Raw genomic sequence first — 95,376 nt, 5'->3', positions numbered from 1 at the left:
GCCCAGGATCTGTCACCATTCTCAGTTGTTTAAAATCAAGGATATGTTTTGTGTAGATTTGTCTAAAAAATAGGTACTACACAAATTCAAAATGTCCTTGACAAGGGGTACAGTTTAAAAACCCCGGCCCTTCCAGTGAGTCTGTCTTGCCCTATAAGAGATTACCTGCTATTCCCTTCCAATATCTTAGAATTATAGGCATTTCTGGAGATTCTGACCAGATTCTCTTCCTGTTTTACCTACTATTCATTTCTATCATTTTAGAATTATAGGTATTTCTTAAGTTTCTGTCCAACTTTTCTTCCTGCTTTACCTGCTATTCATATCTAACATCTTAAAATTATAGGTATTTCTTAAGTTTCTGTCCAACTTTTCTTCCTGCTTTACCTACTATTCATCTCTATCATCTTAAAATTATAGGTATTTCTTAAGTTTCTGACCAATTTTTCTTCCTGCTTTACATATATTTCAATCCAACATCTTAAAATTATAGGTATCCCTTAAGTTTCTGGCCAGATTTTCTTCTTACTTTACCTACTATTTCAATTCAACATCTTAAAATTATAGGCATTCCTTAATATTCCACCTTTTTCTTTAACCTACCATACATTAACATCATCATTATTTCATTTCACAAAGCCTCCCCACACACATCTCAAATTCCCGCCATCCTCTCCCGCATCCGCTCTCCTGTGCCGTCCGCCATTTCCACTATTCCACCCTAATTCCCAGTTCCACCACCTTCTTCTTCCCAGCCAATATCCTCCGAAGCGTCCCATTCTCCTCTTCCCATTTCTGCCCGTCCACATGACAATTACAAGGTTCCAGTCCCACAACATAATCCCCTGATGCCATGGACTTCCACTGGGTAAAATTCGGCAGCTCCTCTCCTGAAAACTCCACACATATCCCCATTCCAAGCACAGGATTTTTCACCCGCACACGCGCCTTGCCGTCCTCATCAAAACGAATCTTATGATAAAACACTTCCTCCGGCAGCAGATCCACCGCTTCCCCCACAAGGTTCCACGGACGCTCTGTCTCCTTATCCTCCCCCTTCAGCACCGTTTCCACAGCCGGCACCTCGATCACACTCCCCGCATCCAGCAGCGGATATCCCACATTACAATGATACAACAGCATGAAAGGCTCATCCCCATACCCTTCATTCACATACTCATCATGGATCTTCACCTCACTGCTCCCAAGTTCGGCAGAAATCGTCCGCCTCAGCACGATATTCTCCCCGAACAGCGCAGCCTGCCGCATCTCCCCCGAGATCACGATCCGATACACATCCCCGTCCCAAAAAGCATCCGCACACACATGCTCCGCCGGGGTAGAACGCAGATACCCATGCATGGGAAGCGGTGCGTCCGGGTTCAGATCCGGTCTTCCCACATTACTGGTACCACAGGTAAAAAACATGCCCCCCATGATACTTTTCTGCGCCTCAAATCCATTACTGTCAAACCTCTGCCCGTTCATAAGACCCGGCTTGCTGAGGAAATTAAGATTCACCCCTTTATAGGACATCTCCACAATATCCAGGCACTTATCCGCAGCCACGGTAAAAGCCAGTTCCCCTGCCTTCACCTCATAAGCACGAAGGCCTGCTGCTGCACCCTCCTCAAAAGTCACCTTTCTCACATATGCCATCTGCTGCATACTTCCCATTTTTTTCATCAGATTTCTGTTCATATTCCGCTCCCTTTCCTTTACAGCAAAAATCCCCGTCATCCGGGGACTTCTGCCTTATCCTGTTACGTTACTGTTCACTACGTGTCCAGCAACACGCTTCGCGATGCACAGATATGGAGCATTCCGCTCCATATGGCGCTGGCTGCCTCGGGATTTTGCTTCGCATCGTGCAGCATCCCCTTGGGGAAAACACCTCCCGGGACATTGGCTGTGAATAGTACCTCTGTTACTCCTCTTTTGCCCATCCGTAAGAACATTTCACGGCCCTTTCCCAGCCCTTCATCTTCTTATTCCGCTCTTCCATGGAGATGACCGGCTCAAAAGTCCTCTCAATCTCCCAGTTCTTTACAATCTCATTCTTGTCTTTCCAATATCCCACAGCCAGTCCGGCCAGATACGCCGCGCCCATGGCTGTAGTCTCCACACACTGGGGCCTCTTTACCGGAACCTGTACCATATCTGCCTGTGTCTGCATAAGGAAATTGTTGGCGCTGGCACCGCCGTCCACCTTCAGGGAGGCCAGAGGAATGCCGGAATCCGCCTCCATTGCCCGCACCACATCATGTACCTGATAAGCCAGGGATTCCAGCGTGGCACGGATAATATGATATTTGTTCACTCCTCTTGTAAGACCCACAATGATTCCTCTTGCATACTGATCCCAGTAAGGCGCTCCCAGCCCTGTAAACGCAGGAACCACATAACAGCCGTGGGTATCCTTCACCTTCCTTGCCATGTACTCAGAGTCCTCTGCGCTGTCAATGATACGCAGCTCGTCGCGAAGCCACTGGATCGCCGCGCCTGCCACGAAGACAGAGCCCTCCAGGGCATAATTCACCTTTCCGTCCAATCCCCAGGCAATGGTGGTCACAAGCCCGTTTTTGGAAAATACAGGCTTCTCCCCTGTATTCATCAGCAGAAAACAACCTGTTCCATACGTATTCTTTGCCTCTCCTTCCAAAAAACAGGTCTGTCCAAACAGCGCGGACTGCTGGTCTCCCGCCGCTCCGGCTATGGGAATCTCCCCGCCGAAAAAGCTTGCATCCGCCATACCGTAGACACAACTGGAAGGCTTCACCTCAGGCAGCATGCACCTGGGAATATCCAGCTCCTTTAAAATCTCCTCATCCCACTCCAGTTTGTTGATATTATACAGAAGGGTTCTGGACGCATTGGAATAATCCGTCACATGGACCGCACCCTTTGTCATCTTCCAAATCAGCCAGGTCTCCACTGTTCCAAAGAGCAGCTCGCCTCTCTCGGCCCGCTCTCTGGCGCCATCCACATGGTCCAGAATCCATTTAACCTTGGTACCTGAAAAATAGGCGTCAATGATCAGGCCTGTCTTCTCCCTGAAAACCTCTGTAAGCCCCTTATCCTTCAGGGAATCACAGTATTCCGAGGTCCTTCTGCACTGCCACACAATGGCATGGTATACCGGCTCGCCTGTATTTTTATCCCAGACGATCGCTGTCTCCCTCTGGTTTGTGATGCCGATACCTGCAATATCCTTTGCCTCCACGCCCACCTTCTGCATGGCTTCCACAGCCACGCCGAGCTGCGTGGACCAGATCTCATTTGCATCGTGCTCCACCCAGCCGGGCTTTGGAAAATACTGTGTGAACTCTTTCTGGGCCACACTGATCATCTCACCCTTTTCGTTGAAAAGAATACACCGGTTGCTTGTCGTTCCTGCGTCCAGGGCCATCATGTACTTTGCCATATGTAAAAATCCTCCATGTTTTCTCTTGCCGGTACTTCCCCAAGAGCGTATCTGAACCTTGTACACTCCAGCACCGGCAGGTGGTATATTTGGGGTTTCACGAACAAAAGCTGTCCAGCCAGAAAGAATTTTTCTCTCTGGCCTGACAGCTCTTTGTCTCAATTCTCCTCGAGCATTTATTTTGCCTTGGGATATTCTGTACAGAGCAGACGATACGGTGCCTCGTCCTCCTCTATCTCAGGAAATCTGCCGATAGGCTCATAAAAACGGTTGTCATTTTCATCGTCATTGCACATGGAAACTTCGCCTAACAGCACCGGTCCTGTGCCCGGCTCCAGCTCAAAATCATGATACATATACGGATAAACGGTGATGCTCTCACCCGGCTGCAGCTTCACCTGGGTACCTGCCGGCACGGTAAACTCCCTGCCGTCACAGTTGACTGTCACATCCGTGTCAGCGAACCGGCCGTCCTCTGTGGAGTTGTATACACGGATCAGAACGTTGCCGCCCCCTCTGTTGATAATATCCTCCATCTTGTTCCAGTGGAAATGCATGGGAGCCATCTGTCCCTCTTTTATGTACAGCAGTTTCTCCGCATAGGTCTTTGTATACTTATCCATTTTCAGGTTGCCGTTTCTTAAGGTAATGAGGGAGAATCCCACCTCATCAAACCTGCCCAGGCCGTAATCGGTAATGTCCCAGCCCAGCATATTATCACGAATCTCGTCGTACTCGCTGCCTTTTTCCTTCCAGTCTTCCGGTGTAAAATGGCAGAATGGCGGAAGTTTGAAACAGCACTTGTTGACCATCTCCTCCATCTCTTTCAGCGCTGCATTGATTTCTGAACGTTTCATAAATTCTTTATCCTTTCTGTCTCTTATCTGATTCCTATTTTAGCGCTTCCAATGGTATTTTTCAACAACAAAAAAGGATTTTTGCCTTCCCTTTATAATATATTTATCTCACTGCGGAAAGCAAACAGTTTCCAGGTCTTGATCTCCAGCGCGTCAGCCACTTTCAGCAGGGTTTCCACGGAAATCTGTGTGGGCATTTTCGGCGCCTCAATATTGCTGATATGTGTTCTGCTTATGCCCACCATCTGGGCAAGCTGTGCCTGCGTGATTCCTTTCAGTTTTCTGTAATAGGCTATATTGAGCCCCAGTTCCATTAATTGTGCATTAATATCTTCACTCATATCATTCACTCCTTTTCTACTATTTTGTAGAAAAGTGCAGTGCCTATCCATACCTTATTTATGACTATTTTCAGCATTTCAGCACAATTTGACAGTTTGCACACATTTGGCGGTGTTTTGCAGGTCAGACACGCCTTAAAGGACGCAGATTTTTCATCTTGATAAACAGCGGAACATATTCCAGGATCAGGGCAGAATTTTCCAGACCGTACCATCTGGCGGAGGAGCCGGCCACACGGCGGATGGCATATTTCAGCGAGACAGCCGCCCGCCCTGCCGGTGTAATATCGCTCTCCGGTATGAGTAGTTTCCGGATCAGGCAGAACTGGAAGCACCCCACTTCCCCGGACCCGTAGATGGAGTATTTCGGCTCCTGGGAGGGAAGTTCATTGCTGTCAATCAGCTCCTCCACGATCTGCCGCAGATACACATTCACCCTCTGGTCCACCTTGAACCCCAGGCGGAGCTGAATCTTGAAAATATAATCCGTTCCGAAATTCTCCACCGTATACTCCCTGGTATACGGCTGGTCCGTGACCTGGATGTTGATAAACCAGTAGGCCCTGGCACGCTTCGGACGGTCCAGAACAGAATACAGAATATCCCGGTCCAGTTCCTCCACCTGTGTCTCCTTGGTAATATAGACAAGGTTATCCGTCTGGATGGGTATGCCGGTATCCGCCCTTAATCTGCCCAGCTGTCCCACAAAGTCACGGACTTTCAGATAGACTGCCTGGGAATTTTCTATGGCAGTCCCCCTGTACCACACCACCATAATCCCAAAAAGGACCGCAGCGATAAACAGCGCCACATAGCCGCCCCTTTTAAACTTGCTCAGACTGGAAAGGAAAAATGTCCCCTCCAGTCCTCCGAAAAATAGCAGAAACAGCCGGGAACTCCTGTATTTTTTCCTGATCCTGTTCAGGTAAACAAACAAAAGCAGGGTCGTCATCAGCATAGTGAGCGTAATGGCCAGACCGTATGCCGCCTCCATATGGGCACTGGTCCTGAAATAAAGCACCAGCACAGAACAGGAGATCCACAGCACCAGATTGACCAGTGGGATAAAGATCTGCCCCTTGATCATGGATGGGTACACGATCTGCATATGAGGCATCAAATCCAGTCTGCTGGCCTCTGAAACCAGCGTAAAAGACCCTGTCACCAGCGCCTGTGACGCAATGACCGCGGCCATGGTTCCCAGTACAACACCCAGGGGCCGTATCTCCTCAGGCAGCATCTCAAAAAACGGGTTCATATCCGGAATGGCTCCCAGACTCCCGCTGCTTCTGTTTTTCAGCAGCCAGGCCCCCTGTCCCAGATAATTTAAGATCAGGCACATCTTAACAAAAGGCCAGCTTGCATATATATTCTGCCGCCCCACATGCCCCATATCCGAGTAAAGCGCTTCCGCCCCTGTAGTAGCCAGAAATACGCTTCCGAGAATCATAAGTCCCATCCGGTTATCCGGGCTTACCAGTATTTTCACAGCCCACAGAGGATTCAATGCCCGGAGGATTCCCGGGTCCCCCATAATATGAAAGCATCCGGCTGCTGCCAGAAAGAGAAACCACAGGGTCATAACCGGACCGAAGGCCCTTCCGATGGAGCTGGTACCTGCCTTCTGCACCAGAAAAAGGGCAGCGATGATCACAAGGGTTATGACCACGATTTTGTCCTGATCATTTCCCAGCACTTTGTAAACCCACGGAATGCTTCTGAGACCTTCAATGGCTGTGGTGACCGTCACCGCGGGAGTCAGGATTCCGTCCGCCAGAAGCGCAGCCCCTCCTATCATGGCGGGAAATACAAGCCATTTCCCGCATTTTTTCACCAGGCTGTACAGGGCAAAGATACCGCCCTCATTGTGATTGTCCGCCTGCATGGCTATCAGCACGTATTTGACGGTGGTAAGCAGGATAATGGTCCATATGACCAGGGAAAGCGCTCCGTATATGACGTCCTCCCCTGTCCCGGTGATCCCGCCGTTTCCCTCCAGGATGGATTTCATCACATACATGGGGGAAGTCCCGATATCCCCGTAGACCACTCCCACAGAAATTAAAACCGCACCTGCACTGAAGGGTATCCCTGTCTCTCTCTGTGCATCCTTCATCTCAAACACCCTTTCCCTTTATTTCTTCTTTTTCTGCTTATGCTCTTCCCAGCACACCCAAAGAGGGCCTGCAATGCATACGGAAGAGTAACATCCGCTGATCATCCCCGCCAGAAGCGGCAGAGAAAATACCTGGATGGATTCAATGTGGTAAAAAGCAGAAAACAGATAGATGATAAACACGCAGGCCACAACGGTAAAGGCTGTATTGACAGACCGCCCCAGCGTCTCCGTGATGCTTCTGTCCACCAGCTTTGCCAGCGTTTCCCCTTTTCCCCTGTCCTTTTGGTTCTCCCGGATCCTGTCATAGAGAACAATGGTGTCATTGATAGAATACCCGATAATGGTCAAGGTCACGGCCACAAAGGCATCATTCACCGGAATCCTGCACACGCCGAACACAAACACCACGATGAGGATATCGTGCAGAAGTGCCGTCACAGCCGAGATCCCCGCCGCAAGCCCGGACATGGAAGAAAACCGTATCCTTATATATATGACGATAAACAGAGCGGAAAGTACAATGGCAATGACGGAATTTTTAAGCGCCTTTGCCCCGATATAAGGCTCCACCGCATACGTTTCAGAGAGCTTATACTCCTGTCCTCCCTCCGCGTTCAGTGTCTTTGTCACCTCCTGCTGTTCCTTAGGTGAAAGCCCCTTATTTCCGGCCAGCGTCACTGCCAGTTTCTGCTGCCCGCTTGCCGGGTCCTGGGTGATCTGCATGTTGGCAGGCCGTTCCAGCACGGTTTCCACCTTCTCCTTCAGCTTTTCCGTATCCGCATCTCCTGTAAAGGTGTATTTCAGGATAACGCCTCCGGTGAACTGTGTATCCAGCTTCATGCCGTTCGCCGCGCTCAGTATCGTCCCCGCAAGGAGTACACAGGCGGTAAAAAAGAAGATCCCTCTGCGTTTTCCCGAAAAGTCCAGAATCTTTCTCTCCCTTTTTTTGCGGAACATGGACGGGCGTTTGAAAAATTCATACTGTACCACAGAGGTGAGCATGGTTCTGGACATCCACACTCCCGCAAACAGGTTGATCACAACACCGGTAAACAGGGTATATCCAAAGCTCAGCATAGTTCCCGAGCCGAACATCATGAGGATGACAGCCACAGCCGCTGTGGTGATATTTCCGTCCAGCACAGAGGAAAATGCTCTCTGGTATCCCTTTCTGACTGCCGCCTTTACCGATGCCCCGTGCATCAGCTCCTCACTGATCCGCTCACTTATGATAATATTGGCATCCACTGCCATGCCTGCCGAGAGGATCAGCCCCGCAATTCCGGGAAGTGTGATGGTATACTGGGGAACGGAAATAGCCAGCACCTGCAGTGCCATCTGAAACAGCAGCGTGACACAGCTCAGCACGCCGGGCAGCCTGTAGTAAAAGCTCATGAACAGGCATACCAGAACCATGGCCGCTGCCGCCGCTGTCACCATGGATGTTAATGCCCGGTTTCCCAGTGTGGGGCTGATGGTATTGTAATTACTGGTCTTCATGGAAAACGGAAGCGCGCCGGCATTGATCTTGTCGGAGAGCGCCTGGGCCTCTTCCCTGGAACCCATGCCATTAATGACAGCCTCTCCTCCTTCAATCTTCTGCTGCACCACCGGATTGGAAATCCGCGTATCATCCATATAGATACCGATATTCCTGCCCAGATTGTCCTCTGTGGCCTTTGCAAACTTCTCCGTGCCGCGCTTGTCAAAGTGAAGCTCCACCTCATACTCCCTGGTATCCTGGCTCTGCACCACAGAGCTGCCGGCAACATCCCGGCCTTCCACCAGCACTTTGTGGTCTTCATCCTGAAAGGTCAGCTTTGCTGTCTCTCCCAGCTCTGCAATGGCCTCCTCGGGATTAAAGTCCTTTTCATCGGATTTCCACGGAAACCTGACAAGGATTCTGCCCTCCTTTTTTTCCACGGTCACTTCCCGGTCCAGTATGTTTTTTGCATCCAGACGTCCCTCCATGATGTTTCTGGCAGATTCCAGTTCGTCTGCCGTAGGCTTTTTCGTGATACCCACCGGCTCAAACACAGCCTCCACGCCGCCCCGGATGTCAATGCCGAACCGCATATTCCGGATGCCTTTGATGTCATCTCCACAGCCGAAAAAGGCAATGAAAAAAAAGACAGCAATGATTCCCAGTGCTATCCATATATGTGTTTTTTTATTTTTCATGTTTTCCCTGCTTTCTGTTCTAATTTTACGCGATCAGATAAAAGGGAAACTTCTCTTCTTTCCGTCCTTATACTGGACAATAAAAATCCGTTCCATGGGGGATTGGTTCAGCAGAAAGCTGCGCCTGAAAAAGGCATAGACAGAAGCCTTTGTCTCTCCGGAAAACAGAAAAACAAGGGCACAGGAAAGTAAAAGGGCAGACAGAGGAAGGAGCCTGAGAAAAAGATCCTCCTCTCCCTTATTTTTTCCGAAACAGAGACGTGAAAATGTCTCTTCTTTTTGAAGACCGGCGGACTGCTCTGTATGGACAGTCCGGGTAATGGCAGTCTGGCCGGATACGTCTGTCGATCCTGTTCCTGCATCCCTGTTCTCCTGCCTCTGGGAAAAAATAAAAAAGAAGCACAGTACACAAAGAAAAAATGCAATACCATAACAAACACGCTGCATCTTTTTCATGATCTGCTGTCCTCCAGTCCGTAAAGCCTCATATGTTATGAGGAATCTTAGCACAAAGTATGGTTTCTGTCAATCATTCCGTCACATTTTTTCGCTGCCTGCATATCCTAAACCAACGAACTGCCATGAGGTTTTACCTATGAACTATTTTCCCATAAAAGCCATGCAGACAGACCACCCGGATGAAGGCCGTCTGAGGATTTCCGTGCTCTCCGCGATCAGGAATACCCCCATTGAAAACGCCACAATAGATATTCTCTACACGGGAGAACCATCCTCTGTTATTGATGAGCTGAAAACGGATGCCAACGGACTGACACCGGAGATCACGCTTCCTGCTCCGCCCCTGGAATACAGTATGGAACCTTCTGAGTACCAGCCCTACGCAGAATACACCTTCCACATTGAAGCCGAGGATTTCGAGCCGCTGGACATTTCCGGCGCGGAGATCCTGCCTGAGGTCACTGCCCTGCAGACCGCAAGGCTCCAGGCCCAGACGCCGGAGAACACCTTTCAGAATATTGTCATTCCGGCCCACACCCTGTTCGGCACATACCCGGAAAAAATACCCGAAGACGAGATCAAACCCATGGACGAATCCGGGGAGATTGTTCTGAGCCGGGTGGTCGTGCCGGAATTTGTGGTGGTACATGACGGCGCCCCCACAGACCCCACTGCCCAGAACTTCTATGTGCGCTACCGGGATTACATTAAAAATGTGGCATCCAGTGAGATCTACGCCACATGGCCCACAGAGACGATCCGCGCCAATGTGCTGGCTATTATGTCCTTTACCCTGAACCGGGTCTACACGGAGTGGTACCGGAACAAAGGCTATGACTTTACCATCACCTCCTCCACTGCCTTTGACCACAAGTGGATGAACGGAAGGAATATCTTTGACAGCATCTCCCGGGTGGTGGATGAGCTGTTCGCTGATTATCTCTCCAGGCCGGGCGTCAGACAGCCCATCCTCACACAATACTGCGACGGACAGCGGGTGTCATGCCCGAACTGGATGACACAGTGGGGGTCCAAGTATCTGGGCGACCAGGGCTACACCGCCATTGAGATCCTCCGGAATTTCTACGGTGACAACATGTACATCAATACGGCTGAGGAGATTGCCGGCATCCCCATCTCATGGCCGGGAAGCAATCTGGATATCGGCAGCTCCGGCGACAAGGTAGAGCAGCTCCAGGAACAGCTAAATGCCATCCGCCAGGGCTATCCCGCACTGCCGGCCGTAACCGTGGACGGCATCTACGGGGAGGGCACACAGCGGGCTGTACGGGATTTTCAGCGAATCTTCAGCCTGCCTGTCACGGGCATTGTGGATTATCCCACCTGGTACAAAATACAGGAGATCTACGTGGGCGTCACAAGAATCGCGGAACTTGTATAACCATCACCAAAAAATCCGGAAAGGCCGGGTACAGATTCTTTGTACCCAACCCTCCCGGATTTTCTTTTACAGCCTCTTGATATCATTAAACAGGACAAACACCATGAGCAGCATCAAAAGAACAAACCCTGCAAAGTGTATCATACCCTCCACATTCCGGTTCACCTCTTTGCCGCGTATGGCCTCTATGATGAGGAATACCAGACGACCTCCGTCCAGTGCCGGAATGGGCAGCAGGTTCATAACGCCCAGGTTGGCTGACAGAAGGATCACCCAGTAGAGCATCTGCATGCTCAATATCACGCTGCCCTCGGATTTTGCCTCCTGTACAGAATCTCCGATGGCGTCCACAATCCCCACCGGTCCGGACAGGTCATTTACGGAAAATGTACCCTTGATGAGAAGTCCCAGGCTCTGAACCGTACTGGTGATCCAGTAGCGGACCTCCACGGCGCTGTATTTGAGCACGCCTAAAAATCCGGTCTTCTCTCTGTACAGGTTATAGTCAAACCCGCTGCTGACCACAGTCCGCATCTGAGGTTTTGCCGTAACATCCCGCTCCTTGCCGTTACGCTCCACAGTCAGAGTGATCTCATCCCCTGTGAGCGGATGCGCCTCCATATAATCCTGAAGCTCTTTTCCGTCTGTGATCTTCGTGCCCGCAATGCCTGTGATCACATCCCCGGCCTGCAGACCGGCTTTCATCATGGGACTGTCAATATAGATTTCCATGATCTGCGCAGGGCCTTCACTGCTGTAGGTAAATCCCAGCATCTTCTTCTCTATGCTGTCAGCAGTAAAGGAAATGTCCTCTGTCTTCCCGTCCCGCTTCACTTTCATATCAATGGTTTTATCCTGATACCCGTGCAGTGTCTGGTAAAGACTCAAATCCCTGCCTATGGAAATATGCTTTCCGTTGAATTCCGTGATCAGGTCGCCTTCCTTAAGTCCCGCCGCCTCCGCCGCGGACCCTTCCTGCACAACAGTCACTCTGGCCGGGTCATAACCCACCACGCTGGTGATGATCATGGCGCAGACAAAGGCCATGATAAAGTTAAACACAGGACCTGCCGCCACCACGGAGATTCTGGCCCACACAGAGGCGTTGTTGAAGGAACCTGCGCTGTCGTCATCGTCATCCTCTCCTACCATCAGGCAGGAACCGCCGATGGGAAACAGCTTCAGGGAATACCTGGTGCCGCCCTTCTCTGTGGAAATCAGCCTCGGCCCCATACCCAGTGAAAATTCCGTCACTGCAATGCCGTTCCTCTTTGCCAGCAGAAAATGTCCCAGCTCATGAAAAATAACGATCAGGGAAAAGATAATAACTGCAATCAAAATATTTATAATACCGGAAAAACTCAATCTACCACCTGCCTTCAATCCATCTGTAAGTCTCCTGTTCGATGCCTGTAATTTCATCTACGTCCGGATTCTCAATCACTTTATGTCTTTCCATAGCTTCTTCAATTATTGAATAAATATCCAGGAAACCGATTTTTCTGTTCAAAAACATACCTACTGCCTTTTCATTTGCAGCGTTGAATACCGTGGGCATGGAACCACCCTTTTTGGATGCCTCCATAGCCAGCGGCAGCCCTTTAAAGGTGTCCATATCCGGCTCCTCAAAAGTGATAGATCCAAGTGCCGCAAAATCCAGACGCTCTCCGGGAAGAAAACGTCTCTCGCCCCCATACAGGGCATACTGAATGGGAAGCCGCATATCCGGAGTTCCAAGCTGGGCAATGATGCCCCCGTCCACAAACTCCACCATGGAGTGAATGACACTCTGAGGCTGCACCACAACCTGTATCCGGTCCAGATCCATATGGAACAGCCACTTTGCCTCCATAACCTCCAGTCCCTTGTTCACCAGGGTAGCGGAGTCAATGGTAATCTTCTGCCCCATAGCCCAGTTGGGATGCTTCAGAGCGTCCTCCACACGGATATTCGTAAGCTCCTCCCGCTTCTTTCCCCGGAAAGGCCCGCCGGAAGCTGTGATCAGCAGCTTGTGTATCCTGGAAGGGTCCTCCCCGTTCAGAGCCTGGAAGATGGCACTGTGTTCACTGTCCACAGGCAGGATACGCACGCCGTACTCTTTGGCAAGGGGCATGATAATATGCCCGGCTGTCACCAGTGTCTCCTTATTGGCAAGGGCAATATCCTTACCGGCCCGGATACCCTCCACAGTAGGGCGGATGCCGATCATGCCCACAATGGCTGTGACCAGTATATCCGACTCCGGCATGGCAGCCAGGGCGAGAAGCCCTTCCATGCCTCCTGTCACCGTACAATCCGTATCTGCGACCCTTTTTCTTAGCTCAGCCGCCTTTTTTTCATCCCCCACAGCCGCCAGCTTCGGATGAAAGCGCCGAATCTGTTCTTCCAGCATCCGGATATTGCTGCCTGCGGCAATTCCCACCACCTGCAGGTCATCATTTCTCTCCACCACATCCAAAGTCTGTGTGCCGATGGAACCTGTGGAACCTAATATCGCAATTTTCTTCATATCATCACAACCTCATTTACAGCAGTACATTTGCCAGGAAATAGATGAACGGTGCCGTAAATATGACACTGTCAAAACGGTCCAGAATACCGCCGTGGCCCGGGATCAGTCTGCCGTAATCCTTTATCTCTTTGTTTCTCTTGATCGCGGATGCCGCCAGATCTCCAACCATGGAGATCAATGCACCCACCGCGCAGATCAGGGCATACATAAGGGCCGTATGGCCGGAAGCAGGGTTCCATTTTGCAATCACCACTGCATACAGGGCGCCCAGAAGCGCGGCCCCCACAACGCCGCCCACACCGCCTTCCACGGATTTTTTCGGGCTTAACACAGGCGCCATTTTGTGCTTGCCGATGAGCATTCCCACACAGTAGGCACAGGTATCGCTACCCCAGGAACTTATAAAGATAAGGCCCACAAGCCATGCGCCGCCTTCCAGATTCCTGGTTTTATAGATATAAGAAAGCATGACAGCCACGTAAATGACACCGAACATGGCAGCCATGATCTGGTCTGCATGGTATTTTGGGTATGTAAACACATACACGGACATAATGAGGACCAATGCAAATAAAATGGCAATAAGGGAAAATTCTTCCCTGTCCAGCAGAAGGGTCAGGTAGTAAACCATGGCCCCCGCATACCCCATGATCTCCAGGCTGCCGGCCTGATTTTCATGTACTCTCATGGCTTTGTACAGTTCCTGCATACCGATGAGGGAGATGGCGGCCAGCGTGGCAAAGAGCACGATTCCTCCCGGAATAATGGTGGCAAGGGCAATGATGACCAGCACAATTCCGCTTAACAGCCTTGTCTTGAACATGTTACTCCTCCTTCACGCCGCCGTATCTGCGGTCTCTCTGATTAAATTTCCAAATGGCCTTTTCAAACTCAGCCTTGTTAAAATCCGGCCATGCCACATCGGTAAAATAAAACTCCGTGTAGGCAAGCTGCCACATGAGAAAGTTGGAAAGGCGCTCCTCCCCGCTGGTACGGATCAACAGGTCAGGGTCCGGAAGTCCCTTGGTATCCAGATATCCGGATATGGTATCCTCTGTGATCTGCGCAGGGTCCAGCATACCCTTTTTCACATCCCCGGCAAGATCCTGCACCGCTCTTTTGATCTCATCCCTGCTGCCGTAATTCAGCGCGATCTGGAAATGCAGCTCATCAAACTGGCTGGAATACTCCTCCAGTTCTCTGATCCTTGCCTGCAGGTCCTCGTCAAAGACAGAGGGCTCCCCGATCACGCGGACGCGCATCTTATTGTCCCTTGCGATTTTCAGGCATTTTTTCATATAATTGCGGAACAGCTTCATCAGGCCGTCCACTTCATCTTTGGAACGTTTCCAGTTTTCAGTGGAAAAGGCATAGACCGTGAGATATTTTACCCCCAGCTCCTTGGCTATGGAACATATTTTTTCCAGGTTTTCGCAGCCTTTCACATGCCCGTATGTCCTCGGCATTCCTTTGGCTTTGGCCCAGCGGCCGTTTCCGTCCAGAATGATTGCCACATGATTTGGAATCACCATGTTTTTCTCCTCCTACGCGTAAAAGAGGCACAATACCTTTTTCTTGTATGTGCCCCTCTTGATTATAAATTATACGGTTAAGATTTCTTTGGATTTCTCTTCCACTGTCTTATCAATGTTCTTGCCGAACTTATCTGTCAGTTTCTGGATCACATCTTCCAGCTCCTTGATCTCATCCTCAGATACATCCTGTTTTGCCAGTTTTTTGAATGCCTCATTGGCATCGCGGCGGATATTACGGATAGCTACCTTAGCAGCCTCCCCTTTCTTCTTCACGTCTTTCACCAGCTCTTTTCTGCGCTCCTCAGTGAGCTCAGGCAGCACCAGACGAATCGATTTGCCGTCATTATTGGGGTTGATCCCCAAGTCAGATGTCAGGATCGCTTTCTGGATGTCTTTGATCAGAGAAGCCTCCCATGGCTGGATCTGAATCATTCTGGGTTCCGGAACGGTTACATTTGCCACCTGCTGCAGAGGTGTAGGTGCTCCATAATAGTCTACGGTGATTTTATCCAGAATATGCGGATTTGCACGTCCGGCACGGATGGTTCCCAGTTCTTTTACCAGGGCATCCATGGTCTTGTTCATCTTGTCTTCATATTTTGCGATTCTCTCATCAGTTGCCATACTCGTTTTCCTCCCAGATTATACTAATACTTTTGTTCCCGTGAATTTACCGTGCGCGGTATTCACAATACTGTCTTTCTCATTCAGCCCGAACACCAGCATGGGCATCTTATTTTCCATACAGAGGATGGAGGCGGTCATATCCACAACAGCCAGCTTTTTGTCAATGACTTCCTGGATGCTCACCTCATCATACTTCTTGGCATCCGGATTGCTCTTGGGATCACTGTCATACACGCCGTCCACTGCTTTTGCCAGGAAAATCATATCCGCTTCAATCTCCACTGCGCGCAGTACCGTTGCCGTATCCGTTGAGAAATAAGGATGGCCGGTGCCGCCTGCCATAAAGACTACCATGCCGCGGTCGAAATATTTATTGACACGGTCCTTGGAAAATAATTTTGTAAAGGAGCCGCATTCAAACGGGGTCAGGACGCTGGTTCTCATGCCTGCTGTGCGGAAGATCTCAGATACATAGATACAGTTCATGACTGTGGCAAGCATTCCGATCTGGTCAGCTTTGGTCCTGTCAATATTCTCACTGGTACGGCCTCTCCAGAAATTGCCGCCGCCGATGACAATACCCACCTGGATTCCCTCATCCACCAGAACTTTTACCTGGCGGGCAACCTCCATGACTGTCGCCTCATCAAAACCTGTCTTCTTTGGACCTGCCAGTGCTTCTCCGCTCAGTTTCAGTAAAATTCTCTTCATCTGTTATTCCTCTTCATTATTCATTTTCTGTAATGATCTTTATTATCTGGTCATACTGCTTTTTGATTTCATCCATATCCTCCCGGGAGGGAAGTTCACCTCTTCTGCCCTTCTCCACCGCAGGCTGCATCTCATCATAAAGGCAGCTAAGCCCCAAATTGCCGGATACTCCCTTCATGGTATGGGCAGCTTTAAAAAACTCTTCCGCATCTCCCTGCGCAAAGGCCTTCTGCATCTCCCCAAAAGTGGTATCCTCCGGAAATTTTCTTAAAAACTTCATGCACAGCATTTCATTGTTCATAAAACGCTCCAGTGTGCCGTCCATGTCACACCCCGCTTCACGCAGTTTTGTCAGCATTACATGTTCCATATACATTCTCCTTATACCGGAAAATATGCTTCGCCGGCACAGCATCCGCTGCTTCGGCAGTTACCTGTCAGACACGCTTCGCCATAAACGGTAACTTAGATTTTCATTCTATCCCTAGTATACCTGTAAAATTTACTGATTTCAAGGGAATTTTCTATAAACTCTGAAACAGACTCCAATATCCCTGCACGAAAATATAAAGGACAATGACAGGCAGGATAAATGTGAGATAAACCTTTATTTTTCTGGGGAAAGAGATGCCTTCCCCCGTGTTGGCTTCCTTCAGGAAATTTTCCCATCCCCAGCCGTATCTTGTCACACAGAACAAAAGATACACAAGGGAACCCAGAGGAAGCAGGTTGTTGCTCACCAGGAAATCCTCAAATCCCATGATATCCTTGCCCAGAATGGTAAAGTCACTTAATATGGTCATACCGAAAATACAGGGCAGGGACAGCAGAAATATGGCAATACCGTTTATGAGCGCTGCCTTTTTCACGCTCCAGTTCCACAGATCCTGCGCAAAGGATATGATATTCTGGAACACGGCGATAATGGTAGAAAGCGCGGCAAAGGACATGAACAGGAAGAACAGCGCTCCCCAAAACCTTCCGCCCTTCATGGCATTAAACACATTGGGCAGGGTCACGAACACAAGACCCGGGCCCTCTCCCGGATTGACGTTGAAAGCGGAGCATGCCGGGAAAATGATAAGCCCTGCAATGAGCGCCACCATGGTATCCAGGATCGTAATGCTGACAGCCTCCCCGGTGAGCTTATGTTCCTTGCCTATATAGCTTCCGAAAATAGCCAGGGCGCCGATTCCAAGGCTCAGGGTAAAGAACGCCTGTCCCATGGCCGCAAAGATAACCTCCTGGATCTTATACTCGGAAAGCTTGCCGAAATCCGGCAGCAGATAGAATTTCAGTCCCTCAGATGCACCCTCCAGCGTACAGGAGCGCACAGCCAGAAGCACCATCAGCGCCAGCAGCACCACCATCATGATCTTGGTGATCTTTTCCACACCCTTCTGCAGACCCATGGAGCACACCGCGAAACCGATGACTACGATCAGGACCATCCAGAAGATCATCTGGGTCATGTCCGTGGAAAGGCTTCCGAATGCCGCACTGACTCCTTCCGTGTCAAGGCCTGTAAAGTCGCCTTTCACCATTTTAACAAAATAAGCCAGCATCCAGCCGCCGATGGTGGTGTAGAACATCATCAGCAGATAATTGCCTGCCATACCGAAATATCGGTAGATATGCCATTTACTGCCCTTCTTCTCCAGTACATTGAAGGAGGTGGCAATACTCTTCTGGCTGGCTCTGCCAACTGCAAATTCCATGACCATGATCGGCAGCCCCAGAACGATCAGAAAGAACAGATAGATCAGAACGAACGCCGCACCGCCGTACTTTCCCGTTATGTAGGGAAAACGCCATACATTTCCAAGACCGATGGCACAACCTGCAGATATCAGGATAAAGCCCAGTCTGGAAGAAAATTTTTCTCTTTCCATTTCCTCAACCTCATTATTTTTTTATCCCGGATTTTTTCTCCTCCGGCTGAAATATTGTATCACAATGTCTGATAAAACGCCACAATTTTATTAACGACTCTCAATGCTCCCGATGTTTTTTATGAGAACGGATATGGTTCCGTCCGGATTGGTGATAAATTCCACTTTATCCTTATTATTGTACTCCTCCATGGGGATTTTAAGCTCAATTCCCGTGTCGGTGAGCAGGTGTTGTTTTGTGAACTTTTTGGTGGTGGTGGGATTCTGTGGTTCCACCCGGGTCTCGGCCAGATTGTATTTCTCCAGCTTCTCCTGCACCTCCTCCTTCATCTGGGGATGCTCCTTAAAGATCTTCTCTATAACCACAGGCACATCCAGTGCCCCTTCACTTGAGAGCTCCTGATTGATGATGCTCTTGGTCTCCATCTGCACCTCAAACTGCTCGGACTCATTGTAATACTTTTTCTGTACATCCGTCACCGCTTTATTCACAATGGAAAGCCGCGTCTTGGCAGACAGGGAGCCCTGACATTTTAAAAACAGTTTTGAGAAATAATTGGTCTTTACGCCGTTCACATCATACTTTTTCTCCACCAGGCGCACATACTTAGGTGCTCCCAGGTCAAGCAGGGCCGCCTCAGAAAGCTTCTGTGTCTCTCCCGGCAGGATGGCCTTCTGCATGATAATGTCATTGTTGTTGCCCCAGGGGTCCGCACTTGTCATATGGGTGTAGGATGTGCGGTAATTCATTTTTAAAAGCGCCAGATATTTATGACGGTCCACCTGATATTCCGCCACCAGAAGGTCCGCGGGCGGAATCTCAATATTCTGGTTCATGATGGTGAAAAGCTCCTGGGCTGTTTTCTTGGAAATCTCAACAAAATTCTCAGAGTCATATTCTTCCATGTACTTGTAAATAGTGGACTCCTCCTCGGAAAAGCTGCAGCTTCGTATCTCGTCACTTGTGTCGATCCTGAATATATGGGCTTTCAGAAAATCCGCAAAATCAGAACCGTAATCAAGTACCTTGTCGGACAGTACCGGCATGCCCACTGTGGAATCCAGAATATGTACTATGACCTGTCCGATATGGATTTCTTCCTTATCTGCTATCATGTGTGTTTCACTCCTGTTCTTCTGTTCTTTGCCTGCCTTTGGGCGATAGGATTCCCCTTCCTTATGCAGGTTACCTGAAGAGTATACCGCAAACCGCAAATTTTATCTACTTTTTTCGACCTATTTACTCTTGCGGCAAAATATATGACTATGCTATAATTGTCCCTGACCGAAGGCGTGATATACAGGCCTTCTATTATCATGTTTCTATAGCATAAAGAAAAAATGGAGGATAGCTATGCCAAAGAGAAATGACATTCACAAAATTCTGATTATCGGTTCCGGACCTATCATCATCGGACAGGCATGCGAATTTGACTACTCCGGAACACAGGCATGTAAAGCATTGAAAAGCCTGGGTTACGAGATCGTACTGGTCAATTCCAACCCGGCAACCATTATGACAGACCCGGCAACAGCTGACGTCACTTACATTGAACCGCTGAACGTAGACCGGCTCACAGAGATCATAGAAAAAGAAAGACCGGACGCCCTGCTCCCAAACCTGGGCGGACAGTCAGGACTGAACCTCTGCGAAGAGCTGTACAACGCAGGTGTTTTAGAAAAATATAAGGTAGAAGTCATCGGCGTTCAGGTTGACGCCATCAACCGCGGCGAAGACCGTATCGCTTTCAAACAGGCCATGAATGAACTGGGCATTGAGATGGCTAAGAGCGCACCGGCTTACACCGTTGAGGAGGCAGTGAAGATTGCATCCGAGCTTGGATATCCCTGTGTCATCCGTCCTGCCTACACTATGGGCGGTACCGGCGGCGGTATTGTATATAATGAGGAAGAGCTCAGAAAAGTGGCAGCCCGCGGTATTGCGGCATCCATGGTGAACCAGATTCTCATTGAAGAGTCTGTTATCGGATGGGAAGAGCTGGAAGTGGAAGTTGTCCGCGATGCAACAGGCAAAAAAATCTCCATTTGTTTCATAGAAAATATTGATCCCATGGGTGTACATACAGGTGATTCCTTCTGTTCCGCTCCTATGCTGACGATTTCCCAGGAGGTACAGGACCGTCTGGAAAAACAGGCACACGCCATTGTGGAATCCATCGGTGTCATCGGCGGAACCAACGTACAGTTTGCCCATGATCCCAAGACAGACCGTATCATCATCATTGAGATCAATCCGAGAACCTCCCGCTCCTCAGCGCTGGCCTCCAAGGCGACCGGATTCCCCATTGCCTATGTGTCCGCACTGCTGGCTGCAGGACTCACACTGGCAGAGATTCCTTATTATAAGGGAGGCTCCCTGGCAGACTACAAGCCCTCCGGCGATTATGTGGTTGTGAAATTCGCGCGCTGGGCCTTTGAGAAATTCAAAAAAGCAGAGGACAAGCTGGGCACACAGATGAAAGCTGTGGGTGAGGTTATGTCCATCGGCAAGAACTATAAGGAAGCCCTCCAGAAAGCGATCCGTTCCCTGGAAAAAGGCCGCTACGGTCTGGGATTCGCCAAGGATTTTCATGAGCTTACTCTGGATGAGCTGTATGTGAAACTGGCAGAGCCTACCAGCGAGAGACAGTTTATCATCTACGAAGCTATCCGCAAGGGCGCTCCGCTTGCCAAACTTCATGAGATGACACGCATCAAAATGTGGTTCCTGGAACAGATGAAAGAGCTGGTTGACCTGGAAGAAAAGATTCTGGCCTGCCGCGGCAGCAGCCTGCCCGACGAACTGCTGATTCAGGCTAAAAAGGACGGCTTCTCAGACAAATATCTGGCAGAGCTTCTGGACGTGGATGAATGGGAACTGTTCAGGAAAAGAGAAGCGCTGGGCATGAATGAGCGCTGGGATGCAGTTCCGGTAAGCGGTGTGGAAGAACCTGCTGCCTACTATTACTCCACCTACAACGGGGAGGACAAAGCACCCGTATCAGACGGACGAAAAGTCATGGTACTGGGCGGCGGTCCAAACAGGATCGGACAGGGTATTGAATTTGACTACTGCTGTGTACACGCTGCCTTTACCCTGAGAGACTTAGGCTTTGAGACCATCATGGTCAACTGCAACCCTGAGACCGTATCCACAGACTACGACACTTCCGACAAGCTGTACTTTGAGCCTCTGACCGTAGAAGATGTCATGTCTATCTATAATAAGGAAAAACCGCTGGGTGTCATTGTACAGTTCGGCGGCCAGACACCGCTCAACATCGCGGCGGAACTGGAGAGACGCGGCGCCCACATCCTGGGTACTTCCCCGGCTGTCATTGATATGGCTGAGGACCGTGACCTGTTCAATGCCATGATGAAGAAGCTGAATATCCCCATGCCGGAATCAGGAATGGCTGTCAATGTGGATGAGGCACTGGAAATCGCACACCGCATCGGCTATCCTATGATGGTTCGTCCTTCCTATGTACTGGGCGGCCGCGGAATGGAAGTGGTATATGATGACAATATGCTCCGTGATTACATGGCAGCAGCCATTGATGTGACACCGGAACGTCCTATCCTCATGGACAAATTCCTGCAGAACGCGCTGGAATGTGAGACAGATGCCATCTCTGACGGCTCCCACGCTTTTGTTCCTACCGTTATGCAGCACATTGAACAGGCCGGTGTCCACTCCGGAGACTCTGCCTGTGTGATTCCGTCTGTGGAAATCTCCGAGGAGAACAAAAAGCTCATCCGTGAGTACACCACAGCCATCGCCTGTGAAATGGGCGTTGTAGGTCTTATGAACATGCAGTATGCCATCTGCGAGGGAAAAGTTTACGTTTTGGAAGCCAACCCCCGTGCATCCCGTACTGTGCCTCTTGTTTCCAAGGTCTGCAACATCAACATGGCCAATATTGCCACAAAGCTCATGACATACGAACTGACAGGGGAACGCCCGGACGTGACATCCTTCTCCGAAAAGGCACATCCGTACTACGGTGTCAAGGAAGCTGTATTCCCGTTCAACATGTTCCCGGAAGTTGACCCTCTTCTGGGACCGGAAATGCGTTCCACAGGCGAGGTTCTGGGCCTGAGTGAGTCCTTCGGCCTGGCATATTACAAAGCCCAGGAGGCAGCAGGCGCCAAGCTTCCGCTGTCCGGCAACGCACTGGTAAGTGTCAACAAGGGAGACCGGGTTCAGGCTCTGGAGGTTGCAAAACAGCTTCACGAGCTGGGCTTCACCATTGTATCCACAGAGGGCTGCGGACAGTATTTTACAGAAAACGGAGTTCCCTGCAAGATTCTCAAGAAGCTGCAGGAAGGCCGTCCCAACATCTACGATGCCATGGTAAACGGGGAAGTGGATCTGATCGTAAACTCTCCGGCCGGAAAACAGAGCAAATACGATGACTCCTACCTGAGAAAAACAGCGATCAATAAAAAAATACCTTACCTGACCACCATGTCTGCTGCCCTGGCAAGTGCCAAAGGCATCGCAGCAGTGATCCGTAAGGAACACGGCTCTTTGAAATCCCTGCAGGAGTACCATAAGAGCCTGGAACAGTAAGAAGGAGCTTTCTACATGACAGCAAAACAATCCAAGAATTTTCTGCTGCTGTTCACCGCCGCAGTTATCTGGGGAGTGGCTTTTGTGGCACAGAGCGTAGGCATGGACTATGTGGGTCCTTATACCTTTAATATGGTAAGGACCCTGCTGGGCGGCCTAGTCCTCATCCCCTGCATCTTCCTTCTGGGCAGAAAAAATGTCCGGAAGGACCATGACGGCAGCCAGTCCTCACAGACCTTTGACCGCCCCCGTGATCTATTCATAGGCGGCGGTCTCTGCGGCCTGATGCTTTTTATTTCCACCTCTCTTCAGCAGGTGGGCATTCAGTACACCACGGTGGGCAAGGCAGGATTTATCACAGCTTTGTATATCATCCTTGTGCCCATACTGGGAATCTTTCTGAAAAGGAAGCCCGGGCTGCGCATCTGGATCAGCGTGGTGATCGCGCTGGTGGGTCTGTATCTTCTGTGTATGACAGGAAGCTTTTCCCTGAGCAAAGGAGACTTTCTTATCTTGATCTGCTCCTTCTGTTTTTCCATCCACATTATGATCGTGGATCACTTTTCTGTGAAGGTCAGCGGAACCAAGCTGTCCTGCATCCAGTTTTTTATATCTGCCGCTCTGTCGGCAATTCCTATGTTTCTGCTGGAAACACCGCGCATGAGCAATATCCTGCAGGCATGGCTGCCCATTCTCTATGCGGGAATCCTCTCCTGCGGAGTGGCTTATACCTTCCAGATCATCGGGCAGAAGGGCTGTGATCCCACCATCGCTTCCCTGATCCTGAGCCTGGAATCTGTGGTATCGGTTCTGGCGGGATGGATGATTCTCCACCAGAGTCTCTCTGCCAAGGAGATCACCGGCTGTGTACTTATGTTTGCTGCCATCATCCTTGCCCAGGTCAACCCGAAAAAGCAGGGCGCAGGGGCAGAATCCCTTAACGGGGAAACCGTATCCTGAATATTTTAAAAGGTGCCGGCAATTGCCGACACCTTTTTTATATCTCGATCAGAACCGGACGCACCGGTGAGCCATCCAGATCCGCCATTTTCATTGGCTGGGCTGCCAGGAAATATTCCCCCTGCGGTACCTCCTTAAGCACAAGTCCCTCCACGATTACGATCTCTGCTCCCAAAAGTATTCTGTGTATCTCCTTCTGGGTCTCCGAATCTCCCACGGTCTGGTCCTCCACGCCGATCAGATCCAGCTCTGCCCGGGCGCACACAGCGGCAGCTTCCGGCGTCAGCAGAATATCCCCCTTCACCAGCAGCTTTTTTGTGCCGTCCGCCAGCATCCGTTCCATATCCTCCGCCTGTACTGTGCCTGCAGATTCCGCGACTCTGCACACTCCCATGCATTTTTCCAGTGGGATTTTGTCCACTCCGTGCTTTCCTGCACAGAAGTGCTTCGGCGCATCTAAGTGGGTGCCGTTATGGCTTCCCATGGTGAGCACGGTCAGATTACAGTCATCTCCCTTTTCTATCTCATAATAGGGTGTCTTTCCCGGCACCGGGTCCCCGGGATAAGCCGGGGTGGAGAACAATTCTTTTCCTATATCGTACATTTTCTTTCCATTCATATCTGATTCCTCTTTTCTCTTGACCATTCAGCCATTCAGCAGGTACTCCTCCAGTTCCTTTACACTCCGGACGATCTTGTCTGCTCCCGCCTGTGAAAGTTCCTCATAGCTGCCGTATCCGTATGTGACTCCTATGCAGGCAACTTCAGCCTTAGCCGCGCCGTTTACATCCTGGTCCCTGTCCCCGATCATGACCGCTTCCCCTCTTCTGTCCCGGTATCCCAGTCTCTCAAGGATAATTTCGATCACATCCGCCTTGGACATTTTCATCTTCTCCGGGTCGCTTCCCACGATTTCATGGAAATACTCTGAAAGCTCAAAGTGTTCCAGGATGCGTTTTACCATGCCGTCCGGCTTAGAGGATGCCACGCCCAGTATAAAGCCTCTGGCTCTCAGCGTCTCAAGCATCTCCCTGACGCCGTCATAAGGACTGTTTTCAAACAGGCCGGTCACATTGTACCGTTCCCGGTAGAAACGGACAGCCTGCACCGCCTCCTCCTCTGACATGCCGCAGTATCGCATAAACTGCTCCAGAAGCGGAGGGCCCACAAACACCTCCAGCGCCTTCAAATCCTCCGCCTCTCTCCCCATCTTATGCAGGGCGTACTGAACGGACTTGGTTATCCCTTCCCCGGATGCGGTCAGTGTGCCGTCCAGGTCAAATAGCAATACTCGATACATGGCTTCTCTCTCCCTTATATAAATTCACATTATTTTTTCCATTATAGACAAAAACCCTCTTAAAAACAAGAACAAGTCAAAATATTATAGATTTTTCACCAATTATTGTATGACATTTCCGGGAAAATCTATTATACTAGAGGATAGACTGCAAAAATACTATTTGGATCAGGAGAGGTTCTACATAATGGAAATCGCTGCAACAAGACAATCCACCTTTTACAAAGATATGTTCCGGCTGGCACTGCCCATTGTCATCCAGAATCTGATCACCACCGCGGTAAGCTCCGCTGATGTGATCATGCTGGGCTGGGTCAGCCAGACCGCCCTGTCTGCCGGTTCCCTGGCAAGCCAGATCATGTTCATCCTGAATCTGGTCTACTCCGGCATAGCATCCGGTGTCATCATGCTGGCTGCACAGTACTGGGGCAAACAGGATACTGAGACCATTGAGCGGATCATGGGAATCGGCATGCGCCTGTCGATCCTCATATCCTCCCTGTTCTTTGTACTGGCCTGTTTCTTCCCCAGACTGCTCATGGTGATCTTCACCTCTGACCAGGAGCTGATCACCGCAGGTATCCCCTATCTCAGGATCGTGGGTATCTCTTATCTGTTCATGAGCATCTCACAGGTCTATCTGTGCACCATGCGCTCCATAGAGCGGGTGATCTTCGCCACAGCCACCAATGCATCTGCGCTGGGGCTGAATATTGTTCTGAATGCTGTTTTTATTTTCGGACTGTTCGGGCTTCCCAAAATGGGCATTGTGGGAGTCGCTATGGCAACCACCATTGCAAGGGGCGTGGAGCTTGCCATCTGTCTGCTGGATGCCTGCCGTTTTAAGACCATACGGTTCCGGCCAAAAACCATTATTGAGCGCCACAAGCTGCTGTTTCAGGATTTTATACGCTACTCCCTGCCGGCCTTCGGAAATGAGGTCTCCTGGGGTGTGGCCTTCTCCATGTACTCTGTGATCATGGGACACCTGGGAAGTGACATGGTGGCCGCCAACGCCGTGGTGATCGTAGCCAGGAATCTGGGCACAGTGGTATGCTTCGGCCTTGCCAACGCAGGCGCCATCCTTCTGGGCAAATCCATTGGCGCCGGGTTTATGGACACGGTGAAGGAGGATTCCACACGGTTCTGCAAGATCACATTTTTAAGCGGAATCGCGGGGGGAATCATTATTTTCCTTCTGCGCCCCCTGTTTATGAACATGGCTGACCTGACCCCAACGGCGCAGGGATATCTGAGCACCATGCTCTATATCAATATGTACTATGTACTGGGACAGGCCATGAATACCACCGTGATCTGCGGTATCTTCCGCTCCGGCGGGGATTCCAGGTGGGGATTCCTCTGTGACTTTATTGATATGTGGCTGTTCGCTGTTCCCCTGGGCTTTATCAGCGCCTTCCTGCTGAAGCTTCCCCCTATGTGGGTCTATTTCCTCATCTGCCTGGATGAATTTGTGAAAATGCCCTTTATTTACCGGCATTACAAGAGCTACAAATGGCTGCAGAATATTACCAGGGATTTCTGACACGCAGTAACCCCCTTATCCCTTTGCCGGGATTCGGGGGCTTTCTTTTATCACATTATTTTAAAAAGACCAGCTCATTCTCTGTGGAACGGCCCTCGTCGTATCCATAAGACAGACCGGCAAACGCTTTGATTTTCTCCGGCTCCGTGATATTCTTTTCCGAGAGCCAGCGCACCATCTCTCCCCTGGCCATCTTCGCCATGGTTCCCTTTACCTTCACCTTTCCGTCCTGAAGCTCTCCGAAGATACAGGTGACAAAGCGCATTTCTCTGCCGGCGTATTTCTCTGCTGCCCTGCTGTACTCTTTTGAGGCCAGGTTCAGAATAAAATCCTCTCCTTGGGACAGCTCCCTGTAAATCTTATCACCCCAGAAGGCATACAGGTCTTTTGCATCCCCTGTCCTTAATTTTGCCTGCATTTCCAGGCGGTATGGGATCACGCCATCCATGGGCTTCAGCACACCGTAAAGTCCTGACAGGATCCTCAGGTGCTCTTTTACATATGCCCACTGTCTCTCTGAAAACACCTGAGGTGCCATATACTGATACTGGATGCCCTCATAAGACAGCACAGCCGGTGTCAAATGCGTATCCAGATCCAGCTCCTTTAACCTCATAAAATTTTCTTCTGCAATTTTGTCATTGCACTGCCACAGCTTTTTCAGTTCCCCATACTCCATTTCCCGCAGTCTTCCTCTCAGGACCCGGGCATCCTTTAAAAAGACAGGCGTGGTGGTCTCAAAGGGTTCATCTGTATTTATATTCATTTTCTTAGCCGGTGAAATTATGATCTTCATATGTAATCGAATCTCCTCTCCCGAAAAGTTTAGCATATTCCCGGATTCTATGCTATAATGGATTTGCTTTTTTGTCTGAGAAAATTTTACAGGAGATATGGGAAATGAAAATAAACGCAGTGATTTTTGATATGGACGGTCTGATGTTCGACACAGAGCGCCTGATGAAAGCAGGCTGGGAGAAAGCCAGCCGGGAAATGGGCTTTACCCTGACAGAATACCATCTGAGCCAGATGCGGGGAGGCACAAGGGAACGAAGCCGCAAACTTTTTGAAAAGTGGTTTGACGGAGCTGTGGACTATGACCGGGGCCGTGCCATCCGGACACAGTATCAAAGGGAATATATAGAAAAGCATGGGGTTCCCCTCAAGAAAGGACTGATGGAGCTTCTTACATACCTGAAGGATCACAGGATCCCGGCTGCAGTTGCCACCTCCACTGCCAGAAGTGAGGCTTCCCGTTACTGGGACATGGCAGGTGTCACTCCTTATATCACCGCCTCGGTCTGCGGAGATGAGGTGACAAAAGGAAAACCGGACCCGGAGATCTTTCTGACTGCCGCAGAAAAACTACAGACACCGCCCAAGCAGTGCCTGATTCTGGAGGACAGTCTAAACGGCATCCGTGCCGCCAAAGCCGCAGGTGCCTGGTCCTGTATGGTACCGGACCTGACACCTGCTGTGGATGAGATCCGTCCCTTTTGTGATCTCATATGTGAAGATTTGTCACGGGTCATTCCTTATCTGGATTCCTGCGGTTCTTCTTTGCAATCTCCATGATCTCATTGTATTTGCCCGTGATGTACCCAAAATTGTCCCGCTTGTGGGGAAGGCCGCATTTGCTGCAGTCTTTTATGCCCTCTTTTGTATAACGGAAATTTCCGCCGCACTGGTCGCCCAGGGCATACAGAGGACAGTAGCAGAACAGGCAGTTGAAATTTTCCGGGTCATTTGTCTTATGGCAGGGGAAGTATTCGCAGTCCTTATGGCTGAAAAATGCGTACTGCTTTCCCTCCCAGTATTTTTCTTCGCTCATCATTCTTACCCTTTCTATAAATTTAACAGAAAAGGAGCGGGACAGCCTGAAGCCTCCCGCCCCCTATGTTTTTTACAGCCTCTCCGGATTGGAGCGCATAAATTTGTATTCAGCCACGGAGCGGTCAAATCCCTTGATATGGTCATATAACCAGTCCACAACATTTTTTTCCACCTGTTTTACAAAGTTCTCTGTGGGACCTTCCTCTTCCTCCAGCATCTCCTGGAGCTCTTTCACTGCCTGGCGGAATTCGTTATGTTTTTCCCTGTGCTTTTCCAGTCCCGGATATTCAATCTCCTCCTGGAGCTTTTCCTCTGCACTGAAATGAAATTCTGTGTAGTCAAGCAGGTAATCCAGCATCTTAACTGCCTTTACCTTCCCCTGTCCATCCTCACAGCTCTCCAGAAGCTGGTTGATCTTGCCGATCAGCTCCTTGTGCTGGGAATCGATCATGTCATTGCCGGTTACCAGTGTCTCATCAAATTCTGCTCTCATAAATCAATACCTCCTGTACAATTATATTAACCATTATCTGCCCGGCAGATAAGAGTTACCAAAATAAAAGGGTCAATTCCTGCTGCCTATGACTCTCAGCAGCGTCTGCATCAGTTCCTTAAAGTCAATGGGCTTTGCCAGATGGCCGTTCATACCGCTCTCAATGGACTTTTTCATATCCTCATCAAACGCATTGGCCGTCATGGCAATGATCGGGATGGTCCTGGCATCTTCTCTGGGCAGCTTCCGTATCTCCTTAGTGGCCTCCAAACCGTCCATGACCGGCATGCGGATATCCATGAGAATCGCGTCGTAATATCCCGGCTCCTTCTCAGAAAATGCCTTCACGCCCAAAAGCCCGTTGACCGCCCGCTCTGCCTCAATGCCGTGAAGGTTCAGAATAGAACCGGCGATCTCCGCGTTCAGTTCATTGTCCTCCACCACCAGGATCCGTCTGCCCTGCAGGGCATCCAGCTCTCCGGGAACCGCCTCTTCCTCCGCCTGCTTTGTGCCGTCCTTCAGGACAATGGCAAAAGAGAATCTGCTGCCCTTGTCAGGCTCACTTTCCAGGCTGATCTCCCCATCCATCATCTGCACAAGCTGGCTGCTGATGGCAAGCCCCAGGCCGGTTCCGCCAAACTTGCGGGCCGTGCTCTCGCCTGCCTGTTCAAAGGAATGGAAAATGCGTTTCTGGTCCTCCGCTTCGATTCCGATTCCGGTATCTTCCACAGAGAAGGAAATCTCTGTCCTGTCCGGTGCCGTCCGGCGCTGGCTTACAGCAAAGAGGATATGTCCGTCTTTTCCTGTAAACTTCAGGGCATTTCCCAGAAGATTGATCAGCACCTGTTTCAGATGCATGGCATCTCCCATCACCCACTTCTGTATCAAATGGGTCTTCGTTGTATAGAAGATTCCCTTCTGCGCAGCCTGCGGCCCGATCAGATCATCTATGTTCCTCACCCACTGCTCCAGGTCAAAATCCAGCATCTCCAGCTTCATCTTGCCGCTCTCAATCTTGGACATATCCAGTATATCATTAATCAGCGAAAGAAGATAGTCTGAAGAGCTGCTGATTTTTTCCAGATAGGTCTGTACCTTTGGCGGCACCTCCTTATCCTGCATGGCGATTTCCGTCATACCTATGATCGCGTTCATAGGGGTCCGGATCTCATGGGACATTCTGGATAGGAATTCGCTCTTGGCCCTGCTCGCCTGGTCGTAACGTACTTTGTTCAGATTGTTCTCAATGATCTTGGCAGCCTCCTGGATATTGCTCTGCTCTTTTTTATCCCACAGAACCGCGTCTGCCTCTGCTGTCAGCGTGATGGAACCTATATATTTTCCTCCGTCTGTCATGGGAACACTGAATCCCCGTTTCGTCTTTGGCATCATAAGGAATTTCCGCTGGCGCTCCGTCATTTTTCTTCCGTCCAGCAGGAAAGGTTCAGAGCCATACTGCTCCGTCAGCGCTTTAAACTCCTCTGCCGTAAAACGCTTCATGTCCTTTTCCTGATGATCCGACGGGTCTCTGTGCCACTGGTGGGAAATATACGCGGTATGGAAATCCCGGTCCACGGAAGTCATGAGAATATCCGTTGCCCCGTAATAGCGGCCCATCTTCACAAAAAGCACAGCCAGAATGGATGCCATGTCTCCCCCCTTATCAAAGAAATTCAGGGTAAGAGAAACCATATTGAGCTGAGGTCCGCTGGTGATGCTGGCTATATCGTTGATCTCCGTCAGGATATTCTCTTTGGTCTGGCTTGGAATCTCCCGGTAGAAATACACCTTTCCGTCTTTTTTCTGCTTGGCAAAGGTCAGCGCACAGCGCACCCTGCGAAGAAGCTGGACATATCCCAGATTGGAGTTATTCCTCATACAGGCACCGATTGATACATGGACGCGGAATTCCGCTCCCTGGTAAAGCTGTGAGATTTCTTCCCTCACTTCCTCCATAAACTGCACGGTCTGTTCCCCGGTAAAATTCGGAAGCCAGATAAGGATCTCATCCCCGCCCTGGCGCACCAGCAGGATTTCCTGCTCCCGGGTCTGCATGAACCGCTCCTTTTTAGCAAGCAGCAGCGTGCCGATTTCCTCCAGGATCACATCCCCGAAGATAAGGCCGTAGGTCTCATTGAGAATGCGGAATCCATCCAGATCCAGAAGCACCATGCAGCCGCTGTCGCCCCGTGTGAGTACCTCCGTCAGATACCGGCGTCCCTCTCTCTGGGTATGCAGCTTTGTTATGGGGTCACGCTTCGCAGACTCAATCTCCCTGAGTTCCTGTATCTTCTGTTCGTGGATATCACGGATACTGCCGATGATCTTAGTCTTCCTGCCATTTTCGTCCTTGATCACCTCACCCTTTAACAGCCTCCAGCGGTAATCCTCCGTGCTGTCGCGTTTTCCCCGGAACTCCACATAGATCACATCCTCATCTCCCGAGAATGCCTGTTCCAGCTTCCTGCTGTCCTCCGGATATGTACGGGTTTCCAGCCGATCCATTTCTTCTGTTATTCTGTATCTGACTGCCTGCCCGTCCCGTTCGGGGTAGTTGAACAGCTCAATCTCCCCTCCGCTCAGATCATAAGTAAAGAAAATATCATCACTGCTCTGCAGGGCGATCCGGTAGCGCTCCTTCTCCTCTGTAAGCCCCCTCTCAGCCTGCTCCTGCCGGCTGGTCAGGTTTTTCACCACATCGTAAAGCTCATCCACCTCGGATACTCCGGAGGTCTTAAACTGCTCCAGGTTCTTACCGGCACTGCTGCGTATACATTCTGCCAGGCGCCGGATGGGGTCTGTCACGTGGCTTGCCACCAGATATGTACAGATTATGCCGAATACCAGGGCCACCAGAATAGCTGCCAGCACCTTCCACAGAATCTGCCGTCCGATCCCGAATATGGCATCATCCTTCTGCACGCCTACCAGAAACCATTCCTCATCCTCAAAGGGGGTGTTTGTGTTATAGAGATGCAGCTTTTTGGCTGACGCGTAGAGTTCCCCGTCGGCCTTATCCTCATTGAGGACATAGACTTGATCAAACTTACTCTCCTCCACACGCAGGACCGTTCCCGCTGCTTTGAGCCGTTCCCCCAGAATACCGGAAGCCACAAGGGGCGCCCACCGGTCCTTCTCGGTGCTCTTTACCAGCATATAGCCGCTCTGTTCATTTTTATTCAGTTCACTGGACGGCAGCATATCCTGAATATGGCTGGCGGATATCTCCACTCCCATAACCCCGTACACCACACCGTCACTGATCAGGGGCACGGAATACGTGACAGCCGGGTATTCTCCGCCGCTCTTTCCCTCATTTAAGGAAAAAGGGTCGCTCCAGTATCCAAGATTAGCATAGCTGGCATCCGGATTTTTCTCTGCCGCTTCAAAGGGCTTATAAAAAAAATCATCCCTGGAGTTCTGCCCTGAGGGTCCAAATGTAAAATCTGTAGTCCAGTAGCTGTCCAGGGCAACCCCGGTCTGATGGACAATATCCCTGCCTCCCCGCTCAATGAGCACATCAGAGTAATCCAGAGAATTTGCAGATGGGTCAGCATCCCTGAAATAATAGCCCTTACAGGTCATGCTGCCCTCCTCATTTATCCCGTCCTTATTTGCCAGGATCATAAAACTGCCTGTCACCTCATTTTTCCTGAGCTGGTACAGGCTGGACATGGCTGTATTCTGCAGAAGCTTTTTCTGGAGGACACTGTCCCCCAGAAAGTCTTCCACGGAAGTCCTGTTGGATGAGAGCAGACTGTTAAGCTCTCTGGTGATCTTCTCTTCAAATTCACTGACTTCCATCCAGTGCTGGACCATATTGTTTTCCAAGGTGATCTTCCTGTTCTCCACTGTCTGCTCCATCATTCCCACAGCATAGGAGTCCAGCAGCCGCATGGTACCGCCGATCAGGACTGTTCCATATGAAAGAAGGCTTTGTATCACAAGTACCGCAATCAGAGGGATACAAAACAGAGCCAATATCGTCCACTTTCTTTTCCTCATTATCTATTCCGCCTCATTCTGCTTTATTCATGGTATTCTGCAAAGCTGCCACAAAGTCGTTATACCAGTTCTGGAAGGATTCCTCCGATATATATGAGGCACAGGCTTCCTCAAGCGTCTGCCCCTGGGCGATCAGCTCCTGTACAGCTGCTCTGTCCTCTGCCGCCTTGTCAGCCAGATTGTATTCCAGAACTTTCCTGGCCTCGGTTCCGTGCTCAAACGCCTTGGTGGTATAAGGCACTGCTGTCTCAAGCGTGCCGAACAGGCTGTCCAGGACATCATAGGTCTTATCCGGGATTTCCAGTCCCTGTTCTTTCACTACCTTGTCAACCGCCCCCAGACTGTTTGCCTCTTTCTTCACCGGAAGATAGCCGGAAGCGCAGCTGAAACGGATGTTGTTCTCTGACTCTGTGAACCATTTTAAAAACAATACGGAGGCGTATTCCTCTTCCTTTGTGGTCTCTGTGACCACCATTCCGGCTCCCTGCTGCACAATATAATTCTCTCCCTCTGCAAAGGAGGGCGCAGGCAGGACCACATAATCTATAGGGTAGGCACTGTCTTCCTGCTCCACCTCGTCTGGAAAATACATGGACGCCGTGGAGGAGCCTGTAAATGCCAGGATCTCGCCGATCTTCACATCGTCTGAACGGAATTTTCCGTACGCCGTAAAATATCCCTTCACAAAGGGCACATAGAAGTTATCCCAGATTCTTTTCATGGTTTCCCGGTCCGCCGAAACGGAAGCTTTGCCGCCCTCCACCCGGAAGATATCCTGGCCGAACTGCTTGGAACCGATGACAAAGAGGTTGGCAACCGAATCCCTTCCATAGAAAGCCTTGCCGTCCTCCGGCACGTCCGGGGTCAGGGAATCTGTCCACTCGTAATATTTCTGCGCCGTCTCCGTCACCCCTTCCAGGGTGGAGAGGTCATCCAGGGAGGCGCCGGATGCCTCCGCAAATTTGTCCCAGTCTGTCTTATTCATCATAAAGATCTCACTGGATTTCGCTGTGGGGAAAATGCGGAGCGTATTGCCTTTCCCGATTCTTCCCTCCTCTATATAAGAATCCACATAGGAATCCAGTTCCTCCTCTGACATGTAGGCTGAGATATCCGCAAGCTTTCCCCTTTTGTCCACCGTATAGGCGGCATCCGCATAGGCTGAGAAAATATTTGGCATTTCCTCAGACCCCACCTCCTCGTTCATGGAGGCCATCACTGCGTCTTCCAGTTCATTCACATTTCCCTGGCTGTAGCCTTTCACAAAAATACCCTTTTCTTTTCCAACCGTCTCGTTGAATTCATTGACAAGCTCGTCAAACGCCACCTGCTGGGCACCGTTATAATAATGCCAGATCGTGATGGAGAGCGGTTTGTCGGGATTCAACTTCACTGCATCCTCTTGCTCCCCTTCTCCGGTTTTCTCCTGGCTGTCCTGTTCCTTTTCTTTTGTCTGCGCTTTATCCTCTGTTGTGCTTTTATCCTTCGTACCGGCCGTATCATTTCCGCATCCTGCCAGAAGTCCGGCAGTCAGGGAAGCTGCCAGCATCAGGCAGCAGATATATCTCATTCTCTTTTTCATATGTATTTCCCCCCTGTGTTATCTGCAATTTTATTCCTTTTTATCATATCATTCGCACCCGAGAATGTAAATCTTTTTCCTGCTTTCTTGCGTCTTTCCAAACTTTCGTATAAAATAAACAGAGAATTTCACAAAACCAATATTTGGAGGGAGCTATATGATTCAGTTATTATCACGTCTGTTTATCAAGGATTATAAAAACACTGCCATGCCCCGGGTGCGCCAGGCATATGGTATTTTAAGTGGTGCGGTGGGGATTTTTCTCAACCTTGTACTGTTTGCCGGAAAATTTGCGGCCGGTATGCTCAGCGGTTCCATTGCCATCACGGCCGATGCCTTCAACAACCTCTCGGACGCCGGTTCCTCTGTCATCACCCTGATCGGTTTTAAGATGTCAGGCCAGAAGCCGGACCCGGAACACCCCTTCGGACACGGCAGGATTGAGTATATATCCGGCCTTTTTGTGTCAATCGCTGTACTGATCATGGCCTTTGAGCTGGTGAAGTCATCCTTTGAGAAACTCAGAAACCCCGCCCCGGTGGACAGCAGTCCTCTGGTCCTTGCCATCCTCTGCGCCTCTATCCTGGTAAAAATGTACATGGCATACTATAATAAGGCCCTGAGCAGAAAACTGGACAGCGCGGCCATGTCCGCCACGGCTGCGGATTCCCTCAGTGATACCGTATCCACGGCCGTTGTCCTGGCAGCCACACTGGTGGGGCGGTATACGGGTATCCTCATTGACGGATGGTGCGGTATTCTGGTTGGACTCTTTATCTTCTACACCGGCATCCAGGCTCTGAGAGAGACCATGAACCCGCTTCTGGGACAACCGCCCAAGGAAGACTTTGTAAAAAGCATAGAATCTCTTGTCACAGCCCATCCCACAGTCCAGGGCATCCATGACCTGATCGTCCACGACTACGGACCGGGCAGACTGATGATATCTCTGCACGCGGAGGTGCCCGCAAGCGGTGACATTTTACAGATTCACGACGAGATAGACAACATTGAGAAGGAGCTTCAAGAAAAGCTGCACTGTTCCGCCACCATACATATGGACCCGGTAGTCACAGACAATGTCCATATCAATCAACTGAAGGCGGAGGTGAACCGCATCCTCGCCGAAATCTCACCCCGGCTGAATATGCATGATTTTCGTGTGGTGGAAGGCCCCACCCATTCCAATCTGATCTTCGACCTGGTCATTCCCCATGACTTCTCCATGACTGAAGTGGACGTGGTAAACAAGGTCAAAGACCAGATCCGCGGGCTCCGGGGCTGCTACTACGCAGTGATCCAGGTGGACCACAGTTACAGCTGAAAAAAGGAGGAAAGCTGCACACAGCCTTCCTCCTTTTTTCATCCCGGTAAATATCTGCACACAGCCAGCAGGTAAACCGCGCTGTAATACAAAACCAGAAGTATTTTATCTAATTTTCTGCTGTTCTTCTCCCCTATGAGATTCACAGCCAGTATGGTATCCGATGCGACAAACGCGGCCCCGCCAAGAGCCGCAGCCCCGCCGGACAGCCCCGGATTTTCAAAAAACACAGTCCCCGCCATGGAAAACATGGCACAGAGAAACGCCACATACAGCGCCCCCAAAACCGCCAGCTTCCCAAGTTTTCTGATATACGGCCTGAGTATGGCAAAGAGTACTGCGTACACACAGGCAAACAATACCAGCGTAAACAGGCCCGGTGATACCAGGCACAGCATCCCCGCGATAAAGAACAGATGAGCCGCAGCAAACACGGCGGCACCTGTCACAAACTGTACCTCCAAAAGCGCATCGGCAGCCATGCAGCAGAGCGTTCCCGCTGCTATGAGCAGGGATACTCGGTTCTGCTCCCGAATTGCCAGGTAAAGCGCCGGAAGCACAGCCATCAGTGTGGCAGAGACTTTGTATCCAATCTCCTTTCTGCCTGTTTCATGTTTTTTTCTCACATATGTGGTTCCCAAAAAAACCATCAGCACTGCCGCTGCCGGCAGAAGAAGCATTTCCCATCCCTTCAAGCACGCACCGCCTTCCCCGGTCTCTTCACGGACTCCGGAATTTTCGTATCTTCATTATACTATATTCGCGTATCCGCGTCCATCATTCCCGCTCAGGGAATGTAGTGATATACGGATCTTTTTTTAACGGTATAGAACACAGCCAGGGCAAATGCCATAAGCTCTGCCGCCACGGACGCACTCCAGACTCCGCTCACACCGAACAGTACGGAAAATCCGATCAAAAAGATGACAAGAAACACCAGCGTCCGCATAAAAGACAGGACTGCCGAAACCTTCCCATCCCCAAAGGCGGTAAACATAGCTGAGCTGAAGATATTAAATCCCTTGAACAGATACCCAAACGCATAAACCAAAAGTCCCGCAGTGGCAAGTTCATAGACCTGACTGCCGCGACGGGCAAAAACAGCGGCCAGATTTCCGGAAAACAGCAGGGTTCCCACTGTCATCACCGCACCCACACCCATACAGAATCCGATGCTGATCTTATATAATTTTCGAAGCTTCGCCACATTTCCCCCGCCGTAATTATAACTGAACAGCGGTGCCACTCCCATGGAATACCCAAGGCTTATGGCAATCAGCACAAAGTCCAGATACAGCAGAATGGATATTGCTGCGACACCTTCATTTCCCACAAGACGCATCATGATTATGTTGAACAGGAAGGTTGTGATACTTCCTGACAGATTGCTCACCATCTCTGAGGAGCCGTTTGTCATGGATGTAAGCAGTACCCTCCAGTCTGCCTTTGGCTTTACAAAATGAAGCTGCGCCTTCCGGTTAAATGTAAAGTAAAAAACACTGAAAAATGCAGGAATGCAGTAGCCGATTCCCGTAGCCACCGCTGCACCGGCAATACCCATGTGGAACACACCGATGAAGACATAATCCAGTATCACATTGGCCAGTCCGCCCGCCACTGTGACGGTAAGGCCGATATGTGGTTTTCCGTTTGCCACAAAGAGGCTCTGGAACTCCAGCTGCAGTATATTGGCCGGCTGAAAGAAAAGCAGGGGAAAGGCATAGGCATAGCAGTATGCGTAGATATCCTCATCCGCACCCAGCATGTAAATGAGCCTTTCCAGGAAGATAAAGGAGAGAACCGTGATCACAATGCCCAGCCCCACGGCAAACAGAGTGATAAACGTTACGTTTTCATTGGCCTCCCGCTGCTTTCCCTCTCCCAGCTTTCTTGACACAATGGCAGTGATGCCGGTGCCGAACATGGTCCCCAGAGCGATCACAAAGCTGAGCAGAGGATATACGATATTCACGGCAGAGAAAGCGTCCGTGCCCACAAGCCTTGACACAAACATACCGTCCACCACGGTATACAGGGACATGACGACCATCATGACCATGGAGGGAAGAGCGAATTTCAGGATAGAGGGAACCGTTATTTTTCTTTCCAGTCCCTGATCAATCATCCTGCATATCCCTCCACTGGTATCCGCTGATGGTCTTCAGCACATCCCCGAACATCTCTAACTGCTCCTGCGGATATTTCTCTTTTAATTCCCTCTCTATTTTATAAAATACCTGGTCATATACTCCCACGATCTGCTCCATATGGGGGCTTAACTCCAGAAAATAGACCCGCTTGTCTTTTTCGCTCTGTTTTTTTACCACCACGCCCTGTTTTACCAGTTCATTGATCTTCAGGGTCACGGCGGATTTTGTGATCTTCAGCACATCGGCCATCCTGCTGACTGTGCACTCCTCCATCTGTTCCATCACATTGATGTACAAAAGGCTGTTGTAGGAAAGCCCGTTATAATAATCATTTCCATTCATCACCTGCAGCTCGTACAGAGCCATGTGATAGTAGAAATCATTGATTTCTTTTACAAGATCCATATGCATCCTCCCGCTTATTAGTTTTGCTAATTTAATTAAATCCACTTAACTATATTAACAGGAGCAATTGGCTTTGTCAACCGAAACAACAAATGTTTGGATTTCCGTGTAAATAATCAACCTTAAATGAATCGAAAAGAACATATTTTTGATTTGTGAAAAACTGTGTCCCGCCATATTTTACCATTTACAGGGACAGACCGCTTTTAATTTTACTTTTTTAAAAAATAACTCTGGATTTTTTTGTCACTTTGTGAGAAAATGAATTGGAATAGGACGTTAAATTTCTAACGCACTTGAAGTAAATATATTCTTGAAAGGAGTTTTAAAATGATTTATTCACACGAAGTAGAAACAATGTGTCAGGTACATCAGGGTGTTAACCACGGCGCAGCTCCAATCCCGGAAGAAGCAAAATGGGTACAGGCAAAAGAAATTAAGGACATCTCCGGTTTAACACACGGTATTGGCTGGTGTGCACCGCAGCAGGGTACCTGTAAATTAACATTGAATGTAAAGGATGGTGTAATCCAGGAGGCACTGGTTGAGACGATCGGATGTTCCGGAATGACTCACTCTGCAGCTATGGCATCTGAGATTTTACCAGGAAGAACCATTTTGGAAGCTCTGAATACTGACCTTGTATGTGATGCTATCAATACTGCTATGAGAGAATTATTCTTACAGATTGTATACGGAAGAACCCAGAGTGCATTCTCTGAAGACGGACTTCCTATCGGTGCAGGTCTGGAGGATTTAGGAAAAGGTCTTCGTTCTCAGATCGGTACTATGTACGGTACCCTGAAAAAAGGACCTCGTTATCTGGAAATGACAGACGGTTACGTTACTGGTATCGCTTTAAATGAAGAGGATGAGATCATCGGCTACAAATTCATCAGCTTCGGAAAAATGATGGACTTCATCAAAGCAGGCGATGATGTAAACACAGCATATGAAAAAGCTCAGGGACAGTACGGCCGCGTTGACGATGCAGTGAAGATCATTGACCCGAGAAAAGAATAATTATACATACACTGCAACATCTGTCATAGAAAGAATAGGAGGATAAATTAATGGCTTTATTTGAATCATATGAAAGAAGAGAAAAACAAGTTCTTGCTGCTCTGAATAAATACGGCATTAACACCATCGAAGAAGCTGCAGAAGTAACAAAAGCTGCAGGTCTCGATGTTTACAAAATGGTAGAAGGCATCCAGCCGATCTGCTTTGAGAATGCAAAATGGGCATACACCGTAGGTGCTGCCATTGCGATCAAAAAAGGCTGCAAAAAAGCTTCTGACGCTGCTGCTGCTATCGGTGAAGGACTTCAGGCTTTCTGTATCCCGGGTTCTGTTGCTGACCAGCGTAAAGTAGGTCTCGGACACGGAAACTTAGGAAAAATGCTTCTGGAAGAGGATACTCAGTGCTTCGCATTCCTGGCCGGCCACGAATCCTTTGCTGCTGCTGAGGGTGCTATCGGTATCGCTGAGAAAGCAAACAAAGTCCGCAAAGAGCCTCTGCGCGTTATCTTAAACGGTCTTGGAAAAGACGCTGCACAGATCATCGCACGTATCAACGGATTTACATATGTAGAGACAGAATACGACTATGCTACAGGCGAATTAAAAGAAGTATTCAGAAAATCTTACTCTGAGGGACTTCGTGCAAAAGTTAACTGCTACGGCGCTAACGATGTACGTGAAGGTGTTGCTATCATGTGGAAGGAAGACGTTGACGTTTCCATCACAGGTAACTCCACCAACCCGACCAGATTCCAGCACCCGGTTGCAGGTACCTACAAAAAAGAGCGTATCGAAGCCGGCAAAAAATACTTCTCCGTTGCTTCCGGCGGCGGTACAGGACGTACCCTGCATCCGGACAACATGGCAGCAGGTCCTGCTTCCTACGGTATGACTGATACATTAGGACGTATGCACTCTGACGCACAGTTCGCCGGTTCTTCTTCTGTTCCGGCTCACGTTGAGATGATGGGCCTGATCGGCGCAGGCAACAACCCGATGGTTGGTATGACTGTGGCTGTGGCTGTGGCTGTTGAAGAAGCGGCTAAAGAAGGTAAATTCTAAGAAAACCTTTATAAGCAAGATTTTGCGAAGTCAAACCCCATTTTATGGTTTTGCCAAAAAACATTATATGTATTTCTTGACATTTAAGTTATTCTAGTTTAATATAAAAATAACAGAAAATGAATCTATGTGTGTTATGTCACAAAAGCGAAACCCCAGGAAGCGCTCTCTTCCTGGGGTTTCTTTTTCCTTTATAGGGTAGGATAACCCAGGCTAGCTGTTGTTATTTTTTTCTGTCTAACCATTTACTAATATAGTAACAAACTATACCCGCCATGACAGAAATAAAAAATGAATCTATGTAGTGCATTATGCCACCTCCTTCCTGCTGGAAAGAGTCAACAGCAATCTAATTATATCTTCTTAACAACTTGCTGTCCACCGTTTCTCACCCCATTCCTGAAAATTCAGCAATATTACATATGGCAAAATCATATTTATTGTATATTTCCATTAAAAAAGGCCCCCGGCTGCCAGCCGGGGGTCTACAGTATGAAAGGCCTGCATATGCAAGCCTTTTCTCCTTTACAATCCCAATTTGCTCATAATATCCATAGCCTTACCGTCAATTACAAGATCGGCTGCCGTATCCGCATAGTGATCCTGGTCGTTGATGAGGATTACCTTATCCCCCTCAAAATATTTTACATATGTCTTTGCAAGCTGCGAATGCATGCTGCATCCCAGAAGCAGCAGGGTATCTGCCATTCCCACCTCGTCAACCGCACGGGTCAGAAGTGCGTTGTTCACCATTTCTCCCCGCAGGCATACCTCCGGGCGGATGGTTGTGCCGCATTTGGTACATTTGGGAGTTCCTGCACACTCTGCCACTGCTTTCATGGGATATTTTGTTCTGCATTTCGGGCATACATTCCGGTAAATGCTTCCGTGGATCTCCAGGACCTTTTTGCATCCTGCCCTTTTCGGCAGGGAGTAGATATCACGGGTAATGACAGCCTGCAGGATTCCCCTGTCCTCCAAACGCTTCAGAGTCTTCATACCTTCATTGATTCTTCCTCTTTTGCTGAGGATTTCCCGTTTGTAAAAGTCATAAAACTGCGTCACTCTCGTATTATAAAACTCAGCACTGAACATTTCCTCAGGGGAACATCCGTATCTGGTTTCAATATCATACGCATCCTGGTCTGATCTCCAGTTTGTGCATCCGCACTGGCTGCTCACCCGCATTCCCAGCAGACATACCAGATACCTGCTGTTTTCAATCACTTTTTTTGCCCGCAGCAGCTTTTCTTCCTGTGACATTTTCCCACTCCTCCGTACTTTTACTTATCCAGTTTTTTACACTAAGAATAATGTATCACTGTATAATTTTAAAGTCAAGAAAACAATTATCACGTCTGTATGACAATGCAGGGCAAACCCGTTTCTTTTCTGAATCAGAATTCCTTATTGCTGTATATCCTGATCGAAATCATGTAAGATACTGCTAAAACCAGAATACTTACTGCTAAAAGTATACCTGCGATTATTACTTGTCCGTTAGGATTCTGCTGAAGGTTAACCAGAAGTTTTTCCACAGCTGTCCCTCGTATCAAATCCTTTAAAAGCGTCAGCACTAAAAACGGGATCAGAAAAAGCATCATAAAAATTACTCTTCCCTTCTCAACTCCAAGTTTGTATATCACTGGAATAATTATGCCGGAAAAAATAGGGATGATCATACACATGGAAACCGAGGAAATTACCTGCTCTGACACAGACATTCCCAGAAGTGCCGCTGTTGCTCCGGTCATGATTGCTGTAAATACAGCAAGACCGAGAGTCATAACAATAATCAGCATGTATCTTGCCCGTACAATTATCCTTTTTCCCAGCGGGAGTGCGGCTGCATATGTGTCCCAGTGATAGTACTGGTCCGCGTTGAACAAACTGAGCACCACTGTGGCAAATACCACAATACACATGGTTCCCACATATCCCGGACTCTTCATCAAGTAGCCAAACACACATAGGAATAAAAATAATAGTACATATGTTTTCTGTGTAATCCTGATACTGTATATATCTTTTAGTATAAGCCCTTTCATGATACCACCTCACCTTTCTCCAGCAGCAGAAGAACATCCTCAATATCCGGAGCATCCACTACCATATCCGGATATCTGCGCATAAACGCCTGTCTGTCCTGCACCAAAAATTCGTAGCCTAAAACGCCTCTTTTCAACCGCAGGATTCCTTCTTTATCCAGTGTGCTGTAATCCTCTTTGGAACATTTTCCCACACCGTAGCGGTAAAGGATCTCGTCTTTATTCTCCACAAAAAGCAGCCTGCCGTTCTGGATAAATGCTATATAGTCGGATACCTTCTCCAAATCACTGATAATATGCGAGGACAGGAGCACTGTATGTGCCTCATCCTGAATGTATTCCAGCAGGATATCCAGCAGATCATCGCGAACCAGAGGATCAAGGCCGCTGGTTGCCTCGTCAAATATAAGGATCTTGGCTCTGTGAGAGAGCGCTACTGCGATCTGCAGCTTCATTTTCATTCCTCTGGAGTAATCTTTGATCAGCTTTTTATGTTCCAGCTTAAAGTCATTCAGATATGTTTCGTACAGTCCTGCATCCCACTGGCTGAAAATGTTCTCCATGATCCTGCCAATCTGTACAGCGTTCATGGTCTCATGGAAGTTTGCTTCTGCCAGAACCATACCCACCTGGTTTTTCCAGTTGTCATTCTTTTCTTCCAGTTTCTCGCCGTCCACATAGATTTCACCGGCATCTCTTTTTATGATTCCGAGAATACACTTGATCAGGGTGGTCTTACCGGCTCCGTTTGCTCCAACCAGTCCTACAATACTGCCTTTTGGAATTTCTAAATTAATGTGGTCCAGTGAGAATTTTTCATAGTTTTTCACCAGACCTTCAATTCTGATCGCTGCTTCCATTTTTATTCCTCCTCATAGAGCATTCTAAGCATCTCTGTCAATTCTTCCAGTTCTACTCCATTGATCTTGCTTTTTTCTACAGCTTTTTCCAATAAACCTTCTATTTCCTTTAACTGCTCCTCTCTCACAAGCTCATGGTTTGTATCCGCTACGAAACTGCCTTTGCCGACCTGAGAACAAATAAATCCATCCCTCTCTAATTCCTCATATGCTCTCTTCGTGGTGATCACACTGATGCGGAGTTCTTTTGCCAGAAGGCGCATGGATGGAAGTGACTCCCCCGGCTTTAGCTGGCCTCTCATGATTGCCTGCTTTATCTGCTCCGTGATCTGTTCGTATATGGGCTTCCCGCTTGTATTGCTGATTATAATATTCATCCTTACTTCTCAACTTTCTGTGCGCGCGTGTATATATATCATTTATTGTATATACTCATTATATACATTAGATACACACCTGTCAACACCTATCCTAAAAAAAATTTCCGCACGCAAAAACAGCATCGGCCCAGGAATTGATATGCCGATGCTGTTTTTTCTTAAATATTCTTTTTTCTGCTCCTCCGGCTAATGATCATGACTGCCGCAGAGAGTCCTGCCAGCAGAATCATTGCTTCCACTGGGGAGGAATCTCCTGTTTTAGCTGTTTTGGCTGCTGTCTTTGCTGCCGGTTTCGCAGGTGTCTTTTTCGTGTTATCCGTTTTATCCACAATCACTGCAGGGAACTGCTCACTTTTGCGGATCTGCTTTGTGGTGAGAACATAGGTGGAGCAATGTTTTATCTGCACTGTCACATATCCGTTCACAACCTTAATATTCTTCTGTACCGGTTCCATTGCATTCTTCTCGGTATTGTAATAATACAGGTAAAGATTCTGTCCATCTTTAAAACTACTGCCTACATAAATTTCAATTTCAGCCAGTCCCGGAAGCTCTCCTTCATGGGCAAATTCCAGATATAAATTCTCTGATCCCTTGGCCATAAGGCTGCCGGCCTTTTTATTTTCTTTCTCTTGGGCAATGGTAAAATCCATGGCAATATCCGGATCTGCAATTCCCGTTCCGGTAAATTTCCAGGAATACAAAAGCCTGTTGTCTTCTTCTGCCATAACGGTGAGGGTTCTTTCTGTCCCTTCCAGGCTTTTGAACACGGTCTTCTGCTGTTCCCCGGTTAAACCGTTTCCGTCTTTGCTCTTGTAGATCAGGCTTGTAACACTGGTATCCGCCAGACCTTTTTCCAGTTCCTCGTATGTGAAAGCTGTGCATATTCCATCTGGATAATCTGGGTTATTCGGGTTGTCTGGATTGTCCGGGTTATTCGGGTTGTCTGGGTTATCTGGATTGTCCGGGTTGTCCGGATCTGGATTGTCTGGGTTATCCGGATTGTCCGGGTTGTCTGGGTTATCCGGGTTGTCTGGATTGTCCGGGTTATTCGGGTTGTCTGGGTTATCTGGATTGTCCGGGTTGTCCGGATCTGGATTGTCTGGGTTATCCGGATTGTCCGGGTTGTCTGGGTTATCCGGGTTGTCTGGATTGTCCGGGTTATTCGGGTTGTCTGGGTTATCTGGATTGTCCGGGTTGTCCGGATCTGGATTGTCTGGGTTATCCGGATTGTCCGGGTTGTCTGGGTTATCCGGGTTGTCTGGATTGTCCGGGTTATCTGGATTATCCGGGTTGTCCGGGTCTGGATTGTCTGGGTAATCCGGGTTGTCCGGTACTTTTTCCCCTACTGCCCATTCATAAGATATCCCCTGCAGCACTCCCTCATCCACATATCTCATCTGATGGCTCTGGTCCACAAACGTTATGCTCTCAGGCATTACAAAAGCCCGGAACATTTCATTGCTGGGAGTCCCTGAAATTGTACCGATTGTCACATCCCGGGCCTGTTCAAACAAGGCGCCTGATGATGACAGATAAATGTCCAGAATACCGTTTTCATAAATAGCCTCCCGGATTCTGCAATCATTCTGTAAATCCTCTGAGAAAGCAAACCGGACATCACGGATACTCCCGCTTTCCGTCTCCTTTATCTGCATCTGAATCCTGAGTGTTGTTGCATGGTTTTTTATCATATCTGCATTGGGGTACAGAGCCAGTTCTACCTGGCTCGTATCCTTCTGCTGCATTTTGATCATTGTATCATCCTGCTCTGCGGCGCGCACGGGTATATAAGTCACGAACAGGGCCAAAATCAGGACCATACATAAGCTCTTCATTCTTTTCATCCGTTCCCCTCCTCATGGTTGTCCTTCAAATGAATGGGCGGCAGCGGGTCAGGCACTTCCATAGGCAGTGTATCACTCACAAGACGCTCCCCTTCATTTGTATGCGCATCGTCCACTCTGTATAATTCCGCTCTGACGCTTGTCACACCGGATGGAATCTGATCCGGTTCCATATAGTAGATCCAGGTACCGGAGGAGACCTCACCTAATTCCCCTTCTGCCGGAACCTCTGCAAAGATCAACTGGGAACCATCCAGGATATTTCCATTCTGATCATACAGTTTTACCACATTATAGGAAGGATTTCCTTTATATTCCCCTGTAAAGATCAGGGAACCTGCAGGTATTCTGCCGCCCTCAGCATCATAGCTGTAATCTTCATCCAGGATGCCGATTCCCTTATCCAGCAGCTCTACATTGTCTCCCGTAGGTCCTAAAATATCTATCTCTGACAGGGAGACCGCACTCTGGCCCTTGATTTTCAGCTTCAGATAAGCCGCGTCGTAGGTATACAGCCAGGAATCCCCCTCTTTGTTAAAATAGGAAACAGCCGTATCCCCTGAATAGGACAGTGTTCCTGTTTTTACAGGGGTCCACTGGTTTCCGTCCTGGCTTACATAGGCTTCAAATTTCCTGACTGCTGTTTTATCGTCAGCGGCTGTTACCTTAAAGGCAGCGGCCTGAAGGGTTCTGCCGAAGCTGATGACGATCTCCGGGTTTTTTGCCTCTCCGGTATATACATCTGCATAGTCATTGTTGCAAATACTGCTGATTCCGGAAATGGTGATTCCTTCCGGATCTTCCTCATTTCCTTCCTCCTGACGGTCGCTTGATGAGGTCATGTTTGTAGTTATCTTCCATCCATCCTTCGCCACACTTCCGTCATTGGAAATCTTCACAGAGTCTATGGCAGCCCTCTCTGTCTGCTGCAGCAGCTTGTCATATCCCACTGCCTCATAAGTAAACACTCTGTTGTTCATGGACGCAATGGTATCCGTAAATGTCACGGTACCGTCTTTCGCCTCCACAAACCCGATGACCCGGCCGTTTCTGTATATTTCATATCCCAGCATGGAGTTCTGGTCAGCCGCATTATTGGAAAGCGTGATCGTAACCTGGTTGGAGTTCGGAACATATGAAAGATCCGCACTTACTGCAGTCTGTGCTGCCGTGCTTTCTCCGCCCTCAATACGGTATGCTCTTGCTTCATCTGAAATATAGCTGATCCTTCTTGTCTCCTCCTCAAACTGTGATGCGTACGCCATAGTATCTGAATCCGGCGTCATACCCCACTGCTCAAAGAATGCAAGCAGGTTCTTTTCCGCTGCCGCACAGGAAAGACGCATCAGAGTGTTGTCCACATCTTTTGGAATTGTGAGAGCGATACCTCCGGGCGCCGGCGCAATGGCCGTATTTCTGGCGTATGCATCCACTCTTGCAAAGAACAGATTATTAAACTGCTCCTCATAGTTATCATAAGTCCTGAAATTATATCCCTCATCATAGGCCAGATGGAGCTGCCAATACATGGCAAGGCTTGTAAATACGCTCTCTGCGCGGCCCTTTGTCCCTGAAGTGACCTTTTTATATACATCTGCATATTGATAACGGACAGAATCATTCGTCTCCTTGGCCTGTGCCAGAATGGAGTAATAGTTGTTGGTTATTTCCGCAATGGCATAGGATGGCTGATTGATGATATGGCCAATCTCATGGGCGATTCCCCAGCCAAATAGCTGTCCGCTCACATATCTGCCGTTGTCACTCTGTACCGGTACACTGTTTGCCAGTCCTGCTGCGCTGCCCCACTCGATACCGATATGGAGCCCGCCGGCATACATAAATGCCCCTGAAAACATTCTCATGTAACGGATATTCAGACGGCTGGATGGCAGATTGTTCTTGCCGCCGTACCGGGCTGCCAGTGTCTTGTCACCATTATAATCGCCAAGTCCTTTGTGCTGGTAAAACAGTGTCACCATCTGTTCCATGGCCTGACAGGATTCGTATAATACTTCTGTCTGGTTGTCCAGGCTGTTTTCTTTTCCCTGGTTTTTCAGCTTGTTGTTGATACCGTTTAAGATCTGTTCCGCGGATACGGAATACATCATCTGATGCAGTACAATGTCCGTTGCTCCCAAAATGCAGTTCTTTTTGTCATAGCTGTAGTCACAGCCGCTTTCCTTATTCCCCTCATGAAACTTTTTGTGAAGATCCGAAATTTCCGGAACATATGTATTTAATTTCTCCACATACGCCCTGACCGCTTCTTTTGCTTCCGCCTCATCTGCCGCATTTGAAATGTCAAGCTTTGGTATCTCCTGTCCTCCGCTCACACGCACGCTCATATTGAGAGCGTCATTATTTCCCGTAAATTCCACATACAGGCTACCGCCGTGTTCTGCACTCAGGCTTCCGATCTGGGGAATGGTAACTTCATTTTTTCCGTTTTTCAGATTCTGGACCACAACCTTGCTCCAGTTTCCTGATTCCGCGTGATACTGTGTGGCGATGAGATTCAGGTTCGTGTTGGCCCCCAGTTCTGCGTCATCTCTGCCCACATACACAACCAGTTCTTCTCCGGCATGAGCACTGATGCCGAGAGGCTGCCATGCGTTCAGACCGCCGGAAAAGCCCAGGGCACCGTCCTTTTTCTTTGTCACGGCTGTGTCCACTTTCATAACTCTGCCGGCATTTTTATCATTTAGAAGTTCTTTCGCGTAGGACAGATCTGAAAGGAGCAGCTCCCGCTTCGGATGGTAATCACCTGTCGCCTCATCCGGAGTATCTGCCCTTTTCTCCAGCTCTTCGATGGTCTTTAAGGTCACATCCTCCCGCAGCTCCAAATGCATGGTATCCGCAAACAGTCCGTCGACCTCTTTTTCCAGACTGTCATAATAATAAAACTTCATCTCTGCTATGGAGATTCTTCCGTCTGCAGGTGCCCAAGCCATGGCAAAGTTTATCTGTATCCGATTTGTCTTAAATGGCTGGGAATACTGAAATTCATAATATACTTTGCCGTTCACACTCTTCTTCTGTGTAAAATGGCCGTCTATCATTTTCTCATTGCCGTCTTCATCCCAATATTTTGTCTTGGCATATCCATATGTATACTGCTGCTTCTCATCCGGTACTACCACCAGCCTGTCCATCTCATAGCTCTGATCAAAGGTAATGACAGGAGAAGGCTTTCCGGCATTGTATCCGCCTGCATCCCAGGATGCCAGACTCCAGGAGGTGGTATAATCATTGTCTGCCACTGCTGCATCTGTCTCCGGTTTTGAGGAAGGATATTCAATAGATTTAATATGCGCGGTCAGTCCTCCGCCCTCCTTTGGCGTATTGATCAGCCTGTAATTGGAAGTGACTGCAGGATTGATATCCGTTGTCTCTCCTGCGTATATTTTTGACTTGCCGCCGGTTCCCATTTCATTTGTTCCCGTAAGGTATATCTCATAGGTTGTGCCGTCTTTTAAGTCTGTAAGCTGATATTTGTTCTGTTTGATATTCTCTTTCTTTTCAAATTCTTCTGTGCCCTGTTCCCTGTAGTAGAGGGTGTAGAAATCTGTGTCCTCCATCATCTTCCAGGCGATGTCCAGTTTTCTGTATCCTCCGGAAATGTTCACATTCTCCGGAGCGTCAGGCGCCTTTGAGGGCTTGGGTACCACGGTCACCGGCTCTGAATAGGCACTGCTCCAGTCGCCGTTCACTGAACGTACCAGAACTGTGTACTCCTCATTGTTTTTCATCTTCTCTGTGCCAAAGCTTGTGATAAGGATACTGTTCTCAGCGGTTGGATATACTTTGCTCTTCCCGTCCTTTTTCACCATAACTTCATAGCCGGCTACATTTGTCTGCGCGTTCCAGGTCACTGTGAATTTCTTATCGCCCGGCTCTGTACTTACATTGTCGGGAATATTCATCACGGGGGCAGGAATCCTGTCCTCCATTCCGTTTAAAAATTCCACCCTGGAGATATCTGCCAGACTGCTTCCTCCGGCATCTGTCACCTTGATGACTACCTTCTTGATCGCAACCTGTTTTCCCAGATTGATGATTATGGTACCGTCCGGTTCCATGACCGCCTGTGCCGCTGTGAGGGCAAACATGGACACTCCGCTTATGGGAACCTCCATGGTCTGCCGCTGCCCGTTTTCATCATCGTATTCAACGGTCACGGACCCTGCCCGGATGATATTGGCGGAATCTCTCGGCGGTGTCAGAACCAGCGCGCCCGCTGTTATATCGGAACGTTTTTCCAGATCAAGCTGCAGTTCCACCGGATTTTCCTCTGATATCTCCCCGCCGTCTGCAGGCTCCAGGGAAACGCTTCCACCGTCGTCCAAAATACTCTCAATACTGCCATCCGACACCCGGGTGGACGCTCCCACATCTGCTGTGATTTCATCCATCAGATAACTTCTTGACACATAAGCTTCCGTTTTCTCAAATCCGTAGCTGTATGAAAGCCACTGCAGATCCACAAGGTCAACACTCTGATCCTGATTCAGATCATAGATACTGTCCGTACTTTCCTGATGAACTGCCAAGACCAATCCCGATTTGTCCTGCTCATCAATCACACCGTCCCTGTTCACGTCACCGTATCCCATAACACCGGGATGTTTTTCCATATCAGAAAAATCCATTCCTGTATAGACATCCAGAAACTGCATCTTCTGCTCCATGGCCTGTATCTCCATATCCTGGTCATACGAGGCAAAGCTGTCTCCGCTTATACTGAGATGGTACTGCCCGGGCTCCAAATCTGTAAAAGATGCCTCCGCCTTTTTAGAAACGCCCTCACCCTCCTGCATGGAAAAGGATGCTGTAAGCTGCCGGCCGCCACCTGTTAAAACTGCCTGCAGTCCTCTGTTCAGCGCTTCCGGGTCACTGTATGGAAGTGTGTAAAGCAGGCTTAGATGCAGCCGGCCTTTCTGTACCACCGCTCCGGTCTCAGAGAGCAGTGCTCCTTCCCCTTTCTGCACATCCGGATTACCTGCCATCTGTTCCCCTGCAGCCCCTTCTTTTCCGGACGCTTCCGTCTGTTCCTCTGCGGTCCCTGCTTTTCCGGTCTCTCCCGTCTGTTCCTCTGCGGTCCCTGCTTTTCCGGTCTCTCCCGTCTGTTCCCCTGTGGTCTCTTTTTTCCCGGATTCTCCTGCCAGTATCCCTGCAGTATCCTCTTTCCCGGATTCTCCCGACAGTATTCCTGTAGTACCTTCTTTTCCGGATTCTCCCGTCTGTTCCTCTGCAGCCTCTGCGTTCTTTGGCGCTCCCGCCTGTTCACCCTGCATTTTCATCTGGCCCTCAGGCACTTCTGCAGGTTGCTGCAGGCTCCTGTTCCTCAGCGTTTCCGCCTGCCATCCGGGCGTCTCGCTCTGCTTCCCGGCATCCATCTTCTGGCTGCTGTCCACATCCATGGATGCTGCCTGCGCACCGGATTTAAAAGACTCCACATCCTGCCCCTGAACAGCGGCAGATGCAGTAGTCCCCGGTGTCTGCAGGAGCATACCGGATACAAGAAGCCAGGCGCATAACTTTTTCATTTTCAATTTTTATTCTCCTTCCCCTTTCAGGGCCAAAAAAAACGATACCCAGGGATATCGTTTTTCTTAAAGACAACAGACGGACAGAATATTCCTGTCCATCACTGTCTGCAGCCCGGCTGTCCCTCCCTTGGGACCCGTGGCTTTGCGTCACTGCCTTACGACAGTTTTGCCCCTTTATTTTTTTTATATTTCCGTTTTCTGACTCTGTTCATGTATTAAACAGGATCACTATATTAAGAATATCAATTTTGACAATTTTAGTCAAGTCTTTTCATTCCATATTTTTGATTTTTTTACAGATTTCTTCCAGAAGACCGTCTCTGTTCTTTTCCGTAACTTCAATCACTTCCACGTCGGGGCGTTCTGCCACTGCCTGTGTAAACGCACCTGTATTCTTCTGCAGGACACCGATGACAAGACTCTGGGTATCCAGACAGGAGAACAATGCTTCCTGAAAGGCGGGGGCATCTGCCTCAGCCTTTCCGAGTTCATCTATCACGGCTGTTTTTTCAGGCATTTCCTTCACCTTTTTCATCACGGCTGCGCCCAGTGTCTCAAAGGTTTCCGGTATGGATATCTTCTTTCCCTTACCGGCCCGTATTAGGATCGGACTGTCATTTTCGTATTCTCCCACAGGTACCAGGCTGTGCAGGTAAAATCCCTTCTGGACACCGCCGATCTCATAGGGCAGTGTTCTGTAACCCACCGGCTCTGTTCCCAGTTCTTCCACAATACGGTTTAAAAGTGTGCTCTTGCCAGCCCCTTTTTCCCCTGTCAGGAAGATATGTTTTCTATGTGCTTCTGAGGGATGGGCCGTGAGTTTTTTCTTTCCGGCCAGCTTTTTCTCTGCCTTATGGCAGCCACACTGGCAAAAAGCCGCTGCCTTTTGGAGCATGGGACGCTTTTTTAAAGGAAATTCCGCATCCGGAAGTGTTTCCAGCAGATCTGCCAGAGCGGATATCTCTTCCACAGAGTGATAGACTCTGAACTCCCCATAGGTTTTTTTATCCCCGGCAAGTCTCCCTGCTATGGCAATCGTCTCCTCTGTCAAACGTTCCGAAACCTCCGCATCCTTATGTGCACAGATGATTCTGGGCACACAAAGTTCATACTCTCCTTCCAGTATGAGGTAATCCACAGGCAGTTTCTCATAGAAATCCCCGCTTACGTCCGCCGGAAGTAAAATATCGGTCTCTTTTTTCCCTTTTACACAGACAAGATCAGCGCCCGCCTCCCTGTGTCTCCACGTATTACTGTCAGAAGTGTCCAGGGTAAATTCGGGACAGAACACACTCTTTACGGTTCCTACCCGGTATCCCCGTTTTTTCAGTTCTTTGATGAGTCCGGTAACCGTTGTGGTCTTGCCGGACTTTCTCACACCTACGATCGTACAGATTTTCAACTGTCACCCTCCCTGCTCACTCTCTATTTCTGTTATATGTTTACACCAGCGCCTTCGGTGTGTATCCTTTGGAATCACGAGACGGTATGTCTCTCCATCCTGCGCAAGGTATACATCCCCCGCGAGGATTTCTTCACCGGAAACAAGCGTATCCCTGCCGTCCCCGCTCACAAACTCCACGAGGCTGTCCGCAGTCACACTGCCCAGTACCTCACTCACCGAAAAAGCCTGATAGGAATATTCAGCTCCGTCAGCACACTTCCCCTTGAGTTTCACAGGGGTCATGCCTTCAAACAAACCATCTTCTATCTTCATATATGCTCACCCCAGACTGCCAGCATATCCTCTATGTTATAGGAGTACACGCCATTGGAACACGGATTCTCCCCATGGGTCCCTCCGTCACCGGCCTCATGCACGCCATGATCGCTGATCAACAGGATCTCTCCCTTAAAAATCCCGGAGAGCGCTTCTATATATCCGTCTGTCTCTTTTAATTTTTCCATACACGCAGAGCTAAAGGGGCCGTCTGCATGGGCCGCATCATCAATCTCATGAAAATGGGCAAAAATAAATTCTTTTTCCTCCGAAGCCGCTTTGCACGCATCCCGGTAAATCCAATAATCGCAGCCTTTTCCCTTTGCCGCAGCATGAAGCCTGGGCAGAAGTTCTGTCTTCAAAATCCTGGTATCCCCCTCTAAAAATGCTGTATTTTCCCCACTCCTGCCGGCAAACAGGGTGGGGACCAGAACTTCCCTGTCCTTTCTGGAGTGTATCCCGTGCACATCCGGCAGTTCCCCTGTTATCATGGTAGCCATAGCCGGATTCGTCACCGGCGGCTCCACAGTCCTCACAGGGAGCACGGAAAAATTACGGCTGATAAAAGGCACACTGCCATTGTCCGCCGCATTTTTGTACATACGGTAACCCAATCCGTCCAGGTAACAGACCATTACCTTTCCGTGTGTCAGTTTTTCCCTGACACGGGGCGCAAATTCCTGCAGCTTTCTGCCGTAATGAAAACAGAGCTGTTCATATTCTTCAGACGTATTTACATTTGCAATGACCGCCTCTCCGAATCCCAGCTCCTCCAAATCCAGATACCGTGTATTGACCCGCTGAAACAAAAGTCCGGGCTTGTGCTCCCGGTTTCTGCGCATATGCTCCACAACAGGCAGAATCCTTTTTGCATACACACTGCACAGCGGCTGAGGCCTGCCCTCTCTTCTGAGCACCAGGCAGTCCTCCTCACCGGTAATGTTTGACACCAGAGCCTTTAAAAATTCCCGGCTTATCATGGGCATGTCTGTGGCAAGCATCACCGCATACGGTGCATCCATCTGCTTTAATACCTGATAAATGCCCTCCAGCGGTCCGTATTCTTTTTCCTCATCCTCCACCAGTGTACAGGACAGATCCCGGTATTTTTCCCTATCATCCACTGAGACATAGATTTCAGGGAAATCCCGGCAGGCATCTATAAGCGTATGCAGAAAGGTGTCACCGTTCCATGTAAGGGAAGCCTTGTTTTTTCCCATTCTGCTGCTCTTTCCTCCTGCCAGAATCCCTGCTGCTGTCTTCACCATATCCTAATCCTCCCCCAGATAAAGGGCATCAATGGTGCTGCCCGGCAAAAGTGCGTCCGAGCCTTTTGGAATCATGCCGATGAGATTACAGCCGCCCCAGGGGCTGACCATACCGTTTGCCTGATTCTTCCTGGTGTTTAAGCACACTCTTCCCTGATGGAATTCCAGAATACCGGGGATGATCCTTCCTCCCGGGCTTTTCTTTGGAAATCCCTCCGGCAGACATACCGGAATACTGGGCACTTTGTATTCTTTTTTACCGCACATTTTACGGAATGCGGGAAGCCCCAGCAAAAATAAAGCTGCCGCCGCTGCAGAAGGATTGCCGGAAAGGCCCAATAAAAGCCTGCCGTCCTTTACCGCTGCCAGAGTTGCCATTCCCGGCTTCATTCTCACCTGCCAGAAGAGCACCTCTGCTCCGATTCCCTCCATAGAAGAAAGGGCCAGGTCATAATCCCCCACAGATGCGCCTCCGGTTGTTATGACACAGTCCGCATCGGCCAGACACGCGGTGAGCGCATCCTTGATGGCGTCCTCGTCATCTCTGACAATTCCGTAGATATCTGCTGTGATTCCCCACTGCCGCAGAAACCCCTGCAGCATGTAGGCACTGCTGTTTCTTATTTTACCGGGTTTCAGCTCCTCCGATACGGGCAGAAGCTCATCCCCTGTGCTGATGATCCTGACTCTGGGCTTTTTGAAGACTTCCACCTCTCCATACCCGAGACCTGCAAGCAGTCCCACGGACGCAGGGCTTAAATGCCCGCCCTCCTCCATGACGACCTCACCTGTCTTTACATCTTCCCCTGCTTTTACGATGTTGCTCCCCGAAGCAATGGGTGAAAAGAAACACACTTCCTTATCAGTAAAGGAAGTGTCTTCATATTTCACCACAGCATCGGCCCCCTGAGGGATAGGCGCTCCGGTCAGTATTTTTACTGCCTCCATAGGCCCTACCGCTTTTTCGGGCGCATGTCCCGCCGGTACCTCCTCAATAATTTTTAAAGTCACCGGCTTATCATGTCCCGCATCTGCAACATCCGCAGAGCGGATGGCATAACCGTCATAGGGGGAGCGGTCAAAGGGCGGAATATTTTCTTTGGCCAGTATCCGGCAGGCCAAAATCCTGCCGTAAGCCTGATCGATCTCCACCTTTTCCTTCCCCATTCTCTCTGTATGGGAGAGAAGCAGGTCTATGCCTTCCTGTATTTCAATTCTCTTTGGATAGTTTTGTGCCATATCTGTTGTCTCCGTTATACTTGTTACGATTCAGCCAGCTAAATCGTTACAGGTATTCGCCCATTAAAAATCGCTTTGCGATGGGGCGAATACCTGCTGTCACGTTACTATTCACAGCCCTGCAAAAGCGCAGTTCTGTGAACAGTAACACGCTTCGCGATGCACACAAAATGCAATAAATTGCATTTTGGCGCTGGCTAACTCGGGATTTTGCTTCGCAAAACACCTCCCGGGACATTGGCCGTGAATAGTAACGCTGTCAATACTCTTATACACGGTCAGCGCGGTAAATGCGCAGACCTGGCTGAACAGTTACAAAATCATTACTTATGCTTTTTCAATTTTTATCGCACATACCTTATATTCCGGTATTCTTGCGTATTTGTCCAGTGCTGCATTGGTCAGCCAGTTTGCATTTCCATCCGGGAAGTGGAACGGCATCCAGGATTCGCCCTGGGAAACCTTGCGTCCTACTCTTGCGGTGGATTCAATCTGACCACGTCTGGAGGATACTTTTACCTTGTCACCGTTTTTGATACCCAGTGCCTCGGCATCCTTGTAGTTCATCTCTATATAAGAGGTACCCTGGATTTCCATAAGTCCCGGTGTTCTTCCGGTCATGGCCCTTGTTGTATAGTGATACAGCATACGGCCGGTCATCATGATGATCGGATATTCCTCATCCGGAAGCTCTGCGGACGGAACGTACTCTGCAGGATAGAACATGGCAAGTCCTCTTGAGAATTTGCCCACATGCAGAATCGGAGTTCCCGGGTGGTCCTTGGTCGGGCACGGCCACTGCAGCGTTTCACCTGCGTCAAGCCTTGCATGGCTGATGCCGCCGTAGCTTGGTGTTACGGACGCGATCTCATCCATGATCTCAGCGGAGGTCAAATGCGGCTGCGGATAGCCCATACGGTTCATCAGGTCAATGATGATATCTGTATCCAGTCTCATATCCCCGTCCAGCTTCACAGCAGGGCGTACTCTCTGCACACGGCGTTCCGTGTTGGTAAAGGTACCCTCTTTTTCCGCGTAGCTGACACCCGGAAGGATAACATCCGCATACTGTGCGGTCTCTGTCATGAACAGCTCCTGGATCACAAAGAAGTCCAGATTTTCCAGTGCTTTGATAATGTGATGGGTATCCGGGTCTGTGACAATGGGGTCTTCACCGTAAATATACAGGCCTTTTACCTTGCCTTCGATAGCTGCCGGGAATACTTCTGTGGAGTGCAGACCATTGTTGGGATTCAGCTTCACGCCCCAGGCTTTCTCGAATTTCTCACGTACTTCCGGATTCTCCACTTTCTGGTATCCCGGGTAATCCTTCGGGCCGGCACCCATATCACAGGCACCCTGTACGTTGTTCTGTCCGCGGATCGGGTTAACGCCGCAGCCCTCGCGTCCCAGCTTGCCTACCAGCAGAGCCATATTGGACATGGACATAACGCCCTCTGTACCGGTGGAATGCTCGGTAACGCCCAGACAGTAGATGATCGGCGCTTTGTCTGCTTTTGCATACATGATGGCAGCTTTTCTCAAATCATCCGGGTCAATGTGGCAGATCTCCGCAACTTTTTCCGGTGTGTAATCTTTTACGATCTCTTTGATCTTCTCATAGCCTTCGGTTCTCTCTTCGATGAACTTCATATCCTGAAGTCCTTCTTCAATGATCACATGCATAATGCCGTTGGCAAACGCAACGTTGGTACCCGGTCTTAATTTCAGATGAATGTCTGCTTTCTTGGACAGATCTATATCACGTGGGTCAACCACGATCAGTTTGCAGCCTCTCTGTACCGCCTGGCGGATCTGCATGCCAATAACAGGATGCGCTTCCTCCGGGTTGGAGCCTACCATCATGATCAGGTCCGGTTTCTGGGTGATATCTGCAATGGGGTTGGTCATAGCGCCTGAACCAAGGGTCATGGCAAGACCTGCAACGGATGCGGAATGGCATACACGTGCACAGTTATCTGTATTATTGGTTCCAAAGCAGGTTCTCACCATCTTCTGAACCATGTAAATGTCCTCATTCGGGGAACGGGAACATGCAAAACCTGCCAGGGATTCAGAACCATACTGTTTCTTGATCTCCATAAATTTGGAAGCCACCAGATCCAGTGCCTCGTCCCAGCTTGCGCGCTCAAATTCACCGGTCTCTTTGTTCTTGATGAGCGGATATTTCACCCTGTCTGCAGAGTGTACAAAATCAAAGGAACCGCTGCGTCCTTTTACACAGAGCAGATTTTTGTTGGCCGGACCGTTGGCCGGCTCCACATCCACGATCTTATTGTCTTTGACTACCAGATAGAACTGGCATCCGGTACCGCAGTGCGGACAGGTAGTCAGGACTTTCTTGTCGATCTGCCACGGACGGAAGGATTTTCTTCTCTTGGAGGAAAGTGCTCCGGTAGGACATGCCTCCACACAGTTTCCGCAGGACTCACAGGTACTCTTTCTGATAGGCACGCCGAAAGGTGTTCCGACGGAGGACTCAAATCCTCTCTCCATGGTGTCAATGGCACCGCGGCCTACCACCTTATTACAAGTATTCACGCATCTGTGGCAGAGAATACACAGGTTCGGATCATAGGTAAAGAACGGGTTGGAGTCATCCACCGGGAACTCGGTCATCTCGCCCTCGTATGTGGTTCTCTCCACGCCGTATTCCACGCAGTAGTCCTGCAGCTTACATCTGCCGTTCTGTGCACAGGAGAAGCAGTCTGTCTTGTGATTGGACAAAAGCAGGTTCAGGATGGTCTTTCTGGCATCCACTACCTTCTCGCTCATGGTCTCGATCACATCGCCCTCGCTTACATGGCAGGAACATGCGGTATCCATTTTCTTTCTTCCCCTGTTTTCGATCTCCACCATACACATACGGCAGGAGCCATCCGGAAGCAGGTCTTTGATATAACATAATGTAGGGATTTTCACACCGGCTTTCTCTGCAGCCTGTAAGATGGTAGTCCCCTTCTCAACTTCTACAGGAATTCCGTCTATCGTAACATGAATCATTCTCTCTCCTCCTATCTTACCTCGATTGCATCGAAACTGCAGTTTTCTATACATGCGCCGCATTTGATACATTTTGCGGTATCGATGGTATGCGGTTCTTTCTTCTCACCGGTGATAGCACCAACCGGACAATTTCTTGCACACTTGGTACATCCCTTACATTTTTCCGGATTGATATAATAGTTCCGAAGCGCTGTACAGGTATGGGAAGCACATTTCTTATCCACGATATGCTCCATATATTCATCACGGAACATACGGATGGTGCTCAGTACAGGAAGCGGTGCACTCTTTCCGAGGCCGCACAGAGACAGATCTTTTACACTCTTTGCGATCTCCTCCAATTTGTCAAGGTCTTCCACTTCCCCTTTGCCCGCTACGATCTTCTCAAGGATTTCCAGCATTCTCTTGGTACCGATACGGCAGGGAACACATTTTCCGCAGGATTCTCTCTGGGTAAAGCTCATGAAAAATCTTGCCACTTCCACCATACAGGTGTCCGTATTCATAACAACAAGTCCGCCGGAGCCTACAATGGCACCGAACTTCTTAACAGAATCAAAATCAAGAGGCTCATCCAGATGCTGGGTAGTCAGACATCCGCCGGACGGTCCGCCGATCTGTACAGCCTTGAATTCAGAACCTTCCTGAAGACCGCCGCCGATCTCATAGATGATCTCACGCAGGGTAGTTCCCATGGGAACTTCGATCAGGCCTGTATTTTCAATGGAGCCTGTCAGGGAGAAGGTCTTGGTACCCGGGCTTCCCTCTGTTCCGATGGTGCGGAACCACTCATGGCCTTTCAGGATGATCTTCGGAACATTGGCATATGTCTCCACATTGTTCAGAACCGTGGGTTTTGCCCACAGACCATGGTCAACGGTTCTCGGCGGTTTGGTACGCGGGAATCCTCTGTTGCCCTCAATGGAGGCTGTCAGAGCGGAACCCTCGCCGCAGACAAAGGCACCGGCGCCTCTGTTAATATGCATATGGAACGCAAATCCTGTTCCCAGAATGTCATCTCCCAGAAGATTTCTCTCCTCCATAACTGCAATGGCGTGTTTCAGCCTTGCCACAGAGTTGGGGTACTCGGCACGCACATAGATATATCCCTCAGAGGAACCTACCGCGTATCCGGCAATCATCATACCCTCAATGAGCTTGAAGGGGTCACCTTCCATAACGGATCCGTCCATGAATGCTCCCGGATCACCCTCGTCACCGTTGCAGACTACATAGCGCTCTTTTTCTTCCTGAGCAGCAACCTGTTTCCATTTCCTTCCGGTGGGGAATCCGCCGCCGCCTCTGCCGCGCAGGCCGGACTGGTCCACTTCCTCCACAACATCCTCGGGCTTCATGTCAAACAGCACTTTTTCCAGGGCTTTGAATCCGCCCGCTGCAATATATTCATCAATGGATTCCGCGTCAAATCTGCCGCAGTTTTCCAGAACCACACGTGTCTGTTTTGCAATGAACGGAATCTCATCCGGCTGTACATAGGTGTTCTCCGCTTTCTTGTAGAGCAGTCTGTCCACAAGGCCGTCACCCATAACCGTATTGTCAAAGATTTCCTGACAGTCATCCGGCTGGACCTTTATGTACTGCACCACTTTGTCACCCTTCTGGATACGCACCAGAGGACCGAATTCACAGAATCCCTGGCAGCCTGTCCTTTTGACACCCACGTGTTCTTTCTCGTCATGGGGAGCAAATTCAATGGTGACATTGGGGGTGTTCCCCACGATTTCCATCATCTTCTGATAGATCTTCTCGGAACCTGTGGCAATACATCCTGTACCGGAACAGACAAGGATCCTGCATCCGTAAGACTGCAGCTCCTCTACCGCCGCTTCCCTGCACTTGTCGAGTTCTGCTTTGTTTGAAATCATCATGCGCCTTCACCTCTCAATTCCTGCACTAACGCAACTACTTTTTCCGGTGACATCTTGGGATGCACTTCCTCATTGACCATCAGCGTGGGAGCCAGGCCGCATGCACCCAGACAGGATACGGTTTCCACAGTAAAGATCATATCATCGGTGGTGTGTTTCTTCTTGCTCAGTCCCAGCTCTTTGTAGAGTGCCTCCAGGATCGGCATGGATTTCCTCACATGACATGCCGTACCGTCACAGACTTTAATGACATATTTTCCCTTTGGCTCAAAAGAGAAATTCTCATAAAAAGTTGCAACACTGTAAGCTTTTGCCTCTGTCACCCCGATCTGCTGTGCAGTGTAAGTGAGCAGTTCCCCCGGCAGATAGCGGTATTCACCCTGAATGTCCTGCATGATCGGAATCAGGGATGACGGTTTCTTTCCGTACCGCCCAATGATTTCATCTGCCTTTTCGTAGTAAGATTGGTCTAACATATATTACCCTCCTATATATAATATATTACCTCTGATGCCTTGAAAGGCGGCCTGCACATTTTGTTCAGATGCAGAACCTTCCTTATCCGGTTCAACCTGGCAAGGTATCAAATGACTACCATATTTTCATCTTCACTTTTTTCCCCGCCTTCTCCAGACAATCTTTTAAATGGTAGGTAAGACGCAGTTTTTCTCCTGCATCTATGTGAAGTTCTGTGTTCGCCGGGTTTCTGGCATTTCCGAAAAAAATGCGGATGTCTGTGGAGTTTTCAAAGAGCTCCTCCAGAAGCCTTGCGGCTGCATCCTTTTTCCTGCCGAAACCAAGCACTGCCAGTCCGTCTTTTAAATAGCGATTGGCATATATATTCAAACGCCGGATGGTCAGAAGGCCCTCCGTGACCAGATCCACACCCTTCAGGGCAGACATGGCCGGCACCTCATCGCATCTGGTGTCATCAAGCGAAACTAATTCCTCACCCAGATGGTCTGCCACGAACTTAGCTGTGGTTCCGCCGCACACAATGTGCTTTCCGGGTGATGCAAAAAACAGTTTTAAAAATGCCTCATCTTTTTCCATCTGGCTGGGCGGCCCGATCATGAGATTCGTAACTGCCCTCTCACATAATTTAATCACCAGAACCGTGATATCATCATCTGTCTCATCTAAATTCAGGTCTACACAGGCGCTGGCGATATGGGCTGCCAGCTGCTGGGCTGACATCTCTTTTTTGTATTTTTGTTCGCAGAAGCGGACTACATCCTCCCGCCCCCATCCTCCGTTGGTAGTCTTTCCCATACCGGCATTGGTAACGCCGTCTGACATGAGGATGAGCACGTCGTCTTTTTGCAGGGTAAGCTCTGCCTCCCGGATTTCCTTCTCCTTGATGCTGTGTGAGGTCTCCGGATATTCCACAGACCTTCCATCCCTCAGAAGAATGGCACCCGGATTATCATACTGGGCCAGATAGGCCTGTCTGCCGCTTATCTTCAGGGCAGTAAAGGTGGAGTAGGCCATGTTCCGCACGCGGCACACGGGAAGTGTCTTGGCAATGGCCTCCACGGCATCGTCCAGCGGAAGCTTTTTTATCATCATGGTACAGAGCATTTTTGCTGTGAGCGTTGCCAGAATGTTGGCTTTTACCCCGCTGCCGAGGCCGTCCGAGAGAACCAGTACCGTGTCGGAACCCCGTTCCTCTGTAATGTAAAAGTCTCCGCAGAGGGATTCTTTCTTTTTATTCAGACTGACATGTCCGAAATCCGCAAAGAGGTTGTCAAAATGTATCTTCATAGCCATCCCTCCGGATTGTCAGTCCCGGACTTTTCCTGTTCTGTGAGGATGGTCTCCTTCAGCTTCTCCACAGCCACCTTTGTGTCGGCTGCCGTCTCACCTAAAAGCTCTGCGATCTGATGAACGATGCGAAGCTGTTCGTCCGCCAGCTTATCCGCCATCTGTGCCGCCATGATCCTGGTACGGCGCACCTCCTGCTGCTGTGCCACCTCTTTTGTGACATTTTTCATAATGCAGATGATCAGTCCGTTACTCTTATCATACGTGAGAACACGCTCCAGATAGACCTTGTATTCCTCCACAAAAATCTTGTCCTGGGTAAATCCCTTACCGAATGCCAGCATATTTACAAAGGCGTAATCATCCATAAGCTTTGACACCGGCTGGCCGATAATGGCCTTTTTCCTTCGGATATCGAATAAATCCATGGCTGCCCTGTTGAGCTGCACCACTTCCAGATCTGTATTCACTGTCACCAGCATACCCGGCATGGAATTGATGATCTTGTTGGCATAGCTGGCCTCACGCTCCCGCATATAGGGAATACACATGGAAATCTCCGCCTTGTTCTGGAAAATAGCGATGGCCTTCTCCCTGCAGGTGTTATATCCGCAGGCACCGCAGTTTAATTCCTTCTGGTGGGTGGCCTTTCCCATCTTTTTCAGGATTTCCTGAAGCTCAGCCTCTGTGGGCTTTGGATGGCTGACCTCTTTTTCAATAAATTCCCGCTCCAGGTTCATACCTGCAGGGAGATTGAAATCTGCTTCATCATCGGGACAAAACGGGTCTTTCATGGAAGCTTTCATCACATCCATGGAACCTTTCAATCTGCGTATCTTATCCTTCTGGAAAGAGGGGCCTCCGATACAGCCGCCCTCGCAGATATTCAGCTCCAGAAAGCATTTATGTATCTTTCCCTCCCGCAGTTCCTCCAGAATCTGCATACAGTTTTCCACACCATCAATGCTCAGATAGGTATAATCTTCATTTTTTCTGATAATCCGTGTGATGCCGCCGCTCATGGCACGCATTCTGGAGAGCATAGGCTCCGGTTCCTCCTGATCTGCGTCAACCGTGATACTGTTTTCCTCCATCCAGGCATCCAGTTCCTCGAAGGTTATGACATAGGCGGAATAATTGTTTTTCTCGGAGATTTCCGCAACGGGCGAGATGCACGGGCTTATATATACCGGAATGCAGTCCCTGTTTTTCTCTTTCAGATATTTGGCATGGGTCTGCATGGGGGATAACACCGGAAGCAGGTATTTTGCCAGCTCCGGATATTTGCTGCGCACAAGACGCACAACTGCGGGGCATACAGAGGTGATCATCACATCCATCTGCCCTTCCTGCAGAATCCGTTCATATTCTCTTCGCACCAGATACGTGCCTTCCGCAGCTTCTCTGGCATCCGTAAATCCCAGTTTCCGCAGTGACTCCCTGAGCACCGGGAAACTGCCCGGCCCGTATTTTGCAGTATAGGCTGGATTCACACTTGCCACAAGCTGATATCCCTCCGCGATCATCCGCTTCAAACTGGGCACATCGTTCTTCTCCGCTTTTGCGTGCTGGGGACAGATGATCGTGCACTTCTCACAGAGAATACAGTCATCCTGCATGATCTGCGCCTGATGGTCCCTGATCCGGATGGCCTTCACCGGACAATGGCGGACACATTTATAACAATTTTTACAGTCTACCGGTTTAAATTTGAGAATCCACATAGTTTCCTTTTCCGTCATTCCGCACTGTATTGTGCAGATTCGTCAATATTGCTTAGAATTACCTATTTCATTATACATGAATCATCGGATTTATACAATATTCATTCCACAATTTTTCTTTTTATTTGTAATTTTCCTACAATAAATGCTGTTCTATCCTGCACACTGTATATTTGTAGCTGCTCTGACTCTACATAATATACATAGAAAAACGCCCTCTCTGCAGCCGCTTGGGGCTTCACGAAGAGGACGCTGTACGCATCAGAACATCATTTTCAGTACTTCCATAATACCGGTCAGTCCAAGGCTGTATAAAAGGATGGAACCCGGTTTTCCCAAAAGGATGATGGCTGTGAATTTCTTCAGAGTCATTTTTGTTAAGCCCGCAATGTAGCACAGCAGGTCATCCGGTGCCACAGGGAGAAAGATCGCCACTGCAAATGCCTTGTCAAATCCGTTTCCCTTGCTCAGCCATCCGATGTATTTGTCGTAATTCTTCTCCCCAATGATATTCCGCACAAAAGGTCTGCCGTACTGTTTGGAGAGAAGAAATGCCAGTATGGAACCAATGCTGATTCCAATGTAATTATATACAAATCCCCACACAGGGCCGAAGATCAGCACCCCGCCCAGGCACCCTATGGCACCCGGAAGAATGGGAATCACTACCTGTACGATCTGAATCAGAACAAACAGGGCAGGAGCCCACACACCGCAGTTGTGAAGGAAAAGTTCCAGAGCATCCCTGGATACAAAGATCCGATTCTGCACTCCATAGAAAATGAAAAATCCCATTCCGATCAGTCCCGCGATGGTGCACAGGTTCATGAGAACTGCTGTTCTTTTTGTCTCCATACGTTTCCTCCTCTCCGGCGGACAGGGACGGTACGTTTTCCCTCTGCCGCTGTCTTCTCATAAAACTCTTTCCACATCTGCCCCACATGCTCCCTGCTGTAAAATTCATGTCCCGCAAAAGAGGCGTGGGCACTTCTCTGGTAAAAATCAGGATCTTCCCTGAGCTGTTTTAAGGTACTTACAAATGCATCCATACCGTCTCCCCTGAGCGCGTAATCAAAAAGGATCGGGTCATATATAGGCAGGTTCCGTACCAGGACCGGTACTGCGCAGTTCATGGATTCCAATATGGTCATGGGGAACAGTTCCTCATAGGAGGGAAGGAACATCACATCAGCCATGTTGTAGATCTCATTCATTTTCTCCCTATCCACGATTCCCAAAAACCGTACGTTCGGGGGAAGGTGCTTCATCATTTTCCTGATCTCCTCGTAGCCGTCGGATATCCTTCCAAAGGAGAATCCGCCTGCCCAGACAAACATGCAGTCCGGCATTCTTTTCGCTGCCTCCACAAAATCAACCACACCTTTTCGTTTCTGGAGCTGGCCTACACACAGAACGGTAAATGCGTCTTTGCTGATGCGGTATTCCCTGCGGATACGCGCCCTCTCCTCACGGGGAAGGGGATAAAAATCCTCCTCTGACACTACGTTTGGAATATAGGTCACCCGTTCTTTTGGAATCCCGTAGTGTGCCAGACGCTCAATAAAATACGGATTGACTGTCACCAGCTTATCCATTCTTTTATAGAAGGAGAGCATATAGCGGTAGAAAATCTTCTTCATAAACCGGGGAAGATGGATGCTGTTCTCTACTGTCTCCGGAAGGAAATGTACATATCCCACGGTCTTTCCCTGTCTTTTTCTGTGTCCTATCCCCAGGTAAAATTCCGGGTTGATGGAATGGTAGTGGGTGATTTCACAGGATTCTTTTGCATTGTTCAGCACCTCAAACTGTCCCTTCAGAACCTGCGCCGCCAGCGCTACCTGCTCATCGTGAGCGGAAAGAACGCCCTGTCCTTTTACCATATCTGCCTTTGACATCATATTTATTTTCATCATATTAAGAAGCCCTCCTCATCATACGTTTCATCATCGCCCGTCCCCAGGCAGTACGCTCTGTATCTGTGTATACGGAAACCTGCTCTTTCTCCCGGCAGGCGGTGCGGTAAGCACGTTCCACCATGGTACAGAAGTTCCAGGTTGAAAATTCTTCCGCCATCTCTCTTGCCATTGCCCCCATTGCCTGTCTTCTCTCCTCATTTTCCAGAAGATAGGTAAGGTGCATGCGGAAATACTCATACGTCTCATACTGGAAGCCGTTGCAGCCGTCTGCTATGACACCCTCCAGACATGCATCCTTTCTGCACAGGGCAGGGACACCGCTTGCCAGTGCCTCAATGTAAGTGATTCCCTGTGTCTCACTGTTGGATGCACACACAAAAATATCTCCCATCTGATAGCAGGCCCACACTTCATCCGGAGCCACCATTCCGGTAAAACAGACATTTTTGTCGATTCCCAGACTTTTCGAAAGGTTTTCCAGGTTCTCCCTGTCCGGCCCGTCACCTGCGATCAGAAGTGTCAGGTGCTCGGTACCCTCCTCCGAAAGTCTGGCGAAATACTCCATGATCTCTTCCAGATTTTTCTCTTTTGCCAGCCTGCCCACACTGACCAGAACTTTATTCTCTTTCGGAATCCCAAGAGCTTCTTTTCTCTGCTCTTTTTCCTCCTGTGTCAGTATTCTCCTGAACTTTCCAAGGTCAATGCCGCTTGGGATCACGTCCACTTCGGGTTTAACCTGATAGGTGGAAAGAATGTCTCTTACTTTCCCTGTCGGTGCGATGACCCGGTCTGTTTTGTTCAGAATGGTTCTGGAAAATTCGGCCACCGCCTTTTTGCCTGCTTTGCGGCCCGCTGTATATCTGCCCAGCATGCCCGGAAGATAATGCATATAATCTTCATAAATGGTGTGGTAGGTGTGAAGAAGCGGGCATCCGCATTTCTTACTGATTTTAACCGCGTATTGAAAAGTCATAAATTCGCATTGTGAATGCACCACGTCCGGCTCCCAGTCGATCAGTTCCCCTATAAAGGGATTGCCATAGGGAAGAACCGCTCTCGCATTGGGATAAATACTTCCCAGATCCATGGATTTCACATAATAAACTTCGTTATCTCTATAGGAAGCTCCGGTCTCGGAAAGTGTCAGCACTCTCACCTCATGGCCGCGCTCTTCTAATTCTCTCTTCAGATTGAGAACAGAGGTGACTACTCCGTTGACAATGGGTTTGTACCAGTCTGTAGTAATTAATATCTTCATCAAAAGTCCCCCTTTGTTTTCTCCTTGTCTTAGGTTGACTTTATCTTAACCGGAAGACTTAAAGAAATGGTCGGCGGATTTTTAAAAATTTTCTAAAGAAAGTTGTAAGAATTACTTCCATTTCTAAAAACTATATGCTATAATAACATCGTTGTAAATCCTGAGGGGCATTAGCGCAGCTGGGAGCGCGCCACAATGGCATTGTGGAGGTCACGGGTTCGAATCCCGTATGCTCCATTTAAAACAGTAAGGGCTGTGAAAAAATGGAATGAATCTAAACTCCATTTTTCCAGCCCCTTTTATTTTTCAAAATAGGAAGGCAAAGAGCCGAAAAAAATAAAGGAGTTATTACATGCAGGAAAAAACATTTCGTCCGTCCCGCTGGCAGCTTCTGCCTCCCGTACTTTCGGGGTCTGCCCTGAAGATCCTTGCCATAGTCACCATGCTGATTGACCACATCGGTGCCGTCATTCTGGAAAACGGATTTATCCACGCTTATCAGATGAACCTGCCCCAGGCTCTGTCCTACGAAAATACGCTTCTCATATGGAAGATTGACTGGGTTCTCAGAAAAATAGGGCGTATTGCTTTTCCCATATTCTGTTTCCTGCTTGTAGAGGGTTTTATCCACACTTCAAACAGAAAAAAATATGCGCTGCGGCTCGCTCTGTTTGCCCTTCTCTCGGAAATACCTTTCGATTTGTGCTTTAGAGGCAAATTCCTGGAATTTTCTTACCAGAATGTCATGATCACACTCCTCGTCGGTTTTCTTGCGATCACGGCAATGGACGAAGCCCGAAAAAGAGTGCCTGCACTGGCCCTTGTGGCTGCCGCTGCCGGTCTGCTCCTCGGATATCTCTTAAAAACAGATTACAGTTACAGAGGCGTCATACTGATCATCCTTCTATATCTGTTTCAGAGTTATCCCCTGGAAAAGACCATTGCGGGCTGTCTCTCTCTTCTGTGGGAGCCGCCTGCCTGCTTCGCCTTTATTCCCATCAACATGTATAACGGACAGAGAGGTCGGAAGATCAAATACTTTTTCTATTTCTTTTATCCGGTGCATCTTTTCCTGCTGTTTCTCATCCGCTATGCCCTTCTAAAATGCTGATTTCAGCCTATGCAGCATAAAAAACACTTACACTACATGAAACAGGGAGACTGCATCCAGGCAGGAGAAAAAGAAACGCCTTTCTGCAGTCTCCCGGAACTGGAGATACATATGACCGGAAAAACACATCTGTCCGTAGGTACAGCCGCCGCTGTCTGCGTGACGCAGCCGCAAAACTTAAGCAGCTTATTATTATGCCTTGGCACAGCCGCCATCGGCTCCGTGATCAGCGATATTGATGTCACCACCTCGGAATCCCGGGATGAACTGAATAAAATCACTGTCATCACTGTACTTGTCATAGCCGCCCTGGCCTTTGCAGAATGGAAATGGAATGTGGGAATCCGATACCGTTTCCAAAAAGAGAGCAGCATTTACAGACTTACCGTAAGTTTTCTTATCTTCCTGGGTGTATGCACCTTTGGAAAAAACCAGCCCCACAGGTCCTTCATGCATTCTCTGCCCGCACTTGTCATCTTAAGCGGCATAGTATACGGAATCTTTCCGGATATCACACCGTATTTTTCTGCTGCCATGCTCTCACACATGCTTATCGACATGCTCAATTACAAAAATGTCCGGATTTTATACCCTCTTAAATTCGGTATCAGCCTGGATCTGTGCCATGCGGACGGCCTGGTGAGCAAAGCCTTGTTTCATGCAGGTATGGCTGTCTTAACCATTATGGTACTGTTTCTCTTATACCGGATGTATTTTCATTAAAATATATCCGCAGACGCAAAAAGAGCTGACCCACTCCGATCCGGTCAGCTCTTTTCTATTAATCATAACCATTCAGCGCGCTAAAACACACAGCCCCGGCTGAATTGTTACACTCAATCTTCTGTTTTCTCTACCACTTCATTCTTATTCTTATAAATACTTTTCGCCGGAACCACTCCGCGCACGGAAGACAGCGGGTAAATGTTGCTGTGGCTTCCGATCACGGTTCCCGGATTCAGCACGGAACCGCACCCTACTTCCACTTCATCGCCCAGCATAGCGCCGAATTTTTTCAGTCCTGTCTCTATATTTCCGGAAGCACCTTTTACAACCACCAGTTTTTTATCAGATTTTACATTGGAGGTAATGGAGCCGGCTCCCATATGGGACTTGTATCCCAGAATGGAATCGCCTACATAATTATAGTGGGGAACCTGTACTTTGTTAAACAGGATCACGTTTTTCAGTTCTGTGGAATTTCCTACCACAGCACCTTCCCCAACCAGTGCATTGCCGCGGATAAACGCGCAGTGGCGCACCTCGGCGTCCTTACCGATAATGGCCGGGCCGTTGATGAATGCAGTGGGGGCTACCTTTGCGGATTTGGCGATCCACACATTCTCTCCCCTCTTCTCGTACTCCTCCTCAGACAGTGTGCTGCCCAGTTTTACAATAAATTCACTGATAAGAGGGAGCACTTCCCAGGGATATGTCCTGCTTTCCAGAAGCTCTTTTGCCATTGTCTGATCTAAATCGCTGTATAATTCACTGATTTTAAGCTGTTCCATTTGCTTTACCTCTTTCCGCCGGCTTTTCCGGCTTTTTTATAGTATACGGCCGCTGCGTCAAAAAACTGCTTCAGGGCCAGTTGATTTCTAAGTCCCAGTACGCCCTGGGTTCTGCTTCTCACAAAATTCTCCAGCTTTGCCATGTATTCATCCGGAGTGATCTCCCCCTCCGCCACATAGGTAAGGCCCTTCTCCCAGCTTGCGGTCAGCTCAGGATTTAAAAGAGAGCGGATGGATGCGTTGACCACATCAAAGATCATCTCGCCCAGCAAAGTGGGGGTGATGACCTGGGTCTTCTTATTTAATGCCAGGTACTTGATGGTCATGAGTTTTTTCAGGATCTCCGCCCTGGTGGCACTGGTGCCGATGCCGCTTCCCTTTATCTGCGCCCGCAGCTCCTCGTCCTCTATGAGCTGTCCCGCATTTTCCATAGCCAGGATCATAGAACCGGAAGTATAGCGTTTCGGCGGGGAGGTCTCCCCCTCTTTGATCTGGAAACCCGTGATATCCAGTTCACTGCCTTTTTTGATGGTCTGCAGGATTTCCAGAAAGCTGGTATCCTCTGTCTGCTCCCCATCCTCCTGGGGACTCTCATCCTTCTTTTTTGCGAAAGAGTTCTGCACCACTTTCAGATATCCCTCTGAAACCAGTATTTTAAAGGAGGAAAACAGTCTCTCCTTCTCAATGACAGACACGATACTCACCTTCTGATACACAGCAGGCGGATAAAAAATGCTTAAAAACCTGCGCACCACTGTCTCATAGACCTTTGCCGCCTGGGGGTGGAGGCTGCCCAGAGCACCCATTCCCTGTCCTGTGGGGACAATGGCGTAATGGTCTGTGATCTGTTTGTCATTGACATATCTTGTCTTCTCCAGATTTTTGTAGCTGCCCTTTTCCAGTATCTCTTCCGCAAAGGTTTTTCCGTGCACATAGCCCCGAAGGCCGCTGATGTTCTTATGTATTTCTTTTGCCACCGCAGTGGAGAGCACACGGGCATCGGTCCTTGGATAGGTGACCATTTTTTTCTCATACAGTTCCTGGACAATCTTCAGGGTCTCATCCGGGCTGATCTTAAACATGCGGGAGCAGTCATTCTGAAGCTCTGCCAGATTATAGAGAAGAGGAGGATTTTTATTCTCCTTTTTCTTCTCAATCCTTTCCACCACAGCCTTGTACGGCGGATTGGCGGACAGAATGGATTTTAACTCCTCTGCGTGTTTTTTCTCCTTGAATCCGTTCTCCTTATAGAGATAAGGAGACTGGAAATACCGGCTGCCCTCCACGGCGCGCCACTCCCCGTCAAAGGGGTGTCCGCCTGCCGAGAAGCTGCCCAGTACACGGTAAAACGGGGTTTTTACAAATTCCCGGATCTCCCGCTCCCTGCGCACCACCATGCCCAGCACGCAGGTCATGACACGGCCCACCGATATGGCCTGGTATTTGCTGCCCAGGTAATTGGATACTGCATTTCCATATTTTAAAGAAAGAAGCCGGGAGAAATTAATACCCATGAGATAATCTTCCTTGGCCCGCAGATACGCGGACGCGGATAAATTGTCATAGGCAGTGATATCCTTTGCCTCCCGGATTCCTCTCAATATCTCTTCCTCTGTCTGGGAATCGATCCACACTCTCTTCTGTTCCTTGTCTTTCACCCCTGCCATCATGGCGACCAGGCGGTAGATATACTCTCCCTCCCGTCCGGAGTCGGTACAGACATAGATGGTGGAAACATCTTCCCGGTTTAAAAGTCCGCTCACGATCTGAAACTGTTTGGATACGGACGGTATGACCTCGTATTTGAATTCTTCAGGCAGAAAAGGCAGGGTCTCCAGACTCCATTTCTTAAATTTTATGTCGTATTTTTCCGGGTAGCTCATGGTGACCAGATGGCCTACACACCAGGTGACAATGGTATTCTCAGATTCCAGATACCCGTCATGCCGGGATGTCTGGACCTTGAGAGCCTTGGCAAATTCCTGTGCCACGCTGGGCTTTTCTGCGATAAATAAAGATTTACTCATAAAAGCTCCTCTTCCATGCAATCAGACCGGAGGGAGCTCCCCGGTCTGACTTTAAGTTTTATTTTTTTGTGATAAATCCTTTGGCTTTCAGTGTCTCTGCGCAAAGGACAGCACCGCCGGCAGCGCCGCGCACGGTGTTATGGGAAAGGCCGATGAACTTGTAATCATATACACTGTCCTCTCTCAGACGTCCCACTGTCACGCCCATTCCCTTTTCGTAATCAACATCCAGGGTAACCTGCGGACGATTGTCTTCTTCCATATAACGGATGAACTGCTTCGGAGCGCTTGGCAGGTCTAATTCCTGGGGAATGCCCTTGAAGTTCACCATTTTTTCGATGAGCTGTTCTTTGGTCGGATTCTTTCTGAACTTTACAAATACGGCTGCTGTATGTCCGTTCAATACCGGAACACGCACGCACTGTGTGGTGATGACAGGTTCTGCTGCCTTTTCGATCACGCCGTCTTTGATCTCACCCCAAAGACGAAGGGGTTCCTGCTCGCTTTTTTCTTCCTCTCCGCCGATGAAGGGGATTACATTGCCTACCATTTCCGGCCAGTCTTTGAAGGTCTTGCCTGCTCCGGAGATTGCCTGATAAGTGGTTGCCACTACCTCGTATGGCTCAAACTCTCTCCATGCTGTGAGCACCGGTGCGTAGCTCTGAATGGAACAGTTGGGTTTTACGGCGATGAAGCCTCTTGTGGTTCCCAGACGTTTTTTCTGGAATTCGATCACATCAAAGTGCTCCGGATTGATTTCCGGCACTACCATAGGTACATCCGGAGTCCAGCGGTGTGCGCTGTTGTTGGACACAACCGGTGTCTCTGTCTTAGCGTAATCTTCTTCAATGGCTTTGATCTCCTCTTTGCTCATATCCACGGCAGAGAATACAAAGTCAACAGTGGATGCCACTTTCTCTACCTCAGATACATTCATGACTTCCAGCTTTTTCACAGCCTCCGGCATGGGAGTGTCCATTTTCCAGCGTCCGCCCACGGCTTCCTCATATGTCTTGCCTGCGCTTCTTGCGCTGGCTGCCACAGTAACCACCTCAAACCAGGGATGGTTCTCAAGCAGAGAGATGAATCTCTGGCCTACCATTCCTGTTGCACCTAATATACCAACTCTTAATTTCTCACTCATACGGCAATTCTCCTCGTCTATGTATTCTGTGCCCACTTTTGTTTTCCCTGTGCGCACATTTGTTTTTCCTAAACAATACTATAACAAATCCGGGAAAAAAGCAAGTATTTTTTAGTTTTCTTCCAGATATTTTTTGTGCAGTGCCAAAACCTGCTTCATGGCTGCCTCGCCGGGAGCACCGATGGTATTTCTCTTCTCCACGCAGTTTTTCATGCTGATGGCCTCATAGATATCCTCCTTGAATACAGGGCTGATCTCCTGATATTCTTCCAGGCTCATCTCGTCCAGAGAGATGTTTTTCTCTATGCAGGCAAGCACCAGACGTCCCACAATGCCGTGTGCGTCCCGAAAGGGCACACCGTTGTTCACCAGATAGTCTGCCGCGTCTGTGGCGTTGGTAAAGCCGTTCTTGGCGCTCTTTTCCATATTTTCTCTATTGAAGGACATGGTGGCGATCATACCGTTAAACAGAGCGATACAGCCCTTTACCGTGTCAATGGCATCAAAGGTAAACTCCTTATCCTCCTGCATATCTTTATTATACGCCAGAGGAATGCCTTTCATGGTCGTCAGAATGGACATGAGGGCGCCGTAGACACGTCCTGTCTTTCCGCGCACCAGCTCCGCAATATCCGGATTTTTCTTCTGGGGCATAATGCTGCTGCCTGTGCTGTAGCTGTCATCGATCTCCACAAAACGGTACTCATTGGAATTCCAGAGAATGATCTCCTCACAGAAACGGCTCAGATGCATCATTATGGTGGAAAGGCCTGACAGAAGCTCGATCAGATAATCCCTGTCCGCCACAGAATCCATACTGTTCAAGGTAGGCCCGTCAAATCCCAGTGCCTCTGCCGTAAATTCCCGGTCAAGAGGATATGTGGTTCCCGCCAGTGCTCCGCTGCCTAAAGGACAGAGGTTCAGACGCTTACTCGTGTCTGCCATACGGCTTCTGTCACGTTTGAACATCTCAAAATACGCGCCGAAGTGATGTGCCAGTGTCACCGGCTGCGCCTTCTGCAGGTGCGTGAATCCGGGCATGTAGGTATGTACATTTTCATCCATGATCCTGTAAATGGATTCCAGCAGTTCTTTTAAAAGGATATCGATCTCCCCAATCTCATCCCTTACGTACATTTTCATATCAAGAGCTACCTGGTCATTGCGGCTTCTGCCTGTGTGCAGTTTCTTGCCCACATCCCCGCAGCGGTCGATCAGGTTAGCCTCCACAAAGCTGTGGATGTCCTCATATTCAGGGGAAAAGGCAAGCGCTCCGCTCTCTATATCTGTCAGAATGCCCTTCAATCCTGCCAGGATCGTCTCCTTCTCCTCCTCTGTGATTATGCCCTGCTTTGCAAGCATAGAAGCATGTGCCATGCTTCCTGTAATATCCTGTTTGTAGAGCTTGTTGTCAAAGCTCAATGACGCGTTGAAATTATATACCAGCTGGTCCGTTTCCTTTGTGAAACGTCCGCCCCATAACTGAGCCATCTTTTCGTACCTCACTTTTTCATTGAATTTTTCCTATGCCATAAGCCGCATATCCCTATCCGGCTTATGGGTAACAGTTTATCATTATCTGTCTGGCCGTGCAAGATTTTTCTCCCTTTTGGAAAATACACAGCCGCAGAAATCCTGCCGGTACAGGCCGTACTCCCGTGAAAGCTCTGTGGAGCGCTTATACCCGTTTTTCTTCTTGAAATCCGAGGGCAGATGGCGGACATGATATTTTTCTTCCAGCTTTTCGCCGATCTCATTGATCTTTGCCGCATTTTTCAGAGGGCTTATTGACAGGGTCGTGGTAAAATAATCATAACCGCCCTCTGCCGCCAGCCTTGCCGCCTCCTCCATGCGCATCTCATAGCAGGCAAAGCAGCGCTCCCCGCCCTCCGGGATATCCTCCATCCCTTTTGCCATCTCAAAAAATTTTTCAGGGCAGTACACCCCTTTTAAAAATTTCGGCTTATGTACAAAAGGCATGGACGCTATGAGCCGCTCAAGCTCCTCCTCCCGCTTCTCATACTCCTCCCGGGGAGAAATATTGGGATTGTAGAAAAAATCTGTGATCTCAAAGTACTGGGACAGGTATTCCAGCACATAGCTGCTGCAGGGTGCGCAGCAGCTGTGCAGGAACAGAGTGGGGACTTTTTCTTCCCCTTGTATCTGCTCCAGTATCTTTTCCAGTTCTCTTTGGTAATTTCTGTTCCGGTTCATTTTAAGATTCCCTTTTTAATACTTCATTGCTGTTTGTCTCGCCCTTTTCAAAGGCCACCGCATTGTCCAGCGTAGTCTGGGAGATAGCAGCCAGAGCCTCCTGGGTAAAAAATCCCTGATGGGAAGTGATCATTACATTTGGGAAGGACAGAAGCCTTGCCGTCGTGGAATGCTCCAGGATTTCATCGGATCGGTCCTCAAACACATTCTTGGTCTCCTCCTCATATACATCAAGGCCCACCCCAAAGAACTTGCGGGCGCGGATTCCCTCGATCAGATCCTCTGTCTTTACCAGGCCGCCTCTTGATGTGTTGACCAGGACCACGCCGTCCTTCATCTTTGCTATGGTATCCCTGTTGATCAGATGGTAGGTGCTGTCCATTAAAGGGCAGTGCAGGGAGATCAGGTCACTTCTCTCAAGCAGTTCATCGAAAGAGACATACTCCGCAAAATCCAGGTCAGGATTCTGGTACACATCATAGGCAATGACCTTCATGCCAAAGCCGCGGCAGATTCTTGCCATGGCTGCGCCGATCTTACCGGTTCCCACGATCCCCGCTGTCTTCTGGTAGAAATTAAATCCCATAAGTCCGCTGAGGCTGAAATCATTTTCCCGCACTTTTACATAAGCCTTATGGATCCTGCGGTTTGCGGTGAGGGCCAAAGCCATGGCATGCTCCGCCACCGCCTCAGGTGAATAGCCCGGCACGCGCATAACACGGATGCCGTACATGGCTGCCTTATCCAGATCCACATTGTTGAAGCCTGCGCAGCGCATAAGCACCAGCCTGACGCCTGCTTCATGAAGGGCTGTCATGGTCTCTGCCCCCACGTCGGAGCTTACAAAGGCGCACACAGCGTCAAAGCCTTTTGCAAGCGGCGCCGTCTTGGGTGCCAGGTCTGTTTTCAGATAGTCGATCTCTATTCCCGGATAATGTTCCAGTTGTTTATCAAAGGATGCCCTGTCGTAGTTCTTGGTGTCAAAAAATAAAATTCTCATAGTTCTGCCTCCTGTTCTTGTCAAACAAAGTTTCCGTTACCGGATAGGTTTCCCAATCCGTACTTATTTTATCAATAATCAAAGAAAAACACAAGTGCCTCCCTTTCCCATATGTCAACCCCCGGCTTTTCATCATATGATACTGTATACCAACCCAAAAAACAGACAGTCTCACACCTGCCTGACGATGGAAAAAAGAAAGGAATGACAACTTATGGATACACCTCTTTTAGAAGTAAAAGATGTCAGTTATGCCTATCATACAAAATCCGGTGAAACACCCGCTCTGTCCCATATATCTTTTTCCGTGGAAAAAGGAGAATTCCTGGCAATCGTCGGCCCTTCGGGCTGCGGAAAATCCACTCTGCTGGATATGCTCTGCGGTCTGCTCACCCCGGAAGAAGGAGAAATTCTTTTAAACGGGAAACCACTCAGCGAATCGGTGACAAACATCGGATATATGCTGCAGAAGGACCACCTCTTTGAATGGCGCACCATCTACAGCAATGTACTGCTGGGCCTGGAAATCCAGAAGAAAAATTCACCCAATGCCAGAGAAAAGGTCAATCATCTTCTGGCCGATTACGGCCTGGATAAATTCAGGGAATCACGTCCCTCCCAGCTTTCCGGCGGTATGCGGCAGCGCGCCGCCCTCATCCGCACCCTGGCTCTGGAGCCGGATCTGCTGCTTTTAGACGAACCTTTTTCAGCTTTAGATTATCAGACACGCCTCTCCGTGGGGGATGACATTGGCAAGATCATCAAACGGGAGGAAAAGACCGCCATACTGGTAACCCATGATATCTCGGAGGCCATCAGTATGGCAGACCGGGTCATCATCCTCGGAAAACGCCCGGCAGCGATCAAAAAGATCATCCCCATTGTGCTCACCATTGACAACCGCACGCCTTTTACCTCCAGAAGCGCTCCTGAGTTCAAGAATTATTTTAATGAAATATGGAAGGAGCTAAACCATAATGGCTGAAATAACTTCTATGTCCAGAGGACAAAAGAACTATCTGCAGAAGTTAAGGCGTGATTCCCAGATAGTGAGGCTGATCCGCATCCTTATATTTCTGGTCTTTCTGGCGCTCTGGGAGGGCAGCGCAAGGCTGGGGCTCATCGACTCCTTTATCTTTTCCAGCCCTTCCCAGGTGGTTATGGCCATGTATCACATGATACTGGACGGAACCCTTGCCGTACACACAGGCGTAACGCTCTGGGAAACCATTGCCAGCTTCGCCCTGGTGACCGTGTTCGGTGTTGCCATCGCGGTGCTTCTATGGTGCTTCCCTAAGCTCTCCTCTATTTTAGAGCCGTACCTGGTAGTCTTAAACAGTCTGCCGAAATCAGCCCTGGCACCGCTTTTGATCGTGTGGCTGGGCAGCAATATCAAGACCATCATCGTTGCCGGTCTTTCTGTGGCTATTTTCGGGGCTATCCTGAATCTTTACACAGGTTTCTGCGGCACGGACCCGGATAAACTGAAACTGATTTCCACTCTGAGGGGCACGAAAAAGGATGCCCTTTTTAAAGTGGTTCTGCCCTCCTCCGTTCCGCTTATTTTAAGCATTATGAAGGTCAACATCGGCCTGTGTCTGATCGGTGTCGTCATCGGAGAGATGATTGGCAGCAAACGCGGCCTCGGATACCTGATCATCTATTCCAGCCAGGTCTTCAAGCTGGATACCATGATCATGAGCATTGTTATTCTATGCATCATCGCTGCTGTTTTATACAGCCTGATCAATGTGGCAGAGAAAAAATACAGAAAACACTTCTGAAAAACACAAAAAATCCAGGCGTGTAAGGCCCAACTGCCGGCCGCTGCCTGGATTTTCTTTCATTCTGCTTCAGATTCCTCCGCGGAGTTCTTCCTTGTCTTCTTCCGATGCTTCACACATTCCGTCAGCAGATACTCGATCTGCCCATTGACAGAGCGGAAATCATCTTCCGCCCACTGTGCCAGATCGTTGTACAGAGACGCGGAGAGCCGCAGGGGGACCTGCTTTTTTTGTTTTTCCTTCGGTTTGTTTTCCATGAAGGCCTTCACTCCTGACTAATACAGGGAACCGCTGTTGACGATGGGCTGGGCATCCTTGTTGCCGCAGAGGACAACCAGCAGGTTGCTGACCATGGCTGCCTTCCGCTCCTCATCCAGTTCCACGATATCTTTATCGTTTAATTTCTGCAGGGCCATCTCCACCATGCTGACAGCGCCTTCCACGATTTTCTGACGGGCATCTATGATGGCAGCAGCCTGCTGTCTCTGCAGCATGGCAGATGCGATCTCCGGCGCGTATGCCAGATGGGTGATACGCATTTCCAGAATCTTGATTCCCGCATCCTCCACCTTCTCCTGCAGTTCCTGCTGCATGATGCTGGCTACCTCCTGGCTGCTTCCGCGAAGGGAACGCTCATCTCCGCCCTCGCTTGTGTCATAGGGATATCTTCTGGCGGCGTTTCTTGTGATGGCATCACACTGGATGGACAGATAGTCCTTGTAATTCTCCACATTGAATACCGCTTTTGTGGCATTTTCCACTTTCCATATGACCACCGTTCCGATCTCAATGGGATTTCCCAGTTCATCGTTTACCTTCTGCTTTTTGTTGTCCAGGGTCATGGTTTTCAGGGAAACCTTTTTATTGGACTTTGTCTCTGTGTTTTTCTGTTCCGCTTCAATGCCCATGCCCTTCAGGACCGTGGAGCCGGCGCTTCCTGCTGCACGCACTGTGGGATTGATTCCTGTCACAAAGGGATTGACCCAGTAAAAGCCGTTCTGATTCAGGGTTCCGTAATATTTTCCGAACAAAGCCAGCACAAGCGCTTCATTGGGGTTGATGACCTTTAAGCCTGCCAGACATACACTGGCTGTGCAGAGGATCAGGATACCGACTGTTACGCAGAAACCGGACAGCACACTGCTGATCTCAGAGATCACTGCCCCTGAGAGTATCATCAGCACAATACTTCCCACAATGCCCAGGATCAGCAGAAACAGCATCGCCATACCTGACTTCGGATGCAGGATCCTTTCCTCCACGTTCTTGTTCATTGGACTGGTTCCGTCTTTTTCTTCCATTATACTTCCTCCTCTTTGAAAGGCCGCACGCGGCAGTAATTAATTTGATATCTTTTTGATATCATCATAATACACCTTATCTATAAAAATGTCAACAAAAAAAGGCTGTCCGTCCCCGTCTTCCGGTTTCGGACAGCCTTTTGGTCCTGATTCTATACTTCAGTCTGTATATCAATGGTATTCAGCTTGTCGCTGTCTTCCTCTTCCTTATGTCCCACAGTACCGGCCACAATATAGTAGCCGAACTTGGAATCATAGAAGAACTCTTTTACCAGGGAGAATCCTTCTATCTTTCCCGTACTGCTCACATGCATCAGAGGTCCGGTACAGGAAATGATATCATCCCCGAATTTCACATGCTCCTCATCATAATATGTGATGGGCAGATCCTGTGCGATAAGCTCTTTCATCTTCTTTTCGATCTCCACCAGATCAAAATTCACCGGCTTTTCGGAATAATCCAGCATAAATCCATGGCGGATGTCCGCGCGGACATAGCTTGGACGCTCAATGTCCCTGACCACATAGCCGAATAAATCCTCCGCGCTGTGCGCCATCTTCCTGTAGATCAGGGATTTGAACACAATATCAGCTATATTCTGGGGCAGCGGTCCGAACAGGGAAGGACGTGTCACAATGACCTCCTCACCGATGCCGACCATCAGATCCGCATTCCTTTTCAGCACAGGATACAGAATCTCAAAATGCTCCACGATCACTCTCTTGTGCTGGGAAGTCACCCGTATGATGGCCTCCGCGATGGTCTCCAGATCCACATATTTTCTCGCGGCTCTGGCATCCACGTGGAAGGTCCTGGGGGTATAGAATCCCACATCCTCCGCGTTCAGCAGGGGCATGTTGGTGATATCATACTCGTCATCCCCGTCCACTACCTGAATCCCCGGAAACATACCCTTGATCATCATGCTTTTTCCGGAGTCCTTGGCACCGATGATACCGATAATACGATCAAACGGGTTCAGATACATCTGGGCAATCTTCTTTCCCAGTTCCATCATTCTACGGTTTCCTCTCGGTGCATAGAAAAAATTATACAGATTGCACTCATGGCGTACATTGTTGTAAATCATAAAAACCTCTCCCTATAAATATGTTTTTTGTTCCCCAATGGCTTGTAACTCTTACTATCCCAACTATAGCACAAAACCGGGCAGTTGTACACGGTTTTGTCCCGTGTATCTGCCCGGCTGACGCTGTAGTGTTATGTCGTTTTACTTCAGGAAACCGTTGATGATCTGGGCTTCCGCCTCTTCCTCTGTAAGGCCCAGGGTCATGAGCTTGATGATCTGCTCCCCTGCGATCTTACCAATGGCTGCCTCATGAATGAGCGCCGCATCGGAGCTGTTCGCGGTGATCTCCGGGATGGAGCTGATCTTGGCATTGCCCACTATGATGGCGTCACATTCCGTATGGCCGCTGCAGGCCGCGTTTCCGTTGAGCACGGACTGGAAGAGCTGACGGGAATCATCCTTTGCCACCGAACGTGATATGATATTGGCACCTGAATTTTCCCCGTCCATATCCACAATGAAACGGCTCTCCGCATCCTGGGTTCCGTGTGTCATGAGACGCTCCATCACTTTTAAGCTGGCGCCTTCCATTAATTTTGCCCTGGTCATACGCTTTGTGGAGTCCACGCCTTTAATCTGCACCGTATCCATCTCCATGACGCTGTTCTCCCCGATCTCTATGATCGTCTCCGGGTTCATGATGCGCTCGCCTTTGCCGTCCCCGCTGCCATAGTGTTTTTCCACGTATTTCACTCTGGAATTTTTGCCGATGAAAAAGCTGTGGATGCCGTCATGGCGGCTTGATGCATCCCCGCCGTTGTGGATGCCGCAGCCTGCGATGATAGTCACATCACAGTCATCGCCCACGTAAAAATCATTGTAGACCACCTCTTCAAGCCCTGCCTGGCTCATGACCACCGGGATATGGACACTCTCTTTCCTGGTGCCGTCCTTGATGCGAATGATGATTCCGTCTCCCTCTTCTCTTGTGGTGATCTCGATATGCTCTGTGCTGTTTCTGCCTTCACTTTTTCCGTTCGCCCGGATGTTGTATGCGCCCACCGGGATTTCATGCAGCCCGGCCACTGCTTCCAGTAATTGTTTCTGTATTGCGTCCATTATTTTACTCCCCCGTCCTTCCAGATTTTGCAGCCGGAATAGTCATCCACACCTTCCAGCAAAGCGGGAAGCACTTCCTCTTTGCTTCCGCGGCTCACCAGTTTTCCGTCTGCGATCACCAGAATTTCATCTGCAATGTTCAGGATCCTCTCCTGGTGTGAGATGATCAGAATGGAGCCGTGAATCTCCCTGTGCATATTTTCAAACACATGGATCAGGTTCTGGAAGCTCCACAGGTCAATGCCGGCCTCAGGCTCATCAAATACGGACATCCTGGTTCCCCTCGCCATAACGGTGGCGATCTCGATCCTCTTCATCTCCCCTCCGGAAAGGCTTGCGTTGACTTCACGGTTGATGTAGTCTTTTGCACATAATCCCACTTCAGAGAGATACTGACAGGCTCCGGCAACGGTAATGTTTTCCCCGGATGCCAGCCGGATCAGGTCAAGCACGGTCACTCCTTTAAAACGCACCGGCTGCTGAAAGGCATAGCTGATGCCTTTTTTCGCCCTCTCCGTAATGTTCAGTTCCGTGATATCCTCACCGTCCAGGTAGATCCTTCCCTCCGTGGGCTTCTCAATACCGGCAATGATCTTTGCCAGTGTGGATTTTCCGCCGCCGTTTGGTCCTGTGATGGCAATAAATTTGTTGTCTTCCAGAGTAAAGCTTACACGCTCCAGAATCCCTTTCTCCTTTGTCTCCTCTTCGACTTTAAAGGAGACATCCCTCAGTTCCAGCATTTTTCATTTCCTCCGATGTCATCTTCATCTTTTTATGTTTATAAATCCCGGTTCCTATGTTATAATATCAGCAATGGGCCAAAGGATGGCTCAACCGTGGATTTAATTCCGTAACTATTCAGCCAGCTGAAAAGTTACGGGTATTCGCCCATTAAAATCGCTGTGCGATGGGCCGAATACATGCTGCCGCTATTCTATCACACGGTCAGCACAGTAAATGTGCAGACCTGACTGCGCAGCTGTTTAATTCCTACAAAAACAGTACACTATATTACAAAATTTGTCAAAAGAAAAATGGAGATATTTTCAATGGACGCAAAAAATATGGATTTTACCCTGGAAGAACTGAAAATCCTGGCGGAAAACGGTCAGAAGGATCTGCAGTATGCCGTAGGCTTTTACTATGAAAACGGCATACACACCCTGACTGATTACGCACAGGCCGCCCAGTGGTATGAAAAAGCAGCCGAAAAAGACCATGTGGACGCGCTGCTGCACCTGGGATTTCTCTATGCCCAGGGAAAAGGCGTAAAAAAAGACGAAACAAGAGCATTTTCCTACATCAAACGCGCGGCTGAGACGGGCAGTAAAAATGCCCAGTATAATCTGGCCAGATGTTATGAGGAAGGCATTGGGACCAGACAGGATTATTCCAAAGCCTTTGACTGGTATAAGAAAGCCGGACAGCAGGGCGACTACCGGGCCATGTGCTGCATGGGCGGTTATTTTTTAAGCGGCCAGGCAGTGCCGCAGAGCACAGAGCGGGCATTCCAGCTCTTTGAAAAGGCGGCAAACGCCAACATCCCGGCCGCACAGTACAATCTGTCCATCCTCTACCGCTACGGCGAAGGTGTGGAAAAAGACGAGGCGAAAGCCGACCTGTGGCTGACAAAAGCCGCCCAGAACGGTTTCAAGCTGGCAAAGGACGCCCTTCACGGAGAGCAGGAATAAAAATATATCATTTACATAAAGGAGAAAACAACCATGGAAGTAGATTACAGAACTTATCTGAGACATTACCCGGACAGAAACGGACGCTTCGGCCCTTACGGCGGCGCCTACCTGACAGAAGAGCTGGTTCCGGCCTTTGAGGAGATCGCAGACGCATACCAGACCATCTGCCATTCCTCCCAGTTCATCAGTGAACTGCGCCGCATCCGCAAGGAATTCCAGGGAAGACCCACACCGGTCTATCACTGCGAGCGCCTGTCAAGAACCATCGGCAACTGCCAAATCTACCTGAAAAGAGAGGATCTGAACCACACCGGAGCCCACAAGCTGAACCACTGTATGGGGGAAGGGCTGCTGGCAAAATTCATCGGCAAAAAACGTCTTATCGCAGAGACAGGTGCCGGACAGCACGGCGTGGCCATCGCTACAGCGGCGGCTTTCTTCGGATTAGAGTGTGAAGTGCACATGGGTGAGGTGGATATTGCCAAACAGGCTCCCAATGTGACACGTATGAAGATCCTGGGCGCCAAGGTGGTTCCCGTCACACACGGCAACAAGACCCTGAAAGAGGCCGTGGATTCCGCTTTTGAATCCTATGCTAAGAACTATAAGGACTCCATCTACTGTATCGGTTCCGCAGTGGGCCCCCATCCCTTCCCTCTCATGGTCAGGGATTTCCAGTACATCGTAGGCGAGGAGGCAAAAGACCAGTTTAAAGAGATGACCGGCCTGCTTCCCGATGTAGTCTGCGCAAGCGTAGGCGGCGGCAGCAACTCCATCGGCATGTTCGTTCCCTTCGTGGATGAACCGGTGGACATTGTCGGTGTGGAACCTCTCGGAAGAGGCACCGGCATGGGAGACCACGCCGCATCCATGCAGTACGGGGAAAAAGGTGTTATGCACGGATTTGAAAGTATCATGCTGAAGGACGACAAAGGCGAGCCGGCTCCTGTATACTCCATTGCCAGCGGACTGGACTATCCTTCTGTGGGACCGGAGCACGCATTCCTCCGCGACCTGGGCAGAGTGCAGTACGACACCGTCAGCGATGAGGAGGCCATGGACGCATTCTTCAAGCTGTCCCGCACAGAGGGCATCATTCCGGCCATTGAGAGTGCCCACGCGGTTGCCTATGCCATGCGGAAAGCAAAAGAGATGAAACAAGGCTCCATTCTCGTAAATCTGAGCGGACGCGGAGACAAGGATATTGACTACGTGGTAGAGCATTACGGCTACGGAGAGCAGTTCTTTAAATAAACTGAATAGTTACAATAACAGATACGAAAGAGAGTCCGGCGCACACATTCCGCCGGACTCTCTTTTACTTATTTCACATAAAATCCAATACATTTCATACCCGTATCAAACGTGACTGTATACTGGGCCTTCCCCTCCTCATATTTGGCCAGAAGCACCACCACCGCATACGGTGTCTCCGTATCCTTGTCCTGTCCTCCCACCACACTTATCTTCTCATAGGATTCAAATTCACCCAGCTTGTCAAAGACATAATCCAGATTCTCCTGAAGCTGTTCATATTCGATTCCCTGGCGCATGACAGGGGCAAAGGTATTCTCATACACATCCTTCAATTCACCGGAATTTACCTGGTTAATCATGGTTTCAGCGGCTTCCTTGACTTCCTCCTCGTCAAATTTGTCGGAAAGCTTATTTCCGCATCCCGCCGCAAATGTCCCAATCAGGCATATGACCCCCAGCAAAAAACATCTCTTCCGAATCTTTCTCCATATCTCCATCCCTCTTCACCTCACATTTCCTTTTGCTCATCCGGTATCATGATACTCACCTGGAACTCCTCATCCGTCTGGGAGATTTTCATGGTACCCCCATATTTGCCCAGGGCACTCCGCACATTCTGCAGTCCCAGCCGCTGATGCTTCTGTCCTGCCCGCTCCTTTTTCTTCCCTTTTGAATTTATCATTTTGATCACAAGGAAGGAGTGGATGTTTTGTATCTGCAGGGAAAAGTATCTGTTTTCCCCCTCCCCCATGGCCTCCGCCGCATTGTCCAGAAGATTTGCGAATATGGTGGTGATATCGATCTCCCGGATTCTGTCCAGGCATCCGTCGCAGATATCCAGCTCCAGCCTTGCATCCCGCATGGATGCCTGCCCCAGCTTCTCATTCAATATGATATTCAGCATCCGGTTGCCCGTATACCAGGTATGGCCCGTCTGGTTCAGCAGATGGAAAACCTCCTCCGCATAGGCCCTGGCCTTGTCTGTCTCCCCGCTCTCATAGAGACGTGCCACTGCCTGCATGTGGTTCTTGGCATCATGTATAGCCTTTCTGGAAGCCTGATAACTCTCCTCCAGAGTCTGGTAGTGCTGGTAAAGCAGCTCTGACTCCTGCTTGTAGAGCTTTTCCTCCCTGAGTGCCCGACTGCCCTTCCCTGTCTGCCTGAAGAGATACAAGAGCAGCAGGTTCATGGCAAATATCAGAATAATATTCAGGATCACCGGACCGAATCCATACCTGAGCACAAAGAAATCTGCACTCATCCAGATAATAGATACCATAAATACAATGGAGAACAGCGGAAGCAGCAGGAAGAAAAAATACTGCCGCTTATAGAGAAAAAAACGATTCTCCTCCTCCTCGTCCTTTTTTACGATCGCGAGAATAAAATACGTCCAGAAAAATTCCGTGAACCATTTTACCAGCAAGAGGATCAACTGCATATTGTCTACCCTCTCCAGGCCTACGCGCAGAAGGGTCAGTGCAGTCATGTTCGTAAAGATCCACTGCACTACAAAGACACTTGTGATCTGGCAGAGAAAAAATCCCAGACAATATACCAGACAGTAAAAATAAGACACCCCGTTTGGCCGATACAATACGGTTTCCATAAAAAATACCATCAATACAATGGAAAAGGTAACGACCCATTCACTCCGGGAATACTGGACCAGCAGGCAAAAAACAGCAAAAGCCGCAAACGATGCAGGATATACCCATGCCTTATCCATACGCCGTTCCCCGGTTCTGTTCATGAACCAGTAAAACAAAAATCCCAGCACAGACAGATCCACTGCCATCAGAATATAGTCAAACACCCGGTTACCACCTTCTTCCTATCCCATCTTATCCGCCAGATAAAGACTGAGTTTTTCCTTGAACTGCACTGCCTGCTTCTGGGACAGAGGAATCCACTCCCCGTTCATCATGAGGATCTCGTACCCCTTGATATTCTTCACATGGTACAGGTTCACCACAAAGCTTTTATGGGGAACGGAAAATCCATACTCTCCCATCTTACCGGCAATGTCGGATATCTTCCCCCGCATCTCATGAGTAACTTCCTTTGTCTTCATGAAAATACGCCGGTTCTGATACTCAAAATAATAGATTGCATCCACCGGAAGCCTCACAAGCCCTTCCACGGTGGAAAACTCCACCTGCTTTACCTCCGGCGTCTCTTCCTCCTGCCAGAGCATGGCATCCTCGATCTGCTTCCAAAGCTTCTCCTGCTTCACAGGCTTCAGCAGGTAGCCAAAAGCATGGACAGAAAAAGCCCGTCCTGCATATTCCTTGTAGGAGGTCACATATACGATCTTCACCTTCCTGTCATGGACGCGAATCCTCCGTGCAGTCTCGATCCCATCTATGCCCCTCATATCAATATCCAGAAAAATCAGATCATACACATGCCCCGACCGAAGCAGGTCCTCCCCGCTGCTGTATCCGTCCGCGCAGAGTTTCTGTTTCGGATACGTCTCTATCAGTTCTCTTAAAAAAGATACTGCAGTCTCGTCATCATCACACACTGCGATACGCATCTTTCTCCTCCTGTCGTCTTCATCTGCTTTTATTTATTATAGCCCTGTCCTCTGTTCTGCTCAATACATGCGGCACAGGGTACAGAAAATTGTGCACAAGATGTTATTGTTCACACTCCACTGTCCCGCGAGGTGTTTTCAGGCCGAAGGCATGAAAATCCCGAGACAGCCAGCGCGATATGGAGCAGAATGCTGCATATCTGTGCATCGCGAAGCGTGATACTGGGCACGCAGTGAACAGTATCACAAGATGTTATTGTTCACTCTTCACTGTCCCGCCAGGTGTTTATAAGTCGTTCTCAATGTCATCCAACTCTTTTAAAATGTTCCTCTGTTCCTCTTCAAAGAGAAGTTTTTTGTTGTATTTATAATAGCTGTCACATCCGTTTTCACTGATAAACTGAATGCTGTAGGGATTTGTGTTCAGTTCTGTGATAAAGATCACCATCTCCTGACTGTCCCCAAACGCCAGCTCCAGAAAATCAAAAGCATTCTGCAGGGCACCGCCGGTCTCAAGGACCATGTTCTCCCGTTTGGCGGATTCCTGCCCAAAATAACCGGCCGCACCGGTAAATATCTCCTCCGGCACCAGGCCCTCCCTCTCACCGGCCTCAGCCTCTTTTAACCGCGCTTTTAAAAATCCTATAGTTTTCACAGCCGCATGGCGCGCGGGAGCTGTAAACTGACCCGCGTTTTCTTTCTTCTCATAATCCGCCTGCTCCCGGTCAAGAAGCAGCGCAAGTGATGCGGAAGGCGATGTGCCTTCCCCCATCTCCCGCTTCCAGCCCTTCAGCTTCTCATAGAGGGTCGTTACATACAGGTCCATCTCATAGTACGCGTAAAATCTGGTACCCAGATGCCCCACAAGCAGTCCCACCACACTGAATTTTTCATCAAAGGACGCCAGCTTCAGTTTATCCACCGCAAATTTTTCAAAACGGCCTGCCAGCACCTCCTCGATCCGGTAATCCGTCCTGTATTTTTCAAAGAGTTCCAAATAGTTGGCAAAATCCCTGGCCGCCTTCCCGTGCTGGATATACTGGCCCACCACTTCCCTGTCCGCTCTTTTTCCCAGCTTTTCATAGGCATAGAGGAACTGGGACAGATCCTCCCATCCTCTGGCTGTGGCGAACATGCGCCCGTCCACACTGGTCTCCATGCGGTAAAAATTATCTTTGTGAATATCCAGATAGGAGATCACAGCCGGATGGATACCTGCACTGTAAGCATACTCTTTCCACACGCCGAAATCTTCTTCCACGTCAATCCTGCGGATCCGGTCAAGAGTCACCACGTCAAACTCCCGGACAGATTTATTGTACTCCGGAGGATTGCCTGCTGCTACAATGATCCAGCCCTTGGGCACAGACTGATTGCCGAAGGTCTTACACTGCAGAAACTGCAGCATGGTGGGCGCAAGCGTCTCAGACACACAGTTGATCTCATCAATAAAAAGGATTCCCTCCTTTATCTTCGTCTCCTCCATCCTGTCATACACAGAGGATATGATCTCACTCATGGTATATTCTGTCACGGAATGGGGCTTCCCGCCGTATTCCTTCTCCCTGATAAAAGGCAGCCCCACGGCACTCTGCCTGGTGTGGTGGGTAATGGTATAGGATACCAGGTTGATCTCGCATTCCCTGGCGATCTGCTCCATGATCTGTGTCTTTCCGATTCCCGGAGGGCCCATCAGCAGAATGGGGCGCTGCCGGATGGAAGGAATGCAGTATTCTCCATAGGCGTCCTTGATCAGATATGCCTCTATAGCGTCCTTGATCTCCTGTTTTGCTCGTTTAATGTTCATCTGTAATTCCCTCTTTGTATGCTTCCATTTCCTCCTGGTCCAGATATATTTTTATGGCCCAGGCAGGTACATCTATTTCTTCATATTCTTTCTGCATCAGCACGAATGCTGTTTCGTACCGCGGCATTTTCTGCGGAAATATCCCTTTTCCGTCGGTAAAATATAACAGCCCTTTCAGGCTTGTAAATTCTCTTTTCGCCAGCAGCTCCTCCACCCGGGTGAAAACAGGCCTGAAATCCGTCCCTCCCTGGCCCAGAAGCTCCAGATGTTCCATATAGGCCTTAAGTTCCTCCTGAGACGTGATCTTGTCATCACTTTGCACCACCTCATCGCATTGGATGATATGGATATTGATCTTCCTGAAAAAGCTCTCTGTCTCCCTCAGAATAGAATAGGTCTCCTTCAAAAAAGCTTTCACCAGTTCACCGGAACAGGACATGGAGGTGTCAATGGCTATGACAAACTCCTCCACCTTCTTTACCTCCCGGCTCTCCTGAGGCTCGATCAAAGGCATATTGCCGTACAGGGAAAGTCCGTAGCTGTAGAACCCATAGTCAAAGGAATCCGGGTCAATCTGCTGCTCCTCCTTCAGCACCGCGAATTTCTGCAGGAACCTGCGGTAGTCATAGGAATCCCTGTTTTCCACCTTGATCTGTTCCAAGATTCCCTCCGAAGCTCCGACTGCAGAGTCCTGGCCGAAGCTCTGCAGCTCCGTTTCCATCTTATCGCGGATGTCATCCCAGTTTTCTTTCGGGCGCTGACTGGGTGCCCTTCTCTTTCCCCCGCTCCACAGGCTGTGGTCATCCACATAGAACTCCTCTTTCAGCCTCTGAAGCCGTTCCAAATCCGGCTTATCTTCCAGAAGGGCGCCAAAAACCCCCTCTGCGTTCAAAACCCTGCGCTTCTTTCCAAGCGATGCATACGTCTCCCGCCTCAATACAGAGGCCGGGCGGCGCACACAGTGCAGAGGGATACTGTCGATCATGGCTTCACTGGCAATATCACAGGAGACCTCCCACAAAAGATCCGCCGTCTCCTCTTCAACCAGTCTGGATGCCCGCTTTTTTCTCAGGCGTACATCTTTCCACGGATGGGCAAATATGCAGTGAAACACCATGTGCAGATACGCCCGGTTTACAAAAACACGACCCTGCCGGTAAAGGCCCCCCAGATAAGAAGGGTTATAATAAAGTCCCACACCGTCTGTACCCAGAGTCCCCATCTCCGGATTTTGTACATAGGAAAAGGCGGAGAGGGCCACATCCAGGAATCGCATGTGCAGATAAAGCTCACTTCTGGACGAGGCCAGGATTCTGATACACACTTCATTGATACGTTTTTCCATTTCCTGTGCCATTTTTTTACTCCATTATTGTTTCGATCCACGTCCGGCACTATCACATGTGCCGCCGCATCTTAAAATTCAAAGGACTTTACAGCCCTGCCAAACCGTTTTCTCTTCTCCTCCATCAGCAGGCTCACGGCCTCTGTCATCCCGCATCCGGATGCCAAACCCAACAGCAGTTCCATCTCCTCAGCCCTCTGCACCGCGTACTCTGCCAGATAACACAGAGCACTGTGCCATTCCCGGCGTTTCAGAAAATACGCGCCTGCCTCCTTCAGATGCTCCCTTACATATGCGGCATACGCGTTCCCCGCCTCCTCCCCCAGTTCCCGGGGATACATCAGGCGCCCCATAGCCATGGGAATGAGGATTTCCGGCTTTTCATATACCTTTGCCACTTCAAACAGACTGTCATAGCGGTGATAATCCACCCGCTTTTCTGTAAAACACTGGCGGTAGCGATAGCCTGAACCGTGAAAATGTGTCTCCAGGATCCTGGCAGGCGTGTTCTCCACACCCTCCTCATAATATTCCGGAAACACCAGCTTCGCCCGGTCCCCTGTCTCCCTGAACGTGATGGTCACAAACACTTCATGAAAGGTCTCCGCCGCCACATCCATTATGCAGCTTTTTGCCCCTTCCCCCATGAGCACATGAAGCTCACGTAAGGCGGAGCATCCCGTGAAGGAGCCTCCCCCTATGCGTTTCAGGGAATCTGTAAAGGAGAGGCTTCTGAGCCTCCCGCAGCCGTAGAAGGTATAGTTTCCAATCTCCTCCACACCGTCCGCGATCTCCATCTCTTCCGCAAGAAGCAGGGCCTCCTGTTCCTCTTTTGTCCTTCCCTCTTTCCAGGGTGAATAATGGTAAGCAGGCAAAAAGGATGCTTCCGCATCCCTTTTGCCCGCATTCATACTGTATTTATCCTTCATATCACTGTGCTGCCAGTTCCCCGCATTCCCGGGCAGCAGAAGCCTCACAGGAACGCATAGCCTGGATCGTCTTATCAAATAATTCCGTCAGTTCCCATCCCAGCATCTCGGCGCCGTCCTTTATCACATCTCTGGAACAGCCTGCGGCAAATCTCTTGTCCTTGAATTTTTTCTTGACACTGGAGACTTCCATGTCCATGACACTTTTGGAGGGACGCATTTTTGCCGCTGCCCAGATAAGGCCTGTAAGCTCATCGGAGGCAAACATGATTTTCTCCATCAGGTGCTCCGGCTCCACGTCAGAGCAGAGGCCGTATCCGTGGCTCACAACCGCGTGTACCAACTCCTCCTCCGCATCGATCTCAGAAAGAAGCTCCGGCGCTTTTTTGCAGTGCTCCTCCGGATACTGCTCAAAGTCCACATCGTGAAGCAGGCCTGCCATTGCCCAGAACTCTGCCTCATCGCCGTATCCCATCTCCTGGGCATACCAGCGCATAACGCCTTCCACGGTCAGAGCGTGCAGGATATGGAATTCCTCTTTGTTGTATTTTTTCAGAAGCTCCAGCGCTTGTTCTCTTGTCACTTTTGTCTGCATTGTATGTACCTCCTTTTTCCTTAGTCACATGCAGCTTTGAATTCTGTCCAGTTTTTCTCATATGCCTCGTTGGCTTCTGCGCTTACATTCTGTACGATCTCGCCCTTTTTCACGGAATCCGGCACTACCAGGTTGGGATTTACCAGATCATCCGCCGCATTTGTAGTACAGTAATATCCGAGAGCATCAAAACATTTCGCCGCGTTTTCCGGCTCCAGAATATAGTTCAGGAATTTATAGGCGTTCAGTTCATCCGGTGCGTTTTTGGGAATAAACAGGTTCATAATGCCAAAGCCCAGTCCCTCTTCCGGATAGACCACCTTCAGGTCCGGATTCTCTGCCAGGGCTGCTGTCACCTGGGAAGTATACAGATAGGCAACACTGGCCTCTCCGTTCAGCAGTGCGTTCTGTGTATCACTGTCCTGGATCATACGGATATTCGGCGCCAGCTCTTTTAATTTTTCCCCTGCCTGTTCGATGACCTGTACATCTTCCTCATTCATGGATTTCCCCATAGTCTGAAGCACAAATCCATTGACTGCCCGGTAGCTGCCGATCATGGCGATCTTATCCTCAAGCTTTGGATTCCACAGATCCTCATATCCCTTGATTTCAAAGTCAACCTGCGCAGGGTCATACACGATCAGAGGAATACCTGCCCCGTGCGGAACGGTATATTCATTGTCCGGATCATAAAACTGGCTCTGATACAGAGGATTGATATTGCCGAAATTGCTGATCTGTGTCTTGTCCAGTTTTTTTGCCAGACCGTTCTTCACGATCTGTTCAATGATATAATCATCGCCCACAACAATGTCGTAGTCTTTTCCGTCTGTCTGCTGAATTTTTTCCAGCATGGTTTCATTTGTGTCGAAGTTGGAGCTGATGATCTTGATTCCTGTCTCTTCCTCAAAGCCATCCAGCACTTCCTGGGGGAACAGTCCCTCCCAGGTGTAGAGTACCAGTTCTTTGTTGTCATCTTCCTCTTTTTCACCACATCCGGCAAGCATGGAGGCTGCCATTGCAAAACAAAGTGTAAGGGCTGCTAATCTTTTCTTCATATTTCTACCTCATCTTTCTGAAAGTTCTCCCCGCCTGCGTTCCTGCCGTTTCTGCACCAGGGAAGAAATGCCGAGAACCAGTACGATGGCCGCTAAAATTATGGTACAAAGCGCATTGATCTCCGGTGTCACCCCTGTCTTAAGCTGGGTGTAAACCTTTACCGGAAGCGTATTGAGCCTTGGACCGTTTACAAAAATACTGATGACCACATCATCAAAAGACATGGCAAACGCCAGCAGACTTCCGGACAGAACCGCCGGCATAATGAGCGGCAGCGTTATGTCAAAGAACGTCCTGATCTGGGATGCGCCCAAATCCCGGGCTGCCTCCTCCAAAGACCGGTCAATTCCCACAAGCCTGGCCTTTACCATCATAAATATATAGGGGATACAAAAAGTAGTATGCGCAATTACCAGGGTTGTCATACCAAAAGGCAGGTTTAATAAGGAGAAAAAGGCAAGAAATACCATGCCCAGAATGATCTCGGGTATCATGATGGGAACTGTGGACAGATACTCCATCATGCCTTTTGTCTTATAATCCGCCCGGGCCATGCCCACAGCACCCAGAGTCCCGATGACTGCGGAGATGGCGCAGCTTATAACGCCCAGAAGTATGCTGTTGAACAGCGCTTCCTTAATATCTCTGTCATGCCAGAGTGTTTCATACCATTTCAGGGAAAATCCTGTAAAGCTGGCTGTGAGCTTGGACTCATTAAAGGAAAATATCACCACCATCACAATGGGGAGATACATGACGAGCAGCAGGACGGCCAGATAAATGCCTGACAGCTTATGTTTTTTTCTCAAAAGAATCCCTCCAAATCTTTCACGTGGGTAATTTTCCGGTACAGATAAATCATAATGGAAGTCAGGACCATAAGTACCACGGCAAGCGCTGCCGCAAAGGGCCAGTTGCTTCCTCTTGTGAGCTGATCCTGGATCACACTGCCCACCAGAACGATTTTATTTCCGCCCAGAATATCCGCAATGAAAAACAGTCCCATGGACGGCACAAAGGACAGGATCACACCCGTCAAAAGTCCGGGCAGCGTCAGCTTCAGCGTAATCGTCAAAAATGCCTTGGCCCGGCTGGCCCCCAGATCTCTTGCAGCCTCCACCAAAGACCAGTCCATTTTTTCCACGCTGGAATACACGGAGAGCACCATAAAAGGTAGCAGCGCGTAAATCATGCCAATGACAACTGCAGGATAGGAGTAGAGGATTTTCAGCGGTTCCTCAATGATGCCCAGCTTCACAAGCAGCGTATTGAACACGCCTTTTGCCTGGAGCAGGATGATCCATCCGTACATGCGGATCAGGGAACTGGTCCAGAAAGGCACCATGATCAGCAGCATGATCCTCTTCTTCCATTTTGCCGACTGTTTTGCCATAAAATAGCCAAAGGGATATCCCAGCAGCGTGATACAGATGGTGCTGGTAAACGCAAGCTGGAAGGACTGGGAAAAGCTCTTCAGGTAAACAGGATCTGCGATCTTCTTATAATTTTCCAGGGTAAATTTCCACAGGGTCCCCCATCCGTCGCTGTTTGTGGCAAAGCTCAGGGCTATCATATAGAGCAGCGGTCCTGCCACAAAGACAAGGGTGAAGATATAGAGGGGTGCAACCGTCAGAAACAGTCCTGATCTTTTCTTTTTCTCCATCCTCACGCCTCCTGTGTATCTTCCAGATCCACAAAGACAGCGTGCTGCGGCTCCCATCCCACACAGACCTTCTGATCCACCGTCAGATCTGTATCTATGCCGTAATGGCTGGCAACCACTTCCCTGCCGTCCTCCAGTTTAAAGGCCATGTGGAGCTGTCCTGCATTAAAGGATTTATCGGTTATCACTGCAGGAAGACCTTTTTTACACTCGCGGCAGACTTTGATATTTTCCCTTCTCACAGCCACCACAGCCCTGCCGCCTTTTTTCAGGCCGTCCGCCGTCCCTGCTGTGATAAGGCAGTTGTTCACCCGGATATCCGTAAGCTCCTCCCCTATATGCTCCACAACACCGGAGATTATATTGGCATTGCCCACAAAGTCAGCCACATAGCTGGTCTTCGGGCGGTTATAGATCTCATCCGGGGTACCGATCTGTTCAAACTGACCGTCACGCATGACCACAATACGGTCTGACATGTTGATCGCCTCCTCCTGGTCATGTGTTATGTACAGGAAGGTAATACCCAGCTTCTTCTGAAGCCGCTTCAGCTCTGTCTGCATAGCCCTTCTGAGCTTCAGATCAAGGGCGCCCAGAGGCTCATCCAAAAGCAGGAGTTTTGGGCTGTTGATCAGGGAGCGGGCAATGGCAACCCTCTGCTTCTGCCCGCCTGACAGTTCTGATGGCATACGCTTTTCATAGCCGGAGAGCTGAACCAGATCCAGCATTTTCTTTACTTTTTCCCTGATTTCATTTTTTGGAACCTTACGGATTCTCAGGCCATAGCCGATGTTTGCCTCCACATTCATATGGGGAAACAGGGCATAATTCTGAAACACTGTATTCACATCCCTCTGATGGGGTTCCAGCATGGTCACATCCCGGCCTTCCAGAATCACCTGGCCTTTGTCCGGCATTTCCAGCCCGGCAATGATACGCAGAGTTGTGGTTTTTCCGCAGCCGGAAGCGCCTAAGAATGTGATGAATTCTCCTCTTTCTATCGAAAGGTCAATATCTTTGAGCACGTCTGTGGTCCCGAAGCTCTTGCTTATCCCCTTAAGTTCCAGTAACGTCTCTTTTCCCGCATCTGCCACTGCAGAATCCGCGGGAGTTTCTTGCAGGTGTCGTATATCGTTCATGTAGTGTCCTTTTCTAATCTTAACATTGTTATTTGTTAAACTATCTCTGGTATATAATGGCACAAATGTTCGGCGTTGTCAATTCCCGGCGGGCAATTCAGATGTATTTTATCCATTTTATTCTCTGTTATTAAAATATTGGCTGGCTGTGAGCAGTATTGGCGAATGTGTAACCCGCTGAAAAACAAAGAAAGCGTAAAGTCCTGCTATGGGACCTTGCGCTTTTAGCTCTGAAAAGACAAAAAATCCCGCATATCTGCGGGATTCTGAAAAGCTGGAAATGAGACTCGA

At 49.3% G+C, this 95,376-nt stretch carries 80 protein-coding genes, 2 tRNA genes and 1 riboswitch (1 of these 83 only partly in view); of the genes, 15 read left to right on the top strand and 67 right to left on the bottom strand.

Going from position 1 to position 95,376, the window contains the following annotated elements:
- Positions 1 to 711 precede the first annotated feature (711 nt).
- The 7 genes from MUB35_RS13875 to MUB35_RS13845 all read right to left on the bottom strand — a co-directional run bounded on the left by MUB35_RS13875 (position 712) and on the right by MUB35_RS13845 (position 9,378).
- A complete protein-coding gene (locus tag MUB35_RS13875; protein WP_244806385.1) occupies positions 712 to 1,701 on the bottom strand; it encodes an aldose 1-epimerase family protein in 990 nt (329 codons plus the stop codon).
- A 226-nt stretch (positions 1,702 to 1,927) separates the two neighbouring features.
- Complete coding sequence (gene glpK, locus MUB35_RS13870; protein ID WP_033143412.1) at positions 1,928 to 3,424, bottom strand: glycerol kinase GlpK; 1,497 nt, start codon at positions 3,422 to 3,424, stop codon at positions 1,928 to 1,930.
- Between the two features lie 176 nt (positions 3,425 to 3,600).
- Positions 3,601 to 4,281 carry a D-lyxose/D-mannose family sugar isomerase gene (locus MUB35_RS13865; RefSeq protein WP_033143413.1) on the bottom strand — a complete coding sequence of 227 codons (681 nt, stop codon included), beginning with the start codon at positions 4,279 to 4,281 and terminating at the stop codon, positions 3,601 to 3,603.
- A 92-nt stretch (positions 4,282 to 4,373) separates the two neighbouring features.
- The gene (locus MUB35_RS13860) at positions 4,374 to 4,622 is read right to left on the bottom strand and encodes a helix-turn-helix domain-containing protein (RefSeq protein WP_033143414.1); all 249 of its coding nucleotides are present in this window, start codon (positions 4,620 to 4,622) and stop codon (positions 4,374 to 4,376) included.
- Positions 4,623 to 4,746: 124 nt separating this feature from the next.
- Positions 4,747 to 6,738: a KUP/HAK/KT family potassium transporter gene (locus MUB35_RS13855; RefSeq protein WP_244806384.1), complete on the bottom strand. Its 1,992-nt coding sequence runs from the start codon at positions 6,736 to 6,738 to the stop codon at positions 4,747 to 4,749.
- Positions 6,739 to 6,756: 18 nt separating this feature from the next.
- Positions 6,757 to 8,922 (bottom strand): protein translocase subunit SecF, encoded by a 2,166-nt coding sequence (gene secF, locus MUB35_RS13850; RefSeq protein WP_244806383.1) that lies wholly within the window; start codon positions 8,920 to 8,922, stop codon positions 6,757 to 6,759.
- 33 nt (positions 8,923 to 8,955) lie between these two features.
- Positions 8,956 to 9,378, bottom strand: coding sequence for a hypothetical protein (locus MUB35_RS13845; protein ID WP_244806382.1), 423 nt, complete (start codon positions 9,376 to 9,378; stop codon positions 8,956 to 8,958).
- 139 nt (positions 9,379 to 9,517) lie between these two features.
- On the opposite strand from MUB35_RS13845, the gene MUB35_RS13840 reads away from it, so the two are divergent.
- Positions 9,518 to 10,783 (top strand): peptidoglycan-binding protein, encoded by a 1,266-nt coding sequence (locus MUB35_RS13840; RefSeq protein ID WP_033143418.1) that lies wholly within the window; start codon positions 9,518 to 9,520, stop codon positions 10,781 to 10,783.
- Between the two features lie 66 nt (positions 10,784 to 10,849).
- Here the strand turns inward: MUB35_RS13840 and rseP are convergent, their stop codons facing one another.
- The 9 genes from rseP to MUB35_RS13795 form a co-directional block, all read right to left on the bottom strand.
- The gene (rseP, locus tag MUB35_RS13835) at positions 10,850 to 12,166 is read right to left on the bottom strand and encodes an RIP metalloprotease RseP (protein WP_298077170.1); all 1,317 of its coding nucleotides are present in this window, start codon (positions 12,164 to 12,166) and stop codon (positions 10,850 to 10,852) included.
- Entirely contained in the window at positions 12,150 to 13,292 is a 1,143-nt protein-coding gene (gene dxr / locus MUB35_RS13830) for a 1-deoxy-D-xylulose-5-phosphate reductoisomerase (RefSeq protein WP_033143419.1), read from the bottom strand. The genes rseP and dxr overlap by 17 nt, the downstream gene beginning before the upstream one ends.
- A gap of 16 nt (positions 13,293 to 13,308) precedes the next feature.
- On the bottom strand, positions 13,309 to 14,118 hold the full coding sequence (locus MUB35_RS13825) for a phosphatidate cytidylyltransferase (RefSeq protein ID WP_033143420.1): 810 nt from the start codon (positions 14,116 to 14,118) through the stop codon (positions 13,309 to 13,311).
- Between the two features lies 1 nt (position 14,119).
- Positions 14,120 to 14,827 carry an isoprenyl transferase gene (locus MUB35_RS13820; protein WP_033143421.1) on the bottom strand — a complete coding sequence of 236 codons (708 nt, stop codon included), beginning with the start codon at positions 14,825 to 14,827 and terminating at the stop codon, positions 14,120 to 14,122.
- Positions 14,828 to 14,896: 69 nt separating this feature from the next.
- On the bottom strand, positions 14,897 to 15,454 hold the full coding sequence (gene frr, locus MUB35_RS13815) for a ribosome recycling factor (RefSeq protein WP_033143422.1): 558 nt from the start codon (positions 15,452 to 15,454) through the stop codon (positions 14,897 to 14,899).
- 18 nt (positions 15,455 to 15,472) lie between these two features.
- Positions 15,473 to 16,168, bottom strand: coding sequence for a UMP kinase (pyrH, locus tag MUB35_RS13810; RefSeq protein WP_033143423.1), 696 nt, complete (start codon positions 16,166 to 16,168; stop codon positions 15,473 to 15,475).
- A 16-nt stretch (positions 16,169 to 16,184) separates the two neighbouring features.
- Positions 16,185 to 16,538 (bottom strand): Hpt domain-containing protein, encoded by a 354-nt coding sequence (locus tag MUB35_RS13805; RefSeq protein ID WP_033143424.1) that lies wholly within the window; start codon positions 16,536 to 16,538, stop codon positions 16,185 to 16,187.
- A 154-nt stretch (positions 16,539 to 16,692) separates the two neighbouring features.
- Positions 16,693 to 18,060, bottom strand: a complete 1,368-nt coding sequence (locus tag MUB35_RS13800) for a sodium-dependent transporter (RefSeq protein WP_033143425.1) — start codon at positions 18,058 to 18,060, stop codon at positions 16,693 to 16,695.
- A 90-nt stretch (positions 18,061 to 18,150) separates the two neighbouring features.
- Positions 18,151 to 19,176: a nucleoid-associated protein gene (locus tag MUB35_RS13795; RefSeq protein ID WP_033143426.1), complete on the bottom strand. Its 1,026-nt coding sequence runs from the start codon at positions 19,174 to 19,176 to the stop codon at positions 18,151 to 18,153.
- A 238-nt stretch (positions 19,177 to 19,414) separates the two neighbouring features.
- Here MUB35_RS13795 and carB point away from each other — a divergent pair, with 238 nt between their 5' ends.
- Entirely contained in the window at positions 19,415 to 22,636 is a 3,222-nt protein-coding gene (gene carB, locus MUB35_RS13790) for a carbamoyl-phosphate synthase large subunit (protein ID WP_033143427.1), read from the top strand.
- Positions 22,637 to 22,651: 15 nt separating this feature from the next.
- Positions 22,652 to 23,596 (top strand): DMT family transporter, encoded by a 945-nt coding sequence (locus MUB35_RS13785; RefSeq protein WP_244806381.1) that lies wholly within the window; start codon positions 22,652 to 22,654, stop codon positions 23,594 to 23,596.
- Between the two features lie 37 nt (positions 23,597 to 23,633).
- Here the strand turns inward: MUB35_RS13785 and MUB35_RS13780 are convergent, their stop codons facing one another.
- A complete protein-coding gene (locus tag MUB35_RS13780) occupies positions 23,634 to 24,215 on the bottom strand; it encodes a cyclase family protein (RefSeq protein WP_158587308.1) in 582 nt (193 codons plus the stop codon).
- A gap of 27 nt (positions 24,216 to 24,242) precedes the next feature.
- The gene (locus MUB35_RS13775) at positions 24,243 to 24,896 is read right to left on the bottom strand and encodes an HAD-IA family hydrolase (protein ID WP_103731176.1); all 654 of its coding nucleotides are present in this window, start codon (positions 24,894 to 24,896) and stop codon (positions 24,243 to 24,245) included.
- A 187-nt stretch (positions 24,897 to 25,083) separates the two neighbouring features.
- Here MUB35_RS13775 and MUB35_RS13770 point away from each other — a divergent pair, with 187 nt between their 5' ends.
- Complete coding sequence (locus tag MUB35_RS13770; RefSeq protein WP_033143430.1) at positions 25,084 to 26,442, top strand: MATE family efflux transporter; 1,359 nt, start codon at positions 25,084 to 25,086, stop codon at positions 26,440 to 26,442.
- A 55-nt stretch (positions 26,443 to 26,497) separates the two neighbouring features.
- Here MUB35_RS13770 and yaaA read toward each other — a convergent pair whose 3' ends face one another.
- Entirely contained in the window at positions 26,498 to 27,238 is a 741-nt protein-coding gene (gene yaaA, locus MUB35_RS13765; protein ID WP_244806380.1) for a peroxide stress protein YaaA, read from the bottom strand.
- Positions 27,239 to 27,342: 104 nt separating this feature from the next.
- Here yaaA and MUB35_RS13760 point away from each other — a divergent pair, with 104 nt between their 5' ends.
- Positions 27,343 to 28,017 carry an HAD family hydrolase gene (locus MUB35_RS13760; RefSeq protein WP_244806379.1) on the top strand — a complete coding sequence of 225 codons (675 nt, stop codon included), beginning with the start codon at positions 27,343 to 27,345 and terminating at the stop codon, positions 28,015 to 28,017.
- Here MUB35_RS13760 and MUB35_RS13755 read toward each other — a convergent pair.
- The 4 genes from MUB35_RS13755 to MUB35_RS13740 all read right to left on the bottom strand — a co-directional run bounded on the left by MUB35_RS13755 (position 27,971) and on the right by MUB35_RS13740 (position 34,355).
- Complete coding sequence (locus MUB35_RS13755) at positions 27,971 to 28,273, bottom strand: cysteine-rich small domain-containing protein (protein ID WP_033143504.1); 303 nt, start codon at positions 28,271 to 28,273, stop codon at positions 27,971 to 27,973. The two genes, MUB35_RS13760 and MUB35_RS13755, sit on opposite strands and share 47 nt — an antisense overlap.
- Before the next feature lie 72 nt (positions 28,274 to 28,345).
- On the bottom strand, positions 28,346 to 28,768 hold the full coding sequence (locus MUB35_RS13750) for a bacteriohemerythrin (protein ID WP_033143433.1): 423 nt from the start codon (positions 28,766 to 28,768) through the stop codon (positions 28,346 to 28,348).
- 72 nt (positions 28,769 to 28,840) lie between these two features.
- Positions 28,841 to 32,773: an ATP-binding protein gene (locus MUB35_RS13745; RefSeq protein WP_244806378.1), complete on the bottom strand. Its 3,933-nt coding sequence runs from the start codon at positions 32,771 to 32,773 to the stop codon at positions 28,841 to 28,843.
- Between the two features lie 13 nt (positions 32,774 to 32,786).
- Positions 32,787 to 34,355, bottom strand: coding sequence for an extracellular solute-binding protein (locus MUB35_RS13740; protein ID WP_244806377.1), 1,569 nt, complete (start codon positions 34,353 to 34,355; stop codon positions 32,787 to 32,789).
- A gap of 157 nt (positions 34,356 to 34,512) precedes the next feature.
- Here MUB35_RS13740 and MUB35_RS13735 point away from each other — a divergent pair, with 157 nt between their 5' ends.
- A complete protein-coding gene (locus MUB35_RS13735) occupies positions 34,513 to 35,679 on the top strand; it encodes a cation diffusion facilitator family transporter (RefSeq protein ID WP_033143436.1) in 1,167 nt (388 codons plus the stop codon).
- A 38-nt stretch (positions 35,680 to 35,717) separates the two neighbouring features.
- Here the strand turns inward: MUB35_RS13735 and MUB35_RS13730 are convergent, their stop codons facing one another.
- From MUB35_RS13730 to MUB35_RS13720, 3 genes are all read right to left on the bottom strand, one after another.
- Positions 35,718 to 36,374, bottom strand: a complete 657-nt coding sequence (locus MUB35_RS13730; RefSeq protein WP_054352406.1) for a lysoplasmalogenase family protein — start codon at positions 36,372 to 36,374, stop codon at positions 35,718 to 35,720.
- Positions 36,375 to 36,466: 92 nt separating this feature from the next.
- The gene (locus tag MUB35_RS13725; protein ID WP_244806376.1) at positions 36,467 to 37,804 is read right to left on the bottom strand and encodes an MATE family efflux transporter; all 1,338 of its coding nucleotides are present in this window, start codon (positions 37,802 to 37,804) and stop codon (positions 36,467 to 36,469) included.
- Positions 37,797 to 38,234 (bottom strand): MarR family winged helix-turn-helix transcriptional regulator, encoded by a 438-nt coding sequence (locus MUB35_RS13720; protein ID WP_244806375.1) that lies wholly within the window; start codon positions 38,232 to 38,234, stop codon positions 37,797 to 37,799. The genes MUB35_RS13725 and MUB35_RS13720 overlap by 8 nt, the downstream gene beginning before the upstream one ends.
- Positions 38,235 to 38,564: 330 nt before the next feature.
- On the opposite strand from MUB35_RS13720, the gene MUB35_RS13715 reads away from it, so the two are divergent.
- Both MUB35_RS13715 and MUB35_RS13710 read left to right on the top strand, forming a co-directional pair.
- A complete protein-coding gene (locus MUB35_RS13715; RefSeq protein WP_033143439.1) occupies positions 38,565 to 39,257 on the top strand; it encodes an iron-sulfur cluster assembly scaffold protein in 693 nt (230 codons plus the stop codon).
- 50 nt (positions 39,258 to 39,307) lie between these two features.
- Complete coding sequence (locus tag MUB35_RS13710) at positions 39,308 to 40,318, top strand: GGGtGRT protein (RefSeq protein WP_033143440.1); 1,011 nt, start codon at positions 39,308 to 39,310, stop codon at positions 40,316 to 40,318.
- 525 nt (positions 40,319 to 40,843) lie between these two features.
- Here MUB35_RS13710 and MUB35_RS13705 read toward each other — a convergent pair.
- The 18 genes from MUB35_RS13705 to MUB35_RS13620 form a co-directional block, all read right to left on the bottom strand.
- Positions 40,844 to 41,581 carry a Sir2 family NAD-dependent protein deacetylase gene (locus tag MUB35_RS13705; protein WP_033143441.1) on the bottom strand — a complete coding sequence of 246 codons (738 nt, stop codon included), beginning with the start codon at positions 41,579 to 41,581 and terminating at the stop codon, positions 40,844 to 40,846.
- A 134-nt stretch (positions 41,582 to 41,715) separates the two neighbouring features.
- Positions 41,716 to 42,366, bottom strand: coding sequence for an ABC-2 transporter permease (locus tag MUB35_RS13700; protein WP_103731849.1), 651 nt, complete (start codon positions 42,364 to 42,366; stop codon positions 41,716 to 41,718).
- Complete coding sequence (locus tag MUB35_RS13695; protein WP_033143443.1) at positions 42,363 to 43,226, bottom strand: ABC transporter ATP-binding protein; 864 nt, start codon at positions 43,224 to 43,226, stop codon at positions 42,363 to 42,365. The genes MUB35_RS13700 and MUB35_RS13695 overlap by 4 nt, the downstream gene beginning before the upstream one ends.
- Positions 43,227 to 43,228: 2 nt before the next feature.
- Positions 43,229 to 43,603 carry a GntR family transcriptional regulator gene (locus tag MUB35_RS13690; protein ID WP_033143444.1) on the bottom strand — a complete coding sequence of 125 codons (375 nt, stop codon included), beginning with the start codon at positions 43,601 to 43,603 and terminating at the stop codon, positions 43,229 to 43,231.
- Between the two features lie 161 nt (positions 43,604 to 43,764).
- Positions 43,765 to 45,453 carry a hypothetical protein gene (locus MUB35_RS13685; protein WP_244806374.1) on the bottom strand — a complete coding sequence of 563 codons (1,689 nt, stop codon included), beginning with the start codon at positions 45,451 to 45,453 and terminating at the stop codon, positions 43,765 to 43,767.
- Positions 45,450 to 51,002, bottom strand: a complete 5,553-nt coding sequence (locus MUB35_RS13680; protein WP_244806386.1) for a fibronectin type III domain-containing protein — start codon at positions 51,000 to 51,002, stop codon at positions 45,450 to 45,452. The genes MUB35_RS13685 and MUB35_RS13680 overlap by 4 nt, the downstream gene beginning before the upstream one ends.
- A 106-nt stretch (positions 51,003 to 51,108) precedes the next feature.
- A riboswitch (cyclic di-GMP riboswitch) is annotated at positions 51,109 to 51,186 on the bottom strand.
- Positions 51,187 to 51,276: 90 nt separating this feature from the next.
- Positions 51,277 to 52,407, bottom strand: a complete 1,131-nt coding sequence (mobB, locus tag MUB35_RS13675; RefSeq protein ID WP_052099694.1) for a molybdopterin-guanine dinucleotide biosynthesis protein B — start codon at positions 52,405 to 52,407, stop codon at positions 51,277 to 51,279.
- Between the two features lie 3 nt (positions 52,408 to 52,410).
- Positions 52,411 to 52,722, bottom strand: a complete 312-nt coding sequence (locus MUB35_RS13670) for a hypothetical protein (RefSeq protein WP_103731846.1) — start codon at positions 52,720 to 52,722, stop codon at positions 52,411 to 52,413.
- Positions 52,719 to 53,993, bottom strand: a complete 1,275-nt coding sequence (locus MUB35_RS13665) for an NTP transferase domain-containing protein (protein WP_227210066.1) — start codon at positions 53,991 to 53,993, stop codon at positions 52,719 to 52,721. The genes MUB35_RS13670 and MUB35_RS13665 overlap by 4 nt, the downstream gene beginning before the upstream one ends.
- A 3-nt stretch (positions 53,994 to 53,996) precedes the next feature.
- Complete coding sequence (locus tag MUB35_RS13660; RefSeq protein WP_244806373.1) at positions 53,997 to 55,232, bottom strand: molybdopterin molybdotransferase MoeA; 1,236 nt, start codon at positions 55,230 to 55,232, stop codon at positions 53,997 to 53,999.
- A 327-nt stretch (positions 55,233 to 55,559) separates the two neighbouring features.
- On the bottom strand, positions 55,560 to 58,256 hold the full coding sequence (gene fdhF, locus MUB35_RS13655) for a formate dehydrogenase subunit alpha (RefSeq protein WP_033143447.1): 2,697 nt from the start codon (positions 58,254 to 58,256) through the stop codon (positions 55,560 to 55,562).
- An 11-nt stretch (positions 58,257 to 58,267) separates the two neighbouring features.
- Complete coding sequence (locus MUB35_RS13650; protein ID WP_033143448.1) at positions 58,268 to 60,148, bottom strand: NADH-ubiquinone oxidoreductase-F iron-sulfur binding region domain-containing protein; 1,881 nt, start codon at positions 60,146 to 60,148, stop codon at positions 58,268 to 58,270.
- Complete coding sequence (locus tag MUB35_RS13645) at positions 60,145 to 60,624, bottom strand: complex I 24 kDa subunit family protein (protein ID WP_033143449.1); 480 nt, start codon at positions 60,622 to 60,624, stop codon at positions 60,145 to 60,147. Before MUB35_RS13645 ends, MUB35_RS13650 begins: the two co-directional genes overlap by 4 nt.
- A gap of 115 nt (positions 60,625 to 60,739) precedes the next feature.
- A complete protein-coding gene (locus tag MUB35_RS13640) occupies positions 60,740 to 61,912 on the bottom strand; it encodes a PP2C family protein-serine/threonine phosphatase (protein ID WP_033143450.1) in 1,173 nt (390 codons plus the stop codon).
- Entirely contained in the window at positions 61,909 to 63,636 is a 1,728-nt protein-coding gene (locus MUB35_RS13635) for a [Fe-Fe] hydrogenase large subunit C-terminal domain-containing protein (RefSeq protein WP_033143451.1), read from the bottom strand. Before MUB35_RS13635 ends, MUB35_RS13640 begins: the two co-directional genes overlap by 4 nt.
- A 261-nt stretch (positions 63,637 to 63,897) precedes the next feature.
- Complete coding sequence (locus MUB35_RS13630) at positions 63,898 to 64,491, bottom strand: TVP38/TMEM64 family protein (RefSeq protein WP_033143452.1); 594 nt, start codon at positions 64,489 to 64,491, stop codon at positions 63,898 to 63,900.
- Complete coding sequence (locus MUB35_RS13625; protein WP_244806372.1) at positions 64,461 to 65,552, bottom strand: glycosyltransferase family 4 protein; 1,092 nt, start codon at positions 65,550 to 65,552, stop codon at positions 64,461 to 64,463. The genes MUB35_RS13630 and MUB35_RS13625 overlap by 31 nt, the downstream gene beginning before the upstream one ends.
- Position 65,553: 1 nt before the next feature.
- A complete protein-coding gene (locus tag MUB35_RS13620) occupies positions 65,554 to 66,813 on the bottom strand; it encodes a glycosyltransferase family 4 protein (protein WP_033143454.1) in 1,260 nt (419 codons plus the stop codon).
- Positions 66,814 to 66,977: 164 nt separating this feature from the next.
- On the opposite strand from MUB35_RS13620, the gene MUB35_RS13615 reads away from it, so the two are divergent.
- The 3 genes from MUB35_RS13615 to MUB35_RS13605 all read left to right on the top strand — a co-directional run bounded on the left by MUB35_RS13615 (position 66,978) and on the right by MUB35_RS13605 (position 68,647).
- Positions 66,978 to 67,050: transfer RNA gene (locus MUB35_RS13615), tRNA-Ala, on the top strand.
- A gap of 115 nt (positions 67,051 to 67,165) precedes the next feature.
- The gene (locus MUB35_RS13610; protein WP_033143455.1) at positions 67,166 to 67,924 is read left to right on the top strand and encodes a TraX family protein; all 759 of its coding nucleotides are present in this window, start codon (positions 67,166 to 67,168) and stop codon (positions 67,922 to 67,924) included.
- A gap of 111 nt (positions 67,925 to 68,035) precedes the next feature.
- Positions 68,036 to 68,647: a metal-dependent hydrolase gene (locus tag MUB35_RS13605; RefSeq protein WP_033143456.1), complete on the top strand. Its 612-nt coding sequence runs from the start codon at positions 68,036 to 68,038 to the stop codon at positions 68,645 to 68,647.
- Between the two features lie 113 nt (positions 68,648 to 68,760).
- Here the strand turns inward: MUB35_RS13605 and MUB35_RS13600 are convergent, their stop codons facing one another.
- From MUB35_RS13600 to MUB35_RS13575, 6 genes are all read right to left on the bottom strand, one after another.
- Positions 68,761 to 69,435, bottom strand: a complete 675-nt coding sequence (locus MUB35_RS13600; RefSeq protein WP_033143457.1) for an acyltransferase — start codon at positions 69,433 to 69,435, stop codon at positions 68,761 to 68,763.
- Positions 69,436 to 69,440: 5 nt separating this feature from the next.
- On the bottom strand, positions 69,441 to 71,462 hold the full coding sequence (locus tag MUB35_RS13595; RefSeq protein WP_244806371.1) for a DNA topoisomerase: 2,022 nt from the start codon (positions 71,460 to 71,462) through the stop codon (positions 69,441 to 69,443).
- A 58-nt stretch (positions 71,463 to 71,520) separates the two neighbouring features.
- A complete protein-coding gene (gene asd / locus MUB35_RS13590; protein ID WP_033143459.1) occupies positions 71,521 to 72,606 on the bottom strand; it encodes an aspartate-semialdehyde dehydrogenase in 1,086 nt (361 codons plus the stop codon).
- Between the two features lie 111 nt (positions 72,607 to 72,717).
- Positions 72,718 to 74,097: an argininosuccinate lyase gene (gene argH, locus MUB35_RS13585; protein WP_244806370.1), complete on the bottom strand. Its 1,380-nt coding sequence runs from the start codon at positions 74,095 to 74,097 to the stop codon at positions 72,718 to 72,720.
- Positions 74,098 to 74,181: 84 nt separating this feature from the next.
- Positions 74,182 to 74,820: an epoxyqueuosine reductase QueH gene (locus tag MUB35_RS13580; protein ID WP_244806369.1), complete on the bottom strand. Its 639-nt coding sequence runs from the start codon at positions 74,818 to 74,820 to the stop codon at positions 74,182 to 74,184.
- Between the two features lies 1 nt (position 74,821).
- Positions 74,822 to 75,820, bottom strand: coding sequence for a 2-hydroxyacid dehydrogenase (locus MUB35_RS13575; RefSeq protein ID WP_033143462.1), 999 nt, complete (start codon positions 75,818 to 75,820; stop codon positions 74,822 to 74,824).
- Between the two features lie 214 nt (positions 75,821 to 76,034).
- Between MUB35_RS13575 and MUB35_RS13570 the strand changes: the two genes are divergently transcribed.
- Together MUB35_RS13570 and MUB35_RS13565 are read left to right on the top strand one after the other, a co-directional pair.
- Positions 76,035 to 76,805, top strand: a complete 771-nt coding sequence (locus MUB35_RS13570) for an ABC transporter ATP-binding protein (protein ID WP_033143463.1) — start codon at positions 76,035 to 76,037, stop codon at positions 76,803 to 76,805.
- Entirely contained in the window at positions 76,798 to 77,604 is an 807-nt protein-coding gene (locus tag MUB35_RS13565; RefSeq protein ID WP_187370619.1) for an ABC transporter permease, read from the top strand. The genes MUB35_RS13570 and MUB35_RS13565 overlap by 8 nt, the downstream gene beginning before the upstream one ends.
- Positions 77,605 to 77,663: 59 nt before the next feature.
- Here the strand turns inward: MUB35_RS13565 and MUB35_RS13560 are convergent, their stop codons facing one another.
- The 5 genes from MUB35_RS13560 to MUB35_RS13540 form a co-directional block, all read right to left on the bottom strand.
- Entirely contained in the window at positions 77,664 to 77,861 is a 198-nt protein-coding gene (locus MUB35_RS13560; protein ID WP_033143464.1) for a ribbon-helix-helix domain-containing protein, read from the bottom strand.
- A gap of 18 nt (positions 77,862 to 77,879) precedes the next feature.
- The gene (locus MUB35_RS13555) at positions 77,880 to 78,905 is read right to left on the bottom strand and encodes an SPFH domain-containing protein (RefSeq protein ID WP_033143465.1); all 1,026 of its coding nucleotides are present in this window, start codon (positions 78,903 to 78,905) and stop codon (positions 77,880 to 77,882) included.
- Positions 78,906 to 79,057: 152 nt separating this feature from the next.
- On the bottom strand, positions 79,058 to 79,996 hold the full coding sequence (locus MUB35_RS13550) for a hypothetical protein (protein ID WP_033143466.1): 939 nt from the start codon (positions 79,994 to 79,996) through the stop codon (positions 79,058 to 79,060).
- A gap of 141 nt (positions 79,997 to 80,137) precedes the next feature.
- Complete coding sequence (locus tag MUB35_RS13545) at positions 80,138 to 81,055, bottom strand: SufB/SufD family protein (RefSeq protein ID WP_033143467.1); 918 nt, start codon at positions 81,053 to 81,055, stop codon at positions 80,138 to 80,140.
- The gene (locus tag MUB35_RS13540) at positions 81,055 to 81,795 is read right to left on the bottom strand and encodes an ABC transporter ATP-binding protein (protein ID WP_033143468.1); all 741 of its coding nucleotides are present in this window, start codon (positions 81,793 to 81,795) and stop codon (positions 81,055 to 81,057) included. The genes MUB35_RS13545 and MUB35_RS13540 overlap by 1 nt, the downstream gene beginning before the upstream one ends.
- Before the next feature lie 309 nt (positions 81,796 to 82,104).
- Between MUB35_RS13540 and MUB35_RS13535 the strand changes: the two genes are divergently transcribed.
- Together MUB35_RS13535 and trpB are read left to right on the top strand one after the other, a co-directional pair.
- The gene (locus MUB35_RS13535; protein ID WP_033143469.1) at positions 82,105 to 82,746 is read left to right on the top strand and encodes a tetratricopeptide repeat protein; all 642 of its coding nucleotides are present in this window, start codon (positions 82,105 to 82,107) and stop codon (positions 82,744 to 82,746) included.
- Positions 82,747 to 82,779: 33 nt separating this feature from the next.
- A complete protein-coding gene (trpB, locus tag MUB35_RS13530) occupies positions 82,780 to 84,003 on the top strand; it encodes a tryptophan synthase subunit beta (RefSeq protein ID WP_033143470.1) in 1,224 nt (407 codons plus the stop codon).
- 68 nt (positions 84,004 to 84,071) lie between these two features.
- Here the strand turns inward: trpB and MUB35_RS13525 are convergent, their stop codons facing one another.
- The 12 genes from MUB35_RS13525 to MUB35_RS13470 form a co-directional block, all read right to left on the bottom strand.
- A complete protein-coding gene (locus tag MUB35_RS13525; RefSeq protein WP_052099696.1) occupies positions 84,072 to 84,503 on the bottom strand; it encodes a DUF3887 domain-containing protein in 432 nt (143 codons plus the stop codon).
- A gap of 11 nt (positions 84,504 to 84,514) precedes the next feature.
- Complete coding sequence (locus tag MUB35_RS30665; protein WP_227243661.1) at positions 84,515 to 85,822, bottom strand: sensor histidine kinase; 1,308 nt, start codon at positions 85,820 to 85,822, stop codon at positions 84,515 to 84,517.
- A gap of 18 nt (positions 85,823 to 85,840) precedes the next feature.
- Positions 85,841 to 86,545 (bottom strand): LytR/AlgR family response regulator transcription factor, encoded by a 705-nt coding sequence (locus tag MUB35_RS13515; protein WP_033143471.1) that lies wholly within the window; start codon positions 86,543 to 86,545, stop codon positions 85,841 to 85,843.
- Positions 86,546 to 86,831: 286 nt separating this feature from the next.
- On the bottom strand, positions 86,832 to 88,352 hold the full coding sequence (locus MUB35_RS13510) for an ATP-binding protein (RefSeq protein WP_244806368.1): 1,521 nt from the start codon (positions 88,350 to 88,352) through the stop codon (positions 86,832 to 86,834).
- Positions 88,342 to 89,709 carry a vWA domain-containing protein gene (locus tag MUB35_RS13505; RefSeq protein WP_227210075.1) on the bottom strand — a complete coding sequence of 456 codons (1,368 nt, stop codon included), beginning with the start codon at positions 89,707 to 89,709 and terminating at the stop codon, positions 88,342 to 88,344. Before MUB35_RS13505 ends, MUB35_RS13510 begins: the two co-directional genes overlap by 11 nt.
- Positions 89,710 to 89,768: 59 nt before the next feature.
- Positions 89,769 to 90,626, bottom strand: a complete 858-nt coding sequence (locus tag MUB35_RS13500; protein WP_148392929.1) for a leucine-rich repeat protein — start codon at positions 90,624 to 90,626, stop codon at positions 89,769 to 89,771.
- Between the two features lies 1 nt (position 90,627).
- A complete protein-coding gene (locus MUB35_RS13495) occupies positions 90,628 to 91,221 on the bottom strand; it encodes a hydrolase (protein WP_148392930.1) in 594 nt (197 codons plus the stop codon).
- Positions 91,222 to 91,241: 20 nt separating this feature from the next.
- Positions 91,242 to 92,282 carry a polyamine ABC transporter substrate-binding protein gene (locus MUB35_RS13490; RefSeq protein ID WP_033143475.1) on the bottom strand — a complete coding sequence of 347 codons (1,041 nt, stop codon included), beginning with the start codon at positions 92,280 to 92,282 and terminating at the stop codon, positions 91,242 to 91,244.
- 9 nt (positions 92,283 to 92,291) lie between these two features.
- A complete protein-coding gene (locus MUB35_RS13485) occupies positions 92,292 to 93,092 on the bottom strand; it encodes an ABC transporter permease (protein ID WP_033143476.1) in 801 nt (266 codons plus the stop codon).
- Positions 93,089 to 93,946, bottom strand: coding sequence for an ABC transporter permease (locus MUB35_RS13480; RefSeq protein WP_033143477.1), 858 nt, complete (start codon positions 93,944 to 93,946; stop codon positions 93,089 to 93,091). Before MUB35_RS13480 ends, MUB35_RS13485 begins: the two co-directional genes overlap by 4 nt.
- A 2-nt stretch (positions 93,947 to 93,948) precedes the next feature.
- Positions 93,949 to 95,085: an ABC transporter ATP-binding protein gene (locus MUB35_RS13475; protein WP_225305295.1), complete on the bottom strand. Its 1,137-nt coding sequence runs from the start codon at positions 95,083 to 95,085 to the stop codon at positions 93,949 to 93,951.
- A gap of 272 nt (positions 95,086 to 95,357) precedes the next feature.
- Positions 95,358 to 95,376, bottom strand: a tRNA-Thr gene (locus tag MUB35_RS13470); it runs 54 nt beyond the window's last position.

The organism is Blautia sp. NSJ-175, assembly GCF_022867815.1.
GTDB lineage: Bacteria > Bacillota > Clostridia > Lachnospirales > Lachnospiraceae > Blautia > Blautia celeris.
Note: the sequence above shows the minus strand (reverse complement) of the source record. Positions and strands in the feature narration are given on the sequence as shown.

Bases quoted from the DNA above. Each gene is read 5' to 3' on its own strand.
- MUB35_RS13510 (WP_244806368.1), bottom strand. From the start codon at position 88,352: ATGAACATTAAACGAGCAAAACAGGAGATCAAGGACGCTATAGAGGCA.
- MUB35_RS13475 (WP_225305295.1), bottom strand. From the start codon at position 95,085: ATGAACGATATACGACACCTGCAAGAAACTCCCGCGGATTCTGCAGTG.
- MUB35_RS13575 (WP_033143462.1), bottom strand. From the start codon at position 75,820: ATGAGAATTTTATTTTTTGACACCAAGAACTACGACAGGGCATCCTTT.
- frr (WP_033143422.1), bottom strand. From the start codon at position 15,454: ATGGCAACTGATGAGAGAATCGCAAAATATGAAGACAAGATGAACAAG.
- MUB35_RS13690 (WP_033143444.1), bottom strand. From the start codon at position 43,603: ATGAATATTATAATCAGCAATACAAGCGGGAAGCCCATATACGAACAG.
- MUB35_RS13800 (WP_033143425.1), bottom strand. From the start codon at position 18,060: ATGGAAAGAGAAAAATTTTCTTCCAGACTGGGCTTTATCCTGATATCT.
- MUB35_RS13555 (WP_033143465.1), bottom strand. From the start codon at position 78,905: ATGGAAGAAAAAGACGGAACCAGTCCAATGAACAAGAACGTGGAGGAA.
- MUB35_RS13635 (WP_033143451.1), bottom strand. From the start codon at position 63,636: ATGTGGATTCTCAAATTTAAACCGGTAGACTGTAAAAATTGTTATAAA.
- MUB35_RS13695 (WP_033143443.1), bottom strand. From the start codon at position 43,226: ATGGAAGCAGCGATCAGAATTGAAGGTCTGGTGAAAAACTATGAAAAA.
- MUB35_RS13535 (WP_033143469.1), top strand. From the start codon at position 82,105: ATGGACGCAAAAAATATGGATTTTACCCTGGAAGAACTGAAAATCCTG.
- yaaA (WP_244806380.1), bottom strand. From the start codon at position 27,238: ATGAAGATCATAATTTCACCGGCTAAGAAAATGAATATAAATACAGAT.
- MUB35_RS13755 (WP_033143504.1), bottom strand. From the start codon at position 28,273: ATGAGCGAAGAAAAATACTGGGAGGGAAAGCAGTACGCATTTTTCAGC.
- MUB35_RS13875 (WP_244806385.1), bottom strand. From the start codon at position 1,701: ATGAACAGAAATCTGATGAAAAAAATGGGAAGTATGCAGCAGATGGCA.
- MUB35_RS13705 (WP_033143441.1), bottom strand. From the start codon at position 41,581: ATGTCACAGGAAGAAAAGCTGCTGCGGGCAAAAAAAGTGATTGAAAAC.
- MUB35_RS13670 (WP_103731846.1), bottom strand. From the start codon at position 52,722: ATGAAGATAGAAGATGGTTTGTTTGAAGGCATGACCCCTGTGAAACTC.
- MUB35_RS13560 (WP_033143464.1), bottom strand. From the start codon at position 77,861: ATGGAAAACAAACCGAAGGAAAAACAAAAAAAGCAGGTCCCCCTGCGG.
- MUB35_RS13595 (WP_244806371.1), bottom strand. From the start codon at position 71,462: ATGAGTAAATCTTTATTTATCGCAGAAAAGCCCAGCGTGGCACAGGAA.
- MUB35_RS13775 (WP_103731176.1), bottom strand. From the start codon at position 24,896: ATGTATCGAGTATTGCTATTTGACCTGGACGGCACACTGACCGCATCC.
- MUB35_RS13710 (WP_033143440.1), top strand. From the start codon at position 39,308: ATGGCTTTATTTGAATCATATGAAAGAAGAGAAAAACAAGTTCTTGCT.
- MUB35_RS13785 (WP_244806381.1), top strand. From the start codon at position 22,652: ATGACAGCAAAACAATCCAAGAATTTTCTGCTGCTGTTCACCGCCGCA.
- MUB35_RS13580 (WP_244806369.1), bottom strand. From the start codon at position 74,820: ATGAACCGGAACAGAAATTACCAAAGAGAACTGGAAAAGATACTGGAG.
- MUB35_RS13725 (WP_244806376.1), bottom strand. From the start codon at position 37,804: ATGATTGATCAGGGACTGGAAAGAAAAATAACGGTTCCCTCTATCCTG.
- MUB35_RS13750 (WP_033143433.1), bottom strand. From the start codon at position 28,768: ATGAGAGCAGAATTTGATGAGACACTGGTAACCGGCAATGACATGATC.
- MUB35_RS13570 (WP_033143463.1), top strand. From the start codon at position 76,035: ATGGATACACCTCTTTTAGAAGTAAAAGATGTCAGTTATGCCTATCAT.
- MUB35_RS13645 (WP_033143449.1), bottom strand. From the start codon at position 60,624: ATGTTAGACCAATCTTACTACGAAAAGGCAGATGAAATCATTGGGCGG.
- MUB35_RS13780 (WP_158587308.1), bottom strand. From the start codon at position 24,215: ATGAATGGAAAGAAAATGTACGATATAGGAAAAGAATTGTTCTCCACC.
- MUB35_RS13545 (WP_033143467.1), bottom strand. From the start codon at position 81,055: ATGGACGCAATACAGAAACAATTACTGGAAGCAGTGGCCGGGCTGCAT.
- MUB35_RS13550 (WP_033143466.1), bottom strand. From the start codon at position 79,996: ATGATTTACAACAATGTACGCCATGAGTGCAATCTGTATAATTTTTTC.
- MUB35_RS13600 (WP_033143457.1), bottom strand. From the start codon at position 69,435: ATGGAACAGCTTAAAATCAGTGAATTATACAGCGATTTAGATCAGACA.
- MUB35_RS13855 (WP_244806384.1), bottom strand. From the start codon at position 6,738: ATGAAGGATGCACAGAGAGAGACAGGGATACCCTTCAGTGCAGGTGCG.
- MUB35_RS13490 (WP_033143475.1), bottom strand. From the start codon at position 92,282: ATGAAGAAAAGATTAGCAGCCCTTACACTTTGTTTTGCAATGGCAGCC.
- secF (WP_244806383.1), bottom strand. From the start codon at position 8,922: ATGAAAAATAAAAAAACACATATATGGATAGCACTGGGAATCATTGCT.
- MUB35_RS13665 (WP_227210066.1), bottom strand. From the start codon at position 53,993: ATGGTGAAGACAGCAGCAGGGATTCTGGCAGGAGGAAAGAGCAGCAGA.
- MUB35_RS13820 (WP_033143421.1), bottom strand. From the start codon at position 14,827: ATGGTGATTCCAAATCATGTGGCAATCATTCTGGACGGAAACGGCCGC.
- MUB35_RS13610 (WP_033143455.1), top strand. From the start codon at position 67,166: ATGCAGGAAAAAACATTTCGTCCGTCCCGCTGGCAGCTTCTGCCTCCC.
- pyrH (WP_033143423.1), bottom strand. From the start codon at position 16,168: ATGAAGAGAATTTTACTGAAACTGAGCGGAGAAGCACTGGCAGGTCCA.
- MUB35_RS13845 (WP_244806382.1), bottom strand. From the start codon at position 9,378: ATGAAAAAGATGCAGCGTGTTTGTTATGGTATTGCATTTTTTCTTTGT.
- MUB35_RS13735 (WP_033143436.1), top strand. From the start codon at position 34,513: ATGATTCAGTTATTATCACGTCTGTTTATCAAGGATTATAAAAACACT.
- MUB35_RS13865 (WP_033143413.1), bottom strand. From the start codon at position 4,281: ATGAAACGTTCAGAAATCAATGCAGCGCTGAAAGAGATGGAGGAGATG.
- MUB35_RS13745 (WP_244806378.1), bottom strand. From the start codon at position 32,773: ATGAGGAAAAGAAAGTGGACGATATTGGCTCTGTTTTGTATCCCTCTG.
- MUB35_RS13860 (WP_033143414.1), bottom strand. From the start codon at position 4,622: ATGAGTGAAGATATTAATGCACAATTAATGGAACTGGGGCTCAATATA.
- MUB35_RS13840 (WP_033143418.1), top strand. From the start codon at position 9,518: ATGAACTATTTTCCCATAAAAGCCATGCAGACAGACCACCCGGATGAA.
- MUB35_RS13505 (WP_227210075.1), bottom strand. From the start codon at position 89,709: ATGGCACAGGAAATGGAAAAACGTATCAATGAAGTGTGTATCAGAATC.
- MUB35_RS13480 (WP_033143477.1), bottom strand. From the start codon at position 93,946: ATGGAGAAAAAGAAAAGATCAGGACTGTTTCTGACGGTTGCACCCCTC.
- MUB35_RS13500 (WP_148392929.1), bottom strand. From the start codon at position 90,626: ATGAAGGATAAATACAGTATGAATGCGGGCAAAAGGGATGCGGAAGCA.
- MUB35_RS13650 (WP_033143448.1), bottom strand. From the start codon at position 60,148: ATGATGATTTCAAACAAAGCAGAACTCGACAAGTGCAGGGAAGCGGCG.
- MUB35_RS13625 (WP_244806372.1), bottom strand. From the start codon at position 65,552: ATGATGAAAATAAATATGATGTCAAAGGCAGATATGGTAAAAGGACAG.
- MUB35_RS13700 (WP_103731849.1), bottom strand. From the start codon at position 42,366: ATGAAAGGGCTTATACTAAAAGATATATACAGTATCAGGATTACACAG.
- MUB35_RS13685 (WP_244806374.1), bottom strand. From the start codon at position 45,453: ATGAAAAGAATGAAGAGCTTATGTATGGTCCTGATTTTGGCCCTGTTC.
- MUB35_RS13565 (WP_187370619.1), top strand. From the start codon at position 76,798: ATGGCTGAAATAACTTCTATGTCCAGAGGACAAAAGAACTATCTGCAG.
- MUB35_RS13720 (WP_244806375.1), bottom strand. From the start codon at position 38,234: ATGGATCTTGTAAAAGAAATCAATGATTTCTACTATCACATGGCTCTG.
- MUB35_RS13825 (WP_033143420.1), bottom strand. From the start codon at position 14,118: ATGTTCAAGACAAGGCTGTTAAGCGGAATTGTGCTGGTCATCATTGCC.
- argH (WP_244806370.1), bottom strand. From the start codon at position 74,097: ATGGCTCAGTTATGGGGCGGACGTTTCACAAAGGAAACGGACCAGCTG.
- fdhF (WP_033143447.1), bottom strand. From the start codon at position 58,256: ATGATTCATGTTACGATAGACGGAATTCCTGTAGAAGTTGAGAAGGGG.
- MUB35_RS13805 (WP_033143424.1), bottom strand. From the start codon at position 16,538: ATGGAACATGTAATGCTGACAAAACTGCGTGAAGCGGGGTGTGACATG.
- MUB35_RS13495 (WP_148392930.1), bottom strand. From the start codon at position 91,221: ATGCAGACAAAAGTGACAAGAGAACAAGCGCTGGAGCTTCTGAAAAAA.
- MUB35_RS13770 (WP_033143430.1), top strand. From the start codon at position 25,084: ATGGAAATCGCTGCAACAAGACAATCCACCTTTTACAAAGATATGTTC.
- MUB35_RS13540 (WP_033143468.1), bottom strand. From the start codon at position 81,795: ATGCTGGAACTGAGGGATGTCTCCTTTAAAGTCGAAGAGGAGACAAAG.
- MUB35_RS13605 (WP_033143456.1), top strand. From the start codon at position 68,036: ATGACCGGAAAAACACATCTGTCCGTAGGTACAGCCGCCGCTGTCTGC.
- MUB35_RS13620 (WP_033143454.1), bottom strand. From the start codon at position 66,813: ATGAAGATATTAATTACTACAGACTGGTACAAACCCATTGTCAACGGA.
- MUB35_RS13680 (WP_244806386.1), bottom strand. From the start codon at position 51,002: ATGAAAAAGTTATGCGCCTGGCTTCTTGTATCCGGTATGCTCCTGCAG.
- trpB (WP_033143470.1), top strand. From the start codon at position 82,780: ATGGAAGTAGATTACAGAACTTATCTGAGACATTACCCGGACAGAAAC.
- MUB35_RS13740 (WP_244806377.1), bottom strand. From the start codon at position 34,355: ATGAAAAAGAGAATGAGATATATCTGCTGCCTGATGCTGGCAGCTTCC.
- dxr (WP_033143419.1), bottom strand. From the start codon at position 13,292: ATGAAGAAAATTGCGATATTAGGTTCCACAGGTTCCATCGGCACACAG.
- glpK (WP_033143412.1), bottom strand. From the start codon at position 3,424: ATGGCAAAGTACATGATGGCCCTGGACGCAGGAACGACAAGCAACCGG.
- MUB35_RS13640 (WP_033143450.1), bottom strand. From the start codon at position 61,912: ATGAAGATACATTTTGACAACCTCTTTGCGGATTTCGGACATGTCAGT.
- MUB35_RS13630 (WP_033143452.1), bottom strand. From the start codon at position 64,491: ATGGAGACAAAAAGAACAGCAGTTCTCATGAACCTGTGCACCATCGCG.
- carB (WP_033143427.1), top strand. From the start codon at position 19,415: ATGCCAAAGAGAAATGACATTCACAAAATTCTGATTATCGGTTCCGGA.
- MUB35_RS13515 (WP_033143471.1), bottom strand. From the start codon at position 86,545: ATGCGTATCGCAGTGTGTGATGATGACGAGACTGCAGTATCTTTTTTA.
- MUB35_RS13795 (WP_033143426.1), bottom strand. From the start codon at position 19,176: ATGATAGCAGATAAGGAAGAAATCCATATCGGACAGGTCATAGTACAT.
- MUB35_RS13715 (WP_033143439.1), top strand. From the start codon at position 38,565: ATGATTTATTCACACGAAGTAGAAACAATGTGTCAGGTACATCAGGGT.
- asd (WP_033143459.1), bottom strand. From the start codon at position 72,606: ATGAGTGAGAAATTAAGAGTTGGTATATTAGGTGCAACAGGAATGGTA.
- MUB35_RS13760 (WP_244806379.1), top strand. From the start codon at position 27,343: ATGAAAATAAACGCAGTGATTTTTGATATGGACGGTCTGATGTTCGAC.
- MUB35_RS13660 (WP_244806373.1), bottom strand. From the start codon at position 55,232: ATGGCACAAAACTATCCAAAGAGAATTGAAATACAGGAAGGCATAGAC.
- MUB35_RS13525 (WP_052099696.1), bottom strand. From the start codon at position 84,503: ATGGAGATATGGAGAAAGATTCGGAAGAGATGTTTTTTGCTGGGGGTC.